Consider the following 102,306-nt stretch of genomic DNA (forward strand, 5'->3'; position numbering starts at 1 on the left):
AAGAAACAGAAGCAAACGGCTGTGTTTTTGTTTTTTGTCCCGGTTTCTCGATTTTTGGCCCCCCCCCCCCCCCCCCCTTTGGAAGGGAAAAAACAGCTCCTCCCCGCGGCCCGAAGGCCGTTGTTCCCGCCGCTTTACGCTCGATAACGGGGTTCCGCCGACCGCGTAGGCGCAGGTCGGAGTCGAGGTTTGCGTTTGCGCCGCACCTGGGGCTGTGGGTTGTCGCGGCGGAGTCCGGCTCAGCGTCGCGGTTCGATGAACAGACCTTTGGCCTCCACTGTTCGGGTGCCGTCGCACTCGATCCACGAGTTCACCCATACTTTGCGGCCCGAGGCCGAATCGGCGGTTGCATACAGGTTGAGCGGACGGTGCAGGGGGGTGGGTGCCAGATACGTGAGGTCGAGCTGGGCGGTGACACACGTTCGGCCCGTCGACTCGATCAACAGCCCGAGCATGCAGTCCATCAGCCATGCCCCCAGACCACCGTGTAGGCAGTCTCGAGGGCCTTCGGCGAGGGCGTCCGCTGTCACGGTCGCAGACGCCGTGGTGCCGTCGGAGGAAATTTCCAACGGGATCCAGGATGGGTTGTGAACGCCGATCCGCCGTGTGTGGGCGGTTGCGGTCGTTGCGGGGCTGGCGAACTCTCCGAGAAGCACGCCGGGTCTGAGCTCTTTTTCCACGAGTTCCGAGGCCTGCGCGACGAGGTCGGCTGACCGCCGGAGGTCTTCGATGTCTGCGCCTGTCGTGGCCGCCGCATGCATCAGCCGACGCACGGCTGTCACCAGATCGCGGTGGGTCTGCAGCCACTGTTCCGGGAGATCGGAAAGGTGGGTCCGTTCCTGGGTGAGGTCCTCGTCGATCTGCCGCATCGTGTCGTGCGTCATGGCTGCCGGGGATCGGCGAGAGCCGGCTCGAAGACGGGTATGCGGGTGTGGTTTCGGTTTTCGAAGCGCACCTGCAGTGCCATGCCGATCTCGAGGTCGGTCTCGGGGCAGTCGACCACGTTCGACATCATGGTGGGTCCTTCCGCGAGGCGGACCAAGGCGACCGTGTAGGGGGTCAATGCTTCGAATTCACCGGCGGCGCGGCGAACAACGCTGAAGGTCTCCAATGTGCCCGCACCGCTCGCCGCGCGCCACACCACGTCCAGGGAGGCGCAGTGGCTGCATAGAAAGCGCGGATAGAACTGCCATTGCTCGCAGGTGCGGCAGTACTGGATGAGCAGCTCGTCGCGTTCACAGGCGTTCCAGAACGTCGCCGCCGGATCCTCGTGAGAATCGACTGCCTCAAATGTTTCTTTCGGTGCCATCAGGCCCTCCCCAGGATCAGGAATCCGTTGTTGGCCAGCCAGCTTCCCTGGCCGTGTACCAGTCCGAGTTCGGCGCCCACGACCTGGCGCTCGCCGGCCTCACCTCGAAGCTGGGTCACCGCTTCGACGACCGAGTCGAGAGCAGCACCCATGCCGGGGTGCCGGAAGGCCAGGGTCCCGCCGTGGGTGTTCATCGGGAGCGCCCCGCCCAGTTTGATTCCGCCGTTTTCTACGAAGGCTCCGGCTTCACCCTTGTCACAAAAGCCCATGTCTTCGAGAAGGATCAACGGCACGATCGCCGCGGGATCGTAGACCTCGAGGAAGTCGATGTCCGCCAAGGTCACGTCCGCCCGCGTGAGTGCCTGCCGGGTAGCGACACCGATGTGGTCGAACTTGGCGACGTTCGGTGCCTGGCTCAAGCTCATGAACGCGGACGCTTCGCCGTACCCACGGATCTGTACGGCTCGGTCGTTGCGAGGTCGTTTGGTGACCAGGAACCCCTGTCCTCCGCCGGTGGAGATCAATGCCAGCATCGAGCGGGTCAGTGGGCTGCTGGTGACGGTATCGCTCAGCACGGACTCGACGGTGAGCTCACCCTTGACTTCGGTGTGGGGATTCAAGAGTCCGTGCTCACGGATGGTCACCGCCAGATGCGCCATCTGTTCGAGAGTCGTCCCGTAGTCGTGCATGTGGCGGGTGGCCATCAGGGCGAAGGCGGTCGGAATGATAGGACCGAAGGGGCGTTCGAAGGTTTTGTCGAAGCTCTTCATGTAGAGGTCGATCGCGCCGTCGATCCCCAGGGTGGTCGCGAAGTTGTCGGCGGACAGTACCAGGACGTTGGAGGCGAGCCCGGATTCGATGGCTGCTTCGGCCATGTGAATAACGTCGATTGCGGGCCGGCCACCGTACGGTGCCATCGTGGTGTACGTCGGAGTGATTCCGAGATACTCCGCGAGTTCGGCTGGATTGCACTCGAACGGTTGCGGAATCGACGAGGACAGCACCACACCGTCGACTTCCTTCAGATCGACCTGGGCGTCAGCCAGAGCGCCCAGTGCCGCGTCGACGAGAAGTTTCATGTACGACGGTGCTGGGCGGCCGCGGCCGACGATCTGCTGAGATACACCCGAGATGTAGGTCGGGGCTGCGTCTGTTTCGTTGGTTTTCATGTTTCCCACCTCCCTTGCTGGAAGACAACGCTTCCGGCGTCAGGCCTCCGAGTCCGTCATCGGGATCGGATTCCGTTTGGATTTTGATGCGTCTGACAATGCCGTGTGACGTCGGAGCTGGAAGCGGACGACGACGATCGCGGCCGTCGCGAGGAGCGCGAGCAGGGCGGCGACCCGGAAGGCACCCGGATAGCTCACGAGCCCGAACCGACCGAAGGCGCCGTCGGTGGAAGCATCGAAGACCAGGGCAAGCCCCGCAAGCCCCAGACCGCCGCCGATCTGTCCTGCCGAGTTGAACATCGCACCCCCGATTCCCGCGGAGTCGAGACCGACGAGCGTGACAACCAGGTCGCTTTGCGCGACGAAGGCGATGACCTGGCCGACGATCGCCAAGAAGAGTGCGGCGAGATACAGGACCGCGTGTGATCTCTCGGAGAGGTAGGAGGCCGCGATGGGTCCGAGTGCGCATACTGCTCCCCCGGCGATGATCAGGCTGTCTCGCGACTGTCCGCGCGATAGTGCTCTGGCGGCGACTCGGGATCCCAAAAGCGCTCCGACGGCCAGTGGAGCCAGCCACAGCGCTGCGGAGGTCATGCTCAACCCGACAAGTTCTTGGAGTGCGAGCGCGCCGAAGTAGTAACTGCCTGCCCATGCCGCGTAGAGCAGGCCGGTCGCGATCAGCACGCCGACAAGGCCCGGGACACGCCACAGGTGATGCGGAATCATCGGGCGCGTACTGCGGCGTTCGTGGACTGCAGCACCTACCCACAACGCTCCTGCGAGGGCCATCGTCGTCAAGGCGGTTACCTCTCCCCACCCGGTTTTCGACCCCAGCGCCAGCCACAATGCGAAAAGCAAGAGCGCCGTCGAGATGAGTATGGCCCCCCAATAGCTCGGGGCGGGTTTGTTCGGCGCTGCTATCGACGGTAGTCGCCAGGCCAGGAGGGTGAGGATCAGAACGACAACGCATTCGAAGACGAACACCGACCGCCAACCCCACGCGTCGGACAGGATGCCACCGGCGAGCGCTCCGGCTCCGAAGCCGATCGCGCCCGAGGCCGCGAAAGCGGCCAGGTTGCGCGACCGCCGGCGTGGATCGGTAGTCGAGACGGCCAGCCACGCCAGCCCGCCTGGGACCGCCAGTGCCGCACCGATGCCTTGGATAATCCTGCCGGCGATCAGCACCCACGCGGTCGGAGCCACGGCGGCCAACGCGGCACCGGCGGTGGAGATGGCGAAGCCTGTGATGAGGATCGGCCGGCTTCCCACCGCATCCGTCAGGCGTCCTCCCCACAGGACCAGTGCGCCGAAGACGATGGCGTAGGCCGACACCACCCATGACAGACTCGACGCGCCGCCACCCAGGGTGCCCGCGATATCCGGCACCAACAGGGGGCAGGCACCGATATTGATCGCGTTCATCAGCTGGGCGGCGCACGCGACCGCGACCGACACCCGCGCGCTCGGCTTCGACCGCGGTCGATACCGGTGGTTGTCCGCGCGACGCGACCGGCCCGGTAGCGCGGGACTCACTTGCGGGTCCGGGACCACTTGTGAATGTTGTTGCGTTGGATGGCGGACGAGCCGCCGATGATCGGCATGACGAGGACGTCGCGAACATAGCGTTCACAGTCGAAGTCCTTGACGTATCCGTATGCGCCCATGATTGTCTGGGCGTTCAGGACCACCGTTTTCGACGCCTCGGTGACGAACAGTTTGGCCATCGAGGTTTCGACGCCGCATTGGACGCCGCGACCGGCAAGCACAGCCGCGTCGTCCAGAACGAGCCGGGAGGCGTGCAGCTGAACCTGCATGTCGGCAAGCGTGTGGGCGATCGACTGGTGCTTGCTGATCGGCACTCCGAACTGCTCACGCTCCTCACAGTAGGCGAGCGCATCCTCGTAGGCGGCGGTGGCGATACCCAGCGACATGGCGGCCACTTCGAGTTTCTCGATATCGAGGCCGCTGCCGGTGATGAGTTCCCAGCCGCGGTTCCACGCCTCCTCACCACCCATGAGGTTGTCGACAGGGATCCGCACGTCCGTGAAGGAGACGTCGGTTGTGTGAGTCCCCTTCAACCCCATCGTGTCGATCGGAGTGATCGTCACGCCCTCGGCGTTCGACGGGATGACGATCGTCGAGAGGTTGTGGTACTTCGCGCCTTCGGGGTCAGACTTTGCGAGTGTGTAGATGTAGTCGCTCAGCCCGGCACCCGTACAGAACCGCTTGGAACCGTTGACCACGAGTTCATCGCCTTCGCGACGGACGGTGGTCTTCACGCTCGCGAGGTCGGCACCGACATCGGGTTCGGTCCATCCGTACGCGAAGATCATCCGTCCCTCGGCGATTTCGGGGAGCCAGCGCTTCTTCTGTTCCTCGGTGCCGCACTCGACGACGGTCATCCCCGCGTAGCAGCTCGCCATGATGTACGGGACTGCGACCGCCAGGCTTCGCTTGGAGAGCTCTTCGATCGTCATCAGCGTCGCCGGTATGTCTGCACCCGATCCGCCGTACTCCTCGGGGATCGCCAGGCCCATCACGCCCAATGTGGCCAGGCGATCGAACACCTCGCGGGGAAAGGTGTTGTTCTTGTCCCACTCGGCGACGACGGACCGGGGCATCTGTTCGGCGACGAATCGACGTACGACGCTCCGGAGTTCGAGGGCGTCCTCCGACAGGGCGCGTTGCGTGTTGCCGGCCATCACTTGCCCTGGAACTTCGGTGTCCGTCCTTCACGGAACGCGGCCACGGCTTCGGCGTGGTCGGCCGTGCGGTTGGACAGGCTTTCGTAGGCCATGGACGTGTCCATGATCGAGTGGGCCAGCTGCTTGAGACCAATGTTGGTCGAAATCTTGCTCCAGCGAATAGCTTTGGTGGCGCCGTTGCGCAGACGACCGGCGAATTCGTTGACGCGTTCGTCCAAGGCTTCGCTGGGCACGGCGTGGTTGATCAGGCCGATGTCCGCGGCGACGCTGGCCGGGATCAAGTCTCCGGTCAGCAGGTACTCCTTGGCACGGGCGTATCCGATCAACTGCGGCCAGATCACTGCGCCGCCGTCGCCGGCGACGAAGCCGACCGAGACGTGCGGATCGCCGATCTTCGCGGACTCGGCGGCGAAGATGACGTCGCAGAACAGAGCGAGGGTGGCACCGAGGCCGACAGCGTGACCGTTGACCTTCGCGATGATCGGCTTCTCCAGATCGAGCAGGGAGAAGATGATGCGCTTCGCCTCGCTGACTGTCTGTTCGAACGATTCCGGGTCATCGACGGCTTCCTGCATCCAGTCGATGTCTCCGCCCGCCGAGAATGCCCGGCCGGCGCCGGTGAGCACGACCACGTCGACGTCGGCATCGCGCTGGAGATCGTCGAAGATGGTGGACAGCTCGGTGTGGAGTCGAGCGTTGGCGACGTTGAGCTTGTCGGGCCGGTTCATGGTCACCGTTGCTACACGGTCGACGACGTCGACGATGAGGTACTGGTATTCGTTGTAAGACATGATGGTTCCTCCGGTCAGCGGGACTTGGCCGCGTCCTTGTAGGTTTCGCGGGCGATGATGATTTTCTGGATCTCACTGGTGCCGGCACCGATCTCGTGGTGCTTGGCATCCCGGTAGAGTCGCGCAGCCGGGTATTCCTCCATCAGGCCGTAGCCGCCGAGGACCTGCACCACCTCTCGGGAAGCCTCGACCGCGGCCTCCGAGCTGTACAGCTTGAGGATCGAGGCGGCACGGGTGACCTCTTCACCGCGTTCGAGGGCCCTGATCAGGTGGTAGAACATGACCCGGCTCATTTCGACACCGGTGGCCATTCGGGCGATCTTGTCCTGCGTCAGCTGGTACTCCGACAGGGCCTGGCCGAAGACCTTCCGCTCGCTCGAGTACGAGACGGCGAGGTCGAGGCAGGCCTGGGCGATTCCGGTGTTGGACGCGCCCTCGAAGACCCGTTCGAGGTCGAGGCCCTCGAGCATGTAATAGAAGCCCTTCTCGGCCTCGCCGAGAATCTGGTCGTCGGATACGCGCACGGAGTCGAAGAAGACCTCCGCGGTGGGGGAACTGCGCAATGACATCTTCTTGAGCGGGCTTCCGACCGTCAGTCCCGGAGTTCCGGCGTCGACGATGAAGCAGGTGCCGCCGTGTGCGCGGCGGTTTTCGCCGCTGGTGCGGGCGAAGACCAGGAAGTGGTCGGCGATCGGGGCGTTGGTGATGAAGGTCTTCGAGCCGTCGATGATCCAGTCGGACCCGTCGCGGCGGGCGGTGGTGCGCGGGCTCAGTGCGTCGGACCCACCGTGCGGTTCAGTCAGGCAGATCGATGCGGAGGCCGTGCCCTCGATCAGGGGTACCAGGTAACGCTGCTTCTGCGCCTCGGTACCTCGCTTGATCAGATGCCGTGCGACCAGGCTCATGTTGACGAAGAGTGTGGCGTCCAGGCCGGCGTCGGCGCGGGCGGTTTCCTCCGCGAAGATGGCACGGGTCATCAGGCTTCCGCCACCACCGCCGTACTCCTCGGGCGCGAACGAGCCGAGGAGGCCCTGCTCGCCCATCTTCTTCAACAGTTCCGCCGGCGGGCGGCCGTCACGCTCCATGTCCTCGACGATCGGCCGCACATGCTTGTCCATGAACTTCTGGACGACGTCCTGGAAGGCGCGCTCTTCCTCGGTAAGCAAGGAGTGAGCCACTGACTTGGTCTGCATGGTGAAAGTCCTTTCAAAACAAGGGGTTAGAGGTCAGAGACCGAAGAGGGAACGGACACGATCGGCGTCCTTGTCGGCGAATCGCTTGGTGTAGCCGGCACGGCTCGTGGGGAGGAGTCCGCCCTTGCTGGTGAGATCCACGCGCATCTCGAGGGTCTTGAGGCCGATGACCAGTGCGTCGAACACCGGCACGTCGAGGCCTGAGACCTGGGTGTACCCGGCCGCGGAGGCGATGGTGCTCAATCCCGCGCTGCCGAGGACGATGGCGGTGGCACCCTGGTCCACGAGTTTGTGGGCCTGTTTGTCGAGTTCGGCCACAACCTTTTCCGGATTGGTGAAGCCGTCCGTGAAGGCTTCCGCGGAGGGGATGTCGATGCGCTGCACGCCGGCGCAGCGGCCGAGCAGCCCGCTCTTGGCGACCAGACTGTGGCACACCTCGGCCCAGGCACGATCTTCAACCGTGATGACTCCGAAGCGGTATGCATACATCGAGGCCAAGTGCAGCGAGGCTTCCCACGGTCCCACCACCGGGACATCGACGAGGGTGCGTGCTTCGATCACGCCCGGGTCGCCGGTGCAGGCCACCATGCAGCCGTCGACACCGTCACGGCCGGCCTCGGAGATGTTGTGGACGACGTCGACGGCGTTGAGTGCATACGGGTAGGCGAACACCGTGTCGGCGGCGCGCTTGAGCTTGGCCCATCGGTGAACGATTTCGGTGTCCGGCCGCTTGTACTTGTCGAAGACTTCGTTGACCAGCTTCGTGTACGGCTCGGATCCCTGCTGGGAGTTGATGTGTACGACTGAGAGCTTCATGGATTCACCATTCTATCGAGCGACCGTTCGATTAGTGTAGTCACGGGAAGGCCGTGGAAACAAGGGTCGAGCGGGAGACAATCGGTTGTCAGTACCGAAACTGGGTCGGGATTCGGTTCGTATTCACTTCAAGGCTCCGACCGACAGGCCCCCGCAGGCGACGAGCGTCTGCCCGGTGATGTACCCCGCCCCGGGAGAGGCCAGAAACTTGACGCACGCGGCGATTTCTTCGGTCGTCCCGGCCCGGCCCATCGGAATCTTGGAGGTTTGTTGTTCACGGAACTCTGCGGGGGTGGACAGGAACATCCCTGTCGCGATGACCCCGGGCGAGACGCAGTTGACCGTGATTCCATGGCGGGCGAGTTCGATGGCGGCCGACCGCGTGAGACCTTCGATCCCGGCCTTCGCCGCGCTGTAACTGATGCCCGCCACTGTTCCGCGGGAGGCGATCGAACTGGTGTTGACGATGCGGCCGAATCCACGCTCCTTCATGCCGGGGGCGAAGGCGCGCAGGGTGTTCAGGGTCGATTTCAGGTGCGTGTCGAGGACGAGAGCGAAGTCCTCGTCGGTGATCTTCGACAGCACGGCGTTGCGCACCGCCCCTGCCAGGTTCACCAGCACGGTGGGGGCGGCGAACTGCTCGGTGACGTCGGCGGCGAGACCATCCACGTACTCGCGGCGGGAGACGTCACCGGCGTGGGCGGACGCGCTCAGTCCCGCGGCCGTCAGTTCCTTGGCCACCCGCTCGGCGCCGGAGGGGTCGATGTCGACCACGCATACGTGCGCGCCGGCGCTGGCCAGGGTGTGGCACACTGCCGCCCCGATGCCGCCGCCGCCGCCGGACACCAGCGCGACTCGATCGGACGAAGTCATAACGGTCTCCTTCATCGGCCCTGGTATTCGGGGGCTCGTCCCTCGAGGAATGCGGTGATTCCCTCACGGTGATCGGCGGTATCGAACAGTGCGGAGAAGATGTCCACCTCACGTCGATGTCCCTCGTCGAGCGAGTGACGAAGTCGGTGATTGGCCGAGCGTTTCGCGGCCTCCACGGCGAGCGGGCCGGCCTTGTTGATCCGCTCGGCGACCTCGAGGGCCGCCTCGACGACTGTTCCGGAGGGGCAGACCGAATCCACGAGACCGATCCGCTGTGCTTCCTCGGCGCTGATTCTGTCGCCGGTGAACAGCAACCGCTTCGCTGTTCCGGAGGGGAGGGCGGTGAAGAGCATCTGAGTGCCCCCGGCTCCTGGGATCAACCCCAGCTGCACTTCGGTGACGCCGATCTTGATGTGTTCCTCGGCGATCGCGAAGTCGCAGGCAAGCATGAGCTCTAGCCCGCCGCCGAGGGCGTGGCCGTTCAACGCGGCGATGACCGGCACTCGGAGGGAGAACAGTTTTTCCTGCATGGCCTGGACCCGCAGCGCCATCCGGGCTGCGCCGGCGCGGTCGATGCTGGTGAAGTACCGGATGTCGCCGCCGGCGACGAAACACTTGCCGAGTCCGGTGAGGATCATGGACCGGTAGGTGCGATCCTTCTCCACCTCGCCGGCGGCGCGGGCGATCGCGTCGGCGACATCCGGGTGCAAGGCATTGACCGGCGGATTGTCGATCGTTACTACCGCGGTCTCCCCGCATCTTTTCACTGACACGTATTGTTCGATCACGTTTTCACCTGCTTCGAATGGGGCTGTGAGGCCGTCCGGTCTGGGATTTTCAGAGAATGCGCTTGACGAGCGAATCGGGGGCGAACCGCAGCACGAATTCGAAGAAGGTCCACGGCCACCAGGGCACGCAGGCGTCCTCTACTTCGCGCTCGATTGCCCGGACGAGGGCGGTCGCACCGGCGGAGGCCTCGACCAGCAGGGGGTGCCGCTTTCCTGTCCGGTCCTGCATCTCCGACTCGATGTACCCGGGCCGGATTGTGCTGACCTTGATGGGCACCTGCTTGGCCTTGACGTCCGAGCGGATTCCCTCGGCCAAGTGCACGAGCGCGGCTTTCGTCGCCGCGTACACGTTCATCGGTCCGGGCAGGCCGCGTCCAGCGGTCACCGACGACATCACCACCAGATGGCCGGAGCCTTGACGGTAGAACAGCTCCATCGCCGCTTCGCACTGGGCGATGCCGGCAACGAAATTGGTCAGGGCGGTGTCCCGGTTGGCGGCGAACCGCCCGCTACCGACGCGACCGCCTTTGCCGATTCCGGCGTTGACGACGATGCGGTCGAGTCCCCCCATCTCCGCTGCCGACTTCGCGAACACCTCGAAGACGGCGTCGTGGTCGGTGACGTCGAGCTGGTGCATCAGCACGCGGCTGCCCGGTGACTGCTGCTCGATCTCGGCCTTGACCTTCTCGAGCAGTTCCAGGCGGCGAGCGGTCAGAACCAGATCACAGCCGCGCGCAGCGAACGCTTTCGCCATGCCGGCCCCCAGCCCGGAGCTGGCACCGGTGATCAGAACTCTCGTGTTCATGCATTCTCCTCGAGTCTGCGGTATCCGGGAGCCTCGCGCCCGATGGTCCGATCACCGAACGGGTGATTGATCGGGGCAGCTCGCTCGTCGACGACGATCTTTTGTCGCGGCGACCCGCCGCTCACAGCACCTCGACGATGGTGGCGTTCGCCATTCCGCCGCCTTCGCACATGGTCTGCAGGCCGTAGCGACCCCCGGTGGCTTCGAGGTGGTTGACGAGGGTGGCCAGCAGCCGTGTTCCGGATGCGCCCAGCGGGTGGCCCAGCGCGATCGCTCCGCCTCGCGGGTTGAGCTTGGCCGAATCCACGTCGAACTCGCGCTGCCAGGCCAGGGGTACCGGCGCGAATGCCTCGTTGACCTCGAAGGCATCGATGTCGCCGATGCTCAGACCGGAGCGCTTGAGTGCCAGTTCGGTCGCCGGGATCACGCCGGTCAGCATCAGCAGCGGATCCGATCCGGTGACGGCGAAGGTGTGGAAGCGGGCACGTGGTTTCAGACCGAGTGCCTGCGCCCGCTCTTCAGTCATGATCAGCGCCGCGGAGGCCCCATCGCTCAGTGGCGAGGAATTGCCCGGTGTGACGGACCAGCTGATCTCCGGGAACCGCTGTTCGAGGGAGGCGTCGAAGAAGGACGGGCGTAGCCCGGCGAGTCCTTCGGCGGTGGTGGAGGCGCGCACGGTTTCATCACGCAGGTGCTGGGTGGTCTGGCCGTCGTCCGTCGCAAGGTCGATGGGAACGATTTCGGTGTCGAAGGCACCGGAGGACGCGTGGGCGGCTGCCCGTTCGTGCGACCGCGCCGCGTAGTCGTCCAGTTCGGTGCGCGACATCTTCCACCGTGCGGCAATGATTTCCGCGCTCACGCCCTGGTTCACCAGTCCGTCGGGATAGCGGACGCTCAAGGGTGCGAGCGGATCGCCCCCGTGCATCCCGGAGAACATCGGGACACGGCTCATCGACTCGACGCCACCGGCAATGACGACGTCATAAGCACCCGCGAGCACACCCTGGGCAGCGAAGTGCACCGCTTGCTGACTGGAACCGCACTGCCGATCGATCGTCGTCGCCGGGACCGACTCGGCGAAGTCGGCGGCGAGTACTGCGGACCGGGCGACATTGACGCCCTGGTCCCCTACCTGCCCCACGCATCCGATGATGACGTCCTCGATCACACTCGAGTCCACACCGGTGCGGGCGAGCAGTTGCCGCATGGTGCTGGCCAGGAGGTTGACGGGGTGCACTGTCGACAGCGCTCCCCCGGGCTTTCCTTTCCCCGATGCGGTACGGACGATGTCGACGATCACTGCAGTTGGCATGTGTTCCTCACAGAGGTGGTAGGTGGTGCTGGCGTCCGGTGACGGCTGCCTGCGGTGGTTCTCGCACCCAGCCGATGCCGGGCGTCGATGGTGGCTGCCGCGGTCATCGTGATACTTCTTGCGAGATGAACCAGTCGACGGCGGTGCGGAGTTCCCGCCACTCCTCGAGCGGGGGACTGTCTCGATCTGCCGCGAGGAGATTGATCGCCACGTGGTCGGCGCCGGCCTCGAGTTGCGCGGCGACGCGGGAACGGATTCCCTCGACGCCCCATGCAAACAGTTCGTCGATCAGGCGGTCGCTGCCATTTCCCTCGAGATCGCTTTCCGTGAAACCGAGGCGTGCGAAGTGCTGCACGTAATTCGGCAGCTCAAGGTAGAACCGAAGGTAGGTACGCGCGATCTCCCGCGCCTCACCGTCGGTGTCGGCCATGATGGCCGGCTGGGTGACGGCGAGGAAGGAATGCGGGCCGAGCACGGCCCGGGCGCGCCGGGTGTGATCGACGGTGGCGTTGTAGGTGAGCGCGCCGCCCGCATCAGTCCTCGCGAGCTGCAACATCTTCGGGCCCAGGGCGCCGAGGATGGTCAGCGCCGAGTCGGGCACCTGCTGCCGTTCGGGCTGGCGCACGATATCAGTCAAGTACGACGTCATCGCCGGGATCGGGGGACCGAAACTTTGTCCTCGGCGCGCCACGAACGACTGGTGACTTACACCCAGCCCGAGCACGTAGCGGTCCCCGTACAACTCCCACAAGGCCCGGCGTCCGCTTGCCACCGAACGTGCGTCGCGTGCGTAGATGCTCGCGACCCCGGTTCCGATGGTCAATCGTTCTGTGGCCGCCAGATAGGACGAGGCAGCGACGAGTGCGTCACGGCCGGCATCTCCCGGTAGCCACAGCGCTCCAAAGCCCTGTTCTTCGATCTGGCGGGCAACCTCGAGTGCGCGTGGTACCGGCAGTGGGTCCAACGTCGCGGTCCAGATTCCGACGAGCCCACCCGCGAACCGCCGGCGCTGCCGGTGGTCCTCCTCGCGGGTGAGCGGTTCGCTCATCCGCCGACTCCTACCGTGCCGCCCTGTGCGAGCTGATCGGTCAGGACGAACTTCTTGATCTTCCCCGATGGGGTGCGCGGAAGGGATTGAGCGACGACCAGTTTCTGGGGCCAGAACTGCTTCGACATTCCCACCTTTTCCAGGTGCTTGACGAGGTCCTCGAGGGTCGGTGCGGGACCGGCGGGCACGACGACTGCGCACACACGCTCACCGAGTCGCTCATCCGGGTAGGCAACAACGGCAGCTTCCTGCACATTCTCATGACTGAACAGCGCGTTCTCGATCTCCACTGCGGAAATGTTTTGTCCGCCCCGGATGATGATGTCTTTCGTTCGTCCGTCGATGCGGATACCTCCGTCGGGGGTGACTCGGCCGAGATCGCCCGTGTCGAACCATCCGTCGGCGGTGAACGCCGCTGCAGTCAGCTCAGGCTGCTTGAAGTAGCCGGCGAAAACGCTGGGCCCGCGGACCTGCAAGTTTCCGGTGGCACCGGTGAGGACCGATTGACCGTGCTCGTCGACGATCCGGACATCCTGCCAGGGAACCCGGAATCCGTCGCTGGCCCCGAGGGTGGTCACATCGGCGCCGAGTTGGTGGATCGAGGCGATGCCGGTCTCCGAGCACCCCCAGAGCGAGACCAGGCTGGTCCCGAACAGCTCGTGCATGGACTCTGCCAACGGGGCGGGGATCGCCGCCCCACCGCAGGCGAACGCCCGGAAGGTCTGCTGAGTCCGGGGCGTCCGCTTCTGGGCCTCGATCATGTCGAGTGCGAAGGTGGTCGCCGACAGCGTCCAGGTGATGCCCTCGACGGCGATCGCGTCGAGCAATCCTTCGACGTCCCACACGTCTTGGTAGACGATCTTCTGCCCGGTCGACAGTGGAACCAGCATGCCGTGGATGAAACCGGTCAGATGGCCGAGCGTGGATGCCATGAAGGCGACGTCGTCCCCGGTGAGTTCGAGCGCACGGGTGACCACGCGATGATAGCCCGACCATGCCGTGTTGTAGGTGTGCATGGCGGCCTTGGGCGTGCCCGTGGTTCCGGAGGTGAACACCAGCATCGCGATGTCGTCGGGACCAGGACGGCGCCGATCCAGGGCATCACTCACATCGGCGGCGATCTGACCCGATGAGCCCAGGAAGGTCTCCTCGAAGGACGAACACCCAGGCGTCTCCCGCGACGCGTTGAGTACGAAAACGTGTTCCAGGGTAGGAGTTTCGGCTTTCAGACCCTGCGCCATGGTCGCATAGTCGTACCCGCGGAATTCCTCGGGCACGAACAGCACCTTGGTGCCGGCGTGGGCGAGCATGAACCGGAGTTCACGCTCGCGGTAGATGATGGGGATCGGGTTCGGCACGGCGCCCACGCGCATGGTCGCCAAGGCCAGGGCCGCACCTTCCCATCCGTTCGGGACCTGAATGGTGACGACATCGGCCGGCTGCACTCCGAGTTCGAGAAGCTGGGCCGCGAAGCGATCGACGAGTGCGCCGAGTTGTCCGTACGTCACCGTGCTCGGAAGCGCGGTGCCTTTGCTATACGAGACCACGGCCGCCTTGTCGGGATACCTACCGGCCGCGACCAGGAAGTCATCCAGGAAGGTTTCCTCACGCCAAAGGTTCTCTGCCTCGAATTTCGCCACCTCGTCCGCGTTGAACGGCCGCAGCGATGACTCGAAGACCGCACCCTTGTGCTGCCGCATCCGCATTTTTGCCTCCTCGAAGCATCTTCAGCGCACTCCGCCAATATTCGAGCGGGCGCTTGATTTAATAACTGTATGACGCCGGGGTGCTGCGGTCAAGGTCCTGGATCCGTCTCCGCCGGAGATCGGTACCTAGCCGATGCACGAAACCGGTCGTGTCGGTGGCGATCTGAAGTTCTCCCCTCGAGGAAGTGCACGCCGAGCCCGCGCCTGCGTCGGCTCTACGCGGGCCGAACGCCGGGTTTCGTACCTGAAACCCGGCGTTCGGCCTGTCATCACATCCTGGGGGAAGCGCCCGTCAGGTGGGGGTAGGAAGCCCCACCATGCGTCGCGCCAGTCGCACGAAGTCGGCGGTGATTTCCTCGAGTCCCAACGGCCCCTGGGGGTCGTACCAACTCGACAGTGCCGTGATCATCGAGAGCATCGAATTGCGGGTGATGGTCAGGTCGACGATGTCGAAGCGGTTGAGCAGGGTGCCGTCCCGGAGAATCTCGTGCAGTGTCGAATCGAATCGGTCACGGAGTTCGACGTAGGACTCGTGCCGGGCCCTCGACAGCGCCCGGGTCTCGATGGACGCGATGAAGGTCTCTTTGTGCCGCGCGATGTGCCACTTGACGAGAATCCGAACGAAGGTCTCGAGCCGGGACTCGACGTCATCGGGGTCGATCCCCCCCAAGCCCTGCTCGAGATCTGCGACGATCTCCTCGAGAAGGTCGATCAGCAGTCGATAGAGAAACTCTTCCTTACTGCGGAAGTAGTAGTAGAGCGACCCTGATTTCAACTCGGCCGCTTCGGCGAGCTGACGAGTGTTCATTGCCTCGTAGCCGTGCTCGAAGAGGAGTTCGACACCTGCCGACCGAACTCGTCTCCAGGTCTCGTCACGACTAGAGCCCGCCGTCCTCAAATCAAACCTCTTCTCATGTCCGCGTCCTCTCACGTCTAGGCCGCGCCCGACCGGCGGTTGCGCCGCAAGCGGCCGACCCCCACGTGCATTGCCGATGTGGTCGCCGAATTTCCTCAGTCTAGCGACAGCGTCGACGGCAGCAGATCGCCGTTGACGAGGGTCAGCGCAATTTTCGTCTCGATTCGGTGGTGATGGGGGTGGGTTCCTAGTCCCCCCGCGCCCGCACGGGGGGCGGCGTGATGAGAGCAAGGTTCATCGGCTCGGAGACGAACCATCGGCTGACCACCCGCTCGAGGAGTTTCCACTGCCCGTCTCGGCGTTCGCACTCGTCGTCGTACGTTGCGGCAACCAGGCAGGGGTCACCCTCGGCGGTAATGCAGATCGCGAAGGAATCGCTCACGGCTCGGGCGCGGTCTGGCAGGTCGAATTCGATGATGTGGTTCGTCGTCCAGTGGTGGGTGCTCACATAGCTTTTCGCGACGAAGTCGAGTGCGTTCGCCAACTCTGTCAGGCCATTGAACCGGCCGTTCTGGCGTCCCACGATGTACTCCGCGTCCTCGTGCCAGATCGACAGGAATGCGGAGGGGTCACGGCGATCGATACCCAGGCAGTATTTGGCACCGAGTTCCATAATCGCCGCGCGGCTGCGCAGCTCGTCGATCTGGCGCGCGAGTTCCGTCGAGTCCGTCATTCAAGTCCTCCCCGAGGCGCTGGAGTTCACTGCTTCGCGTGAAGCGGTGCCGGCGCCGGCGGCAGTGACCCGATCCAATTGGCGCCTGCGTTTCCCGATCCAGGATTTGCTCTGCACCGGAAGCAGATCGAATCGGTCTCCTTCGCCGAACTGGGCTAGCTCTTCTCGCGCGGTCACTGGCCAGGATGGGTTGATGAGCGCTTCGCGACCGAATGCCACCAGGTCGGCGGCAGCGGTGCGAATGACGTCGTCGGCTTGCTGGGCATCGGTGATGAGCCCGACCGCAAGGGTGGGAACTTCCGCGCGCCTCCGTAGTTCCGCGGCGAGTTGCACCTGGTAGCCGGGCCGGATCTCGTTGTAGTAGGCGCCGATTCCTCCTGAGGAGCAGTCGATCAGATCAACTCCGACCTCTTTCAACCGCCGCGCAAGTTCGATCGAGTCCTCGACGGTGATACCACCTTGCTCGCCGTCGATCACAGAGATACGCACCAGCAGTGGACGCTCGTCCGGCCACACCTCACGGACAGCCTCGGCAACGCGCAGGGGAAAGCGCATTCGTCCTTCGAGATCTCCACCGTATTTGTCCGTTCGGGTGTTGCTCAGAGGCGACAGGAATCTGTGGAGCAGATAACCGTGCGCTGCATGGATCTCGAGGACGTCGAACCCGGCTTCGGCCGCGCGCTTCGCTGCCGATGTCCATGCGTCGAGCTGCTGTTCCAGCTCGGCAGCGGTGAGCGCGGAGGGTCGTTGCCATCCCGCGGAATGCGGTTCCTCCGTTACCGAATAGATGTCCCACCGGCTGTCGGCCGGGCGTTCCTCCTCGGAAACCCATGGGGGAAGAGTGGCGGCCTTCGCGCCCGCATGGCCCAGCTGCAGTCCGATTCGGGCGCCGTACCCGTGTGCGAAGTCGACGACACGGCGCAACGACGGAATCTGAGAGTCATCCCATAGCCCCAGGTCACCATAGGTAAGTCGCCCCTCGGGGCTGATCGCCGTGGCCTCGACCATCACCAGACCGAACCCGCCGAGAGCGAAGCGGCCGAGATGGACAAGATGGTAATCATTGGCGATACCCTGGTCGGCCGAGTACTGACACATCGGCGACACGACAGTCCGGTTCCGGAAGGTGACGCCGCGAAGGGTCCACTGGTCGAAGAGCCGATCGGGCTTGCCTTGCATTTTCGGTTCCTTCCTCTCTTACACATCGAACAGCTAGATGGACGGGCTGTCACGCAGTTACGCCGCTTCCATTACATTAATCGATCGAATGCTTGATTTATTGGTAAGATATGCCGCAGCGCCCGGAAGGTCAACGGCGAATCCGCCGAGCCGACGCGTCGACGCGAACATCGCCACCCACTGACCGCTGGCACCGCGACCACACCGGCACCCCCGACCCAGCTGAGTACCGGCAGTTCCTGACCTCACGCGGACGCGGTCCGGTACTTGTGAGGCGATGCCTACCCACCAGCGCAGGAAGCCGAGAGATCGTGATTGCCGAGTCAGAAAACACGCAGACGCCCAGAACGCGCCCGACGATCGGTGTCGTTCGGGAGTCGAACGACGGTGAGCGTCGGGTGGCGTTGGTGCCGAAGATCGTGGCGTCGTTGATCGCCAAAGGCGTCGACGTGGTGGTCGAGTCGGGTGCCGGATTGGGCGCGCTGATCCCGGACGAGTTGTACAAATTGGCAGGAGCCGCCATCGCCGGCCCGTGGTCGGCGGACGTGATCGTGAAGGTCGCCCCGCCGTCGGACGAGGAAGTGGGCCGGTTGCATGCCGGGCAGACCCTCATCGGGTTCCTCGCCCCCCGCAACCAGGACAATCAGGTCGCCGCGCTGAAGTCGGCGGGCGTGCAGGCGTTCGCCGTCGAGGCGATCCCGCGTATTTCCCGCGCCCAGGTGATGGACGCGTTGTCGTCGCAGGCGAACGTGTCCGGCTACAAGTCGGTGCTGCTGGCGGCGTCGGAGTCGACCCGGTTCTTCCCGATGCTCACCACCGCCGCGGGCACGGTCAAGCCGGCCACGGTGCTGGTGCTCGGTGTCGGTGTCGCCGGCCTGCAGGCGATCCTGACGAACTGATGGCGAAGGCGATGAACCGGTCCATCCCGGCGATCGTGGCCGGCGGGTTCGGTGGCGGCGTCGCCGCGGCCGTCGGGGACGGCACCGCGAAGACGGCGAAGTCCACCTCGGCGGCGGACGCGGCGATCCAGATGGCGTACGCCAACCAGGTCATCGTGGTCCCCGGCTACGGGTTGGCCGTCGCGCAGGCCCAGCACGCGGTCAAGGACATGGCCAAGGTGCTCGAGTCGAAGGGCTCCGCCGCCAGCCTGCGTGCCGCGCTGCTCCGACTCTGGAACCTCTGACCTGGCTGTCGCTATGAAGCACACCGGGGACGTGACATATTCGCCGGTCAGGATGTTTTCTACGGGCGTTGTGGGCGAGGCCGGCACACGTGCTGACGGAGATGAGATCGGCTCGTCGCTGGGCTTGTCCGGCGAGATCCTGGACTTCCGACTCGATGCTGATCCCGCGGTCGGGCGGGTCCAGCGCTGTATTTCCTGCGCACCCGCGCCGAACTGCCATCGCCACCCCTCACCGATGTCGAGAAGGCGCTGACCGGCCTCGGGCATCCGGGCTCACGGGTTGCGGACCGGCCATTTCGTCCGCTCCCCCGGGCTCCGGACGGCGTTGGCGGGGCTGTGGGAACAAGCTCGCCGGTGTCAGTCGGCGCACCCGCCGTCCGAGTCGTCATCAGAGCTCCCGGCGGTTGTGTCCGGCCGGAAACGGCGTGGTGGGGGCCGGTAATGCTCGACGAGACCCCCACCGTCGGCGTCCGCCGCGGCAGGAGGCGATTCGGTCGTGCCGCGGTCGCGTTGCTCCGCGCGGACGTTGTGGTCCCAGTAGCTGCGGCTTCGTGGTGAGCGTGCGTTCTTCATCGGGTCCCCCATCTGGTGATCACGACCCGGGTCATCCCGCGCGGCGGCGAAGGACTCAGTGGCGGTCTTCGCACGCCCCGACCTAGGTGCGAAGACAGTCGCCGGTGGGCGAGTATGCCGAGATTCCGACATCACACTCGGGACTGATCGTCGCACCCGATCTGTGACCGTGTCGACCCCTGCACACCGACCGCACCGCCCTGCTCAAACTCACCACCGACGGAACCCCCGGCCTCACCCCCACCCGTCTGCCCACCGCACCGACGACCGGTGTTTCTTCGTCCGAAACCCGGCCGGAGACCCCCCGGCTACCCATCAGCTTCCGCATCTTTCTCCGCACAATGACCCACAGCCGCCCCTAACCTACTCGCCCACAACCGACACGAAAGATCACAGCCGGTTGAATCAGATTCCAGCAACCCAGCGGAACGATTACTGGAATCGTCTGCGGCGGAGTCGAACTCGGATACGCCCTGAGATCCGATGGATCGTGCTCGACGGATGTCACCGCCAGGTCCACACTCGTCGCAAGACACTCCGTTACGTCCGCCGCCAGGCAGCCCCGCAGCGGTTCGCCTTGACCCCGAGTGGCACGTTTCACAATTCATCTACCGCCCAGTAACCAACCCGGGTACGTCTACCGTCCCGGCCGTCCCCGGGAGAGCCGAAAGGAACGGAGGAGAAGGGGTTGCGGGCGATGTCCCGATTGTGGGTATCCCAGAGCGTGGGTCAGACTCCCGCCCGAGCGCGAAGCGCTGTCAACAGCCCACGTCGCTTGCCTGTGTCCGGATCGACCTGCGGACGCGGGTCGGTGAACTTGCGTTCCGACGCCGTCTCCGGCGCGTCGTCGGCGGTCGCCGTGAGGAACTTGTTCGGCAGCGCCAGCTTGGCGATGGTCCGCCACGACTGGAAGTACTGCGCCGGCAGCGAACCCGTGGTGTAGGGCAGGTCGTACTTCTGGGCCAGCGCCTGGACCCGCACGGAGATCTCACGCAGGCGGTTGCTCGGCAGGTCCGGGAACAGGTGATGCTCGATCTGGTAGCAGAGGTTGCCGCTCAGGAACTCCATGACCGGGCCCGCCTCGAAGTTCGCGCTACCGAGCATCTGCCGCAGGTACCACTGGCCCCGTGTCTCGTCCTCGAGTTCTTTCGTGGTGAATTTCTCGGCGCCGTCCGGGAAGTGACCGCAGAAGATCACGGCATTCGCCCATAAATTGCGGATCATGTTCGCCGCCAGGTTCGCGGTGAATGTCGTCAGGAACGCCGGCCCGGTGAGCGCCGGGTAGACGAGGTAGTCCTTGCCCACCTGACGGCCGACCTTCCCGGCCACCTCACGGCACCTGCGCTCGAACTCCTCACGGCCGACACCGCCCCCGGCCACCTTGCCGAGCTCGAGGTGCTGGAGAGCAACGCCGTACTCGAAGAACAACTGCAGCAACAGGTTGTAGACCGGGTTGCCGACGCTCAACGGCGTCCACTGCTGATCGCGAGTGACCCGCAGCATGCCGTAGCCCACGTCGTCATCCATCCCCAGCACATTCGTGTACTTGTGGTGAACGTAGTTGTGGGTCTGCTTCCAATGCTCCGACAGCCCGGCGATGTCCCACTCCCAGAACGACGAGTGGATCTCCGGATCGTTCATCCAATCCCACTGCCCATGCAACACGTTGTGACCGAGTTCCATGTTCTCGATAATCTTGGCGCTGCCGAGCATCGCGGTGCCCGCAAGCCACGCCGGTGGGAACAAGCTCGCGAACAACACGGCGCGCCCACCGATTTCGAGTGACCGCTGCAACCGGATCGCGTTTCTGATGTACCGGGCATCACTGTCCCCGCGCGAGGCTTCGACGTCGCGCCGGATCGCGTCGAACTCGATCCCGAGCGCTTCGACATCCGCCGCGGTCAGGTGGGTGTACGTCGTGACATCCGAGATCGCCATACGGCTACGCTAGCGTAGGTTACGCAACAGTAGGTTACGTCCAGGTGAGAAATGCGTTAGCGCGGAAACCGGACGTCGATGCCGACAAGAACGCTGCAGCCACGATGTCGTCACCGCACTCACCCACCGCCCTACCAGAAACGGCACCGCCGACCCACAATCCCATGCGACCCTCACTCCCAAGCCGACAGAGTTCGAGACGAGGAAGGCCCGCCGTGACCATCGACGACCTCCGCGAGCGCGTCACCCAACTGCGATCCGACCTGCACACCCTCGCGGAACGCATCAAGGAGCTGACCGACGCCTTCGACGCGTACGATCACACCACCGACACCCCGTCCCCAGCAGAGGTGATCGACAGCCTCAGCGATGCCCGACTGGACCTGAACACCGCCGACCGACACCTCGAGACCGCGATGCGGCACGCCGACCGACTGTCCACCGGATGAACATCTCGCCACCAGTTCCACCGGCCGCTGCGCGGCAGATGCAGCGCGGGATGATGCAACCGACGCCGAGGTCCACACGAGCACACCGACAGGCAGATACAGGTGGAAGATCGAACGCACCCTCGCCTGGCTCACCGGCTACCAGCGCCTGACCATCCGCTAGGAACGCCACGCGAACACTTCGCCGGATTCCTTTCACCTCGCCGCCGCACCCACCTGCTTCACGTAACTCCTCACGTGAGACATGCTCCTGACAGGCATCGTCAAGCTGCATCGGAAGAGACGGCCTTCACGAGTGAAGGATCCCAACGCCTCCGATGACCAGGTTTTCGGTGTTAGTGTCCGATCATGGCAGCCGCGTCAGTAGTTGGTAATCGTCTACTGTTCCGCAACGTACGCATCTTCGACGGCGAATCACCGTCACTGACCACAGGGGACGTGCTGGTCGACGGCAGCACGATCGCGGCAGTGTCGCAGTCCCCGATAGGCGACGATCCGAGTCGAGAGACCACTGCCATCGACGGCGGCAATCGAGTCCTGATGCCCGGAATGACGGACGCCCACGTGCATCTGGTCGGCAACGCGAATTCCTACCTCGACATGCTGACGGGCACCGAAGCACGGATCGCGCTCCACGGCCTCGCCGAGGCCAAGAACATGCTCCACCGAGGATTCACCACGGTCCGAGACATGGCCGGCGACACCAGCGCCATCAAATCCGTGATCGACCAGGGACTGTTCGAGGGGCCACGCATCTATCCCTCCCAGGCCGCGATTTCTCAGACCGCCGGGCACGGCGATTTCGGGTTCGTCTACCAATGCCCGACCGCTTTGGGCGGGCCGCCCAGTCGCGCCGAGGAGATCGGTTTCATGCGGGTCGCCGACGGACCGGACCGGGTCCTGGCCGCCGTTCGTGAACAGTTGAAGAAGGGCGCATCCCAAATAAAGATGATGGCCGGCGGCGGCGCCGCATCGCTGCACGACCCGCTCGACACCGTTCAGTTCACCGAACCGGAACTGCGCGCGGCGGTCGACGCCGCCACCGACTACGGCACCTATGTCGCCACCCACGTCTACAACGTCACCGGTATCCGCCGGGCCATCGATGCCGGCGTGAAATCCATCGAGCACGGCCACCTCGCCGACGAGGCCACCATCGCCCTGATCGCCGAGAAGGACATCTGGCTCTCCATGCAACCCTTCGCGGTGGGCGACCACCACTACCCGGACCCCGATCGCGCAAACAAGGACCGCGAGATCTGCACCAGGGTGGCCGATGTCTACCGCTGGGCCCGCAAACACGGCACGAAAACCGCCTGGGGAACGGACCTGCTACTCGAACCCCAGCTCGCCCCCCGACAAAGCGACATGGCCGCCCGCCTGGGCGATCACTACAGCAATGTCGACGCACTCCGGATGCTCACCTCCGGAAACGCCGCACTCTTCCGCCTCGCCGGCGAACGGGACCCCTACCGGCAAGCACCGCTCGGAACAATCACCGAAGGAGCGTGGGCCGACCTGCTTCTCGTCGACGGAAACCCACTCGAGGACCTCACCCTGCTCGCCGACCCGGCCCACCGGCTGTCCGTCATCGTCAAGAACGGCCGGATCGTCAAAAACACTCTGTGACAGATAGATGCAGCGTTCGAAGCCCTCGCGAGGATGACGCACGGGAGGCGTGCTTCGCACCGTTACCCACCGGCGCGGCACACCACACCGCGGGGAGCCGGGAGCCCACGTGGTGGACACATGTATCCGACAGGTGCGTAATGCCCGAAGCTCACACCGGCGAAATCCGTGATTCCGACCCCTCGCCGAATCCCCCGCGACCCCTGGGGGCGCACAGCGTTGCTACGCCCCGACCGCGGCCACTCCTTCCCGGCGTGCTCATCGTCAGGAACCGGCGAGAGTAGCGATCGTGCGCTTCGCGGACCGTTCGACCAGCAGTGGAATGAAATCGCGCACCCGCCCCGCGTCGAATGCCGCGTGCGCCTCGTGCACGATCTGCTCGACCCGCTGGTGCGGCAGGTCCGCGTGGACGCCGGCGAGCCGGTCGACGACCCGCTCGACCTGACGGTTTTCCTCGTCGATGGACAAATCGATCCCTTCCTGATCACTCCGGATACCCGCAATAGTGCCTATACCAACAGTTCCCGACTCGACCGGCGGAACTGCTCCGCGACCACCGGGAACCGGCGGCACAACTGGTCGACCTGCCGGTGCGCCTCGTACAGTTCGGCGCGCAGTGCGCAAGACCGCACCGGATGGGTGCGGTCCTCGCCGTGTTCGATCGACCTCGACAGTTCCGCGATCTCCGCCAGGAGATGCCCGAGAAAAACCTGCGCCTGACGCGTCTGCGCATCCTCGACCCTGTCGAACCACTCCACCTCGCCACCTCCGCGTCACCCGATATTCACACACCTGAAGTTGAAGTTTCAACTTACCGGGGTGTGAGATACGCGACCCCACACACCACCGGCGGACGCGCCTCGGCGCCGAGGAGCACCGCAGTCACCCTCTCGGCCTTAAGGACCGAGACGACCATCTCGCCCCCGACTGGACGTGGACAGGATCCGGGTCACCACATGCTCCTTCAGGGACGGTGCGTGCGGCACGGCGACCATGATCGGGACGAGCGGCGCCAGGCAGGAAAGACGTTGCACCGCAGGGCGGGTTCGCCGCCCGAAACGTAGTGTGACTTGTCCTGGCGACCCCAGAACATGGCAGCTCGGCCACCGAGTCCGCCATGCCATCGGAGGCGCCGGACTTGGCGTCCGTCGAGGCCGTCGCAGGGCACCGAGACCGAACCCGAACCGGGCGAATTCGATAACCACGAGGACCGCATGCCCGCTCGGCCCGAACGGCATGGAGGACATCAAGACGCCGCACCGTGCCTCCACCGAGTGCGGTGACCGTACACAGCGGTACGACGCGCCGACGATATCGGGCCGACGCGGATAGTTGAAGCTGCAAGTAAAGCTATGTTAAATTAGCCGAGCCTTACTGATCTGACGCGGCGGGCGGGGTGTTCTGCGCCCTGCCCTACGCGGGGCAGCTTCTTCACCACACTTTCCGAGGAGAATTCATGCGTTTCCGGGCCAGTCCGATCGTGCTTGCGGTCGCCGCCACCATAGGGCTCGCCGCCTGCTCATCAGAGGTTTCGGCGACGGCGACCGGCGCCGAAACGCTCTCGATCGCGCACGCGCAGGGGCAGAGCGAGGTGCCCGTCGATCCGCAGCGCGTGGTGGTCTTCGACCAGAGTGTCCTGCAGTCGATGATCGACCTCGACCTCCCGGATGCGGTCGGGGTCCCCGCCCTGACCCAGTGGCCCGCCAGCCTCGACCGCTACCGGGGTGAGGGCACCGTGAAGGTGGGGTCGCTGTTCGAGCCCGACTACGAGGCGGTCAACTCCCTCGACCCGGACCTGATCATCGTGGCCTCCCGCTCCGCCGCGGCGTACCCGCAGCTCAGCGAGATCGCCCCGACTGTCGATCTCACCGTCGACCCGAACAACTTCCTGGCGAGCTTCGAACAGCAGAACCGCACGCTCGCACAGATCTTCGGGGCCGATGCCGCAGCCGACACCGCGTTCGCGGACATCGAGACGCAGAAGGCTGCGGTCACCGCGGCCGCGGGCACCGCCGACCGGCGGGGGCTCATCCTGCGCGTCGAGGCCGCCGAAACGACCGCCTACGGGCCCGGTTCGCGGTACGGCATCATCCACGACCTCGGCATCAAGCCGGTCAACGACACCTTCGCCCAGGACGTCGCGCACGGTGACGCCGTCTCGTTCGAGTACATCGCGCAGGCGAACCCCGATCTGCTGTTCGTGCAGGACCGCGAGGCGAAGCTCGGCGACACCTCGGGACCGAACGCCGCACCGGTGCTGAACAACGAACTCGTCAACGGCACCAACGCCGCCAAGACCGGCAAGATCACCTACCTCGATCTCTACACCTGGTACATGGCCCCGAACGCGGTCAGCTCGGTCCAGGAACAGATCCGAGTCGTCGGAGACACCGTCGGCGCGTGATTCGTCCGGCCGTCCCAGACACCGCCGGAGCCCGCACCGCGCGTGCGGGCTCCGGCGGGGCGTTGCGTGCGGGGCACCTCGCCGTCGCGGTGCTCGTCCTTGCCGCCCTGTCGATCGTGTCCCTGTTCGTCGGCGTCGCCGACCTCACTCCACTCGATCTGGTCCGTGGTGACGCCGACACCGTCCGGGTCTTCGTGGTCTCCCGGGTGCCCCGGCTCGTCGCCATCCTGCTGGCCGGCGCGGCCCTCAGTGTGGCGGGTCTGATCATGCAGCACCTGACCCGCAACCGGTTCGTCGCACCCTCCACCGCGGGCACCGTCGAATGGGCGCTGCTCGGCATCCTGGTCGCCACCGTGTTCCTCGGGGGTTCGCTGCTGGGGAAGATGGGCGTGGCGATCGCGTCCGCGCTCGTCGGCACGTTCGCGTTTCTCTGGTTGCTGCGCCGGATCACGTTCAGCGACATGATCGTCGTACCGCTGGTCGGGATGATGTTCGGCGGTGTCGTCATGGCGGTCACCACCTTCTTCGCCTACCGGCTCGAGCTCCTGCAGGCGCTGAGCACCTGGACCGCGGGCGACTTCTCCGGGGTGCTCCGCGGGCGGTACGAGATCATCTGGCTCGTCGTCGCCGTCATGGTGGTCGCATACCTGTATGCCGACCGGTTCACCGTGGCCGGGATGGGAGAAGCCTTCGCACGCAACCTCGGTGTGCCCTACAACGTGGTGGTCGGCGTCGGCATGGTGGTCGTGGCCGTGACCACGGCCGTGGTCACGGTGATCGTCGGCGCGATACCGTTCCTGGGCTTGATCGTTCCCAACGTCGTGACCATGGTCCTCGGCGACAATCTGCGCCGCGTGCTGCCGACCACCGCCCTGGCGGGCGCCGGGTTCGTGCTCGTGTGCGACCTCGTCGGGCGAATCATCCGCTACCCCTACGAGATCCCGGTGGGAACGGTCGCCGGTGTCGTCGGCGCAGTCGTGTTCATTGTGCTGATCCTGCAGGCGAGGAGGGGCCGGTGACGTCGCTTCTCGCCCGGTCGAAGGCGACCCTCGCCTCACGCCCGGCCCGGGTGCTGACCCTCCTCGCCGCCGTCGCGGTCACGGCGGTGTGTTGTTACCTGTTCCTCGACGTCACCGGCTCGTGGACCTACGCCATGAAGATCCGCAGCCGACAGGTGACCTCGATGGTGCTCGTCGGGTACGCCACCGCCGTCGCCGCAGTCGTATTCCAGACCGTCACCAACAACCGGATCCTCACTCCGAGCGTCATGGGTTTCGACAGCCTCTTCGTGCTGATCCAAACCCTGATCGTGTTCTTCTTCGGTGCGGGCGCACTCGCGACGTTCGATCCGCGGATCAAGTTCGGCGTCGAAATCCTTGCCATGATCGGTTTCGCGCTCGCCCTGTACTGGTGGCTGTTCGGCAAGCGCGCCAAGGACCTCTACGTGCTGGTGCTCGTCGGAATCGTGCTCGGAACACTGTTCGCGTCGCTGTCGAGCCTCGCCTCCCGCCTGATCGACCCCAACGATTTCATCACCCTGCAGGACCTGCTTTTCGCGAGCTTCAACACCGTGCATGCCGACCTGCTCGGCATCTCCGTGGTTCTGGTCGTCGCCGCCACCGTCTACGCGCTTCCCCTGCTCCGTCAACTCGACGTGATCGCGCTCGGCCGTGACCACGCCGTCGGGCTCGGCATCGACCATCGCAGGGTGGTCAGCCGAGCGCTCGTGGTGATCGCGATCCTCGTCTCGGTATCGACGGCGCTGGTCGGACCGATCACGTTCCTCGGGTTGCTCGTCGCCAATCTCGGTCGGGAACTGGTCGGCACGTTCGTGCACCGGTGGACGATCCCGGCGGCAGCACTGGTAGCCGTCATCGCCCTCGTCGGCGGCCAGTTCGTCCTCGCCCGCCTGCTCGACTACAACTCGGCGCTGATCGTGGTGATCAACTTCTTCGGCGGCATCTACTTCATCTCCCTACTCGTCAGAGGGGCACGACTGTGATCACCATTCATGAGGTCTCCAAAAAGTACGGGGACAGCACAGTTCTCGACGGCGTCGATCTCGACCTGCACGCCGGCGGCCTCACCTCCATCATCGGCGCCAACGGCGCCGGCAAGTCGACCCTGTTGTCGATCGTGAGCCGACTGATCGAAGCCGACGCCGGAACGGTGAGCGTGGACGGTCTCGACCTCCGCAAAGCCAAGGGCGACGTCGCCGCCACAAAGCTGTCCGTGCTCCGCCAGGACAACAACACCGCCGTGCGACTCACGGTACGAGAACTGGTGGAGTTCGGGCGGTTTCCGCATTCGAAAGGCCGACTCTCCGCCATCGATCGCAACGTCGTCGACGAGGCGATCGACTACACCGGTCTGCACGGCTTCGAGGGCCGCTACCTCGATCAGCTCTCCGGCGGGCAACGGCAACGAGCCTTCGTGGCGATGGTGCTCGCCCAGGACACCGACTACGTTCTGCTCGACGAGCCGCTGAACAACCTCGACATGAAGCACTCCCAGCACATGATGCAGTTGCTGCGGCGCATGGCCCATGAGATGGGCAAGACCGTCATCCTGGTCATCCACGACATCAACTTCGCCTCCTTCCACTCCGATCGCATCGTCGCGATGAAGGACGGCGCCGTGATCGCCGACGGGACCGTCGATGCGATCGTGCGGCCCGATGTCCTACGCAAGGTCTACGACATGGACATCGCCGTGCACGAGGTCGACGGGCGCAAGGTGGCGATCTACTTCTAAGCTTGTGTTTTAAGTGCGCCACGAGCGCGTCTGAGAACTCCGGGATGAGTCACGCCGTGCGGCACCGTCGAGGTCGAGGCAGACGTGCTCCGGTGTCCAGACCTGGCGGGTCTGCACCGTGTTCGCGTGCCGGTGCCCCTCGTACGGGGTGGCGTCGAGGTGGTTCTCGGTGGACCCGTCCACCTCCTCGCCGTGGACTTCCTCGCCGCTCTCGCTGTCGAAGTAGCGTTCATCCTTGCTCAGCCACACCGCCCACCGGGCCGGGTCGGTCTCGGTGTGGGCGGTGGTGACCTCGCTGCCATCGGCGGTCACGCGAGCAGCCGTTGCGCGATGTAGCGGAACTGGTACCGGCCAGCGGTCATCAGCTTTACGACGGCCTCGGTGTCCCCCTCCACCTCGATTATGTGGACAACTACCGTAGGTCAAGCAGCCCGTGGTGCACTGGGTCCAGCTGCGGTCGGGCCCAAGCACAATCTGGCGCGGGCATTAATGGTCGTGTTGGCCCAGGGACAAGGTCGTTCTACTGGAGGAATAGCAAGAACCGGGCCTCGTGGCAATGTTGCCGTTCGCTGTCCTCAGATGTTGGAGGCGTCGGGTGGGAGATCTGCCGGCGGCAGTGGGGATCCACCGAGTTCGGTCGTGGTCGGGCAGGGAAGGTCGAGGGTGTAGGCGGTCATCGACAGTGAGCCGTAGGCGTAGCCGTCGACCAGGACATCGATGGCGGGTGTCGGTGCGGCCGCAGCGAGCCCGGCCAGATACAGGGCGGGGATGAAGTGGTCCGGAGTCGGTACCGCCTGGGTGAAGTCGCGGTGGGCGTCGAGGGCTGCGAACTCGGTCGGGTCGGTGAGCATGCGGGTTCTGGCGTCGTCGTTGAATCGCCTGGCCCATGCGTAGCCGTCGTCGGCGAGTGTCCAGTTCATGGCGCGGAGGTTGTGGACGACGTTGCCGCTGGCGACGACGAGGACGCCGCGCTCGCGCAGCGGGGCCAGCTTGGCGGCGAGTGCGAGGTGGTAGTCCAGGGGTTTGTCCGCGTTGATGCTCAGTTGGACGACGGGAATGGTGGCGTCGGGGAACGCGTGGACGAGTACCGACCAGGTGCCGTGATCGATTCCCCAGCTGTCGAGATCGGCACCGACCCAGGTGGGGTGGACGGTGTCGCTGATCTCGGTGGCGAGTTCGGGCAGTCCGGGTGCGGGGTAGTGCACGTCGAACAACTCGGGGGGGGAATCCGTAGAAGTCGTGGATGGTGCGCGGGCGCGGCATGGCGGTGACCGCGGTCGCGTTGATGTACCAGTGCGCGCTGACGACCAGGATCGCGCGGGGGCGGGGCACGGCCTGCCCGAACGCCTTCCAGGCGGCGGTGTAGCGGTTGACCTCGACTGCGTTCATCGGGTTGCCGTGTCCGATGAACGCCGCCGGCATAACGAGCTTGGAATTGCTGCCTGTCTCTGCGTTCACGGGTTCTCGCCCTTCTCCGGTCCGAGGCACTGTCATTGTCCTCGACTCTCTCGCATGGCGGTGACCGGCCACGCCGGCGCGATTCGACCTGCCGATCGGAGTCGTCTCATCGGGTTGTTCGTCGCCCGTCTGGCGTGTCCGTGCCGATTGCCGTTCCGGGCGTGCACCTGTGGCCGTGTGATGGTGGACGGGGGCATTGCTTGTGTGGGACCTGGTTCCGGGAACCGGGGTTGACGTACGCAGAGGAGTCTCCCGCCACCGTCAACGCGGGAGAACGGTGAGGACGCGATGAATGTGATTGCGGAACTCGGTCATGTAGTTGCGCAGGAATTCCTCGGTGGAGGCGTTGTGTACGGTGCCGTCGTCGCCGAATACCTCGGGGGTGTAGTGGATGTAGGCCTCCGGGGCGGTCATTTGCCGGGCGTTGCAGAAGCTGAGCACCGCCCGCAGGCTCTGTTGGCCGACGGCCGTGCCGATCGCGCCGATGGAGGCGCCGATCACGGCGGCGGGGATGTGGTCGAACGAGTTCTGCCCCCACGGACGTGACGCCCAGTCGATCGCGTTCTTCAGCGCCCCCGGGATGGAGCGGTTGTACTCGGGCGAGACGAACAGCACGGCATCGACCCCGGAAATGGCGTCCTTGAGCGCGGTGCCCTCCGGCGGATAGTGGGTGTCGTAGTCCTGACTGTAGAGCGGCAGGTCCCGGATCGGGATTTCGGCGAACTCGAGATCGTCGGGGGCCACCCGGATCAGCGCCGTCGCCAGGATCCGGTTGATCGAGGTGGACGAAAGACTGCCGATGAAGTATCCGACCTTGTAGCTCATGGTGGTTCCACCCTTCTACCGTTACTGATGTCCGACGATCGCACCTCGGCGCGTGTCACGTCGATCGGCACCGGTCCGTTGGTGGGATCGGCGACGGTCCGGCGTCCCAACGCCGCGCCGGCGGTGTCGCCGGGCACCGCGCACGGCAGGCCGGACGGGTGTTGCCTCCAATTCGGGTATCCGACATGCTGCGGCTCACGGTGTTGGCGCTGAACCCATCCGATCGTAGGCCCGCCGCCGGGGAGCATGGGGTGGTTCGATGAGATCACCGGGTTTCGCGGCTGACGCGGCTATCGTCCGAAGGGTGCCCGTGGTTGGCGCCCGAAGGGTGCCCGTGGTTGGCGCCGTGACCGGAGAGGATCAGTGTGATGGCGACCGTGTCCGCGTCGGTGCCGGACCTGTTTCGGGCGCTCGATCTGACCGGTGTGTTCGCCAACGCACTGCTCGGTGGCGCGGTCGCGCGCAGCCTCCGGTTCGACCCGGTCGGGTTCGCGGCGTTGGCGATCGTGTCGGGTCTGGGCGGCGGCATCATCCGTGACACGTTGTTGCAGCGGGGCACGCCGGTGGCGTTGACCGATTACGCGTACTTGACGACGGCGTTGATCGGTTCGGCCGTGGCGTTCGTAGTGCGGTTCGAGGGCCGCGGCTGGGATCGGGTGTTCCCGTTCGTGGACGCGGTCGCGTTGGGTTGCTGGGCTGCGGCCGGTGCGCAGAAGACCCTGACGGTGGGGTTGGGCTGGTTGCCGGCGGTGCTGTTGGGCACGGTGACCGCGGTCGGCGGCGGAGCGGTGCGGGACATCGCGGTGGGCCGGATCCCCAAGGTGTTCGGTGGGAACACCCTGTATGCGACGTGCGCGCTGATCGCCAGTGGCACACTGGTGCTCGTCCAGTATTCCGGGTACCCGCAGGCGGGGCTGGTCGCGGCCACGGCGGTCGGGGCTCTGTTGTGTCTGCTCGCACGCCGGCGGGGCTGGATGCTGCCGGAACAGATCACCTGGCGGCGGCCGGGCCGTGTCCGCCATCGCCGGCGGAGGGAGAAGTGATGGCCACGAATGCGCGTACCGAGGCGGTGTTGACGGGGCTGGCCGGCATCCGGGGGTGGCAGGAGGAGCTGTACCGGGACCTGCACCGGCATCCGGAACTCTCGCACCAGGAGCAGCGTACCGCCGGCATCGTCGCGGGAAGGCTACGGCAGGCGGGGTTCTCGGTGCACGAGGGGGTCGGCGGCACCGGGGTGGTCGGGGTGCTGGCCAACGGGGACGGTCCGGCCGTGTTGCTGCGGGCGGACATGGACGCCCTGCCCATCCGGGAGGCGACCGGTCTGCCGTACGCCAGCACCGTTACCACGGCCGATGCGGCCGGGAACGGGGTGCCGGTGATGCACGCGTGCGGCCACGACGTGCACGTCGCTTGCCTGCTCGGCGCCGCCCAGCTGTTTGCCGACGCCACCGAGCACTGGAGGGGCACCGTGGTCACCGTGTTTCAGCCGGCCGAGGAGGTCGGCGACGGTGCCCGGACAATGCTCGACGACCGTCTGGGTGAGCTGGTGCCGAAGGTTGATGTCGCGCTGGCCCAGCACGTGCTGCCCGCCCCGGCCGGTGTCGTCGGCACCCATCCGGGGCCGGTGCTGTCCGCGGCCGACAGCATGCGGATCACCGTCCACGGCCGCGGGGGGCACGGCTCCATGCCGCAGGCCACGGTCGACCCGGTGGTGTTGGCCGCGATGATCGTGATCCGGTTGCAGACCGTCATCTCCCGCGAGACCGCGCCGACCGAGGCGGCAGTCCTCACCGTCGGCAGTATCGCCGCCGGCACCAAGAGCAACGTCATTCCCGACCATGCGGTCATCCAGCTCAACGTCCGGACCTACAGCGACGCGACCCGCACCGCGATCCTGGGCGCCATCCGCCGGATCGTCGTCGCCGAGTGCCAGGCCTCGAGGTCGCCGAAAGATCCGGAGTTCGAGGTGTTCGACCGGTTCCCGCCCACCGTCAACGACCCCGACACCACCGCCCGGGTCGGGTCCGCGTTCACCGAACACTTCGGTGACCGACACCGGACGATGCCCCTGCAGACCGCGAGCGAGGACTTCAGCGACATCCCCACCACCCTCGGGGTGCCCTACACCTATTGGGGTGTCGGCGGCATCGACCCCGACACCTACCGCAAAGCCGAGCAGGCCGGGCGGGTATCGGAGGACATACCGGTCAACCACTCGGCGACCTTCGCCCCGGTGATCCACCCCACCCTCGACACAGGCACCGAGGCCCTCGTCGTCGCCGCCCTCGCCTGGCTGTGACACCGCAGGCACGTGAGCGAGGCAGGAATGCTCCGACCAAGGATTCGGTATCGATCGTGGAAGATGATGACCCACGGTGTGCGTGCGAGGTTGATCGACCAACACCGCACCACCACCTGACCGGACGACGATGGGTGCCCGCGACAGAGGACGGGTGGCCCCTCGCCCACCCACCGCATGCGCCCGCCACCCGGCGGTGGTGCGACCGAGTGCGGGGGTGCGGGGTGCGGGGTGCGGGGCAAGGGAATTCGGGGTGACCGATCGCGTGTCCGTAACCCGACCACGGAGGTCGCCGCCGACTGCACGTACCGGCCGCCACGTCCGGCTGTCGCGGTCACCGCGGCGAGACCGGGCGTGACTGTCGATGAGGGCAGTCCGGCGCCCGAAATGAACCTCAGGTATCGACGTCAGGAGCGACTCGACATCCGGTGCGGTGGCGGAGCGTCGAGGGTGTTGGTGGTGCGCCGCTGCCGGCGGTGATGCTTGCGCCGGTCGGTCTCGCTCATCCCACCCCAGGTGCCGTACGGTTCTGCCGCGGCCAGGGCGTAGTCGCGGCACTGCCCGAGTACCGGGCAGTCCGCACAGATCCGTTTGGCTTCGGCCTCCCGGCGGGTGCGGTCGCCGCCGCGCTCACCGTCCGGGGAGAAGAACACCGCCCTGGTCACGTTCCGGCACGCCGCCCTTTCCGCCCAGGTCGCGGTGAGCAGCCCGCCGGCGGCCACCGGATCGGGGAGGTGATCGGTCCGGGCCGGATCCGGCAGGCGCGGCGAGGAGGCCTCGCGGGACGCCTGCACGGACATGCCCGTGTCGGTCATCGAAGCGGATGTCTCGTTTCGTCTCACATGGTGCGTAGCGGTCACCGCGATACCCGGAAACGCCACCGTGCTCGACCGGCCACGGAGAACGCCCCCGCCGCCCGAAGCACCCGCAGCATGCTGGGGTCCGTGTGGGAGCCGACCGTACCGGTGGTGGCCGTGAGCGGTTCCACCTCGCGCCACCGCATCGCAGACAGCGCCGGTGACGGAGTTGGTGCCGGTAGGGACGGACGAGGGAAAAGCGCCAAGGGGTCCTCCCGGGTAGTGGGCCTTCCGGGGGAACCCGTACTCGATGGTGCGACCGCGAGTGTGGGTTCGTTGTCCCGGCGATAACTGGCCGATGTGTTCCGGGCTGCTTCTCAACCTCTACCCACGACGATAACCCAGGAACAACACCAGCCCCCGATGCCGGTCCGGTACCGAACGCTCGTGCTCGTCGCTGTCGGATTGATCCACTCGGTGGTGGGCCCCTGCGGAACGCGGAGGCCGCCGGTCCGCCGGTCATGGGCGTCCTTTCCGGTGGCGGAGTGGTAGCGGGATGCGTTCGAGTGACCCAGGTGCACCGCCAACCAGAGGGTGGCGGGCACCGTGTGAACCGGTACGGGTCCACAGGCACCAGGCACCGACCACGGCACCCCCGGGATCAGCAGCGGCAACAGCAGGAGTCCGGCACGATGTTCGTCGACGTACATCGTGTCGGTGCGCACCCACACGCCCCACAGGTCCGGCCGCTGCCGCACCTGCTCCTCGGTGATGTGTGCGCGCGGGTCGGTCTCGGCGTCCTCGGCGGTGGCGATGTACCGCCAGTGGATCTTCGAGTCATCGCGGTAGCCGGGGTCGCCGTCGAGCACGGTGAACCCGGCCTCGGCGCGCGGGGCGGTGCGTTCGGCGCGGGTGGCTTTCTCCTTCCGGTCCGCCCGCAGCATGCGGGCCTGGTAGTCGAAGGAGTGGCGCGGGCGCTGCGCCAATGCCTCCACGGCCTCGGTGTCGCCGTCCGCCTCAATTATGTGGACAACTTCGACGGTTCAAGCCCGGTCAGACTTCAGAGACTGTCAGGTACCGAGGCCGATGACCACACGACCACGGCTTACGTGCATTTTTCGATGAGCCTGGGGCGTATCTCAGGGTATGGCGACCGTAATCTGTCTCAGTTTCTCGACATCTTTTCAGCTGACATCACGATGGGATCGGACCGCGCCAGTGCCGTTCCGAGACGGTCGAACGGGAGCACGTGATACCGACATCAGGAGTGGTTAGCGCAGCCGCGTACGAACGCGTCCCGGCGTACTCGGAGGCGATGATCACATGGGCAATGATCGGATTGATGACCCGACGACTCGCCACGCACGCGGACGACGCCCCTGGCAGTCGACCCGCGCGGCGTGACACTTTCCCAAAATACTTTCTCAGATCTGCGGCAAGGCGACGCCCAACATGTCTCCGACGTTCACGATCTTGACTCGCGGGCGTCGGTTGGCTCGTCCGGCGGCCCGCTCGTGTTCGTCGATGCGGTGCCAGCCTGCGGCTGAGATGGAATGGGGCACAAGGTCGGGAACATCGTCGGGGTCGTGAGTCGGTGAGTTGAGACTGCCTGCTCGGAAGTCTTCCAGGATCTGGGCGACGGTTTCTTCGGCGCATTTCTTGTTGGTGCCGATCACACCCGAGGGCCCGCGTTTGATCCACCCTGCGACGTACATGCCCGGGATCGCCGAGTCGGACACGGGATCCACGACAACTCCGTTGCGGTTGGGGATGATTCCCCGGGTTTCGTCGAATGGTAGTCCCGGCACCGGGGCGCCGCGGAAGCCAATAGCGCGAAAAACCAGGTCACACGCAAGCTCCTCGGTCTCATCGGTCACCACAGCGCGCGCTCCGCCTGCCTCCGTGGCAACGAGTTCGGTCCGGCGCAGGCGGATTCCTTCGACGGCCGATCGACCGACAAGCTCGATGGGCTCGGCGAGGAACCGGAGCGTAATCTTCCGGTGGTCGGTATCGATACTGCCGGAAAGATCAGCAAGCAGATCCAGCTTGACATGAACCATCGAACCCTCCCGTCCACCCACCGATTCAGCGCTCACCGGGTCGAGGGTCAACTCCTCGGCAAGCTCTACCGAAATACCCGGCGTCTGAACCAGACCGAGGAGTTCCTTGGCCGAGAATGCGGCTTGGGCCGGTCCGCGCCTACCGATCACGGTCACTTCCTCGATGTTGCTGGCCGTCAGGGCTTCGAGGGCATGGTCGGCGATATCTGTTCGTGCCAGGCGCTCGGGGCCGCTGGTGAGGATCCGTGCCACATCCAGGGCCACATTGCCGTTGCCGACGATCACGGCGTGCCGGCCCGAGAGGTCGTAGGTGCGATCGACGTAGTCGGGGTGACCGTTGTACCAGGCGACGAACTCGGTCGCCGAATGGCTGCCCGGTAGGTCTTCGCCGGGCACCTCGAGCGCCCTGTCCTGCAGTGCGCCGACAGCGACGATGACGGCATCGTAACGCTCGGTGAGATCTCGAATCGACAGATCGCGTCCGATCTCCGTGTTCAGGAACATCCGCAATCCCCGGCGTTGCATCGTCTTCGCGAACGTGTCGCTCGCGCCCTTCGTGTCCTGGTGATCCGGCGCGACCCCGAAGCGGACCAAGCCGCCGGGAACGGGAAGCCGTTCGAACATGTCGACCGCGACGTCGAGGCCTCGCTGAGTGAGCAACTCGTCGGCCGCGTAGAAGGCGGCCGGACCGGAGCCGACGATCGCCACCCGTAGGCGGCCTCCGGGCCACCTCTGCGCCGTCAACGGCATCGGCGTGCGGCTGTAATCGGCACGGCCGGGAGGTTCGTACCACAGCGCGTTGATTGCGCGGTACGGCTCTTGCGCGGCGGTGAGGTCGAACTCGTGGGTGATGGCGGCGGCGGGGCACGCCGCGACGCATGCCCCGCAGTCGACGCAACCGGCGGGGTCGATGTAGAGCATCTCGGTCTTCCCGAAATCGGGTTCGTCGGGTGTCGGGTGAATGCAGTTGACCGGACAGACGGGGATGCACGATGCGTCGTTGCAGCAGGATCGGGTGTTTATGTGGGCCATGGGTGCTCGAATTCCGGTTGGTTCAGTCCGCAGCGCGGAAGGTGAGGTGGACGGCGGTGGGGATGCGGAAGCCGTAACTCAGCTTGGGTAGCAGGTCACTCTTCTCGTCGTCGAGACGGATGTCGGCCAGGCGATCGAGTAGCCGGTTCACCGTGATGTCGACCTGGAGCTTGGCCATCTCGGCACCGGCGCACCGATGCCTGCCACGGCCGAGCGTCAGGTGATCGCGCTCGATATTGGGGCGATCGATGTCGAAGGCGCCGGGCTCGGGGAACTCGCGCGGGTCGTGGTTGGCCGAGACCTGAACGATCAGGACGATGGCGCCGGCAGGGATCGGCACGCCCCCGAGCGTGGTGTCCTGGGCGCAGCGACGGAAGAGCCACGGTAGGGGGCTCTCGATGCGCAGTGCCTCGCTGGACAGCGCGCGTATCAGCGAGCGGTCTTCACGGAGCCGGTCCTGCAGTTTCGGTTCCCGGCCGAGCCGTGCGGCGATGTCGGCCAGGTGACCGCCCATCGCGTGATCGGCACCGAAGACGGTCGCGGCGAGATGCATGGTGAGAGCGTTGATGTCGAGCACGCCGTCCCGCACGACCTGCCGCTGAATGAGTTCGGAGACGTAGTCGCCCTCGATCGGTGCGGCATGTCGGACACGAAGCACATCGGCGATGAGCGTGAGAATGTCCATCCGCGCCGCACGGAGCTCGGTGACCATCTCGTCGGTCTGATGGGGGTTGTTGTCGTTGATTTCGAGTGCGGCTGATAACCGCTTGATCTTCGGGTCGGCGTCCTCGGGCAGGCCCATCACCTGGCGGACGACCTTCATCGGCATGACGTCGCTGAATTGTCCCCGGAAGTCGCAGCGTCCGGCGGCGATGAAGGAGTCGATCAGCAGGTCGACCTCGGCCGTGATGATCGGCCGCACGACGGACAGCCGGTCGCGGGTCACCAGCGGCATCACCCACGAGCGTTTGAGTTGGTGGTCGTCACCATCGGAGAAGAAGACGTTGGTCGCCTGGTAGAAGGTCGGGACGTCGGGGGCAACCAACGGTTCCCGAGTGGTCTCGAACGCCTCCGGCCCACCGTCGAGGTTGTTGGCGAAAACCTCGGGGCGCAGGAGGGCCTCGGCGCAGTCTTCCCACCGAGTCACGACGTACATTTCGGAACCGAAGGGACCCGGCTCGGGGAAACGATAGACCGGCGCACTCTCACGCAATGCCGCGAAGTAGTCGAACGGGCAGCGCACGGTCTCCTCGGTCGGGGGCCAGGCCGCAAAATCCTGCGACAACACCTGCACGTTCACCCTGAACCTCCATCCACGTTATGTACTGTGTACATAACGGTCACTTTAGAATCACATACGTACTCTTGGCAATGATCACTTTTGCGTCCGTGTCGAGCGGAGTGAGCGGGAAAGGTGCGCCCACATCGGTGGTGGAGCCCTGAGATATCGTCGGCGTCGCGATCGCCGCCTCGCGCTGGCCGCATGAAAAGGCGCATCAATGATGCTGTTCGGGAACGTTTTTCGCAGACACTCCGGCCGCATGCGCCACCGGTCGGGCTTCCGTCGCGCGCCCGATGCGCGGAACCGCTCCCGCGCCGAATTGCGGCCACCCGGTCGGCCGAGCTTTGCCAAGCTCGGCGCTGCATCCTGAACTAACTCTGCAGCACTCGAACGAACGTGGGCCGCGTCCGGTCGGCTGTGAGTTCGCGGCCGAACACCACCGCTTGCGCCAACAGTCCTTCGATCAGATCGGTCACAATGCGGGCAGCCTGCTCGTCCGTATAGCAGGCGATCAGGGTGTAGCACTCCTCGATCCACGCGGCAGCGGTCGGCTGGAGAGCCGGCCGCCGCCGTGCTGCGAGGAATATCTCGTAATCGAGGAGGAATTTCTCGCGGTCACGACCGGTCAGGATCTGCAGAAATTCGGCAATGGCGCCGGCCAGGTCATCCTCGGGCCGACAGTCGACAAAGGTCTGCTCCAGCGTGTTCGCGCTGCGCTCTTCCGCCAGTTCGATCGCGGCCAGCAGGAGTGCGTCCTTGTCGGCGAAATGGTAGGTCGTCGAACCTACCGGGACATCCGCTTGCGCAGCGACAGCACGATGGGTGAGCCCTTCCACGCCGTCCCGCGTCACCACCTGCAGCGCCGCCACTGCGATCCGGGCACGGCGTCCGGGGTCGTAACGCCGGGTCCGACGCGTCGTCGCCTCGGTCACGAGGACCTCCTCACAGTTGTGCAGACCTGCGCACACCTGAAATGTATCCGAACGGCAGTGAGCCGCCCCGACGAGTACGACCTCGGCGCAGTCGGCACGATCGACCAACCACCCGAGGCAACCGGCGCGAGCGGCGAAACACCGCGGACGCTCCCCGAGCGCTACGGACGCACACCCATTGACTACCCGGCACACGTGGTGGCATTATCTCCATCACGTAAGAATGAGCACTTGCTCAATAAAAGCTTCGGCCGTCCCGTGGACGGCCTGAACGCGGTGGACCACCCCACCGACAGCGCGGTCCGGACCTCGGTGACATACGCCCGGCCGGCCTGCATTGCCTCGAAAGGATGACCATGATGGATACGACGCCCGCCTTCACCGGCCGGAACTGGAGATATTGGACGGAGCCGACGATCCTCGACATCGACGGTGTGCCGACCGCGTACCGCAGGGGCGGAGCCGGTGAGACCCTGGTGTATCTGCACGGCGGCGGCCACACCCGCGCGTGGACCCCGCTGCACCGGGAACTTGCGCAGCACTTCGATGTCATCGCCCCCGAACACCCGGGATTCGGAGATTCCCCCCGGCCCGCGGAGATGGACAACTGGGAAGACTGGATCCTGCACTACGACGCCTTCTTCCGTGCGTTGGACTTGGATCACTTCCATCTCGTGGGGACCTCCCTGGGTGCGTGGCTGGCGGCGAACCTGGCCATCTACTACCCCGAGCGGTACCGCAGTCTGACCCTGATCACGCCGCTGGGTGTCCGGATCCCCGACGAACCGCTGTTCGACATCTTCCGGCTCTCCCCGGCAGAGGGTCTGGACAGGCTGCTCAACGGTCGGGCCACCCAGCACGAAGACCAGTTGGCCCAGGAGGACGATTTCGAGGACGGAATCCAGGCCTTCCGCGAGGACAGCACTGCGGCGCTGCTGATGTGGAACCCGCGTTACGACCTCAAGCTCGACCACCGGCTTTCTCGTATCACGGCGCCGACCCTCGTGCTTGCCGCCGAGGACGACCGCACGGTCGGCAACGAGCAGGCCCGCGGATTCGCCGACCGCATCCCGAGTGCCACCCTGACCGTGCTTGCAGGCCCAGGCGGAGAGCCTTCGAGCCACGGGATGGTGATCGACCAATCGGCGGAGGTGGCCGCCACGGTGGCCGCACACGTCGCCGCCGCGGTCGCCGAGCCCGCCGCCGTCTGAGCCCGCCGCGAAAGGAAACCAACACCATGCATGAGATCGAATTCTTCAGCTTCCTCGAATCCGGTTATCCCCGAATTCCCTACGCCGGGCAGCGTCCTAGCAAGGCCGTCTACATCGACCTGCCGAACTCGAATTACGACCCGATCGAGGGCCAGCGCGCCATCGAGAACCAGCTGGAGATGCTGGTCCGGATGGAGGACTTCGGCTTCGACGGTGTCTCCTTCTCCGAGCAGCACAACGGCCCCATCGGTTTGGGGCCGAACGCCATGCTGGTGGCGGCCTGGCTGGCGTCGAACACCAACCGGGTCAAGATCTGGGCCAACGGGCCGTTGATGAACGCCTACCAAACCCCCATCCGTCTCGCCGAGGAGATCGCCTGGGTCGATACCGTCTCGCGGGGACGGCTGATGGTCGGACTGCCGATGGGGCTCGGGGCGCAGTATCACTCGCTGAACATCAATCCCGCGCTCGCGCGTGAACGCCATGCCGAAGGCCACGATCTGTTGGTCAAAGCACTCGACGAGCCAGGGCCCTTCACCTGGCGGGGCAAGCACTTCAACCACAACTACGTCAACCTCTGGCCGCGCCCGGCGCACAAGATCGACTTCGTCCTGCCCGGCGGCGGCTCGATCGAGACGCTGGAACTGGCCGCCAAGCGCCGCTACACGTATCAGACGGTGCTCAACTACCGCCCGGCCATGATTCAGATCATCGACAAGTTCCGGAACCTGTGCCGCGAAGAAGGTTACGACGTCGACCCCAAACAGATCGCCACCGTCGTGGAGGTCCACGTGGCCGAAACCGACGCGATCGCCCGCCAGGAGTCCGAGGCGAGCATCCTGTGGAACTACCAGAATTACTTCCAACACCCCGAGCACGAGAGTTTCCCCGCCGGCTACTCCTCCGAGCGGTCCATGCGCTCGATCCGCACACAAGGGTTCGCGGTCGACACCAAGAAGATGAGCTTCGACGATCTGCGCAAGCACAACTGGATCATCGCCGGATCGCCCGAGACGGTGATCGAGGGACTCGAGCAGTTGATCGACGACACCGGAACCGGGCGCATCCTGTTGAACTTCTCCACCGGAGCCAAACCGCGCTGGCTCATCGAGAAGACGGCCGGGCTCTTCGCGGAGCAGGTCCTGCCCCACTTCCGCAGGCAGGCCGGTCAGGTCGTCGACACCACACCACCGGGTTTCGGGACCGCGTCCGAGTACGCCGTCCGCCGCAACGCAAGCGCCCCCAACCCGACCATCGTCCGCGAAGGCTACTTGCGGGACGTGCACCGTGACCGGTGGGATCCCGAGGGCGCGAAGATCGAACCGTGGCACGAGCCCGCCCCCGCAGGAGGTCGGTGACCGCCATGAGCGTATGGAACGCACTGCGCCACCCCGCGCCGCCCCACCCGTTCCCGCACTCGATAGCCGGTGACGATTGGGTCATCCTGAGCGGCGTCGCCGGATTCGACCCGGCGACCGCCACCATCTCCGATGACGCCGCCGAACAGACCCGCGCCGTCATCAACAATGCCGCGTGGGCCCTCGAAGCCGCCGGATCCAGCTGGGACGAAGTGGTCTACATCAAGCCCCACTTCAGTTCTCACGATGCCATCGTCGAGGCGGACCCGGTCATCCGGGAAATGCTCCCCGAACCCCGGCCGGCAAGCGGCGGTGTGATCGTGTGCGGACTGGCCGACGCCGCGATCCAAGTCGAATTCGACATCTGGGCCTACCGCGGAGCCCAACGGCGGCAAGCCGACTGAAAATGCCTGGCGGGCAGTATCAGATGTGTGTGGAACATCAGATGTGTGTGGAACGTCGTCGGCGGTCATATCTCGATCTGGCCGCCGACGCTCACAATCGCACCGGTCGGGTCCGAGATGACCTCACACCCCGCCAGGGATGGCCTCCCACAGAGAAAGGACGATTCCCATGACCTTGTCCCTCATGACACAGCCGTCGGACGCGCAGACGCTCCGTAAGGCCTTTGCGCACTACCCCTCGGGCATCACAGCCTTGGCCGCAACCGTGGACGGCAAGGACCACGTCTTGGTGTCCTCGTCGTTCATGGTCGGCATCTCCCTGGATCCCCCACTGGTCTCGTTCGCGGTGCAGAACAGTTCCCGGTCCTGGCCGGTGATGCGCCGGGCACAGCAGATCGGCGCATCGGTGGTGGCCGGGCACCAGGAGTCGCTGTGCCGTCAGTTGGCCGGAAACGATCGCGAACGCCGACTGGCCGGTGTCGGGATCCACCGCAACGACGATGCCATCTTCATCTCCGAAGCCGCGGCCTGGATGAGCTGCTCGGTCTACGCCGAGCACCCCGCCGGTGATCACTCGATCGTGGTCCTGGAAGTCACCGCCGTACACACCGATCCCAGCATCGATCCGCTGATCTTCCACCGATCCCGCTTCCGCCCACTTGGCTGACCGTCCCCATCGACCTCTCCCACCGGTTTAGTGGCGCACCCCATGCCAGACCCCTCACGCACCGCCGGCCGCCGCGTCCGCGAGCCGGGGGTCGATGCACCCGTCCGCCCCCTGACAACGTGGACGATCCTCGTCCTCATCGTCGGTGCGATGACGCCCCTCTCCGCGACGTCAGCACCGCCCGCATGAATTTCGCGTTCGGTGGACCCGCGCCGATCGCCGTCATCGGCTACGACGTTGCCCCGATCACCGTATTCACATCCAACTCGACTGTGGCCCAAGAAATGATCTGGATCGTGCTGGGCACGGGACTTCTCGGTACCGGTATGGACTCCGCCTCGAGCGCGGCCGCCACGGCGTCTACGCAGACCCCCGAGGCCGGAAACACCACCGCCGAAAGCCGAACTCCGAGCCGAGACGTCGCCCCGCCGCCACCATCGGCGGGACAACCCCCAGCAAACCTGGCAGCAGCGACGCCGAACCTGGAAGGAACAGGAACCACCCGATGATCATCACCGTGTTCTCTCGAACCGACGTCGATGTCGCCGAGCCGGACGTACTCACCCAATTCAAGGTCGACGTCGCCGGCCTCGAACTCCACGACGTCGCCCATGCCTTGGACCACGTGGGGGCCGGCACCCTGGAAGGCGGCGACCATGCCTGGATTCGTGTGGATTTCATCAAGAGGGCCGTCGGGCCACTCGCCGCGGACCCCGCATGGGTTACCTCCTTCGACGCCATGGTGCACTATGCCCGCTCCCAGGCCTGGATCAGCGACGACGGTGCCCGCATCCGCGGTCATCTCGACGGCCTGACGCGGGTCTCGAGCGGATCCGATACCGCCCGGACGGACCACCCCGAGCAGAACACGCAGCCCACCGGCGCCCGCGATGCCGTGGACGGCGCCATCGCATCCCCGGGCTACCGAGTCGTGATCGTCGGCCTCGGACACCACGGCGTCGGCATTGCGCGCCTGCTCCCCGCCCTCGGGCATCAGATCGTCGGCGGAGTGGATATCGGCGACAAAGTCGGCCGCCCGCTCTCCGAAATCGTCGGCCTCCCGGCCGGCCTGGACGTTACCGTCACCGGGTCGGTGCACGAGCTGCTCGACGCTCTCGAGACCCCACCCGATATCGCCGTGCTGACCGCCTCCGCCTCCGCGGACGTCGTCTTCGAGCAGGCCCGCCACTTCATCCGACACGGAATCAACGTCGTCACCTTGCACCAGGACGGACTCACACCCGACCCCGCATGGACGGGCGAGCTCCACCGGTTGTGCACCGAACACCGCGCGAGCTTTCTGGCCACCGGTGTACAGGACATCTGGTGGGTACAACTCCCGGCCCTGGTCGCCGCAGCATCCCAGAACATCCGCAAGATCACCTTCACCCACACCGTCGCCCTGGACTCGCTGTCCGACGCGGTGGCTCGGGAAATCGGCATCGGTTCCACCCCAGAGGAATTCGCTCGGGTGGCCGCGGCGGCGCAGGCCCACCCGAGCGTCCTGGGTGGCCCGATGCGCGAGGCCGCCCGCCGAATCGGCGCCACCGCAGCGGCAGTGCACGAGACCTACGAGCCCCAATTCAGCGACACCGAGGTGCGCTGGAACGGCGGCACGTCCGTCATCGCCGTCGGCGATGCCATCGGGACCAGGGAAACGGTCCGCTTTTCCACCGACCGAGGAATCGACTTCGAGGGCGTGATCCAAGTCGTTCCCATCGCCGTCGACGAGGCTGCCTCCGCCCTGACGATCACCGGCCAGCCCGACCTGCACCTGGAAATCCAGCCCTTCCCCGGCGACGATCTCACCAACACCGGTCTGATCAGCCGGATCCCCGACGTCGTCGAAGCCGCTCCCGGCGTGCTGTTTTCAGCGGATCTTCCGCCGGCGCGCCACCACTTCGCCGCCGCCCCCGGTGCGGCGCCCACCCCGCACTGAACAGGGCAGATATCCGCGTGGGGTGGGGACAGGGGTGATACCCCTGTCCCCACCCCACGCGGATTCCGCGCTACCTCGCCACCACCGGGGCGCCCGAGCCATGCCGGTGGAACGGGGTCGGCAGATCGACCGTCGAGACCACTCCCGCCGGTGCCGCCAGCACATCGGGGATGCGGTTGATCAGGGAAGCGTTGACCGTCGGCGGGCCGGGAGTCATGCGATGGGTCAATTCCACCGCCGGGAATCCGCCCAACACCGCGTGGAAGTCGTCCTGATCCATGAGCACCGAGGTGACCAGTTCGGCGACCAGATCGATGCCCTCGACGGTGTGCACGGTCACCACGTCGCGGCGCCCGATGGGCTCACCCGCGGTGATGGTGCGACCGAGGGTGATCGACTCCACCGGGGTATCGATCACGTACGGGCTCATCCGCCGGGACTGCCCGGTGACCGTCAGTCCCAGCTTGCGGGCGATCACCGGCAGGGTGGCGCCGAAGACCGATGGTGTCTTGGCCGCCTCCGTCGCGGCCGCCTCGAACTCCTGCGGGGTGGAACCGATGCCCACCCACGTCACGAATTCCTGCGGGTAGCCGTCTACCCCCAGGTGCTGCTCGAGCCGGATCGGGCCGAGTTGCAGTTGCAGTGCGGTGGCCTGGAGCACCAACCCGGTCCAGGCGGCATCTTGAACCCCGGTCGCGACGACGGTCTTTCCCGCGCGCTTGGCCGCGGCATCGAGGTCGCCGTAGAGCTCCGGTGCGAAACTGTGGAGGTCGAAGGCGTCTTCGACGATGGTCAGCACGTCGGCCCCGCGGGCGAGGGAATCCTTCAGCAGCGGTACCAGCGCCGCGATCGGCAGCTTGGCGGCCACGAGGATGACGTCGGCGGAGCCGTCCGGGGCGGGAAGGTCTGCCAACTCACCCGCCACCGTTCGCCCGGCCAGACCCGGAACATCGGTCACCGCTCCCAGATCCTGGCCGGCGTAGGCCGGATCCACCGCCCCGGCGACGACCATTCCGGCATCGTCGACCGCGCGAACGATGTCTTTGCCGTGCTCGCCGAGCCCGACCACGATCACTCGCAGTTGTTGCGTCATTCCTACCCCTTCATGAATGTGAGCGACTGCTCAAAATAAATCATGACGGAGAGGCACCCGGCGGTCAAGACGCCCTCCTCGCACCCGGATGCACACCGGTCCACGAACGGGTCCGGCCGCGTCAGCGGTCGGAATGCTCGAATTCCGCGAGTGCGGGGTGATCGACGAGCCAGGGCCGAAGCGCGAGACCGAGGAGCTCCTCCTGTCGCCGCGGCTGCCCATTGGGCGATCCGGTGACGTACTCGATCTGCAGCCCCACCGCCAACGCCACCAGCAGGTCGGCCAGATCCTCGGGAGCAATGTCAGCCCGCAGCGCGCCGTCCTCGACGGCCTCGCGGATGTGGCTCACCAGCATGTCCCGCCAGCGCGCTTCGGCCCGGCGCTGCACCTCGTGCAGCGGGTCGGCGATGGCCACCTGACCGTAGAAACTGAGCGAGACCCGCGCCTCCTGCTGCCCCACGGCGGACAGCGGAAGAACCTCCCGTAGAAGCACCCTCATCGCGGCGACGCCCCGCACGCCCCGGGCGATCTCGTCGATCCGGGAAGTGATGTCCGCGAAGTACAACTCGAAGGCCGCGATCGTCAGCGCCCGCGTGTCGTCGAAGTAATTCCACAGCGCGCCCGCCGCGATCCCCAACTCCTGGGCGAGACTGCGGGTGGTCACCCCCTCGACCCCGTGCTGCGCCACCATCTGCAGGTAGGCGCGGGCGATCTCGGTACGACGGGCTTGGCGGTCCACGATCTTGGGCATGGCCTCATTCTGTCCGAATTCCGGCCCGCCGACTCCCGTCGACCCTGGATTCGGCCGGGGCGCGGTCGCCTCGACGGTTCCGAAACCGCCCATCCGGTGCTAAAGTTGAGCGCACGCTCATTTTAAATCGTGGTTCGGAGAGGTTGCCGTGGCACCACACGACGGCCCCTCTGTCGCCGCAGCGCCGATTGGAGCGGCAGGCGCTGCGACGACCCGGCACAGCGCCTGGGCTCCGCGACGGAACGGATAGACCACAGCCCACCATCTGCCCGGCGAACCGCCGGTCGGATGATCGCCACCGCCAGGAGGAAGTCCCGTGACCGCTTCGACGACCCACCCCCACACGCAGAACATCGATCGCGCCCGCGGCGCCGTGGCCCGCGGTGAACTCGTGGTCGTGACAGATCCGTGGCGATCGGTGCTCATGCTCGGCGCCGAAACCGCGAGCACCGCAGCCCTGGCCGAGATGATTCGACTGACCTCGGGGTTCGTGCAGGTGGCGTTGCCTGCCGCGGCATGCGACCGGCTGATGATTCCGGAAGCCTCGGCGTTCTGGCGAGAACGCCGGTCCCCGACGTTCGGTCAGTGCGTCGCCGTGGATGCCGCCCACCAGGCCGGGACCGGCATCTCCGCTCACGACCGGGCACGGACCATCCGCACGCTGACCGCTCCGACGACCGTTCCCACGGATCTGACGCGGCCCGGACACGTGGTGCCCGTCCGGGTGCCCGACCGGTACGGGGAGGCGAATCCGTTCACGGCGGCCGTCCTCGATCTGACGATCGCCGCGGGCCTGCACCCCGGTGCTGCCTTCGCAGATCTCGTCTCACCGACCCATCAGCAGGACATGGCCTCACCCGGTGACGCGCGTGAGCTTGCCGACGTCCTCGGCATCGCGTTCGTCGAGGTACCCGGCGGCACCAGGGCCGCCGGTCGGTAATGCCGGCGGGGCAACCAGGTCCATCGGCCTCCCGATCGCCCCGGCGATCTCCACCGGTCGCCGCGCGAACGGAACGCCGTACTGACCTTCGGTTTCGCCGGGCGCGCGCCGCCACCCCGGATCGCCCCTCCGCGCGTGCGGGCACTGAGGTGTCGAGGACGTGCGAGGACACCCTGTGGCGGGTGATCGCCCCCGGCAACCGACTCCGCGGCGGTGACGCAGCGCTCGATGAGGGCGCCCACCGTCCCCGGACCGGCGCCCGCTGCACGTCGGCGGCCGATCCCGAACGCGTCGTCGGCGCATCGAGAAATAGGCAGCAGGAGCGGGCAGGATCCGGCGATGACGAGGACACCCCGACCGACGTCGGTCCGAGCCGGGGGCGTCGGTAAGGCGCACCGCCCGGCGCCTTCCGGGTCCGGGTGTCGGCGCGGAAGTGGGCGGCCTACCCGGTCTGCCCCCGCACCGCACCTCGGCCCGGAGAGGGACCCGGGACGAGGCGGCCGGCACATGCCCGGGGGAATCCGACCGCCGCCCGGCTCGGATCTGCCGGTCAGCTGCCGAGCAGTTCAGGTTGCTTCTCCCAGATCGCCTGCAGGCTTTCGCGTTCGGCCTCGATCGATTCCTTGTCGAACCGGAAGTAGGAGCGCGGCGGAAGCATCCCCCACACGTTGGAGGAGTGCCGGTCGTCCGGGTACTCGCGGGGGGTGTGGGTTTCGGCGAGCTGCTCGATGTCGCAGTAGAGTTCGATGAAGCAGTCGGCTTCGGGCAGACGAACGTAGCCCGCCAGGTTGCCGCCGATTCCATGCCGCACCGGACCCCACGGCATCACCCGGCCGTACTGGGCGAGGTGATCGAAGGACTGCCGGATCTGTCCCCAGTCCTGCATGTCGAACGCGATGTGGTGGAAGTGGGCCTGGCCGGTGTTGACGAAGGCCATCACGTGGTGATCGGCACCGAGGTGCAGGAAGGCGCCGGCGTCGGCTCCGAGCTTGTCGGCGAGTTTCATTCCCACGACGTTGAGGTAGAAGTCGAGCTGCTTGTCGAAGTTCGCGGTGAGGTAGTTGACGTGACCGAGCTTGCGGGGGGCACCGATTCGGTGGTTGCGCGTGGTGCTGCGCCATTCCCGCGGATACCGATCCTGATCCGTGACCGGCTTGTACTCCACGAACTGGATTCCGTTGCCTTCGAGGTCCGCAAAGGTGACGCCGAGCTCCGAGCGCGTGAACTCGACCCCCGCATCCGAGAGGTGCTTTTCCGCGTCGGCGAGTGTGACGTCGGGGGCGAGTTGATATGCGGTGTGGATGATTCCGGCGGCCGGGGCGGACCGCAGGATCAGCGCAGGGTCTTCGTAGTTACAGGCGAGGAATGACTCGCCTGGTTCACGGCCGACGACGGTCAGCCCGAATTCGTCCTGCCACTGGTGGGTGGATTCGTCGAGGTCCTCGACGCCCATCAGGACGTGGTCGATGTCATGCAGCTTGATCATGATGGGTGCTCCTTCGGGGGCGTAACGGGGGCGGACTGCCGGCAGCGGCCGAACGCGATCGTTTCTTTTGATGAACGCATATACTACTATAGTCAACAATCGCGAGGATGGCGATCCCCACAGAGATGAAGAGGACAATGATGCCCAGTACAGCCCTGGGGCCAGAATGTGCCCGGCCCGCCTTCGATGCCGACTACCTCGACCAGCTCCTGGCCCGCGACATCACGGTCGTGCGGATCATTCACTCCGACCTGTTCGGTCGCCAGCGCGGCAAGCAATATCCGGTCGACCGACTGCTGTCCTTGGCCAAGGGGATCGCATACTCGAAGATGTCCAATGCCGAGGATCTGCTGGGGGTGCCCGTCTCCGCCGACGAATTCCCGTCACTGGCCAAACACCCTGATCTACACGCCTTCCCGGATGTGGGCACCGCCTTCGTCCCGCCGTGGGAGCCGGACAGCCTGTGGGTTCTCGCCAGCCTGAGGGAAGGCTCGGCGCCGTCGGTGCTGTGCCCGCGCAGCCAACTGTCGGCAGCGGCCGACAAGCTGCATACGACCCTGAGCCTGACGGCCGTCGCGGCCGGCGAGCCCGAGTTCTATCTGTTCCGGACCGACGGCGACGGCAAAACCCCGTATGCGGCGAAAGGCGTGTCGTACACGATGGACCGCATCACCGACCCGCAGGGGTGCGTGGGGCGAATCCATCGCCAGCTGGTCGGCATGAACATCGGAGTGACCGCAGTCAACCGCGAGTTCTCGCCCGGGCAGTTCGAGATCAACCTCGATCACGGTCCGGTCCGCGATGCAGCGGATGCGGCGTTTCTCCTCGAGACCGGAGTGAAGGAACTGGCGGTACTCGAGCAGCTGGACGCGAACTTCATGGCGAAGCCGTGCTCAGGCGAGGAGGGCAGCAGTCTCCACGTCCACCTGTCGCTGTGGAACGAGGACACCAACGTATTTGCCACTTCGAACGGAGGCCTGACCGAGACAGCGCGCGCCGCCATCGCGGGTATCCAGGCGCACGCCGACGCCATCATGGCCTTTGCCGCGCCGACGGTGAACTCCTACAAGAGGTTGACCGGCGACGGCCTGAGCCCGCGCAGGAGCAACTGGGGAGAGGATGATCGCTTCGCCTTCGTGCGCGTCCCGGCCGAGCGCGGGAGGGCCACTCGCATCGAACTGCGCGCCGGCGATGCGAGCGCGAGCCCGCACCTTTTGATGGCCGCGATCCTGCACGCGGCACACGACGGCATCGCGCGCGGGCTCGTACCCGACCCGGACGGCCGCCCCCTGCCGCGGAGCCTCCGCGAGTCGCTGGGCGCCCTCGAGGCCGACGAGACATTCCGCGCCGGATTCGGGGAGGAACTGGTCACCGTGTACGCAGCGATCAAGCGGCGCGAGATCGACGCGTTCGAAACGACCGTCACCGACTGGGAATGGAATCTGTACGGCCCCCGGGTGTAGCCGCCCGCCGGGGAACAGTTGTCAGGTGTCGGTCAGCGACGCCGCGCGCGGGAAGGTATGCACGATCCACAACGACGCATCCCCGCCCATCGCCTGCCACCGGTGCGGGCGATCGGCGGGGTAGGTCACATAGTCGCCCTCTTCGGCAACGACCTCCTGACCGACCGGACCCACCTGAATCGAGCCGGATCGGACCAGCACGTGCTCGCGTGCCCCCGCGCCGTGCGAGGCCGATACCTCCGACTTCCCGTCCCGGAACACCTGGGCGTGCACCTCGAGCGTCCCCGGTCCGATCACCTGCTTACGCAGGATGTACCCGATCGAGGCGTCGTCGGAGATGTTCTGCCCGTCACCGGGCCGGACCACATCGACGACGGCGCGATCGGCGACCTTGATCAGATCCTGAACCGGCACCCCGAAGGTATCGGCGATCGCCACCATGGTCTCGAGGGTCGGATTCGTCCGTCCCCGTTCGACCTTGAACAAAGTCGCCTTGGCGACACCGGAGCGCTCCCCCAGTTGAGACAGCGAAAGTCCGTGCGTCTCACGCAAGTGCCGCACATTCGCGGCGAGCGCGTCGATATGGTCCGTCATGTCCCGATCCTCCCACGAGGGTGACCCCCGACCCCGCAGTCCCGCCGCCCATGTTGTCTATTTTACAATTACGCATATACTTGCAAAGTAACCAATTCGAACTCTTGGAGGGTTCATGACTCAGGCAATCCGCTTCACCACCCCCACCGGCGACGTTCGCCTCGGGCGGCTCGACGGCCCCACCATCACCGACGCCGGTGCGGCGCCCGCCGTGGGCTTCGACAGCTCCGAGTCGGCGTGGTCGATCATCGAGAACGCCTCCGGCGCAACGTTCGACGTCGACGACGTCACCGTCCTCTCGCCGGTCAACCCCGGCAAGGTGGTGGCAATCGGGTTGAACTACCGATCCCACGTCGAAGAGACCAAACTCGCCCACCCGGACGCCCCGGTTGTCTTCGCGAAGTTCCCCTCGTCGATCACCGGACCGAATGACGACATCGTCATCCCCCGGGAAGAGACACGCCCGGACTTCGAGGGAGAGGTCGGCATCGTCATCTCCCGGCGCGGTTACCGGGTCGGCAAGGGCGACGCATGGGCATATGTCGGCGGCTTCGTCGCCCTCAACGACGTCTCGGGTCGTCGGTCCCAGCTCGAGACCCCGATGCGGCAGTTCACCCTGGGCAAGAGCTTCGACACCTTCACCCCGCTCGGACCGGTCGTCGCCAGCGTCGACTCGGTCACCAAGGATGCCGTGGACGTGCGCACCGTCATCAACGGTGAAGTGATGCAGAAGGGCAACACCCGCGATCTGATCTTCGACATCCCCACGCTGATCGAATACCTGACCCGGGGTCTCACCCTCGAGCCCGGCGACGTGATCGCGACCGGCACCCCCGGAGGCGTCGGCGACGAGCGCACGCCTCCTCGCTACCTGCGGGACGGCGATGTCGTCGAGGTCACCGTCGCAGGCGTCGGCACCCTCCGCAACCACGTCAAGAACGAAGCATAGGAGTCCAGGGGGCGCCCGAGCGGCCTCGATTCCGTCAACCGCAAAGGTCGAAGCACTGATGAAACTGATCGACGAAGGCAACAAAGACTACGTCTACGGTGGCAAGTTCACCGGGCCGGTTCAACTCGAAATGCTGATCGAGGCGGCCGCGGAGACCAATCCGGACATCGCACGCGTTCACTTCTCCGACGGCGCGGTGACGAACTGGCACTCACATCCAGGCGGGCAACTTCTCTACCTGGTCAGCGGGTCCGGGCGCGTCGGTAATGACGCCGGCGTGCACGCAGGCATCACCCCGGGCACTTTGGTCGAAACTCCTGTTGACGAAAATCATTGGCACGGAGCCGATGACCGCGCCGACGCGGTATGGCTGGCAGTGACCTGGGGTGTGACCTGCTGGCACGATCACTCGCCCTTGGAGAGTCAGTGACCACGGACACACCACTCATCCTGGTCGTGGCGGACCGCAAGCCTGTCTCGAGCGGCGCCTGGGTCGACGTCCTGACCGACGGTCTCCCCACGACCTACCTGCGGGCGGTCGAGCGAGCAGGCGGATGTCCCATCCTCCTGCCGCCGTCCTCCGTGCACACTGCGATGGTCGAAAGGCTTCTCGAGTTCGCCGACGGCTTTCTCCTGGCCGGCGGGCGTGACATCGCCGCCGCTTCATACGGGCAGGAGTCGCATCCGCTCAATGACCCACCAGTGGTCGAACGGGACCGCCTCGAAGCTGCCCTCACCCGCAGTTGCTACAACTCAGGTATCCCAATCCTCGGGGCCTGCCGCGGCATGCAACTGATCAACACAGCGTTCGGCGGCACCCTCGAACAGCACGTGGGGGACCGATTGGACATGACCCCGCACCGCGACCGGGTGGGCACGTTCACCCAGCACAGCGTCGAGGTTCTGCCAGATACACGGTTACAGACGATTCTCGGGTCCGGACCGTTCGATATCGCCTCACATCATCATCAGGCCGTAGACCGCCTCGGGGCAGGGCTGCGCCCGAGCGCGGTTGCGCCCGACGGGTTGATCGAGGCACTCGAGTCCATCGACGCCAGGTATGTCGTCGGTGTGCAGTGGCATCCCGAGGAGCGCATGGACCCCGAGGGCGCCCAACTGCTGACATCGTTCATCGGGGCGGCCCGCGAGTATCACCAGCAGAAGCGTTCCCCCGCCGAAGGATTGCACCATGTCTGAAGTCTGCCTCTACCGTGTCCTCAATCCGGCGACCGGAACAGTGGAGGCGGAGTACCCGACGGCAACCGATGCCGAGGTCTCGGCTGCGGTCGAACGCGCGGACCGGGCCTACCGGCAATGGTCGCAGACACCGCCCGCGGAGCGCCGCCGCGTCCTCGCCGCGGCAGCGGACCTCTTCGAGAAACGAGCCGACGACCTCGGGACGATCATCACCCGGGAAATGGGCAAGCTGACTCGAGCGGCCACGGGGGAGGCCACCTTTTCCGGAGAGATCCTGCGCTTCTACGCCGACCGCGGCGAGCAGCTGCTGGCGGACCAGCAGCTCGACCGTGCCGCCGGCGGCACGGTCGTGGTACAGAAGCGGTCCATCGGAACGATTTTCGGTGTCATGCCGTGGAACTACCCGTACTACCAGGCGATCCGTTTCGCGGCACCGAATCTTCTCCTGGGGAACACGATCCTCCTCAAGCACGCGCCGTCGTGTCCGGAATCGGCGCTTGCCATCGGGCAAATCTTCACCGACGCAGGTCTTCCCGATGGCGCCTTCCAATCGATCTTCGCCTCCAACGCGCAGTCGGCGTCGATCATCGGCGATGACCGGATCCACGGGGTTTCGCTGACCGGATCCGAACGGGCCGGCGGCGCGGTCGGCGAAACCGCAGGGCGCCACCTCAAGAAGGTCGTCCTCGAGCTCGGAGGTTCGGATGCGGTGATCATCCGCCCGGACGCCGATCCGCTCACCACAGCCGAAGCGGTGGTGACGTCACGGTTGGCGAACTCTGGGCAAGCGTGCAATTCACCGAAACGGATCCTCGTCGCGGCCGAGATCTTCGACCGGTTCCTCGACCGGGTCGTCGAGTTCGTCCGCGGCATCGCTCCGGGCGATCCCTCCGACGAATCGACGATGCTCGCGCCCATGGCATCGCACGAGGCGGCCCGCGCCCTACGTGCTCAGGTTCTCGACGCCGTGCACCAGGGTGCGACCGTCCACGCCGGCGATCCGGACGCGATCATCGGAGCTGCCGGGTACGGCCCCGTCGTAATGTCCGGAATCACCCCCGCAATGCGCGCCTACCGCGAAGAACTGTTCGGACCGGTGATCGCGCTGTACCGCGTCGATGACGACGCCGAAGCGGTGCGCCTGGCGAACGACACCGCGTTCGGTCTCGGCGCAACCATCTTCACCGCCGACCACACCGCCGCCACCGCCCTGGCAGAACACCTGCAGGTCGGCATGGTCAACATCAATCGAATTCCGGACTCGGCGCCCGACGTCCCCTTCGGCGGAATCAAGAAGTCCGGTTTCGGCAGGGAACTGGGCGCCCTGGGCGTCGACGAGTTCGCGAACAAGAAGGTCCTCTGGAGCGCGGATAGCTGACACCAGGTGCACCGCTTCGGCTGATGCAGCGTGACTACGACGGCGGCGAGCCGGCCCGGGAAGATCCCGCGCCGGCTCGCCGCTGTCTGCGTACAAACGGCATCGACCCCGCCCGATCAGACCGTCAACGAGGCAGCGGAACAGTTGCCGGATGCCCGGCGCGGATCCACCACCATCGCCCGAGCGACCGCGTGCCGTCCCCTCCGGCCCCCGATCGTTCCGCCGTCGCGGAACCTCACTCGCCTACGCCCGCCGCCACCCGCAGCATCGGCGTTCCCCGCGCCAGCACTCCGAAGCCTCGGTTTCCCGGCCACGAGCTGTCCGCGGTGTCTTTTCGCGAGAGGCGAGCGCCGCCGCTTCTCGGAAGGAGCATGAACGGTCGGATTTGTGCACCTGTCGATCCGGCGGAATCGCCAGGTGGCGACCGTCATTTCGGTCCGGTTAATGTTCTCCGACCTAGTTGACAGTTACCCCCATCACACCTAATGTCGTGTTCATCTAAATAACCTTAGTCGTTCTTAAAGTGAACATCGGGTTGGCGCGCCCCCTCTGCGGTGGCCCGAGGACCCGGATCCCGAGCATCCTCGAACCGCCCGAGGCTCGCCGTGTCGGGGAACACGAAACCATTGATCGACGAAAGCAGGTAACCCACTGTGTCCGACCGGAACACGACACTTCCGTGTGCGCGATCGACAAGGAATCATCGATGAACACTGACCACCTCACCGGCGCGAGCCCGGCAGGTGCTCCCGGACCGCGGCGCACCCTGACCACCTCGAAGATCATCGTCCTGATCATCGCCGCACTGACCCCGCTGTCGGTGGTCGGCTCCACGATGCCGTTGGGGCTGGCGTTCGGGGGACCGACGACCCCGCTGATGTTCATCGTGGCCGGCTGCATCATCGGCCTGTTCTGCGTGGGCTACAGCCAAATGGTCCAGCGCATCACCAGGCCCGGGGCGTTCTACAACTACATCGCCCGTGGCCTCGGCCGACCGGCCGGCGTCGGAGCGGCCATGATCGCCGTCGTCGGATACCCCGCCGGCCTGACAGCGTCGTTCACCGCCTCCGCCTTCGTCGCACAGGAGACGCTGCACTCCCTGTTCGGGATCACCGTGGGATGGCCCTGGCTCGTTGCCGTCCAAATCGGGATCGCCACCCTGCTGTGTTACCGGCGGATCGACTTCAACGCCCGGGTCGTGATGGTCGTCGTCGCCTGCGAGGTGGCACTCATCGTCGCGCTCGTGGTGGCAATCGTCGCTGCCAAGGGACTGCAGGCCTTCCCGCTCTCGGTGTTCACCCCGCACGCGTTCACGATCGGCCAATGGACCGTCGCCTTCATCTTCGCGATTCTCTGCTACCAAGGATACGAAGCGGGCGCCTTGTACGCGCCGGAGGCGATCAACCCGGAGAAGACAGTCCCGCGCGCACTCTACGGCGCCCTCATCCTCCTCACCGCCCTCCTCGTCCTGATCTCGTGGACGCTGACCTCCGTCTCCGGTGTCGATCAGCAACCGGCAGTCGTCCAGGACGCCGGCATCGCAGGGTTCGTCTTCGGAACGGTGCAACAGCATCTCGGAGAAGTCGGGCTCTGGTGCTTCTCACTGCTGATCATGCTCGCCCAGACCGCATGCAACATCGCCATCGTCAACTTCATGTCGCGATACATCAACAGTCTCGCCAAGGAGCAACTGTTGCCCCGCTTCCTGGCACGCGAGAACCGATCAGACTCACCGGGTACCGCCGTCCTGGCACTGAACGGGTTCGCGCTGATCGTGATCTTCGGCCTGGCGATCGTCGGAATCGACCCCTACGCGCAGCTGTCCGCCGTCGGTTTCGGCATCGGCGCACTCGCGGCCACCGTGCTGCAAGCCCTCGCCTGCGCCTCCGTCGTGGCGTACTTCCTCCGGCTCCCCTCCTCCCAACGTCACTGGTGGAAGACCCTGGTCGCGCCGACACTCGGAACAGCCCTGCTCGTGATCGCCGTCGTCATCGAACTTCGCGGCTTCACGTGGATCACCGGCGCACCCATGCACGGCCTGGTCGCACTCCTGCCGTGGGCCGTCCCCATCGTGTTCACCATCGGCGTGACATTCGGACTGTGGCTCAAGCGGAACAAACCGGACGTCTACGCCACCTTGGCGGCCGGTGACACCGCCGAAGAGGCCGCACTCCTTCAGACACGGTCACCACGCCCCCACCGGCCAGTAAACCCGTCTGGTCCCGGCACACCGCCGAGAACCGAACTCGAGAAGTTGCCATAGACAACCATCAGTTCCTGCAAACCCACAATCACCACCATTACCCCGGCAGAGCACACGCTCGGCCGGGGTTACACATTCACACCTGTCCTGTGCGCGGGCCTCGCCCTGCGCACGCGCTGTCACAGCAGCCCAACGAAAGAACCCACTCCTGTCAAGAATGTGGATGGGTCGTCGTGGGATACGAGACGGCAAGGGTGAAGGAACCGCGCGTGAGCACGATCAGCGAGAGAGCATTCTCGGGTACGCGGAATCCATAGGCTCGGAGGATGGTCAGCCGCACCTTACGGTTCAGGATCGTCCTGCTGTTCAGGAGCATTCGGAAACTGTGGCATCCCCGCGCGAGGCGCCGGGTCATGAGACCGACCATGGCGATGAGAATGACGGCCTCGTGGTGGCCGGTCGACTCTCATAAGCGCGGAGACAACGGCGGTGCTTGTTGATCAAGACGTGGTGATCATGCACCGGCTACTCGCCCTGGCGCACGTACGCTCGACCACCCGAACCCGGGGCTCGCGCGTGGAATCCCGTCGAGCCCGGAGCGCTCTCCACTGATCTCAACCTGCAGAGCGAGAGTGCTTTTCGCCCATCCGGGCGTCGCCCCGGGTAGCCCCGTCACCCCCAACAGTCCCGGATGGCGGGCAAGCCACCCCGCAGTCCGGCCAGTAGCCCGTGCGCGGCATCGCGATCCTAAATGAAGGCGGCGGGCACGGGCCTTCGAGTCGACGATCGCCACCGTCGGGCACCGGTTGCCTCCGGCCGGTCTCGCGGCGCGTCGTGGATGCGCTGCCACACCCCGACACGGACCCAGTGGTCGAAGATCCCCTACACCGTCGACGCCGGCGGAAACTCCACCGACAACTGCCGCTACGCGACCCCACCGCGAACCACGTAAGAGAATCGCGAGCAACACCGCGAGTCTCCGAATGCTCGCGCGACCGGTTCGACGATGGTAGGCACCGCTCAGGGAGGCCGGTCCGGGACACGCAGCCGGCGTTAAGCGGTGAGTTGACCGCTCAACAGCGGGAATGCCAATCGAGTCAGGCCATCAGCCTTGGCGCTTCGGTCGACCGACGAGATCACGCTGTGGGGTTCGCCCGTCCGGGCTGGTGCTGTGCGCGCGATCGACACGTTCTCGGTCCGGCAGTGTCGGTCTTCGACTCACCTCTGGGCTCGCGCCCCATCCCGTTCCAAGAAGGGGAGTCAGGTGCCGAGGAAGAGGCTGCGGGGTTCCCGCCGGTGCTTACCGTGCCGTTCATGCTGACAGTGTCTTCAGCCACTGTGCAATTGCCTCGACCACCGCATCAGGTGCTTCGGGGATCTGGGCGTGGCGGGCGTCGGGGATCACGGCCACGGTGACGAGGTCACCGAACGCGTCCCGCAGATCATTCACGGTCTCCCGCGGCCGGAACGGATCCTGACCGGACTGCAGGTCGAGGATCGGCTGCTTCGCAACGGGCCACCAGTCGTTCTTTGTCCGTGGCGGTGGTGGCTGCGCGTTGGCTCCGCGTGACCTCCGGATACCAGCCGTCGAGCCAGTCGACGCATCGCCGCCAGGGGCGAAGAACAGTGTTTGCAGATACCCGAGGCGCTCTTGTTCCGGCAGGGCTGGGTCTGCGCTTTTCGTCACGAGGTCGGACAGGTGCGGCGGGTAGTTCCGGGCACCTGCTGCGGCGATGACCACACCGCGCACCAACTGTGGATGGTCCGCGGCCAGGGTTCGGGCGACGAAGTGGCCGTACGCGTGTCCGACCACGACGGCCGGGCCGTTGTCTTCGTGTTCGATCACCGCGGCCACGTCGTCCGCCAGATCGTGGAGTGTGATGCCCTGCATCGGTCCGGCGCTGTCGCCGATGCCGCGCGGCTCCGGTCGCAGCACCCGGAAGCCTTGCTCGGCAAGGCCTGCGGCGACGGGGGCGTACTCGTACGAGTCCCGTCCGCGGGACGGCAACCGGATCATCGAGGGGCCGTTGCCTTCCGCGGTTACCTCGATTTACACTTCCCCCGATCGGATGATCTCGACGGTTCGTGCACCCGATTGCTGCGCAGTCTCGACGTGGGCCTGTTCATCCTGCCCGGCGCAACCGGCCAGCACGGCCGCCGCTGTCACGACCGCGGGAACCCACTTCACCAGTCTCATCTGTGCACCCATCCGGAAGCCGCGTTAACGCGTGGGGGGCTCATCAGCGCTTCTCCTTCAAGGCGTGCGCCGGGATGCCGACGAGGAGCACTGCGCCGGCGATCACCACGAGGGCGGCACTGATCTGCAGGCCCAGTGAGAGGCTGCCGGTGTGTTCCTGGATGAAGCCGAGCAGTGCCGGGGACAGCGCGGCCGCGAAGGAGCCCATCGTGGTCACGAGCGCTATGCCGGTGGCGGTACCGCGACCGGAAAGGTAGATCGAGGGTATCGAGTAGAAGACGGTGAGACCGCTGTAGTGGGCTGCCGCGACTACCGCGAGGAGGATCACCACCATCTGGGGGTTGTTGGTGACGAAGGACAGTGCGACCAGGCCCGCCGATGCCACGAACCAGCTCCCCGCCGCGTGCCAGCGCCGTTCCAGCGTACGGTCCGAATGACGTCCGACGATCTGCATCACGATGATCCCTGCCAACGGCGGGATCGCCGAGAACAATCCGAGGTTGAGCACGTTGTCGACACCGGCGTTGTTGATGATGCGCGGCGTCCAGAACGACACCGCGTTGGCCAAGGTGTAGGCGCCGCAGGCACACAGGCCGAGAATCAGGACTCGGGGATCGCGCAGCGCGGCGAACAGGCCGTCGTGCCCCTCGGCGTCTTCGTCAGTACCCCGCTTGCGGGCGTCGTCGGCCGCGAGATCACCTTCCACGATGGCCTTTTCGTCGTCTGTGAGCCACTTCGCGTCGGCAGGTCGGTCGGCCAGGCAGAACCACACGGCGGCGGCGAGCAGGATCGGCGGGATGCCCTCGATCAGGAACAACCACTGCCAGTCGGCCAGACCCCCGACGCCGGTGAAGCTGCTCATGATCGCGCCCGACACCGCGGATCCGATGATTCCGGAGATGGGCACACCGATGAAGAAGGTGGCCGTCATCCGGGTTCGGCGCGCCGAGGGGAACCATTGCGCCAGGTAGAACAGTGCGCCGGGGAAGAAGCCGGCCTCGGTGACGCCGAGCAGGAAACGCATGACGTAGAACGATGTTTCGTCCCACACGAACATCGTGGCGATGGTGACCGCGCCCCAGCTGACCATGATGCGGGTCATGGTTGCCCGGGCACCGATGCGCTGGAGCAACGCGTTGCTCGGCACCTCGAACAGGATGAACCCGACGAAGAACAGGCCCACCCCGAGCCCGTACACCGCCGCACTGAAGCCCAGGTCGCGCTCCAGGCCGACCTGCGCGATCCCGATGTTGGTGCGGTCGATGAAGCTGACGATGTAGCAGATGACCAGCAGGGGCATCACCCGGAGGGCGATCTTGCGGTAGAGCCCGTCGCGTCGCACCTCCCCACTGTCCGGCGCGAGTTCGTCGGCGCCCGATGATGCGCGCACAGGGTTGGTATGAGTCACCGTTCGGCTCCTCTGTCTTTGTGATGAGTGTGAGTGGTCGTGGGCACCCGGTGGTGTCCGCAGGCGGCATTCGCTCTCGCGCAGCGGTGGTGACCGGGCTCACGTCGGATCGTTCAAGCAAAGTCTCGACCCAGACTGTTGTGTTTGTCAACACCTGGCGATCCGGATCGGCCCGATGGCAGGGGTGCGACCCGCCACTAGGATGAGCACGTGACCACCAACCCAGACGCAGCGACACCGGGGCCGCGCGCCGAGGCGAGCCCCCGGGCCTCGCTGTCCATCTCCGAACTGCTCTCCTACCGTCTGAGCCGGCTGGCCAATCTGATCTCCGGTTCCGCGGCCCTGCGCTACCGCCGCGAGTTCGACGTCAGCCTCGCCGAATGGCGTACCTTGGCCCTGATCGGCGAAGATCCTTCCTTCACGGTCAACAGGCTGGCCCGCCGGGCCGGCCTGGACAAGGCGCAGATGAGCCGCGTCGTCACCAAGCTCACCGAACGAGGCCTCCTCGCGCGCGAACTCGGCCCGGGCCGCACCACCCGATTGCGCCTCACCCGCAAGGGATCGGGGGTGTACCGCGGTCTGATCGCGGCCGCCAACGAGCGCGACGAGGCATTGCGCGTGTGCCTCACCGAGGAGGAGTCCGCGGCGCTCGAGTCCGCCCTACGCAAGCTCGACACCCTCGCCCGCGCCATGCGCCGCTCGGAAGAATAGCCCTGAACTGGTCAAACGACATCAACCCACACATCCACTGTTGACTTTGACAACACCTGGTGCTTTTCTGGTGCTACCGCCCCAGAGGAGAATCAATGGACGACACTGTTGTGATGTGCGAGTGTTTCGCGCGTGATGGACTGCAGCACGAAGAGGTCTTCGTGCCCACTGCCTCGAAGGTTGCTCTGCTCGAGTCGTTCGTGAGAGCGGGATTTACCCGCATCGAGGCCAGTAGCTACAGCCATCCGCGCCGTATCCCGGCATTCGCCGACGTCAGCGACGTTCTCGCCGCCGCTCCGCGGCGCAGCGGTGTGGCCTTCAAGGCGACGTGCCCCAACCCGAGGGCCGTCGAACGCGCCATCACCGATCAGGACGCCGGCCACGGGGCCGAGGAGTTGAGCCTGCTGGTCTCCGCGACCGAATCGCACACTCAGCGAAACCTGCGCACCACCCGCGCCGACCAATGGGCGAACGTCACCGAGATGGCGACCCTCGCCAAGGGCCGGTTCACGCTGGTCGGCGTCGTGTCCGTCGCCTTCGGCTGCCCGTTCGAAGGGCAGGTGCCCATGAGCCGTGTCGTCGAGGACGTCGAGCGGTTCGTCGACCTCGGCGTCGACATCATCACCCTGGGCGACACCACCGGCCAGGGCACCCCCCGCACGATTGCCCCGGTGTTCCGGCAGCTGACCACCGACCACCCCGACGTCGCGATGGTCGCACATTTCCACAACACGCGGGGAACCGCGCTGGCCAACTGCGTCGCCGCCCTCGACGCCGGATGCCGGCATTTCGACAGCGCCTTCGGTGGCGTCGGCGGGCACCCCGCCCAGATCGAATACGGCAGCGGGATGACCGGCAACGCCGCGACCGAGGATCTGGTCAGCCTCTTCGAGTCGATGGGTGTCGACACCGCCCTCGACCTCGGTGCCGTGATGGACGCCTCCCGCCTCTGCGAGGACGTTCTCGGCCGGCAGCTCCACAGCATGGTCGCCCGCGCCGGACTCGACACCGCCCGGACGACGACCCCCCAGACGAAGGAGACCGCAGATGCCTGACCCCACCGCCCTCGCTGATCCGGTCCCGGCCCCCGACCCCCGACCGTCCGTGCTGCTGAGCGACGACGACGGCGCGGTCCGGATTCTCCGGCTCAACCGGCCCGACAAGCGCAACGCACTCGACACCGCACTCACCGAGGCACTCCACGCAGCACTGCACTCTGCTGACGCCGATCCGTCCGTGCGGGCGGTTCTGCTCACCGGTGAGGGCCGCGGATTCTGTGCCGGCGCCGATCTGAAGGAATTCGCGCACCTCACGCCCACCGACCAGCCCGCGGTGATCCGCCGCGCCAAACTGACCGCCGACACCCAGGCGCTGCTGCGCCGCCTGTCCAAGCCCGTCGTGTCCGTCGTCCACGGCGCAGCCATCGGCGGCGGCGCGGGGCTGGCCCTGGGCAGCGACATGCTGGTCGTCGCCGACGACGCCACCCTCGGCTACCCCGAGATCAAGCACTCCATCGTCCCCGCGCTGGTCATGACCGGACTGCAACGCCAGATCGGCACCAAACTGGCCTTCGAGCTGATCAGCACCGGGCGGATCCTCACCGCCTCCGAACTCGGGGAGATCGGACTCGCCAACCGTGTCGTCACACCGCAAGACGCCTTCGCGGTCGGCCTCGACATCGCACACCAGTGGGCAGCGCAGAACCCATTGGCACTCGCGGCCATCAAGGAGCTCTTCTACCGGGTCGCCGACCTGCCGTACGACGCCGCGATGCGCGCCGGACAGGACGTCAACACCATCATGCGGGGGTTCCGCTCATGACCACCCCGGGCCTACTCTCCGGCATCACCGTCCTCGATTTCTCCCGCGTACTCGCCGGCCCGATGGCCACCCAGATCCTGGCCGAACTGGGGGCGACCGTGATCAAGGTCGAGCGCCCGGGACGGGGCGACGAGTCCCGAGAATTCCAGCCCACCCTCCCCCACGGTGAGAGCGCGTACTTCTTCGCGTTCAACCGCAGCAAGAAGTCGATCACCCTCGACCTCAAGCACGAGCGCGGCAGACAAATCGCCCGCGAACTCGCGAAGACCGCCGACGTGGTGGTGGAGAACTTTCTGCCCGGCCACATGCAGCGCATGGGCCTGGGCTATGACGCCCTCTCCGCCGACAACCCGGCCCTCGTGTACGTCTCCAACACCGGATTCGGGCAGACCGGGCCCAACAAGGACGTCAAGGGCTACGACACCATATTCCAGGCGATGTCCGGCATCATGGACCTGACCGGGCACCCCGACGCACCACCCGCGAAGGCCGGTATCCCCCTGTCCGACATGACATCCGGGTTGTGGATCGTGATCGGTGCGCTCGCCGGCCTGGCCTCCAAGGCGGCCACCGGGCGCGGCGCACACATCGACGTCGCGATGATGGACGTCCAGGTGAGCCTGCTCGCGCTGGCCGCGGCCCGGGTCTTCGCGAACAACGAGAGCCCGACACGGGTGGGCACCGAACACCTGGGCAGGGTTCCCTCGGCGGCCTTCGAGTGCCTCGACGGTGGATGGCTGCACATCAGCGGCAGCGACGCGCATTGGCTGCCGCTCTGCGAGGTCCTCGCACTCGACGACCTCGCCGCCGCCGAGGAACTGCGCGCCAATCTCGGGCGCGTGCGACACCGCGAACTGGTCATGACCGCCCTGCGGGCGGCCATCGGTGGACGCTACCGCGAAGAACTCGCCAAGGATCTGCGGGCCGCCGGGGTGCCCGTCGGCGAGATCCGCAGTGTGCGAGAGGTGCTGGACGACAACAACACCGAGTCACGCCGGATGATCGGCACGTTCGATCACCCCACCGAGGGCGAATTTCCCGCCATCCGCACCCCCCTGGCCGTCGCCACCGACCACGCGCACAGCATTCCACCGATGCAGGCCCCGCCGTTGCTCGGCGCCGACACCGACGACATCCTCCGCACTGTCCTCGAACTCGACGACAACGAGATCGCCGCGCTGCACAAGGAAAGGACCATCTGATGTCCTCGACAACAGCGGACCCCACGGCACGGACCGACAACCCGGTACTGACCGACATCACCGACGGCATCGCCCGGATCCGGCTCAACCGCCCGTACGCACGCAACGCGGTGAACCTCGCACTGTGCCACGCTCTTCGACGCACCTTCGAGGACCTCGACGGCGACCCGCGCGTGCGCGTGGTGCTGCTGAGCGGCGAGGGCAGCGCCTTCTGCGCGGGCGCAGACCTCAAGGAACGCGTCGACAAGGACGAGCGGTGGGTACGCCAACGCCGCCTGGCCTCCTTCGCCGCATACGAGGCGATCGAACGCTGCAGCAAACCGGTCGTCGCCTCGACACACGGCGCCGTCGTCGGATCCGGCGGCGAGATCGCCATGGCCTGCGATTTCATCCTCGCCGACCGGGACACCACCTTCCGGTTCCCGGAGCCGCACTGGGGCACCGTGGGTGCCACCCAGCGCCTGCAGCGCGTCATCGGCAAGCGTCGCGCCAAGGAGTTACTGTTCACGAACCGGTTGCTCGGCGCGCCGGAGGCCTACACGCTCGGTCTGGTCACTCGCCTCGTCGAACCCGGTGAGCTGCCGGCCTTCACCGACGAGGTGTGCCGGTCCATCGCCGCCGCGCCGGCGTTGGCGATCGAACTGACCAAACAGGCCATCGACCTCGGCGAGGAATCCGACCTCGATCGCGGTATTCGTATCGAGATGGCCGCGATCGAGCGATGCCTGGCCGACGGCGGGTGGCGCGAGGGCGTTACCCGATTCACCAACACTTCTCACAGCGCACCCGAAGGAGAGCGGCCGTGAAGCTCGAAGGCTTGTGCCCCCTGACCACCGCAGAGGCGCTGCGCCGGGCCGTGGCCATCGCACCGGACCTCGATGCCGTCGTCACCGAGCGCGACCGGATGACCTACGCCGAACTCGACGACGTAGTGCGCCGGCTGCGGTCGGCGCTCGCGGCGCGAGGCGTGCGCCGAGGTACCCGGGTGGGCCTCTGCCTCGGCAACGAGCCGACCTGGGTGGCCCTGTTCCTGGCCATCAGTTCCCTGGGCGCCGTGACCGTCCCGGTCAACACCCGCTTCCGGACCGACGAGTTCGCGCAGGTGCTGCGGCAGGCACGCGTGGAGGTGCTGTTCCTCACCGAGACCGTGCTGACGAACAACATGATGGGCATGCTCCGCCAGGTCTGTCCCGAGGTGGACACCGCGCTGCCCTCGCATGGCCTGCCCGACCTCGCCGCCGTGGTCGTTGTCGACGGGTCCGTGCCCGCGGCCGCGACGACGTGGACCGAGTTCCTGGCGGGTGCCGGAGCGGATGTTCCGCCCACCTGCACTCCCGACGATGTTGCGCTCATTCAAAGCACCTCCGGCACCACGTCCTACCCGAAGGGGGTGCTGCTGACCCACCGCAGCATGTGCGCGAACGCCTTCTTCTCCGGCGGTCGCATGGGCTTCCGCATCGGCGACCGCTTCCACAGCGCCCGCCCGTTCTTCCACGTCGCCGGCTCCACCCTGTCCGTGCTGTCCGCCCTCCAGCACGTCATCACGCTCGTGACAATGCCGAAATTCGACGCCGGTCAGGCCCTGGAACTGATGGAGCGCGAACGCTGCACCCACTTCTCCGGCAACGACACCATCGCCCTGCTGCTCCTGAACCACCCTGACCGTCCACACCGGAACCTGACGCTGCGCGGCGCCTGGGTCGCCGCATCGTCCGCCGTCATCGAGCGGGTCATCCGCGAACTCGGGGCCGCGGAGTGTGTTGCTGGATACGGACTCTCCGAATCCTCCCCCAACGTCGCCCAATCCGCGTGGTGGGAGGACGAGGCCACACGAATCGCCGCGAAGATGCGGATCGAGCCGGGCCTCGAGGTGCGCATCCGCGCCCTCGACACCGACGCCGACTGCCCGCCCGGTGACAACGGGGAGATCCTGGTCCGCGGATGGTCACTGATGCAGGGCTACGACGACATGCCTGACGAGACCGCACACGCGATCGACGCCGCCGGCTGGTTACACACCGGCGACCTCGGCAACCTCGACGAGGATGGACGGCTGAGCTTCGTGGGCCGCGCCAAGGAAATCATCCGGGTCGGCGGAGAGAACGTCTCCCCGGCCGAAGTCGAGGACGCATTGCACCGCCACCCCGCCATCAAACAAGCCGTCGTGGTCGGCGTGCCCGACCCGCGACTGATCGAAGTACCCTTCGCCTTCGTCGTCCTCAACGACGGACAGACCCTCGAGTCGGACGATATCCTCGACTGGCTGCGCCCCCGGATCGCCGGTTTCAAGGTTCCCAAGTACGCGCAAGTCGTGGACGGATTCGACGGCATCGGCATGACCGCCAGCAGCAAGATCCAGAAACGGCACCTGGCGACCCACGCCGAAACGCTGCTCAGCGAAAGGGTCAGCGAATGAGACTGGAAACCGCCGCGACTCGCCTGCTGCACATCGATGTCCCCGTCGTGCAGGCAGGGATGTCCTGGGCCTCGTCATCGCCGGATCTGCCGATCGCGGTGTCCGAGGCCGGTGGACTCGGGGTGCTGGCCGCCGGACCGATGCGGATCCCGGACCTGCGCGAGGCCATTCTCACCATCCAACGCAGCACCGACCGCCCGTTCGCCGTCAACCTTCCCCTGTACCGCAAGGGCATCGACGAGGCGATGGAGCTCTTGCTCGACCTTCGCCCACCGGTACTGATCGCCTCGCAGGGCGGCCCCCAGTGCTACCTCACCCAGTTCCACGACGTCGGCACCACCTGTCTGCACGTGGTGGCGAGCGAGGAACACGCCCTCAAGGCCGCCGAATCCGGGGTGGACGGCCTGGTGGTCGTGGGCGGTGAGGCCGGCGGGCACCCACCGGCATCGCTGGTGTCCACACTGGTGCTGGTCCGCGCCGTCGTCCGCGCCGTCCCCGAGATCCCGATCATCGCGTCGGGCGGCTTCGTCGACGGTGCCGGACTGGCCGCCGCCCTCTCTCTCGGGGCGGCCGCCGCCCAATTCGGCACACGCTTCCTCGCCAGCGACGAATCCGCCGTCCACCCGAACTACAAGCAAGCGGTCCTCGCCGCCGGCATCGGCGACACCCGGACCGTCGGGCGCGGGCTCGGAATGATCCGGGCACTGACCAACACCTTCACCGACCGCATCACCAAACTCGAGGACTCCGCGACCGACATCGAACAACGCAGAACCGAGTTCCACGCCTCCACACTCAAGCATGCCGCCGTCGACGGTGACATAGTGAATGGCAAGGTCGAGGCCGGGCAGACGGCGGGCCTGATCACTGCACTGCTGCCTGCCGCGGACATCGTGACCTCCATCGTGCAGGAGTACCAGGACGCGACGTCCCAACTGCCGCGCGTGCAGTAGGACATGCTCACCCGGGCAGGTGCGCGGTTCATCCGTGATCACGTGGTGACGCGGTCGGGCTGTTCCAGCGTGAAGCTGCAGCCGCCGTGATTTTGATGCTTTCGCGGAGGAACGGTGAAGAGCGGCGACGTCCTCGTCCGGGACGCGAAGCCCCGGGTACGTCCGCCGCGTTTATGTGCCCCGTTGCCTTATCGCGAGTCACCCCAGCCGGACTGGAGCGGTTCGTAGCTGCAAGGTCCTTCTCGGCTTCCCCGACGATGAGGTGCAGGTCGGCGGCGCTGTTTTGTCTGGTCATGTCGACCACCCCGGTGTCCGTTGCGTTTCGGAGACGTCATAGGCGCTCTCAAGGCGGGCGCACGACGCGTCCGCTCGGCGGCGGACGCGTCGGCGAGCACGGCAGTGGCGGGCAAGGTGACACTTGTGGACAACGAACGACTTGCGGTCATAAAAGGGCAGGCGACTCTTCGCTCAGAAAGTGTTTGAAAGTGTCACGCCGCGCGGGTCGACTGCCAGCGGAGTCGTCACCCTGCCGGGGGGCGAGTCGTCAGGTCACCAATCCGATCATTGCCCGTCTGATCATCGCCTCCGCGTGCGCCGGGAGACGTTCATAGTCGTGGTCGAGTCGACGGCAACGCACGTCCACGCCAGGGTCCGTTCGATCAGCCAGCGGTGTGCAGCACACTGAATCTATACTTTCCCTTGGGTCTTCGCACTATTGTCGAGCGTCATCCGGCAATGCTCCGCGACCCATCCGACGAGACGTCCGTCGTAGCCACCGTCCGCCCACACCAACACCATCGACGGCATCACCGTCTTCGCCCGGGACAATGCCAGGCGCCCGCGGTCGCGGTCTTGCATGCTCGCCGCGGTCACCATCCGCGACCACCAACAGGCCCAGCGAGTCCGTGACCACGTGTCGCTTCCTGCCGTTGACCCGTTTCCCGCCGTCCCCTCCGCGGGTATCCGTGCCGACCGTGTCGGCGCCCTTGACCGCCTGCGCGTCGACCATCCCCGCCGACGCCATCGGATCCCGGCCGCTACGGTCACGAAGCTTCGCCCGCAGCGCGTCGTGGATGCGGTCGGTCACCCCGGACTCAGAACATCCTGACTTCCGGGCAGGAGGCGCCTCGATTCGAGGAAGCACTTTGACCCTGGGCCGGCTATCGGAGCTGTTGTTGCACCATCGCGGCTGCGGTGTGGAGGGCGTCGACATAGCGATCGAGTTTGTCTTGGCCGAAGCGTGGGCTGGGAATGGCAAGGGTGAGCGCCGCGATCGGCCGTCCGGTGTCGTCGCGCACGCATACACCGACTCCGCACACGCCGCTTTCCGTTTCCTCGACATTGATTCCGTATCCGATTCGGTGCACCCCGGCGAGATGGGTCTTCAAGGATGTGAGGTCGGTGATGCGCGCGGTGCGCCAGGGTGGCAGTCCGCGGTGATAGATCCGGTCGATCTCGTCGTCGCCGAGTTCAGCGAGCAACGCCTTACCCCCCGCGGAGCAGTACGCCGGCATGCGCTCACCCGTGCGCGCGGTGACCCTGAGGACGCCGCCTGATTCGACGCCGTCGATGAACTCGATGTTCCCTCCTTTGAGCACCATCAGCTGGGAGGTCTCCTCCATGGTGTCGGTGAGCCACTCGAGAGCGCGCCGGGCGGCCTTGCGCACTGCGGCCAGGGACTGACTCGAGTCGGTGAGTACGGCGATTTCGGGGCCTGCCTGGTATAGCCGGCCGGCGTTCTGTACCGCGAAGCCACGGGCGCACAGCGCCCCGAGCAGGCGATGTGCGGTGGATGGAACAACCCCCAGATGCTGTGCTGCCGCGGTGACGCTCACGGGTCCACCGTCTCGCAACAACACGAGCAGTTGCAGGGCCCGGTCCACGGATTCGAGACGGGAAACACCCACGTTATTTCGCACAAGAGAATTATGCCACGCTTGGATTGCTGCCTGGCAAAAGTACGGCTAGTTTCTGGTGAGTGATCGGAGCCACATTCCGATCGAGATGTGGCAGAGGAAGCAGGGCGGCGTCCGGGTCGCGGACGTTCCCTCTCCTCCACGAATGCCCACCAGAAAGGTGCCTTCAGCATGGATTTCGACCTCGAAGAACTCGCCGCCATCATCGAACAACTCGACAAGACCGAGTTCACCGAGTTCCGCTTCGAGCAGGGCGACGTGCGCATCGCAGTCCGCCGCGGCTCGGCCGGCCCGGAGCTGGATCGCATCCCGTTATCGACGCCGGCCACTGCTCCTGCTTCAGCGGCGGCTCCCGCGACCGTCCCCTCCGACGTGGCGGTCGACCGCACCCCTGTGCCGGCAGACCCACCGACCACTGCCGCCGATCCGGGTGACATCGTGGTCACCGCCCCGATGCTCGGCACCTTCTACCGTTCACCCAAGCCTGGCGAACCGACGTTCGTCGAGGTCGGCGACAAGGTCGAGGCCGACGAGGTCGTGTGCATCGTCGAGGTCATGAAGCTCATGAACTCGGTGCCCGCCGGCGCCCAGGGTGAAATCACCGCAGTGTTCGCCGCCGACGGGGACCTCGTCGAATTCGGGCAGCCCCTGTTCGCGATCCGGCCGATCGGATGAGCACTCGAGTTTTCGTCGCGAACCGCGGGGAGATCGCCGTCCGCATCATCGAGGCCTGCGATCGACTCGGATTCGAGACCGTCCTCGGCGTCTCGACCGCCGACCGAACCACCTTGGCGGCACGCCGCGCCGGACGTGTGATCACCCTCGGCGGACCCCGCGCGACCGACAGTTACCTGAACATGAACGCGGTGGCCCAGGCGGCGGTGTCGACCGGCTGCACCGCCGTCCACCCCGGGTACGGTTTCCTCTCCGAACGGCCTGCCTTCGCCCGGCTCTGCGCCGAGAACGGCCTGACGTTCGTCGGCCCGGCACCGGAGGCTCTCGAGGCTCTCGGCGACAAGCTCAGCGCCCGCAAGCTCGCCGAATCCGTCGGTGTGCCCGTGTCCGCGGGCGGGACCGCCGAAACCCTCGACGCGGTGACGGAGCTGGCCGCGACCCTCGGTTACCCGCTGCTGATCAAGGCGGCGCATGGCGGCGGCGGTCGCGGGATGAAGCGCGTACGCAACGCGGCGGAACTCGCCGACGCGTGGGATGTCGCCTCCGCCGAGGCCGAAGCGTCCTTCGGTGACGGAAACGTCTTCCTCGAACGCTTCGTCGAGAACGCCAAGCACGTCGAGGTGCAGATCCTCGGCGACCGGCACGGCAACCGCGTCCACCTCGGTGAGCGCGAATGTTCGGTGCAGTACCGGTACCAGAAGGTGGTCGAGGAATCCCCGTGCGCGGCACTTCCGGATGGCACCCGCGACCTGCTGCACACGAGCGCACTCAAGATCGCCGACGCGCTCGACTACGTGGGCCTGGGCACGGTCGAGTTCCTCTACGACGTCACACGCGACACCCTGGCGTTCCTCGAGGTCAATCCGCGGCTGCAGGTCGAACACCCGGTCACCGAAGGTGTCACCGGTCTCGACCTGGTTCGCGAGCAGCTGCTCGTCGCCCTGGGCGAGCCGCTCTCGTTCCGGCAGGACGAGGTGTCGATCACCGGGCACGCCGTCGAATGCCGGATCACCGCGCAGGATCCCGCACGACAGCTGGCGCCGTCGCCGGGACGCGTCAAGCGCTGGCGCCCACCGGTCGGTGGCGGGATCCGGCTCGATTCGCATATCTACGAGGGTTACCACTTCCCACCGTTCTACGACGCGCTGATGGGCAAACTCATCACCTGGGGTGAGGATCGCGACGCCGCGATCACCCGGATGATCAGCGCACTGGATGGCTTCGAGGTCGGCGGTGTGACCACGTCACTTCCCCTGCTCCAGCGCATCGTCGACCACCCCGACTACCGGGAGAACTCCGTGACCACGCGGTGGCTGGAAACCACACTCGAGAGTGAGGACAACTGATGGCCGAGATCTCCCTCGTCGACGTCACCCTCCGTGACGGCAACCAGAGCATCTGGGGCGCCACCGGTGTCACCACCCGGATGGTCGAAGGTGTCACACCGGCACTCGACCGGGTCGGCTATCGGGCACTCGAACTGGTCTCGAGCACACTGATGGCGACCGCGGTGCGGTACCACCGGGAGGACCCGTGGCAGCGCCTCCGGGCCGCCCGCGACAGGACACCGAACACGAAACTCGGATTCCTCACCACCGGGAAACGTTTCATCACCTTCCACCGCACCCCGGACGCGGTGTTCGAGTTGGCGTTCTCCCTGCTGGTCCGCAACGGCGTCACCCGGCTGTGGGTGATCGACCCGATGCACGACATGGAGGGCGCGAAGCGCACCGCCGCGATGGCCAAACGTGTCGGCTTCGACGAGGTCGTCGGGGGCATCTGCTACACCACCAGCCCGGTGCACACGGACGGGCACTTCGCGTCCAAGGTCGCCGAACTCGACAACTGCGACGACATCGACTCGGTCTACCTCAAGGATCCGTCCGGGCTGCTCACCCCCGACCGCGTGCGTTCCCTGGTGCCGCTGTTGCAACAAAGCCTGTCGACCGTGCAGCTCGAGGAGATCCACTCGCACAGCACCACCGGTCTGTCGCCGATCACCGTTCTCGACGCCGCCGATCTCGGCGTGCACACCATCCACTGCGCCCTGCCGCCGCTCGCCAACGGCGGCTCGCACCCCGAGGCGCAGCGGTTGGTTGCGAACCTGCGCGCCCGCGGCCACACCGTGAATGTCGATCTCGAGGCGATGGCGGAGGCCTCGGCCTATCTTCAGCGGCAGGGGAAGCTGAAGAATCTGCCGGTCGCGACGGTCAACGAGTACGACGAGGCCTACTACCGCCACACCATCCCCGGGGGCGTGCAATCGACCACCCGGCGTCAGTTGACCGAAATCCGCCGACCGGACCTGTTCGACGCGGTGATCGAGGAGTCCGTGCAGGTGCGCGAGGACCTCGGCTGGCCGATCGTGATGACGCCGTTCGCGCAGTACATCGTCGCCCAGGCCACCCTCAACGTGATCTCCGGCGACCGCTACTCGCAGATCTCCGACGAGGTCGTCGACCTGCTCCGCGGCGATTTCGGCCCGCTGCCCGGGCCCGTCAACCCGGACCTGCTCGATCGTGCGCTCAGCACCAAGCGTGGACAGCAATCGCACGCCGACGCCAACGATGTCACCGTCGAGGACCTGCGCAGGCGCTTCGGCCACACCCTCTCCGACGAGGAACTGCTGCTGCGGGCGGTCATGCCCGCAGCACAGGTCGACGCCATGGCCGCCGCGGCCACCTCACCGGCGAACACGCTCAGGTCGCTGCTCGGATCGATCGGCGCGGGCTCCGGCGTCACCCACATCGACGTCTCGTCCGGCGACACCCGACTCTCCCTGACCCGTGAACCTGGGAAAGCGAGCTCCCGATGAGCGAGATCCTCACCCGCACCCGCGCCTGGGTGCTCGACGTCGACGGGTGCCTGATGCAGACCGCACGCGCCGGGGGCGCCGGCGGCCGCGCGATGCCGAGAGCCGGCGAGTTCGTCGCGGCCCTCCGCGGCGCCGGTCATCAGGTCGTGCTGTGCACCAACGCATCCCAGCAACCACCCGGCCGGTACGCGGCGCACCTGCGGCAGCACGGCATCGACATCGACGACGCGGACGTCGTCACCGCCGGCAGCGCCGCGGCCGACTTCATCGCCGCCCACCACGACGGTGCACGCGTCCTCGCGATCGGCGATGCCGGGATCGTCGAACCGCTTCGCGCCCACGGCGTCGACCTGCTCGACCCGGCGACCGATTCCCCGCCCGCGGACGTCGTCGTCGTCGCGGCCGCCGACGACTACACCACCACCGTGATCAACGCCGGCTGCCTCGCGGTCGACGCCGGCGCACCGCTGTACACCACCGTCGCGAGCCCCTGGTTCCACGGCGGACTCGGGAAATCGGTCGCCGTGTCTACCGCGATGGCCCACGCGATCGGCTGGGTCACCCGCACCGAGCCGACCGTGCTCGGCAAACCGTCGCCGCAACTCGGGCAGACCCTGATCCGCCGATTCGGAATCGACCCGAGCCAGATCGCCGTGGTCGGCGATGCCGCCGCCGAGATCGACCTCGCCCGCGCGGTGGGCGCGGGAAGCGTCCTCGTCCTGTCCGGCGCCACCGACGAGACCGCCCTCGGCGCGCTGCCCGAGGGCCGCCGCCCGGACGTCGTCGCCACCGACGTCGCCGAACTCCTCGACCTGCTCACCCCTCATCTCGCCACTCAAGGAGCACGGGCATGACAACCCAGCCTGAGATCGACTCCCGCCCCGACCTCACCGATTCGACCGAGGCCGCCGCCCGGACCCGGTTCGACTTCTTCGACGAAGCCGCCACCCCGGCAGGTGCCGAGGGGTGGGAGTCGATGTACCCCTACTTCCTGGTGCCGAGCGAGGAGACTCGCGACGAGGAGAACTCCCGCTTCTGGTTCGCCGACACCATGCACTGGTCCCGCGGCTGCCACCCGTTCGACTCGATCGGAGCCGAAGCGGTGTACCTGGGGGCGGGCCAGTTCAGCACCCGCATCTTCGCCCTGCCGGTCTCCCTCGGTCTCGATGTCCGCATCGTCAACGGTTACGTCTACATCTCCCCGATCGCGGTCGACGACCCCGCTCGGATCCAGGAACGCGCCGGGCACTTCCGGGAGCGCGCCGGCTACTACTACGCGAACTGGGACGAGCTGTACGCGAAGTGGAAGACGAAGATGGAAGGCGTCATCGCCTCCATGAGCAGCATCTCGTTCCCGGCTCTCGGTGAGTACGACCCCGTCGAAGTGGTGACCGAGGCACGCGGTCGATCCACCTCCTGGAACATCATCGAGAACTACCACCGCCTGATCGACGAGTTCTTCCTGGCATGGCAGTACCACTTCGAGTTCCTGAATCTGGGCTACGGCGGCTACATCACCTTCTTCCAGTTCTGCAAGCAGGCGTTCCCGCTGATCAGCGAGCAGTCGATCTCCCGGATGGTCGCCGGCGTCGACATCCTGGCATTCCGGCCCGACGAGGAACTCCGCAAGCTGGCGTCCAGCGCACACGAACTCGGTCTCGCGGACATCATCTGCGCGGAACGGCCGCACGAGGAGGTCTTCGCTGCTCTCCGCGAGACGGGGACCGGCCGCACGTGGCTCGCGCAGTACGACGAGTCGAAGGATCCGTGGTTCAACTATTTTGCGGAGTACGGCTTCACGCACGATCAGGACACGTGGGCGTCGAACCCGAGTATCCCGCTCAAGGGCATCGCCCGGTACGCGAAGAAGATCGCCGACGGCGCGGACATCTCGCGTCCGGTGGAGCGGCTGCGCACCGAGCGCGACGAAATCGTCGACGGATACCGGGAACTGTTGACCGATGCCGAGGCGCAGCAGTTCGACGAACTGCTCGCCCTGGCCCGCAACGTGTTCCCCTACATCGAGGAGCACAACATCTACGTCGAGCACTGGACCCACAACGTGTTCTGGCACAAGACGTGGGAGCTCGCCGACTTCCTGCTCGCGTCCGGGTTCACCTCGCACCGCGACGACATGTTCTACCTCAACCGTTTCGAGCTGGACCAAGTGTTGTTCGACGTGGTCGAGTCGTGGGCCATCGGCGTGCAGCCGCGCGGAAGAACCCGCTGGCAGGCCGAAATCGTCCGGCGCCGAGGCATTGTCGCCGCACTGCAGGCGCAGACCGCGCCGCCCGCCTACGGCATCCCGCCGGCGCAGGTCACCGACCCATTCGCGGTCATGAACTACGGCGTCACCACCGAACGCGTCGCCGACTGGCTCGGCTCCACCCAGGGCACCGACCTCAACGGCGTCCCCGGCTCGATCGGCATCGTCGAGGGTCCGGTCCGCGTGCTGCGCAACGAGAAGGATCTGAACCTGCTCGAACCCGGCGAGATCCTCGTCGCGCCCATCACCGCCCCGTCCTGGGCCGCCGCGTTCGCTGTCGCGACCGGCGTCGTCACCGACATCGGCGGGATGATGAGCCACGCCGCGATCGTGTGCCGGGAGTACGGCATTCCCGCCGTCGTGGGCACCGGCTTCGCCACCGCCCGCCTGGTCACCGGTCAGCGCGTCCGCATCGACGGCCAGGCCGGCACCGTCACGGTCCTCGAGGCCGTGGCCGAGTGACCGCCGAGACCACCCTGATGAGAACTGAGGTAGCAGCGATGTACACACTCGACTTCGAATCCGATCAGTGCCGCGACGTCCGCGCAACCGGCGGCAAGGCCGCGAGCCTGGCCGAGATGGTCGCGGCCGCTCTGCCGGTGGCGCCGGGCTTCGCCGTCACCGCGGCCGCGTACCGCACGTTCCTGGACCAGGGCGATCTGCGGACCCGGCTGTCCGCCGCGCTCGGCCGACTCGACGGCACCGGCGACCAGGCGAAGTTCGACGACGCCGATCGCGAGATTTCGGCGCTGTTCGAATCGGTGTCCCTGCCCGACGAGGTCGCCGCCGCGATCCGCGAATCGTACGCCGCGCTGTGTGCGAGCACCGGAGTCGAGAACGTCGCGGTCGCCGTGCGGTCGAGTGCGACGGCGGAGGACTCCGTGGGCGCCAGCTTCGCCGGTGAATTCGAGACATGGGTCGACGTTGCCGGCGCCGACGACGTGCTGGCGTACGTGCACAAGTGCTACGTCAGCGTCTACGCCGGCCGGGTGCTGTCGTATCTGTGCGAGAAGGACATTGATCCCGGCGACATCGAAATGGCCGTCGTCGTCCAGAAGACGGTGCGCGCACGGGCGGCAGGGGTGATGTTCACCCTGAGCCCGACGAGCGGGGATCGCTCGAAGATCGCGCTCGAGGCCAGCTGGGGGCTGGGACTGTCGGTGGTCGGAGGTGAGGTGACACCCGATCTGTTCCTCGTCGACAAGATCGGCATGACGATCGTCGAGCGCACACTCGGCGACAAGCGCATCGAGTACCGACGCGGCGACGCCCCACAGCCGGTACCCGACGACCGACGCGAACTGCTGTGCCTGCACGACGACGAGATCCTCGCGCTTGCCGCGCTTGGTAAGAAGCTCGAGAAACTCCACGGTGCCCCCCAGGACATCGAGTTCGCGGTCGACGAGGAGCTGGCGGCCGGCCACAATCTTCTCCTGCTCCAGTGCCGCCCGGAAACCGTGTGGTCCAGCGTCCGGCGCACACCCGCATTCGACACGTCGGCGGGGTTGCTGGGCTGGGTCACCGGCAGCATCTCCGGCACCGCCCCCGCCGCACCCGCGGGAGCCCACGACCTCGCACACAAGCACTGACCGAACGTGGGGCACCTGCACTGCCGTGCGCCGAGCACCGGTGATCGGGCTGACCACGCAAATCGCCTCCAGGTCGCCGTCGCCGGCATTCGCATCCTGGGCATCGGGCCCGCCATGGACGGTGGATATCTCACCAGGTATGCGCGCCAGCCGCACCGAAGCCGGATATGCCTGCAATTGATGTCGACTCACCGATAGGACCGTGCTGATCACCGGCGCTGCAACCGGCATCGGCCGCGCCCCTGCCCTCTCCTTCGCAGCCCGTGGTGCGGCGGTCGTGATCGGTGACGTCGATGCGCGCGCCGAACAGAAAGTCTCGGAGATTGCGGAGGCCGGTGGGCAGGCCACCTTCGTACGGGCCGATGTGAGTCGGGCCGACCAGGTCGAGGCCCTCGTCGCACGCACGGCCGACACATACGTCTCCCTCGACGTCGCCTTCAACAATACCGGCGTGCTGCCGCCCACCGCAGCACTGGCGGAGCAGACCGTGGCGGACTGGGACCGCGTTCTCGGCGTCGATGTCACCGGGGTGTTCCTCTGCCTCGAGTACGAACTCACGCACATGGTGGCTGCCGGGGCAGGCTCGATCGTCAACACCGCATCGGTCGCCGGGTTGATCGCGGACCCGGGAATGGCTCCGTATGTCGCCGCCACGCATGCCGTCGTCGGGCTGACGAAGGCGGCCGCGCTGGGGCTACGCCGCGTCCGGCATCCGCATCAACGCCGTGGCACCCGGAACTCGTGCGCACCCCGATGACCCAGCGCTGGCTCGACGACCCCCAGATGCGGAGCGCGGTCCTCGCCGATTCCCCCATCGGAAGGGCCGCATAACCCGACGAGATCGCCGGGACCGTGCTGTTCCTCGCCTCGACCCTCGCCGGCGCCGTGTACACGGTCGACGGCGCACGCACCACCTACTGAACACCCACCGAGCGCCTGTGTCCTTCGCCAACCGAACCCGCCGGGCGCGTCCGCAATCCTCGGCGCGCTCCCGTGTGTTTTTCGCCTAGCAGAATCTATAGTCGCGAAGATTGCGAACAAGAGAAATCGGAACTACCGTTCATCGAGTGATGTAGGTCGCATCTGCGCTCGGAAGTGTCGAGGAACCCGCTCTCGGCCGCCTCCACCGGTCGCGACTTCGTTCAGCGCCCGAGCGCTGCCCCGAACACATTCCGCACCGAAAGTGACCGACTATGACGACGACCGAGCCCGGCACCCTGCTTCGTCCCGCCCCACCCAAGACCGAGTGGAACCGCAGCCGCATCGGGCGATTCCTGATCGGAGTCGAGCGGCGGACAGGCCGCGACTTTCGTACCTACGAGGACGCGTGGCGCTGGTCCGTCGACAATCTCGACGACTTCTGGGCCGCGATCGCCGACGAGTTCGACATCCGTTTTCACACCCCCGCCACCGCGGTCCTCGGGACGCGCACGATGCCCGGAGCGCAGTGGTTCCCGGGGGGCACGCTGAACTACACCGAGCACGTGGTCCGCGAGTGGTCCGGCCGCGGGCATGACATCGCGATCCGGTCCCGCAGCCAAACCGACGGCAGCGTCGACTGGACCGGTGAGCGTCTACTCGAGGAGATCGGCCGGATCCAGCGCGGCCTGATTCGTCTCGGCGTGAAGAACGGCGACCGCGTGGCCGGCTACCTGCCTAACATCCCGCAGGCTGTTGCCGCCTACCTCGCCGCAGCCGGCCTGGGCGCGCTGTGGTGCTCGGTTCCGCCGGAGATGGGGGCCACCGCAATCCTCGACCGCATCGGCCAGTTGGCGCCGGCGGTGGTGATCGCGGTGGACGGCTACCGCTGGGGCGTGAAGGACATCTCCCGCGACGTCGAACTGGCCGCCATCCGGGCGGCATTGCCGGACGCGAGCTTCGTGCTCCTGCCCTACCTCGACGCAGGGGCGACCGTACCCGCCGGCGTCCTGCCCTACGCGGAGTTCACCGCGGAGCGAGGAGAGGTGATCGGCGAGCCGGTTCCGTTCGCGCACCCGCTCGTGGTGCTGTTCTCCTCCGGCACCACCGGCAAACCGAAGGCCATCGTGCACTGCCATGGCGGCTTCCTCATCGAACATCTCAAAGCCGTTGGTTTGCAGCAGGATCTGGGTCGCGAGGATACCGCGTTCTACTACACCACCACCGGCTGGATGGTGTGGAACCTGATGGTGTCCTCGCTGCTGGTCGGCACGGCTGTGGTGCTCGTCGACGGCGACCCGGCGTGGCCGACGCTCGACGGCGAATGGTCGCAGTGGGCGATCGCCGCCGAGACCGGGGCCACCTTCCTCGGGACCAGTGCCGGCTACCTCGCCACCTGGGCCCACTGCGGGCTTCGTCCGGCGGACCGCTGGGACATGAGCCGACTTCGGGAGATCACCTCGTCGGGCTCCGCGCTGGCAGCGGACGTGCACGCGTGGATCTACCACGCGGTCACCTCCGATCTGCTGATGGCACCGACCTCCGGCGGCACCGACATCTGCACCGCCTTCGTCGGCGGCGCCCCGATCGTCGCGGTCCACGCCGGTGAGATGTCCTGCCGCCCACTCGGTGTCGACGTCGATTCCCTCGACCCACACGGAGCCCCGCTCAGCGACGCCCCCGGCGAACTCGTCGCCCGGCAGCCGATCCCTTCCATGCCCGTGTTCTTCTGGGGCGACGACGATTTCGCGCGTTACACGGCCAGCTACTTCGACGCCTACCCCGGCATGTGGCGGCACGGGGACTGGCTCACCCACACCGAACGAGGCACCTGGGTCATCACCGGCCGCTCCGACGCGACACTCAACCGCGGAGGTGTCCGGCTCGGCACCGCAGAATTCTACGCCGTACTCGACGCGATACCGGACATCACCGACAGCATGGTCCTGCACTTCGAGGACGGCACCGGGATGGGCCGGCTCGTCCTGGCAATCTCCCTCGCCGACTCCGCTGACGCCGCCGACTCCGCCCTCACAAACCTCGAGGCCCGGGTTCGCACCGCCATCCGCACCCAGCTGTCCCCGCGGCACTCACCGGATCACGTCGTGATCATCCCCAGCGTGCCCCGCAACCGGACCGGCAAGCGCCTCGAGATCCCCCTCAAGCGCATCATCAAGGGCGAAGACGTCACCGACGTGATCGACCTCGGCATCGTGATCGACCCGGACGGAGTCGCCGAAGCCGTGAAACGCATCAGCACCGTCCTGCACGCGGTTCCGGCATAGCCGCGCGTACTCGCCAGTGCCGACTACCCGAAAACAGGGAACCTCATGGACCTCTTGCACGACATCCGCCAAGCACCGATGACCCGATTTCAGGTCGTCACCATTGCCATCGCCCTCGCGCTGATCATCCTCGACGGCATCGACGTCGCCGTCATGGCCTACGCAGCACCCGTGCTGTCGAGGGAATGGGACATCGACGGAGTAGCCCTCGGGTTGCTCCTGAGCGCCAGCCTGTTCGGCATGGCCGCCGGATCGATCTTCCTGACCCCCCTTGCAGACAAGATCGGCAGGCGTGCCCTGACGATCGTCGCCTTGTCCCTCGCCGGCACCGGCATGATCTTGTCCATCTTCGCGACCGGCCCGACCGACCTGATGATCTACCGCATCATCACCGGCCTCGGCGTCGGCGGGATGATGGCCAACCTCATAGTCTTAGTCTCGGAATACTGCTCCGACAAGCGACGCGGGGCAATCCTCGGCGTGTACTCCGCCGGCTACCCGATCGGCGCCACCCTCGGCGGCATGATCGTCGGGCCGCTGCTGCCCGCGTTCGGCTGGCGGTCGGTGTTCGTCGTCGGTGCGGCACTGACCGTCCTGCTGTTGCTCCTCAGCATCCGCGCACTGCCCGAGTCCCTGGACTTCCTGCTCACCAAGCGCCCCACGAACGCACTGAACAGGATCAACGCCATCCTCGCGAAGATGAAACGACCGGCGCTGACGGAACTGCCCGACGTCCACCATCCCCGCGCGGACAGTGTGGTGCGCGAAATCCTCACCCCACCCATTCGCTTCCGCACACTCATGCTGTGGATCGGTTACGCCTGCCTGGTGGCTGCCTACTACTTCGTCAACACCTGGACACCCAAGATCATCGCCACCTCGTCCGGCAACGATTCGCTCGGCGTGACAGTCGGCGTCATCGCCAACGCCGGCGGCATCATCGGCTGCCTCATCTTCGGCGCCCTCGCACTGCGCTTCCACACCCGGCTCCTGCTGGTGGCAGCACTCACGCTCTCCGCACTCACCTACATCGGATTCGGGCTGATGTTCCAAACCCTGTCAGTGGCCATCGCCATCGCGCTGCTACTCGGCATCCTCACCACGGCCGCAATCGCCGGGTTCTACTCCTCCACACCCGAGGTCTATTCGGCCCGGTCCCGGGCCACCGGGATGGGCTGGATGATCGGGGTCGGACGCCTGATGTCGATCGTGGCCCCGATCCTCGTCGGCGTCCTCCTCGACGGCGGGCTGAAGCCCGAAAACGTCTTCTACCTCTTCGCGATACCCCTCGCAGTGGCCGCACTGTGCGTCCTCGCGCTCGGGGTATCGGTACGACGCGGCGACCGGTCGGTGACCGGCAGCGCCCCCACCGCACCGGTGCCCCCCGGTGACCGCCGATCCACCGTAGACGCACAAGGGAATCAATAGTTCATGCGTAAGGTTCTCGTCACCGCCGGCGTCCATGGCATCGGACTGGCCATCACGACGTACTCGCTGCGCACGGTGACCGCGTCCGCATCGCAGATGTCGACCAGGTCGTCTCTCATTTCGCCGAGCCATCCAAACTCGCCGACCTGGTTCCATTTCTCGCGAACCCGGCAAGCCGATCGACTACCGGCCAGACGGTCCCGATCGATGGCGAGACAAATGCCGGCCAGTGAACGACATCATTTTCCGACCACACCACCCTCGAAAAGGAGTGCCGCGTGAGCAGGTACGAGTACGGCATCGACTTCGACAAGATCGACGCCATCGACATCCACACCCACGTCGAGATCGACGGCTGCGGACACCGGTCCCTCGACGACGAACTGATGGCCGCATCCGAAAAGTACTTCAAGTCCGGCGAGGAACGCACCCCGTCCATCGACGCGATCGCCGACCACTACCGGGCCCGCAACATGGCCGCAGTCGTTTTCACCGTCGACGCCGCCTCCGCCAGCGGACACGCCGCGAACTCCGTCGAAGAGATCGCCGAAGGCGCCGCCCGCCACAACGACGTCCTCATCCCGTTCGGCTCCGTCGACCCCTGGCAGGGCAAGGCCGCCGTCCGCCGCGTCCACCGCCTCGTCGACGACTACGGCGTCAAGGGCTTCAAATTCCACCCCAGCATGCAGGGATTCGAGCCCAACGACCGCCGCTTCTACCCGCTCTACGACGCCATCACCGAGGCCGGGGTCCCCGCCCTCTTCCACACCGGCCAGACCGGCATCGGCGCCGGCCTGCCCGGCGGCCACGGCATCAAACTGCGCTACTCCGACCCCATGCTCCTCGACGACGTCGCCGCCGACTTCCCCGACCTCACCGTGATCATGGCCCACCCCGCCGTCCCGTGGGTCGACGCACAGATCTCCATCGCCACCCACAAGGCCAACGTCTACATCGACCTGTCCGGATGGTCGCCGAAATACTTCCCGCCGCAGCTGGTCAAGGCCGCCAACAGCATGCTCCGCGGCAAGGTGCTCTTCGGATCCGACTTCCCCGTCATCCAGGTCGACCGCTGGATCAAAGACTTCGAGAACCTCGACATCAAACCGGAGGTCGCGCCGCTGATCTTCAAACAGAACGCGCTGCGCGTCCTCGGTCGGGGTTGACAAACCGCCCTGGGTGGGGACGCGATCGGACCCGCCCAGGCGAGTACCCGAGGGTCGAGCGTCGGTACGTTGCGGCGCTACCGGCCTCGCACGGCCGGCCGACAGCACGACGGTCGGTGTGGTCCGATTACGTTGCTGGGGAACGCAATTACGCGTGCAGGTGCGCGGTCAATCGTCCCTCCGGATCGACCCTGCCCAAGATGGCGTCGCCTATCGTAGCCAGCTGGTCGAGCTGTTCGGGTGTCAGTGCGTCGATGACGTGCTGCCGGACGTTGGCGACGTGGCCCGGTGAGGCGTCACGGACCTTGTCCCAGCCGGTTGGAGTCAGCCGTACGTTGGTGGCACGGGCGTCCTCCGGGCACGCGGAACGCTCCACCAGTTCGCGGTTCGCCAGCCGTTGTACGACGTGCGACAGCCGTGGCAGGGTTGCATTGGTTTGCGCCGCCAGCGCCGTCATCCGCAATGTGCGGGCGGGCGCCTCCGAGAGCATCGCCAGCGCGAAGTACTCGAAGTATGTCAGCGTGGCATCCCGGCGCAACTGCGAGTCCAGCACACCGGGCACGAGTTCGAGTATCGCCGCCAGCCGGACCCACGCCGCCCGCTCCTCCTCGTTCAACCATTGCGCCCGCACGGACACATCCTCCCAGAAAAAGGTTGTCGCAACAACCTTCGTGGGCGTACAGTGATAGTTGAAGCATCAACTATCGGCAGGTGAACGGGGAGCACTCCATGACACACATCAGCATCATCGGCACCGGACTGATGGGCCAGGCCATCGCCGGCGTCGTCGCCAAAGGCGGCACCACCGTCGAACTGTTCGACACAAGAGACACAACGAAGCAGGTGAGCGGGGATATCGTCGTCCTCGCCGTCCCCTACCCGGCAGTGGCCGAGATACTGACCCAGCGCAGTGACCAGTTCGCGGGAAAGGTCGTGGTCGACATCACCAACCCGCTGAACTTCGAGACGTTCGACTCACTGACGGTTCCTGCCGACAGTTCGGCTACCGCCGAGATCGCTGCTGCGCTGCCGCAGTCGCGGATCCTGAAGGCCTTCAACACCACCTTCGCCGGCACGCTTGCGGCAGGCACGGTCGGCACCGTGCCCACCACCGTCCTCATCGCCGGTGACGACGCGGACGCGAAGTCGCTGCTCGCCGGGGTAGTCACCGCAGGCGGACTCCGCGCCATCGACGCCGGCTCGCTCGCACGAGCCCGTGAACTCGAGGCCGTCGGCTTCCTCCAATTGACCCTCGCCGCCAGCGAGAAGGTCTCCTGGACCGGTGGTTTCGCCGTGATCCCGTGACCGCTGTCCGGCGCTCGCCGTTCCGATACGACCGGTAACACCCCACCTACACACTCGAGGGAGATTCAATGACACAGCGCGTACTCGTCACCGCAGGTGCGGGCGGAATCGGGCTGGCGATCGCCAAGGCATTCGCCGCCACAGGTGCCCGCGTTCACATCGCCGACGTCAACGCCGAGGCCGTTGCGGCCATCACCGCCGAAAACAGCACGATCAGCGGTTCGGCCGCAGACATCAGCACCGCCGACGACCTCGACGTATTGTTCCGAAACATCGCAGACCATCTCGGCGGACTGGACGTCCTGGTCAACAACGCCGGCATCGCCGGTGCCACAGTTCCGGTGGCGGACTATCCGGTCGACACCTGGAACGCCGTGCTCGGGGTCAACCTCACCGGCACCTTTCTGGTCACCCAGCGCGCGATCCCGTTGTTGAAGGAATCCGACGCCGGTTCGATCATCGTGATGTCATCACTCGCCGGCCGCTTCGGCTACCCGAACCGCGTCGCCTACTCGACTACCAAGTGGGGTCTGGTCGGCTTCACCAAAACCCTTGCCCTGGAACTGGGCGAGGCCGGCATCACCGCCAACTCCATCCACCCCGGCGCGGTCGCCGGACCGCGGATCGAGAGCGTTCTTGCCGGCCGAGCCGAATCGAACGGCACCACGCTCGAAGCCGAGACCGCCACGGCACTGGACAATCAGTCGGTGCGCACGTTCATCGACCCGGACGACATCGCACAACTGGCTGTCTTCCTCGCCGGACCGCACGCACGCACCATCTCGGGCCAGATGTTCCCGATCGACGGCGACTCGAAGCACGCCTGACGGGGCGAGGAAGTCACACCATTATGACAGTCTCTCCCGACCCCACCTCCGTCCCAGGCGGCTCTGCAGCGGGGGCGGCGACCACCGCCCGCCCCGGCCTGTGGAGGGGCCGCATCCTGATCATCCTCGGTCTCCTCTTGCTGGGAATCGGACTACGCTACGCCGTCACCGGCCTCTCACCTCTGCTGACCACTGTCACCTCCGAACTCGGGATCGGCACCGCGGGAGCAACTATCATCGGCATGTTGCCCACGCTGAGCTTCGGCATCGGCGGCTTCGTTGCACCGCTGATCGTGCGCCGGATCGGCCCGGAAGGTACCGCGCTCGTCGCCGTGACGATGGCCGCATTCGGATCGCTATTGCGCCCGTTCATCGACAGCCCCGCACTCTTCATGGGGCTGACATTCCTCGCGTTGCTGGGCATGGGCTTCGGCAACGTCGTCGGCGCGCCACTGGTCAAGAAGCACTTCCCGGACCGGCAAGCCACCATGGTGTCGGCGTTCACCCTGTTGATGCAGGCCGGCGCGACGTTGCCCGCGATCACCGCCGTGCCGGTCTCCGACACGGCCGGCTGGCGGGCTTCGCTCGCCTCGTGGGGGTTGATCTCACTCCTGGCGATACTGCCGTGGACGCTGATCCTACTTCGGAATCGGCCGAACCCCAACGATTCCCCCACCGGGACGACCCGTGCATCCGCGGGAGGCCCGCAATTGGGGCTCGCTCAGATACTCAGGAGCCCCGTCGCACTGGGTACCGCCCTGTTCTACGCCATGGCGTCGCTCAACATCTACGCGATGCTCGCGTGGATGCCGACCATCCTCGAGGACGGCTTCGGACTGGACAAGAGCGGTGCCGCATCCGCTTTCTCCGTCTACACCTTCATGACCCTGCCGATGGCGGTGATCACTCCCATCCTCGCCAACAAGCTCCGTAATCCGACCCTTCTCGCCGTGCTCATGGCAGCCGTCGGCCCGCTCGGGTATCTGGCCATGATCTTCGGAGTCGGACCGCTCTGGGGGGCGGCGCTGATAGCAGGCCTGGCCGGAGGTGCGTTCCCTCTGGCGATTGCGATGTTCAACCTGCGCAGTCGCACCCCGTCAGGTTCGGCAGCCGTGGCCGGGTTCGCAATGGGCGTCGGATATCTGTTCGGCACCCTCGGTCCGCTTCTCGGGGGCTGGCTCTTCTCCGCAACCGGCGACTGGACCGTCCCGCTGTGGGTTTATGCAGCAACGGTTTTCCCCATGACCGTCGGCGCCGTATCGATGGCCAAGCCGGGTCGGTACATCGAGGACGTACTCGACACCATCCATCGAGGATGAGGCCGCGATGCCACCCCGCACCGGACCCGATCCGACGGTCAGGTCGGTTCGCGCAGCACCACCTCACGCAGGTTGTGTACCTCACACGACAACACGGCCGGCAGCGCGGGAAGCGGGGCCCGGTGTGCGTCCGTGCCGGACCGCATCGGCAAGAGCGTGCAAAACGCTACACAGTTCGGTGTTCACTGGTGTCGACTGCGCCGCAGGATCGACACCGCCGGACTCCCGTTCGGTGCGCCAGCATTCGGCGAGTGCACGGTACGCCATCCGTTGCGCCGCGGCCGTCGTCTGCGTCAGCCGCAGCGCGGACCGCTGCACATCGCGTCGGGCCGCCCTGGCGGCAGGGATGCTGACCGCGGCGGGGCTCAACAACGCGGTGGTGGTGGCGACCGCCTCGATGGTGTCGACTCCCGTTCTGCACGTGCAGGCCCGTGCCGACGGCACACACCAACGCGAACTGATACGCCCCGGGTGGACAACGCATTCATCACCGAGTGGGTCTGGTCAGCGGACAGACGTGCGCGGCCGCGGGAGCCATAGTTATCTCACATCGGAAACAACTGGACCCAACCCCAAACATCCACTCCGACAGGAAGGTTCCCTATGGAAACCGCCACAAACGCCAACAGCACCGACGGCGACGAGACCGTAACCAAGGGCACCCGCCGACGCCGCTACGTCCACTACGCAGCGGTGCCCATCGCAGGCCTCGCCGCCGTCGGTATCGCTTTCGGCGCAACGGGCATCGCCAGCGCCGGCACCTTGCCCAGCACTGGACTGTCGATCATCGGTGTCGATGCCTTCGCCGACACGTCTTCCCTCTGACTTGCCAGCTCGTCGAGCACGACGAGCTGGAACGGAAGATGCCGCGGGAACGCGCGGGTGTTGGAACAGTCCAGGCAGGTCAGGAAGGTTTGCCGTCAGGTCGTTCCGCCGTCATGCGGTGAGTGGTCGAAATCGGTGCAGGCTCCAGGCTCCGATCACGGTGTCGTGGTCAGTTCCCAGCAACGCCAGCGCCTCCACGTGCATCCTTCGCCGCTTACGTACATCGGCGACCTGATCATCGAGCACCTCCCGGATGATCTGTGTAACCCTCCTCCAGGCTAATCCGAACCGCCGCGTCCACGACGCACACCGTTCAACAGGCGCCGGAGACCCGCTGGTCCTCCGGCGCCCGCCGTCGAGGCCAGTCCGACCGCCAGCAGCAGCGCAATGCCGTTGAAGAGACCGGGAATCCAGAACGGTGCACCTGCCAGCTGAAGGCCCGTGACACCGACCGCGAGGACGTAGACCGCCACCACGGTGCCCCACACGTTGAATCGCCCGAACTTGAACTGGGTCGAACCGAGGAACACCGCCGAGAACGCGGGTAACAGGTAGGATCCACCGATCGTCGGGTCGCCGGTACCGAGTCGCGATGCCAACAGCACGCCGACCAGTGCGGTGATCGCACCGCATGCCACCAACGATCCGACCAGCACCAGCGAGGTCCGGACGCCGGCGAGTCGCGCCGCGGTTGCGTTGCCCCCGGTCGCATAGATGCGCCGGCCGACCGGCGTCTTCTCCAACACGTACCAGACGACGACGGCAACGAGCAGCATGATCCACACGGAGTTCGTCAGCCCCAAGAACTTCTGGGTGGCGAAGGACGCGAACCCGATGGGCAGATTCAAGATCTGTGATCCGTCGGAGAGCCAGCTGGTGAGCGCCGCGGCTACCGAGCTCATACCCAGAGTCGCGATGAACGAGTCGATCCGGAAGATTGTAATGGCGATACCGCTCGCGAGTCCGAGAGCTGCACCGATCGCGATGGTCACCGGAACCGCGATCCATGGGGGCATTCCCGCGTGCATCAGTAGCCATGACACGAGAATGGTCCCGAAACCGACCTGGGCGGCCACGGCCAGATCGAAGGCGCCCGCCGCGACCGGTATGAGCAGACCGATGGCCGCCAACGCTGTTAGTGCCTGGGTGTCGATCAGCGAGCTCCATGTGCTCGAGGTCAGGAAGGTCTCCGGTGTCACGATGGAGAACACCACCAGCAGTACGACCAATATGTATGCGGCGCTGGACCGCCGGAACGAGAGCGGACCGTGCCGCCGCGGACCTGGTTCGACAGGCCGTTCCGTCTCCGTCTGCACCGAAGTGGTGAGATCTGTGGTCATTGTTGGCTCCTACGGGTTGATGGACAGCTGCGCGGCACCGATGCCGAGGCTTTCGTGGGTCAGTCGGTGGTCGGAGATCTCGTCTCCGGTGAGTTCGGCCACCACGTGGCCGTCCCGGAGCACCATGACGCGGGTGCACATACTTGTGAGGTCAGCGTTGTCCGAGGTGGAGACCAGGACGGCGGCACCCTCCGAGGCTGCGTCGAGGATGAGCTGCCTGATGACGTCGGCCGCCCCCACATCGACCCCTTGGGTCGGCTCTTCGACGAGGAAGACCGCCGGTCCGGTACGTAGCCACCGTCCGAGCGCGACCTTCTGCTGGTTTCCGCCACTGAACAGACCGAGAGGCCGCTCGATGAGCATGGGGCGCAGTTGAAGATCCCCGCACAATTCGCCGACGATGCTGCGGATGCGCCGACCGTCGAGATGGATACCGGCCCTGGTGAAGTGCGGCAGATCGGCCAGCACGATGTTCTCCGACACAGTGTGGTCCATCACCGCTCCGTGGGTGCGACGTTCGGCGGGGACGTAACAGATGCCCGCCGTCAGCGCGGCACGTGGCGACTCCCCTATCGGAGTGCCCCCCACCGCCACCTCGCCCGCGCTGCGCGGGACAGCACCGTAGACGAGACTCGCGATCTGTTCACGACCCGACCCGAGACCGCCTGCCACCCCGACGATCTCGCCGGACCGTAGCGTCAAGTCCAGCGACCTCAGGGACCCGCCCGCGAGACCACGTACGGTCAGCGCCGCGTCACCTGCTGGACCCGGTTGGTTGTCGGCGGTGGTCTTTCGGGCACCTCGGTCGACGCGCTTTCCGGTGATCATCTCGGCCAGGTCCTCGGTGCCGAGACCCTCGGTCGGGTGATCGGCCACCAGCCGACCGTCTCGCAGGACCACCACTCGAGAGGCGAGTTCGACGACCTCTTCGAGCCGGTGGGAGATGAACAGCACACCGGCCCCAGCTTGCGTCACGCTGCGGATCGCGGTGAACAGTTGAAGTACTTCCCCGCCGTGCAGCGCGGCGGTCGGTTCGTCCAGCACCAGCACGTTGCCTGTCGGATCGTCCCAGCCGCGCAATGCGCGCGCGATCGCCACGATCGTCCGCTGCGCCGCGGTCAGCGTCGCGATCGGCACGTCGACATCGAACTCGACGCCGAAGTCGGCCAGCGCGGCGCGTGCCGCACGCTGTTCCCTTGCCTTCCGAACCGGGCCGAGCCCGGCCCAGCCCCGGCCCTCGTCGAGCCCGAGATTGTCCACCGCGGTCAGGCTGTCGATGAGGCCGAGATCCTGATGGATGAAGTGCAGATGCGATCCGTGTATCCGGCCCTCGTCCGGAAGGTAGATGCCCGCGAGGATCTTGACCAGGGTCGACTTCCCCGAACCGTTCTGCCCGAGCAGTGCCACGATCTCGCCGGCCCGCACGGTCAGGCTGACGTCGGACAGCGCCCGCACACCGGGGAAGCTCTTGCTCACCCCGTCGACCTCCAGGAGAACCGGCATCGTGCCGTCGCCGGTCATGACGCGTTCCCGGCCGACCACAACGCGGTGAAACGCTGCTGATAGTCGGGGTAGGCCGACCAGTTGTCGGTCGAACCGGACTGCATGTCCGACGGGCTCAGGATCTGCATGGTCATCTCGTCGTTGCGCTCCATGCCGGTCAGTTCCTGGCCGGTTCCCAGACGCGCCGCCATGTCGACGAACTGCCAACCCGTGACGGGGAAGTCGAAGGCCACTGCGCCCGCGAAGTCCTCCTTCCGCAGCGAGTTGAGCGTGCCTGCGTCGCTTCCGAACCCATTGATGTCGACCTCGAGGTTCGCCACCTTCATGGCCGCGGGCAGCCCGGTGGCCGATTCGAGGCTGGTGAAGATGGCCGTCTCGGTTTCCGGATGGGATCGCAGGTCGTTCACGACTTGCTGAGGTGCGGCATTGCCGATGGAGGCCACCGGGATGTTCTGTTGGCGCACCTCACACGCCGGGCACAGTTCCTTCATCCGAGTGAGGTACCCATCGGTCATGAGCGAGGTGAAGGACAGTTCGGGGATCGTGTAGACAACCGATGGAGCGCCGCCGTTGGTGGCGACAGCCCAGTCCGCCAGCAACGCGCCAATCCGCGTCGAGGAGGCGTCACCGTTGACCACACCTCGTATCGCCGGGAATCGTGACGCACCCGATCCGCCCACCACCGGGATGTTCATCGCCGCGAGCTCGTCCATCTGCGATTTGAACTGGGCCGGATCGACGCCGGCGACCAGCACCGCACTCGGCTTCATCGCGATGATCGAGTCCATCGCCTGCTGCAACTCCTGTGCCGAGGCGCCCGCCTTGACGGACTGGAACTGCACGCCCAGCGCCTTGCTTGCGTCCTCGAACATCGGCCGCAGCTGTGCGCAGACTGGCGTCGAGCACTCCAGGTACGCGATCACCTCGCTCGCCGAGGGCCGCTTCACGAGAGGATCCTCGGTCGGGAAGCCGTTGGGCTGCCCGGTGTACGGCGCGATCGACGCCTCGGCCTCGGCCATGGCCGCTGACGAGACTGCTGCATCGATGTCACCAGAAACACCGCCGCCGCTGCAGGCCGCCAGTGCAAAGGTGAGTGCAGTGAGCAGAACACCACATGATTTGTTTCGTAGAGACAACATCCGATGATCCTTTGATCGTGAGGCCCAGCAACGTGACCGCGCCGGGCCGGAAGTCCGCGTGTCGCCGCCTGCGGTGTCGCTGCGGTCGGTACACAACTCCGAACGTGGGGTGTCGCGTTGCGAAGCGATACGTTCGAGCTGTGTGTGAAGCATCTCCGGTATCGGATCTGCTGCCATCACGTGTGAATGCCAGTCCATCCCGGATGTGTGCCATCTCTCACGTCGCTGCATCCATGCCTCGAGTCACGAAGTCCTGTGACGCGCGGAGTCGCTGCGACGACGGGCGTCGGTCGCGCCGCACAAACGTGAACGACCGGACACCCAGGAGGTGTCCGGTCGTCGCTGTGGCGCGGTCGGTCAGACCCCGGCGGGCGCCAGCACGATGTCGAACCGTGCCTGTGCCCACTTCCTGTCGCCGACGTCGCGGCCGTCCGGGGTCGGTGTGCCCGCGGGTTTGTCGACAAATTCGGTGATCAGGGAGTCCTTCACACCGAACACGCTGTCCCCGGCGGCCAGCTGCGGGTCCCCGCTGACGAACGTGTGGGTGACCAGGGTACGCAGACCGTCTGCCGACACCATGAAATGCAGGTGCGCCACCCGAAATGGCGAGCGGCCGGTGGCCGCCAGCATCCGTCCTACCGGACCGTCGTGCGGAATCGGATAGGGAACCGGTTTGAGACCCCAGAAGCGATATCGCCCGTCGACATCGGTGAACAGGTGCGCTCGGCCTGCGGAACGGTCGTCGCCGTACTGGACGTCGTAGTAGCCGTCCTCGTCGCACTCCCACACCTCGATGCGGGCTCCCGGCACCGGGTTCCCATCGGTGTCGGTAACGGTTCCCTCCACCCAGCACGGGGTGCCGCCGGCACCCCGTGCGATGTCTCCGCCCAGGGGGATCTGCGGCGAGCCTTCGACGAAGAAGGGCCCGAATATCGTGGCCGCCGTCGCGCCCCGGTAGGCCTGGTTGTTGACGGCGATCGTCTGCATCGTCGCGCCCAGGACATCGGACAGCAGGACGAACTCCTGGCGCTTGTCGTCGGTGATGTTTCCTGCAGCGGTGAGAAATTCGATGGCCTTCTGCCATTCCTCCTCCGTCAGCCGGACCTCCCGGATGAGCGCGTGCAGGTGCCGTACGATCGCCCGCATGACCTGCCTGAGCCTGGGGTCGGGTGTGCCGCCGAAGGAGGCGAGGACCTCGTCCAGAAGTTTCTGCTCGGCCCGCTGCTGATCATCGGTCGCTGTCGTGGATCGACCACGAATGGTGCGTTGGTTCATGGTGTCGACCCCGAATGTGCCGCGCGCAGCAACGACTCGATGTCGGACTGCGACACCGGCCGCGGGTTCGACGGCGGCGCCACGGCCGCAATCGATCGTGCCGCCTCACCGATGTCGGCCTCGTCGAATCCGTGGTCTTTCAGGGCGCGGGGCGCGTCCAGGGTCCGCCGCAATGCGTCCAGACCCGCCACGGCTGAGTCGGCGCCGAAGGCGGTTGCGATCCTGCGCTCGGCCTCCGGCGCGGCCGGCGCGTTGAATGCGAGGACATACGGCAGGACCGTGGCATGGGTCTGGGCGTGGGGCAGATCGTAGGCCCCTCCCAGCACGTGACAGATCTTGTGGTGCAGACCGGAACCTGCGGACGCGAAGGCGACCGCGGAGAGGTAGGCGCCGTAGAGGGTCTGTTCACGCCCGGCCAGATCGGCGGGATCGGTACGCACCGTGGGCAGGCCGCTCGCGAGCACGCGGATTCCCTCGGCGGCCAGAGCCTGGTTGATCGGGTCGGTCTTGGGCGCCCACATCGAGTCGATACAGTGCGCGAGACCGTTGAGTCCGGAAGCCACCGACAGGTCCACGGGCAGCGACACGATCAGCTCGGCATCGTAGACGACGGTCACCGGCAATACCCGGTCGTCGAAGCCGGTGGCCTTACGGGCCGCCTCGGTCAGGCCCCACATGTTCGTGGCCTCTGATCCGGCATAGGTGGTCGGCACCGCGACGATCGGCAGGCCCGAGGTCAACGCGACCGCCTTGGCCAGGCCGGTGGTGGACCCGCCTCCAACCGCGATCACCAGGTCGACCTGCTCGTCCGCCGCGATCCGACGGGCGCGCTCGGCCGTGTCGGTCGGAACGTGTGGGCGGACATCGTCGTGCCACACGGACACGTCGATGTCCGCGGTGATCGTGCGGGCGATGTCGTGTTCGTCCCGGGCGGCGATCACCATCACCTGTCGTGCCGACAACCTCTCCACTTCGGCCGTGAGGTATGCCAGCGATCGGCCGGCGCCGAACAGCACGCGTTGGCCCAGCGTCCTGTGTTCGAATTCCCATCCCATGTGGTCACATTCCCTTCTGCCAGGGTGTCCGGACCGGTGGCGAGCCACCGGTCCGGACGTATGAGGACTGTCCTCAGAACTGTTCGCCGAGTTCGGTGTCGCCCACCTTCACCGGGTTCGCGTCGACCAGAACGAATGCCATCACACAGGGCACGTCGAGCGGGTTGTTCCAGCCGTGGATGGTGCCGCGCTGTACGACCACCTCACCCCTGCGCACCCGTGTCGTGGACCCATCGTCGAGGACCAGGTCGATCTCGCCGTCCAGCACGATCCCGTAGTCCAGTGACACAGTGCGGTGTGCAGGAGATTCCGAATGCGGAGCCATGTTGGTGATCATGAAGACGGTGCCCCCCGGCGAGACCAGGCCGACGCCGGGCTTGGCGCCGTCGGTCTCGTCGTTGTTGTCGGAGGGGAAGACGTCGGTCGACCAGAGCAGGACGGATTGTGCGGTGGGAGAGAGCTCCTGACTCGGCAGCTGGTCGTCGGTGCGGACAACGGCCTGCCCGTTCCCGTCGTGCGAGGTGACGATGCGTCGGACCGAGAAATCGGACATGTGATTCTTCCTTCTGTTCGTGAGGTGGGTGCGCCGTTGGTGTGGTCAGACAACCGCGGCGTGGTGGGACGTGACGAAACCCGAGTATCCGGATTCGATTTCGGCTGCCAGGAATTGCTGATAGGCAGAGATGCCGCCGAGGAACACCGCGTAGTTCTCGTACCTGGCCTTGCCGTCGACATTGGAACCGTTCCACCAGGACTCCGTGTGGGGCAGCAGAGTGCTGTTGTAGATCTGCTGCACCCGTGCGGTCCACGCAGACTCTGCGGTCTCGTCGGCCTCGGCTGCGACGATGTCGTTGCGTCGCAGGTGATCGATGAATCCGGTGATGAAGTCGACGTTGACCTCGACCCCACAGATGTAGCTGGTCGCCACACCCGGTGACATCGGCCCCTGCACCGGGAACATGTTGGGGAAACCGTTGGTGTTCACGCCGAGATAGGACCGCACCCGCGCCCCCCCATCCCAGGCTTCCTTCAGGCTGGCACCTCCACGGCCCCGGATGTCCATGTTGAACAGGCCGCCGGTGACACCGTCGTATCCGGTGGCGAAGACGATGACGTCGAGTTCGTGCTCCGTGCCGTCGGCAGTGCGGATTCCCTTCGGGGTGAACTCGTGAATCGGGGTCGCCTTCACGTCGACGAGATGCACGTTGTCGCGGTTGAAGGCCTCGTAGTAGCCGTCCGCGATGACGGGCCGGCGGGTCTTGAAATAGTAGTTCGGGATGAGCTTCTCGGCGGTCCTGGGATCCTCGACGGTGGCCCGGATCTTGCCCTTGACGAAGTCGGCGACGATCTCGTTGGCTGCCTTGTCGATGGCGATGTCGTTGTAGCTGGCATCGGTGATCGCCTGGGCGCCGGACTCCCAGGCTTCCTCGAACACCCGGAGACGTTCGTCGGGTGAGTCGTCGTGCACCGACTTCTCGGCGGTCGTCCCGAGCGCGCAGAAGGCGGTCGATCGCATCCGCTCACGCAGTTCGGGCAGCGTGGACTTCCACACCTGCACCTCGGCGTCGCTGAGCCTGCGCTGCCTGGCCGGGGTGACGTACTGGGCGGTCCGCTGGAACACCCTGAGCTCGCCCACGGCCGGCGACAGCGCGCACACCAACTGTACGCCGGACGAACCGGTACCGATGACTCCGACGCGTCGCCCGGTCAGATCGATCTGTTCCGCAGGCCAATTCGCGGTGTGGTAGATGGAACCTTCGAAGTTCTCCATTCCGGGCATCTGGGGGATGTTGAGTTCGCAGAGAATCCCCACGGCGGGCAGGAAGTAGGTGGCGGTGACCACGTCGCCGTCGTCGAGGGTGAGTCGCCAGACGGCGCGAGTCTCGTCATAGTGCGCGGATACGATCGACGTGCCGAACGCGATGTCGTCGCGCAGGTCCAACGTGTCGGCGACATATCGGGCGTACTCGAGGATCTCCGCCTGGGGGGCGAAGCGGGACGACCACCTCCAGCCGTTGAACATCTCCTGGTCGAAGTTGAAGCTGTAGGACTGGGTTTCGATGTCACAGTGCAGTCCTGGGTAACGGTTCCAGTACCAGGTACCGCCGACGTCGTCGCCACGCTCGTAGGCGCGCACCTTCAAACCGAGTTCACGCAACTTGTGCAGTGCGTAGAGGCCGCCGAAGCCGGCCCCCACGACCACCGCATCGAGGTGGGCGGTGGTGTCGATGTCCGCCGGGTGGTGGTGTTGGGTACTGGGGTGCATGCTCGATCCTTTCTGTCGCGGACGATCGGGGTTGCTCACCCCGTCGGCCGTCGTGTCCGCCGGTGCCGTACCGCGTGTGTCGCGTGTCACGGCGTTGAGATGAGCATTCCCTCTGCGGTGGTGATTGCCATCACGTGCCGATGCCAGTCGATCCGGAATGCGCGCCAGCTGGTCTATGTCTCGAATAGTGTTCTACGGGAGAGATGTTCGTGATCGTCGGCGGCGAGGGCGGAAGCCAGCCAGTCGCGGATACAGCCGACGATCAGCGGTACGTTCCGTTCGAAGACGAGGCCGTGCCCGTCACCGGTGATGTCGTGCTCGCCCAATCGGAGGTGGGCTGCCGGCACGGCGGCACCCCGAAGGAAGTCGACTGTGCGACAGTCATCTTCTTCTCGACCGGAGGCAGACCCGCTCACCACGAGTGTCGGTACCCGGGCAAGGCCGGGCAGGGTCCGTTCGGATTGTCTCGAATGCCACCGCAATGGCGGACAGGCGATGCCATTCGTCAACGCGCCTCGCGCCCCCATCTCCTTGTATGGTGGCCCCAGTGGCTCGATGGCCACAACTGCCGCAACGGAATCCGGATCCGCATCGGCGGCCAGCCAACCGGCCGGCGCGCCCGCGGAATGCGTCATGACGATGGCGCGCCCGATCCTGCCGAGAAGGTCGAGCAGACGTGCTGCATCGAGTTCCTGCAGCCGCGGAGTGTCGATGGCGAGACCCGCCGACCCGGCGACCATGGCAGCCAGCGGTGTCGAGCCGCCCAGGTCGATGCCGGCCCAGTCGTTGTGATCATCCACCGAGCTCTCGCCGAGCGGTCGGGCGAACAGGCCCTCCACCCCGGACCGGTCCGGCCAGGGGGTGCGGGCACCGAGTCGAGCCGGATCCCACGGCGAGCGCCCGTGTCCGGGCCGATCGAGCAGATACACGGGATGTCCGGCGTCGACGAGTGCACCGGCCCAACTCGGTCCGGTGCCGTACACCCCCATCCAGTCGGTGGACTGCCCTCCGCCGCCGTGCACCAACACCACGGGAAGATCCGTGGGTGTGGCGGGCGCCTCGAACTCCACCCACGCGGGACCGAGTTGCCCGGTCCCGTCGTCCGATGTGTCGCCGGGGAGGAAGAATCCGCCGCGCCGCCGTGTTGTCGGTGCCACCTGCTCATGTGGGGGTTGATGTGCGGTTGGATCAGCCGCCGGCGATCCGGGGTTTCGGTGGTTCACCGGTCTCCATCCAGTTCAGGCGGGTGCGGATGCCGCGGAGCGCTTGATCCGCGTGCGGCAGAACGAAGAATCGTTCGGTGCGGATCGCGTCGATTACCTGATCGGCGACGTCGAGGGCGTCGAGTCCTTCTTCGTCGTGCCTCACCCGGAACGCCTCCATCGCCGCGCGGCGCTCGGGATCTTCGTTGAGCAGCAGCCCTTCCGGGGCGTTGCGTTCGGCATCGATCATGTTGGTCTTGACCATGCCGGGGGCGAGCAGGGAGACGCGCACCGGCTTGCCCAGGGTCCGCAGCTCGCTGTCCAGGCATTCCGAGAGTCCGTCGATGGCCATCTTCGACGCGCAGTAGGGGGCCATGAAGGGAGCACCCGACGAGAACGCCGCGACCGAGGCGGTGTTGACGATGTGCGCTTCATCGCGCTCGAGGAGCAACGGCAGGAAGGTGCGGCAACCGTTGAGGACGCCGAAGAAGTTGACTTCCATGACCCACCGCCAGGCCGCCGCGTCGATGTCCAGGAACCGGCCGCCGGTCTCCACACCTGCGTTGTTGCACACGATGTCGACCCTGCCGAATTCGTCGAGCGTTCGATCCGCGAGGGCTTGCACTGACGATTCGACGCGCACGTCTGTGCGGATACCGATCACGGACCGTCCCGGACGGGCCTCGGTCTGCAGTTGCCCGACGGCCGCCTGGAGGGCAATGTCCTCGATGTCGGCAACGACCACCGACGACCCGCCCTGCAACAACCGGGAGGCCAGTGCGTACCCGATCCCGCTGGCGCCGCCCGTGACGACTGCGACCTTGTCCTCGATCGTCTTCATCCCCAGGTCCCCAGCAGTGACGGCGTCTCCAGTCTCTTGGTGGCAAGGCAGCGTTGCACCAGCCCCTTCTCGTCGGCGACCGCGTTCTTCAGGTTCGACCAGGTGAGTTCGTAGTCCCGGGGAAGGGAACCACGGAAGATCAGGTCCTTGTTGCGGATGGCAGTCGGGCTGGTGATGCCGTCGAACACCGTCTTGCGTTCGTCGGCGTAGCGATCGAGGATGTCGTCGTCGGCGCGGCCCTGCACGACTGCGGCCAGCGCCTCGCTGAGCAGGAACGAGTCGAGCATGCCGGTGGTCAGACCGAGTCCGCCGGTCGGATTCGTGGAGTGCGCGGCGTCCCCGGCCAACAGCACATTGTCGCGGCGATATGTGACCGCCGAGCGCTGATGCATCCGGTACGGGCTGTGCGCGATGAGCTCGAACCTCTCGCTCTCCGGCAGAACCGCCGCCAGATATGCCGGCATCCTGTCGAGGATGCCTTCCTCAGGAAGTGACATCGGCTCGGAGTAGGTGAACCGCCACATCCCGCCGCGGTCGTCGTTGTTGATCTTGACGATGATGGTTCCGTACGTACCGTCGCACACGAACGTGGTCTGGCTGATGTTGTGCGCCTCGAACGGGTAGTACGCGTTGGTGGCGACAAATCTTTCCGGCCAGGTGAATCCGGCGAATTCGATACCGAGTTGGTAGCGAATGGCACTTCCGGCACCGTCAGCGGCCACCACCCACGGCGCCTCGTAGGTTTCCGGGCCGTTCGGGCCGTCGGCGGCTATCGTGACGCGACCGTTCTCCTGCGTGATCCCGGTCGCGCGCCGCCCCCACTGCACCTGCACCGGAAGGTGGTCCCGGTCGATGGCACGTAGGACGATCTCGACGAGGGCATCCTGACCGAGGTGAATCGCATAGGGGAACTTGACGATTCCCTCCAGGCAATCGAGTCCGTACCGGATCTCCTCGCCGGTGTCGTGCCGGGTGAAGCAATAGTCCTGCCGGAGAAGCCCGGCCTCCTTGACGTCCTCGATCACACCGAGCCGCTCGAGGTTCTCCAGCACCGGCCAGTGATAGACCATCGCTCGTGGGGATCGCATGATGTCGTCCTGGGCTTCCAGGATTGTCACCGGGACACCAGTTCGGGCGATGCCCAAGGCGGTGAGCATGCCGACCGGACCGCCTCCGACGACGATGACCGCCGCATCGGTATTTCCGTGAGACACGTTTACTCCCTTCGTTCGCGGTCGGTCACTTCGCGGTGTCGGCGACCGTGTAGCGCAGGCCCCGATGGGTCGGGGACTCGAGTTCGTCCAGTGCGGCGACGGCGAAGGTGGCGAACGTGACGTGGTCACCCACCGGCGCGTCGGCGCCGAGCACGTAGTCCGACGGCGCGCCGACGACGAAGCTCGGAGCCGGGGCGAGCATCGTCCACGTGACACCCGAGCTCTGGCGATAGGCATCGAGCACCGACCGCATCGCGCCGGCCTCCGGCTTGAGCCGGTCGGCGAAATCCGGGCGGTCCATCAGGGCCACACCGTCGATCTCGAGTGCACCCGCCCCGCCGACCACGAACACCGGCAGCGACGGCTCAGCGTCGATCAGCGCACGGTGCGCCTCGACGATGGCCTCGCGCGAACCACCGGTGCGGTCGGGCGGGATCGACACGACCAGGACATCGGCTCCCCCCAGGTTGGCGAGCACCTTGTCGGTGTCACCGAACTCTGCAGACCGCGACGTTGCGCCCTCGACCGCGGTCCCGCGCCGGCTCACGGCAACGACGTCGTGTCCGCGGCGGACGGCTTCGGTGGCGATGGCGGATCCGGCGCGCCCGGAGGCGCCGTAGATGACGATTTTCATGGGTTCTTGCCCTCACTTGTTGTCCAGACCCCGGCGGTCGCCGATCGGTCCGGGGCGTAACTGTGCTGTCGTGGAAGCATCGCTCCGAACGGTGGCGCCTGCCATCACGCCTCGGTGCCAGCCGATACCGGATTCGCGCCAGACCTCCTTCCGGCCGGGGGCGTGAGGTGCATGCTGACCGGGTGCATACTGTGACGATGACCACTCGCCGTGGAGCCGCGCTCACCGAGCGCCAGGCGCGCAGGTTCTCGGATTTCCGGGACCTCGTTCGCGATTCTCTCTTCGACGCACGCCTCGACACGGCCTCCAGCGGCACCTTCGCCGGCAACGTGCGGGTGCTGAGCTGCGACGGAACAAATTTTGTGGACCTCTCGTCGAGCGCCCATGGCATGACCTTCACCGCCCCTTCCGTGCCCGGGGACGATGGGCATGACTTCGTGGTGTGCCTGAATTTCTCCGGCGAGACGGAGGTACGCCAACACGGCCGCTCGATGATGCTCACTCCCGGCGATTTCACCGTCTACGACCTGGGCGAGGGGGTTGTTGAAGCTACCACGATCACCCCGACCCTGCATGCTCTCAACATCAGGATGAACGCCACCGACCTCGGGCTTCCGGTCGAAGACCTCCAGGAGCTGACCTGCACCACCATCGAGTCACGAGATGGGCTTCCCAGCGCCGTCGCCGCCCTGCTGACCCACTTCATTTCGACGAGCGTGCTGACCAACGCTGCATCGAGCCAACCGGGACGACGGCAAGCCGTCCGCCAGGCCGCGCGGCAGTCGACGATGCTGATCCGCACGATGCTGATGGACCAACTGGTTGCCCGCGGTGCCGGATCGGATCCAACCGCCACCGCGTTGCAGCAACGAGAAGCGGTGACGATGTTCATCGACGACAACTTGCCTAATCCGGATCTGAGCCCGACGACCATCGCGAACGCACATTTCATCTCGCTGCGTCAGCTGCATCGGCTCTTCGAGAACACCGGGGAGACGGTGTCGTCCAGAATTCGCTCGGGCAGAATCGAGCGCTGCAAGGAGGATCTCACCGACCCACTCAAGCCGTTCACGCCGGTCGGTGCCATCGGGTTGCGGTGGGGATTCCGGTCTGCAACCCAGTTCGGCTCGGCATTCAAGGACGCGACAGGCATGACGCCCAATGATTTCCGCACCGCTGCGATCGACATCGCCTGAACGGATCGATCTGCGGCAGAATCCCGATCGCTTTGCCGGCAGGGGTGACGGCTGCCAGTGATACCGCGGTGATCGACGACCACCGCGATGTGCTCGCAGCGCCGAGAGATCTGCTCTGAATGCCACATGCGGCGCGCTCCGATCCTTTTCATCCCGGCGGCCCGCACGATGTTGGGGTGTGGTGGCCGTCGGCCCCACGCCAACCATCACCGGTTCCGGCTAGAAGGCAGGGAAGCATCATGACTGGACGTGTTGAGGGCAAGGTCGCCTTGATCACCGGCGCCGCACGCGGCGTCGGTCGAGCGAGTGCGGTTCGACTGGCGCAAGAAGGCGCCGACATCATCGCCGTGGACCTCGCCGAACCCGTTCCCACAGCGGCATACGGGGTCTCGTCGGTCTCCGATCTCGAGACCACCGCCGAACTCGTCGCGCAGGCGGGCCGCACGTGTGTCGTCCGCCACGCCGACGTGCGGGACTTCGCTACTCTCCGGGCAGCCGTCGACGACGGAGTCGGCCGCCTCGGCCGACTCGACATCGTCGCAGCCAATGCGGCGATCATCGCCCTCGGGTCGGTGGTTGACATGCCCGAGACCCGTTGGCACGACGTCCTCGACGTGAACCTGACTGGTGCCTGGCACACGTGCAAGGCTGCGATCCCGCACATCGTAGACGCCGGACGCGGCGGCTCCATTACCATCACGAGCTCCGTCGCGGGCCTCGAGGCGCAACCGAACAGCGGCGCCTATGCGTCCTCCAAACACGGCGTGGTGGGTCTGATGCGCACACTTGCATTGGAACTTGGGCCACATTCGATCCGGGCCAACACGATTCACCCCACCACTATCGAGACTCCGATGGCGGCGAATCCGGAGACGTTCAAGCTGTTCCGGCCGGATCTCGAGAACCCGACCCTCGAGGAGTTCTACGAGGGCGCCCAGCAGCTGCACGCGTTGCCCGTCCCATGGGTCCAGCCCGAGGACATCGCCAACGCGCTCCTCTTCCTCGCCTCCGACGAGGCGCGGTACATCACCGGTGCGACGCTCCCCGTTGATGCGGGATCGATCGTGAAATAGGCTGGGGGTTCGTCACCAGTCGCCAGATCAGCGCTGACCGGGGGGCGGCAAACCGGACACATCCCCCGCGATTCGAACGACGACGCGGAGGGCGCGATGCCTGTCATTGCATCCTCTTCGACAACCGACAAGCAAACGGCGGGATCAACCTGGCCCTGCAGCGTTGGGTCGAGCGCCATCTGAGGGAGGCATGGACCGAGTGCTCGCCCCTGCGACAGCGATCCGCCACCAGAGTGAGCTTCCGACTTATGTTCGTAAGAGCGGTCCGTGGTCAACCTCGAAGACATCTCCGCGCCCCGCTGCTTCGAGATCGAACAGCGCGATATCGAAGCGGTGGACTGCCCGGTCATGCACGACGATCAGCACGGCACCGCGATCGTCGTCCTGGCCGCGTTGAAGGGTGCGGTCAAGGTCCAGGACCGGGACCTCCGTGGGTTGCGCGTGGTGATCTCCGGTGTCGGCGCCGCCGGTGTGGCCTGCGCGAACATCCTGATCGCCGCCGGGATCGCGGACGTGACGGTGCTCGATTCGAAGGGCATCGTCTCCGTGGATCGTCGGGATTTGAACGCGGTGAAGGTGGATCTGGCCGCCCGCACCAACCCGGCCGCCCGCCGCGGCGGCATCGTCGAAGCACTCGACGGTGCGGACGTGTTCCTCGGCGTCTCCGCGGGCACCGTCCCGGAGGAGCTGATCGCGACCATGGCGGAGAACTCCATCGTGTTCGCGCTGTCGAACCCGGACCCGGAGATCCACCCCGGAGTCGGGCAGAACCGGGTGTCCAACATCGAGCATGGCGACCTCGAGCGTGTGCAGATTGATACGTTGCGCCGGTATGTCGAAGCCGTGGGCGGCGCGCTGCGCGTCGAGGTCGAACTCGGCGACGAGCGCTTCCAGATCGCCTACTGATATTTCGGTAATAGGGCGTGTCGATACACGTGATTCGCGCCGCGCTGCTTGATCATTGACGAGTGGCAGGAAAGAAGACCAACTCCGGC

At 66.2% G+C, this 102,306-nt stretch carries 92 protein-coding genes and 4 pseudogenes; 47 read left to right on the forward strand and 49 right to left on the reverse strand.

Translation table 11 applies throughout. From position 1 onward, the window contains the following. Window positions 1–239: 239 nt before the first annotated feature. The 17 genes from ACFU5V_RS33210 to ACFU5V_RS33290 form a co-directional block, all read right to left on the reverse strand. Window positions 240–884, reverse strand: coding sequence for a PaaI family thioesterase (locus tag ACFU5V_RS33210; RefSeq protein ID WP_378704218.1), 645 nt, complete (start codon window positions 882–884; stop codon window positions 240–242). Continuing rightward, entirely contained in the window at window positions 881–1,309 is a 429-nt protein-coding gene (locus ACFU5V_RS33215) for a Zn-ribbon domain-containing OB-fold protein (RefSeq protein ID WP_378704220.1), read from the reverse strand. The genes ACFU5V_RS33210 and ACFU5V_RS33215 overlap by 4 nt, the downstream gene beginning before the upstream one ends. Next, window positions 1,309–2,478, reverse strand: a complete 1,170-nt coding sequence (locus ACFU5V_RS33220; protein ID WP_378704222.1) for a thiolase family protein — start codon at window positions 2,476–2,478, stop codon at window positions 1,309–1,311. The genes ACFU5V_RS33215 and ACFU5V_RS33220 overlap by 1 nt, the downstream gene beginning before the upstream one ends. Before the next feature lie 39 nt (window positions 2,479–2,517). Beyond that, window positions 2,518–4,011: an MFS transporter gene (locus tag ACFU5V_RS33225; RefSeq protein ID WP_378704224.1), complete on the reverse strand. Its 1,494-nt coding sequence runs from the start codon at window positions 4,009–4,011 to the stop codon at window positions 2,518–2,520. Then, on the reverse strand, window positions 4,008–5,180 hold the full coding sequence (locus ACFU5V_RS33230) for an acyl-CoA dehydrogenase family protein (protein ID WP_378704227.1): 1,173 nt from the start codon (window positions 5,178–5,180) through the stop codon (window positions 4,008–4,010). Before ACFU5V_RS33230 ends, ACFU5V_RS33225 begins: the two co-directional genes overlap by 4 nt. Beyond that, window positions 5,180–5,974, reverse strand: coding sequence for an enoyl-CoA hydratase/isomerase family protein (locus tag ACFU5V_RS33235; RefSeq protein ID WP_378704230.1), 795 nt, complete (start codon window positions 5,972–5,974; stop codon window positions 5,180–5,182). Before ACFU5V_RS33235 ends, ACFU5V_RS33230 begins: the two co-directional genes overlap by 1 nt. Before the next feature lie 14 nt (window positions 5,975–5,988). Next, window positions 5,989–7,167, reverse strand: coding sequence for an acyl-CoA dehydrogenase family protein (locus tag ACFU5V_RS33240; protein WP_378704232.1), 1,179 nt, complete (start codon window positions 7,165–7,167; stop codon window positions 5,989–5,991). Window positions 7,168–7,200: 33 nt separating this feature from the next. Then, complete coding sequence (locus ACFU5V_RS33245; RefSeq protein WP_378704235.1) at window positions 7,201–7,983, reverse strand: aspartate/glutamate racemase family protein; 783 nt, start codon at window positions 7,981–7,983, stop codon at window positions 7,201–7,203. A gap of 123 nt (window positions 7,984–8,106) precedes the next feature. Beyond that, window positions 8,107–8,856 (reverse strand): SDR family NAD(P)-dependent oxidoreductase, encoded by a 750-nt coding sequence (locus ACFU5V_RS33250; protein ID WP_378704238.1) that lies wholly within the window; start codon window positions 8,854–8,856, stop codon window positions 8,107–8,109. A gap of 11 nt (window positions 8,857–8,867) precedes the next feature. After that, entirely contained in the window at window positions 8,868–9,644 is a 777-nt protein-coding gene (locus ACFU5V_RS33255; protein ID WP_378704241.1) for an enoyl-CoA hydratase/isomerase family protein, read from the reverse strand. A 49-nt stretch (window positions 9,645–9,693) separates the two neighbouring features. Next, the gene (locus ACFU5V_RS33260) at window positions 9,694–10,449 is read right to left on the reverse strand and encodes an SDR family oxidoreductase (protein WP_378704243.1); all 756 of its coding nucleotides are present in this window, start codon (window positions 10,447–10,449) and stop codon (window positions 9,694–9,696) included. A gap of 121 nt (window positions 10,450–10,570) precedes the next feature. After that, window positions 10,571–11,761, reverse strand: a complete 1,191-nt coding sequence (locus ACFU5V_RS33265; protein WP_378704246.1) for a thiolase family protein — start codon at window positions 11,759–11,761, stop codon at window positions 10,571–10,573. Window positions 11,762–11,864: 103 nt separating this feature from the next. Continuing rightward, entirely contained in the window at window positions 11,865–12,809 is a 945-nt protein-coding gene (locus tag ACFU5V_RS33270) for a TIGR03620 family F420-dependent LLM class oxidoreductase (protein ID WP_378704248.1), read from the reverse strand. After that, complete coding sequence (locus ACFU5V_RS33275) at window positions 12,806–14,515, reverse strand: AMP-binding protein (protein WP_378704250.1); 1,710 nt, start codon at window positions 14,513–14,515, stop codon at window positions 12,806–12,808. Before ACFU5V_RS33275 ends, ACFU5V_RS33270 begins: the two co-directional genes overlap by 4 nt. A gap of 292 nt (window positions 14,516–14,807) precedes the next feature. Then, complete coding sequence (locus ACFU5V_RS33280) at window positions 14,808–15,446, reverse strand: TetR/AcrR family transcriptional regulator (protein ID WP_378704253.1); 639 nt, start codon at window positions 15,444–15,446, stop codon at window positions 14,808–14,810. 172 nt (window positions 15,447–15,618) lie between these two features. After that, on the reverse strand, window positions 15,619–16,104 hold the full coding sequence (locus ACFU5V_RS33285) for a nuclear transport factor 2 family protein (RefSeq protein ID WP_378704256.1): 486 nt from the start codon (window positions 16,102–16,104) through the stop codon (window positions 15,619–15,621). Then, the gene (locus tag ACFU5V_RS33290) at window positions 16,105–17,283 is read right to left on the reverse strand and encodes an NADH:flavin oxidoreductase/NADH oxidase (RefSeq protein ID WP_378704259.1); all 1,179 of its coding nucleotides are present in this window, start codon (window positions 17,281–17,283) and stop codon (window positions 16,105–16,107) included. A 314-nt stretch (window positions 17,284–17,597) separates the two neighbouring features. Between ACFU5V_RS33290 and ACFU5V_RS33295 the strand changes: the two are divergent. Next, window positions 17,598–18,176: pseudogene (locus ACFU5V_RS33295) on the forward strand (NAD(P)(+) transhydrogenase (Re/Si-specific) subunit alpha); the annotation flags it as partial. Beyond that, window positions 18,165–18,418: pseudogene (locus ACFU5V_RS33300) on the forward strand (NAD(P)(+) transhydrogenase (Re/Si-specific) subunit beta); the annotation flags it as partial. The pseudogenes ACFU5V_RS33295 and ACFU5V_RS33300, both read left to right, overlap by 12 nt. Before the next feature lie 1,350 nt (window positions 18,419–19,768). On the opposite strand, the gene ACFU5V_RS33305 reads toward ACFU5V_RS33300, so the two are convergent. Next, window positions 19,769–20,977, reverse strand: coding sequence for a fatty acid desaturase family protein (locus ACFU5V_RS33305; RefSeq protein WP_378704261.1), 1,209 nt, complete (start codon window positions 20,975–20,977; stop codon window positions 19,769–19,771). Between the two features lie 215 nt (window positions 20,978–21,192). Here ACFU5V_RS33305 and ACFU5V_RS33310 point away from each other — a divergent pair, with 215 nt between their 5' ends. Together ACFU5V_RS33310 and ACFU5V_RS33315 are read left to right on the forward strand one after the other, a co-directional pair. Further along, the gene (locus ACFU5V_RS33310; protein ID WP_378704264.1) at window positions 21,193–21,426 is read left to right on the forward strand and encodes a hypothetical protein; all 234 of its coding nucleotides are present in this window, start codon (window positions 21,193–21,195) and stop codon (window positions 21,424–21,426) included. Window positions 21,427–21,774: 348 nt separating this feature from the next. After that, on the forward strand, window positions 21,775–23,055 hold the full coding sequence (locus tag ACFU5V_RS33315) for an amidohydrolase family protein (RefSeq protein ID WP_378704266.1): 1,281 nt from the start codon (window positions 21,775–21,777) through the stop codon (window positions 23,053–23,055). Window positions 23,056–23,319: 264 nt separating this feature from the next. On the opposite strand, the gene ACFU5V_RS33320 is transcribed toward ACFU5V_RS33315, so the two are convergent. Further along, a complete protein-coding gene (locus tag ACFU5V_RS33320; RefSeq protein WP_378704269.1) occupies window positions 23,320–23,523 on the reverse strand; it encodes a three-helix bundle dimerization domain-containing protein in 204 nt (67 codons plus the stop codon). 41 nt (window positions 23,524–23,564) lie between these two features. Then, window positions 23,565–23,813, reverse strand: a complete 249-nt coding sequence (locus ACFU5V_RS33325; protein WP_378704271.1) for a hypothetical protein — start codon at window positions 23,811–23,813, stop codon at window positions 23,565–23,567. A 698-nt stretch (window positions 23,814–24,511) separates the two neighbouring features. On the opposite strand from ACFU5V_RS33325, the gene ACFU5V_RS33330 reads away from it, so the two are divergent. The 4 genes from ACFU5V_RS33330 to ACFU5V_RS33345 are packed head-to-tail and all read left to right on the forward strand — an operon-like array spanning window position 24,512 to window position 28,213. Then, window positions 24,512–25,459, forward strand: coding sequence for a siderophore ABC transporter substrate-binding protein (locus tag ACFU5V_RS33330; protein ID WP_378704273.1), 948 nt, complete (start codon window positions 24,512–24,514; stop codon window positions 25,457–25,459). Next, a complete protein-coding gene (locus tag ACFU5V_RS33335) occupies window positions 25,456–26,478 on the forward strand; it encodes an ABC transporter permease (RefSeq protein ID WP_378704275.1) in 1,023 nt (340 codons plus the stop codon). The genes ACFU5V_RS33330 and ACFU5V_RS33335 overlap by 4 nt, the downstream gene beginning before the upstream one ends. Next, the gene (locus tag ACFU5V_RS33340; protein WP_378704278.1) at window positions 26,475–27,461 is read left to right on the forward strand and encodes an iron chelate uptake ABC transporter family permease subunit; all 987 of its coding nucleotides are present in this window, start codon (window positions 26,475–26,477) and stop codon (window positions 27,459–27,461) included. Before ACFU5V_RS33335 ends, ACFU5V_RS33340 begins: the two co-directional genes overlap by 4 nt. Continuing rightward, a complete protein-coding gene (locus ACFU5V_RS33345; protein ID WP_378704280.1) occupies window positions 27,458–28,213 on the forward strand; it encodes an ABC transporter ATP-binding protein in 756 nt (251 codons plus the stop codon). The genes ACFU5V_RS33340 and ACFU5V_RS33345 overlap by 4 nt, the downstream gene beginning before the upstream one ends. 9 nt (window positions 28,214–28,222) lie before the next feature. Here the strand turns inward: ACFU5V_RS33345 and ACFU5V_RS33350 are convergent, their stop codons facing one another. The 3 genes and pseudogenes from ACFU5V_RS33350 to ACFU5V_RS33360 all read right to left on the reverse strand — a co-directional run bounded on the left by ACFU5V_RS33350 (window position 28,223) and on the right by ACFU5V_RS33360 (window position 30,496). Next, a complete protein-coding gene (locus tag ACFU5V_RS33350) occupies window positions 28,223–28,525 on the reverse strand; it encodes a hypothetical protein (RefSeq protein ID WP_378704283.1) in 303 nt (100 codons plus the stop codon). 263 nt (window positions 28,526–28,788) lie between these two features. Beyond that, a pseudogene (ygiD, locus tag ACFU5V_RS33355) lies at window positions 28,789–29,635 on the reverse strand (4,5-DOPA dioxygenase extradiol). A 297-nt stretch (window positions 29,636–29,932) separates the two neighbouring features. Continuing rightward, window positions 29,933–30,496 (reverse strand): NADPH-dependent FMN reductase, encoded by a 564-nt coding sequence (locus ACFU5V_RS33360; protein WP_378704286.1) that lies wholly within the window; start codon window positions 30,494–30,496, stop codon window positions 29,933–29,935. Between the two features lie 368 nt (window positions 30,497–30,864). Between ACFU5V_RS33360 and ACFU5V_RS33365 the strand changes: the two genes are divergently transcribed. Together ACFU5V_RS33365 and ACFU5V_RS33370 are read left to right on the forward strand one after the other, a co-directional pair. Then, window positions 30,865–31,539 carry a trimeric intracellular cation channel family protein gene (locus ACFU5V_RS33365; protein WP_378704288.1) on the forward strand — a complete coding sequence of 225 codons (675 nt, stop codon included), beginning with the start codon at window positions 30,865–30,867 and terminating at the stop codon, window positions 31,537–31,539. After that, window positions 31,539–32,795, forward strand: coding sequence for an amidohydrolase (locus tag ACFU5V_RS33370; RefSeq protein ID WP_378704291.1), 1,257 nt, complete (start codon window positions 31,539–31,541; stop codon window positions 32,793–32,795). Before ACFU5V_RS33365 ends, ACFU5V_RS33370 begins: the two co-directional genes overlap by 1 nt. A gap of 407 nt (window positions 32,796–33,202) precedes the next feature. Here ACFU5V_RS33370 and ACFU5V_RS33375 read toward each other — a convergent pair whose 3' ends face one another. The 5 genes from ACFU5V_RS33375 to ACFU5V_RS33395 form a co-directional block, all read right to left on the reverse strand. Then, window positions 33,203–33,610, reverse strand: a complete 408-nt coding sequence (locus ACFU5V_RS33375) for a WhiB family transcriptional regulator (protein WP_378704293.1) — start codon at window positions 33,608–33,610, stop codon at window positions 33,203–33,205. Window positions 33,611–33,969: 359 nt separating this feature from the next. Further along, on the reverse strand, window positions 33,970–34,587 hold the full coding sequence (locus tag ACFU5V_RS33380) for a hypothetical protein (RefSeq protein ID WP_378704296.1): 618 nt from the start codon (window positions 34,585–34,587) through the stop codon (window positions 33,970–33,972). Window positions 34,588–35,016: 429 nt separating this feature from the next. Then, a complete protein-coding gene (locus tag ACFU5V_RS33385) occupies window positions 35,017–36,684 on the reverse strand; it encodes an FAD-dependent oxidoreductase (RefSeq protein ID WP_378704299.1) in 1,668 nt (555 codons plus the stop codon). Between the two features lie 22 nt (window positions 36,685–36,706). Further along, complete coding sequence (locus ACFU5V_RS33390) at window positions 36,707–37,984, reverse strand: cytochrome P450 (RefSeq protein ID WP_378704301.1); 1,278 nt, start codon at window positions 37,982–37,984, stop codon at window positions 36,707–36,709. 353 nt (window positions 37,985–38,337) lie between these two features. Further along, window positions 38,338–38,898 carry a TetR/AcrR family transcriptional regulator gene (locus ACFU5V_RS33395; protein WP_378704304.1) on the reverse strand — a complete coding sequence of 187 codons (561 nt, stop codon included), beginning with the start codon at window positions 38,896–38,898 and terminating at the stop codon, window positions 38,338–38,340. A 57-nt stretch (window positions 38,899–38,955) separates the two neighbouring features. Between ACFU5V_RS33395 and ACFU5V_RS33400 the strand changes: the two genes are divergently transcribed. The 6 genes from ACFU5V_RS33400 (at window position 38,956) to ACFU5V_RS33425 (ending at window position 44,477) form a co-directional block, all read left to right on the forward strand. Continuing rightward, entirely contained in the window at window positions 38,956–39,252 is a 297-nt protein-coding gene (locus ACFU5V_RS33400) for a hypothetical protein (protein ID WP_378704306.1), read from the forward strand. Continuing rightward, window positions 39,249–40,109 carry an alpha/beta fold hydrolase gene (locus ACFU5V_RS33405; protein WP_378704309.1) on the forward strand — a complete coding sequence of 287 codons (861 nt, stop codon included), beginning with the start codon at window positions 39,249–39,251 and terminating at the stop codon, window positions 40,107–40,109. Before ACFU5V_RS33400 ends, ACFU5V_RS33405 begins: the two co-directional genes overlap by 4 nt. Before the next feature lie 26 nt (window positions 40,110–40,135). After that, window positions 40,136–41,467, forward strand: a complete 1,332-nt coding sequence (locus ACFU5V_RS33410) for an LLM class flavin-dependent oxidoreductase (protein WP_378704311.1) — start codon at window positions 40,136–40,138, stop codon at window positions 41,465–41,467. A 5-nt stretch (window positions 41,468–41,472) separates the two neighbouring features. Continuing rightward, entirely contained in the window at window positions 41,473–41,871 is a 399-nt protein-coding gene (locus tag ACFU5V_RS33415) for a RidA family protein (protein ID WP_378704313.1), read from the forward strand. 169 nt (window positions 41,872–42,040) lie between these two features. Next, complete coding sequence (locus ACFU5V_RS33420; RefSeq protein ID WP_378704315.1) at window positions 42,041–42,538, forward strand: flavin reductase family protein; 498 nt, start codon at window positions 42,041–42,043, stop codon at window positions 42,536–42,538. Window positions 42,539–43,043: 505 nt separating this feature from the next. Further along, the gene (locus tag ACFU5V_RS33425) at window positions 43,044–44,477 is read left to right on the forward strand and encodes a hypothetical protein (protein ID WP_378704318.1); all 1,434 of its coding nucleotides are present in this window, start codon (window positions 43,044–43,046) and stop codon (window positions 44,475–44,477) included. A gap of 70 nt (window positions 44,478–44,547) precedes the next feature. On the opposite strand, the gene ACFU5V_RS33430 is transcribed toward ACFU5V_RS33425, so the two are convergent. Both ACFU5V_RS33430 and ACFU5V_RS33435 read right to left on the reverse strand, forming a co-directional pair. After that, window positions 44,548–45,570 (reverse strand): hypothetical protein, encoded by a 1,023-nt coding sequence (locus ACFU5V_RS33430; protein ID WP_378704320.1) that lies wholly within the window; start codon window positions 45,568–45,570, stop codon window positions 44,548–44,550. A gap of 121 nt (window positions 45,571–45,691) precedes the next feature. After that, window positions 45,692–46,321: a TetR/AcrR family transcriptional regulator gene (locus ACFU5V_RS33435; protein ID WP_378704323.1), complete on the reverse strand. Its 630-nt coding sequence runs from the start codon at window positions 46,319–46,321 to the stop codon at window positions 45,692–45,694. A gap of 316 nt (window positions 46,322–46,637) precedes the next feature. Between ACFU5V_RS33435 and ACFU5V_RS33440 the strand changes: the two genes are divergently transcribed. Then, window positions 46,638–47,261, forward strand: a complete 624-nt coding sequence (locus ACFU5V_RS33440) for a 3,4-dihydroxy-2-butanone-4-phosphate synthase (protein WP_378704325.1) — start codon at window positions 46,638–46,640, stop codon at window positions 47,259–47,261. A 550-nt stretch (window positions 47,262–47,811) separates the two neighbouring features. On the opposite strand, the gene ACFU5V_RS33445 is transcribed toward ACFU5V_RS33440, so the two are convergent. Beyond that, window positions 47,812–48,747, reverse strand: coding sequence for a VOC family protein (locus ACFU5V_RS33445; protein ID WP_378704327.1), 936 nt, complete (start codon window positions 48,745–48,747; stop codon window positions 47,812–47,814). A 140-nt stretch (window positions 48,748–48,887) separates the two neighbouring features. Between ACFU5V_RS33445 and ACFU5V_RS33450 the strand changes: the two genes are divergently transcribed. Then, window positions 48,888–50,210, forward strand: coding sequence for a glutamine synthetase family protein (locus tag ACFU5V_RS33450; protein WP_378704329.1), 1,323 nt, complete (start codon window positions 48,888–48,890; stop codon window positions 50,208–50,210). A 21-nt stretch (window positions 50,211–50,231) separates the two neighbouring features. Here ACFU5V_RS33450 and ACFU5V_RS33455 read toward each other — a convergent pair whose 3' ends face one another. Further along, window positions 50,232–50,804 (reverse strand): helix-turn-helix domain-containing protein, encoded by a 573-nt coding sequence (locus tag ACFU5V_RS33455; RefSeq protein ID WP_378704332.1) that lies wholly within the window; start codon window positions 50,802–50,804, stop codon window positions 50,232–50,234. Between the two features lie 115 nt (window positions 50,805–50,919). On the opposite strand from ACFU5V_RS33455, the gene ACFU5V_RS33460 reads away from it, so the two are divergent. The 5 genes from ACFU5V_RS33460 (at window position 50,920) to ACFU5V_RS33480 (ending at window position 56,591) form a co-directional block, all read left to right on the forward strand. Continuing rightward, window positions 50,920–51,753, forward strand: coding sequence for a fumarylacetoacetate hydrolase family protein (locus ACFU5V_RS33460; protein ID WP_378704334.1), 834 nt, complete (start codon window positions 50,920–50,922; stop codon window positions 51,751–51,753). A 58-nt stretch (window positions 51,754–51,811) separates the two neighbouring features. Beyond that, complete coding sequence (locus tag ACFU5V_RS33465; RefSeq protein ID WP_378704337.1) at window positions 51,812–52,183, forward strand: cupin domain-containing protein; 372 nt, start codon at window positions 51,812–51,814, stop codon at window positions 52,181–52,183. Then, window positions 52,180–52,950, forward strand: coding sequence for a gamma-glutamyl-gamma-aminobutyrate hydrolase family protein (locus ACFU5V_RS33470; protein ID WP_378704339.1), 771 nt, complete (start codon window positions 52,180–52,182; stop codon window positions 52,948–52,950). Before ACFU5V_RS33465 ends, ACFU5V_RS33470 begins: the two co-directional genes overlap by 4 nt. Then, window positions 52,943–54,328, forward strand: coding sequence for an aldehyde dehydrogenase family protein (locus tag ACFU5V_RS33475; protein WP_378704341.1), 1,386 nt, complete (start codon window positions 52,943–52,945; stop codon window positions 54,326–54,328). The genes ACFU5V_RS33470 and ACFU5V_RS33475 overlap by 8 nt, the downstream gene beginning before the upstream one ends. A gap of 706 nt (window positions 54,329–55,034) precedes the next feature. Beyond that, the gene (locus ACFU5V_RS33480) at window positions 55,035–56,591 is read left to right on the forward strand and encodes an APC family permease (protein WP_378704344.1); all 1,557 of its coding nucleotides are present in this window, start codon (window positions 55,035–55,037) and stop codon (window positions 56,589–56,591) included. A 1,252-nt stretch (window positions 56,592–57,843) separates the two neighbouring features. Here the strand turns inward: ACFU5V_RS33480 and ACFU5V_RS33485 are convergent. Beyond that, the gene (locus tag ACFU5V_RS33485) at window positions 57,844–58,548 is read right to left on the reverse strand and encodes an alpha/beta fold hydrolase (RefSeq protein ID WP_378704346.1); all 705 of its coding nucleotides are present in this window, start codon (window positions 58,546–58,548) and stop codon (window positions 57,844–57,846) included. A 223-nt stretch (window positions 58,549–58,771) separates the two neighbouring features. After that, window positions 58,772–60,136 carry an MFS transporter gene (locus ACFU5V_RS33490; protein WP_378704348.1) on the reverse strand — a complete coding sequence of 455 codons (1,365 nt, stop codon included), beginning with the start codon at window positions 60,134–60,136 and terminating at the stop codon, window positions 58,772–58,774. 210 nt (window positions 60,137–60,346) lie between these two features. On the opposite strand from ACFU5V_RS33490, the gene ACFU5V_RS33495 reads away from it, so the two are divergent. The 7 genes from ACFU5V_RS33495 (at window position 60,347) to ACFU5V_RS33525 (ending at window position 67,239) form a co-directional block, all read left to right on the forward strand. Further along, window positions 60,347–60,847 carry a MarR family winged helix-turn-helix transcriptional regulator gene (locus ACFU5V_RS33495; protein ID WP_378704350.1) on the forward strand — a complete coding sequence of 167 codons (501 nt, stop codon included), beginning with the start codon at window positions 60,347–60,349 and terminating at the stop codon, window positions 60,845–60,847. A gap of 95 nt (window positions 60,848–60,942) precedes the next feature. Continuing rightward, on the forward strand, window positions 60,943–61,902 hold the full coding sequence (locus ACFU5V_RS33500) for a hydroxymethylglutaryl-CoA lyase (protein ID WP_378704352.1): 960 nt from the start codon (window positions 60,943–60,945) through the stop codon (window positions 61,900–61,902). Beyond that, window positions 61,895–62,668: an enoyl-CoA hydratase/isomerase family protein gene (locus ACFU5V_RS33505; RefSeq protein ID WP_378704355.1), complete on the forward strand. Its 774-nt coding sequence runs from the start codon at window positions 61,895–61,897 to the stop codon at window positions 62,666–62,668. The genes ACFU5V_RS33500 and ACFU5V_RS33505 overlap by 8 nt, the downstream gene beginning before the upstream one ends. Then, the gene (locus ACFU5V_RS33510; RefSeq protein ID WP_378704358.1) at window positions 62,665–63,870 is read left to right on the forward strand and encodes a CaiB/BaiF CoA transferase family protein; all 1,206 of its coding nucleotides are present in this window, start codon (window positions 62,665–62,667) and stop codon (window positions 63,868–63,870) included. The genes ACFU5V_RS33505 and ACFU5V_RS33510 overlap by 4 nt, the downstream gene beginning before the upstream one ends. Beyond that, window positions 63,870–64,676, forward strand: coding sequence for an enoyl-CoA hydratase/isomerase family protein (locus ACFU5V_RS33515; protein ID WP_378704361.1), 807 nt, complete (start codon window positions 63,870–63,872; stop codon window positions 64,674–64,676). Before ACFU5V_RS33510 ends, ACFU5V_RS33515 begins: the two co-directional genes overlap by 1 nt. Continuing rightward, window positions 64,673–66,286, forward strand: a complete 1,614-nt coding sequence (locus ACFU5V_RS33520; RefSeq protein ID WP_378704363.1) for an AMP-binding protein — start codon at window positions 64,673–64,675, stop codon at window positions 66,284–66,286. Before ACFU5V_RS33515 ends, ACFU5V_RS33520 begins: the two co-directional genes overlap by 4 nt. After that, complete coding sequence (locus ACFU5V_RS33525; protein ID WP_378704365.1) at window positions 66,283–67,239, forward strand: NAD(P)H-dependent flavin oxidoreductase; 957 nt, start codon at window positions 66,283–66,285, stop codon at window positions 67,237–67,239. The genes ACFU5V_RS33520 and ACFU5V_RS33525 overlap by 4 nt, the downstream gene beginning before the upstream one ends. A 1,160-nt stretch (window positions 67,240–68,399) precedes the next feature. Here ACFU5V_RS33525 and ACFU5V_RS33530 read toward each other — a convergent pair. Continuing rightward, the gene (locus ACFU5V_RS33530) at window positions 68,400–69,158 is read right to left on the reverse strand and encodes an IclR family transcriptional regulator (protein WP_378704367.1); all 759 of its coding nucleotides are present in this window, start codon (window positions 69,156–69,158) and stop codon (window positions 68,400–68,402) included. Window positions 69,159–69,326: 168 nt separating this feature from the next. Between ACFU5V_RS33530 and accB the strand changes: the two genes are divergently transcribed. From accB to ACFU5V_RS33575, 9 genes are all read left to right on the forward strand, one after another. Then, complete coding sequence (gene accB, locus ACFU5V_RS33535; protein ID WP_378704370.1) at window positions 69,327–69,830, forward strand: acetyl-CoA carboxylase biotin carboxyl carrier protein; 504 nt, start codon at window positions 69,327–69,329, stop codon at window positions 69,828–69,830. Continuing rightward, window positions 69,827–71,176 carry an acetyl/propionyl/methylcrotonyl-CoA carboxylase subunit alpha gene (locus tag ACFU5V_RS33540; protein WP_378704373.1) on the forward strand — a complete coding sequence of 450 codons (1,350 nt, stop codon included), beginning with the start codon at window positions 69,827–69,829 and terminating at the stop codon, window positions 71,174–71,176. Before accB ends, ACFU5V_RS33540 begins: the two co-directional genes overlap by 4 nt. After that, a complete protein-coding gene (locus ACFU5V_RS33545) occupies window positions 71,176–72,645 on the forward strand; it encodes a hypothetical protein (RefSeq protein ID WP_378704376.1) in 1,470 nt (489 codons plus the stop codon). The genes ACFU5V_RS33540 and ACFU5V_RS33545 overlap by 1 nt, the downstream gene beginning before the upstream one ends. Next, window positions 72,642–73,499, forward strand: a complete 858-nt coding sequence (locus ACFU5V_RS33550; protein WP_378704378.1) for an HAD-IIA family hydrolase — start codon at window positions 72,642–72,644, stop codon at window positions 73,497–73,499. The genes ACFU5V_RS33545 and ACFU5V_RS33550 overlap by 4 nt, the downstream gene beginning before the upstream one ends. Next, window positions 73,496–75,373: a PEP-utilizing enzyme gene (locus ACFU5V_RS33555; protein WP_378704381.1), complete on the forward strand. Its 1,878-nt coding sequence runs from the start codon at window positions 73,496–73,498 to the stop codon at window positions 75,371–75,373. Before ACFU5V_RS33550 ends, ACFU5V_RS33555 begins: the two co-directional genes overlap by 4 nt. Before the next feature lie 38 nt (window positions 75,374–75,411). Next, the gene (locus ACFU5V_RS33560; RefSeq protein WP_378704384.1) at window positions 75,412–76,500 is read left to right on the forward strand and encodes a PEP/pyruvate-binding domain-containing protein; all 1,089 of its coding nucleotides are present in this window, start codon (window positions 75,412–75,414) and stop codon (window positions 76,498–76,500) included. Between the two features lie 202 nt (window positions 76,501–76,702). Further along, window positions 76,703–77,257, forward strand: a complete 555-nt coding sequence (locus tag ACFU5V_RS33565; RefSeq protein WP_378704386.1) for an SDR family NAD(P)-dependent oxidoreductase — start codon at window positions 76,703–76,705, stop codon at window positions 77,255–77,257. A gap of 436 nt (window positions 77,258–77,693) precedes the next feature. Next, entirely contained in the window at window positions 77,694–79,703 is a 2,010-nt protein-coding gene (locus ACFU5V_RS33570) for an acetoacetate--CoA ligase (RefSeq protein ID WP_378704389.1), read from the forward strand. Window positions 79,704–79,748: 45 nt separating this feature from the next. Then, window positions 79,749–81,131: an MFS transporter gene (locus ACFU5V_RS33575; RefSeq protein ID WP_378704392.1), complete on the forward strand. Its 1,383-nt coding sequence runs from the start codon at window positions 79,749–79,751 to the stop codon at window positions 81,129–81,131. On the opposite strand, the gene ACFU5V_RS33580 is transcribed toward ACFU5V_RS33575, so the two are convergent. Further along, a complete protein-coding gene (locus tag ACFU5V_RS33580; protein ID WP_378704395.1) occupies window positions 81,125–81,250 on the reverse strand; it encodes a hypothetical protein in 126 nt (41 codons plus the stop codon). The genes ACFU5V_RS33575 and ACFU5V_RS33580 overlap by 7 nt on opposite strands. A gap of 159 nt (window positions 81,251–81,409) precedes the next feature. Here ACFU5V_RS33580 and couO point away from each other — a divergent pair, with 159 nt between their 5' ends. Beyond that, the gene (gene couO / locus ACFU5V_RS33585) at window positions 81,410–82,297 is read left to right on the forward strand and encodes a 4-hydroxyphenyl-beta-ketoacyl-CoA hydrolase (RefSeq protein ID WP_378704398.1); all 888 of its coding nucleotides are present in this window, start codon (window positions 81,410–81,412) and stop codon (window positions 82,295–82,297) included. 148 nt (window positions 82,298–82,445) lie between these two features. Here the strand turns inward: couO and ACFU5V_RS33590 are convergent, their stop codons facing one another. Next, window positions 82,446–82,928 carry a MarR family winged helix-turn-helix transcriptional regulator gene (locus tag ACFU5V_RS33590; RefSeq protein WP_378704401.1) on the reverse strand — a complete coding sequence of 161 codons (483 nt, stop codon included), beginning with the start codon at window positions 82,926–82,928 and terminating at the stop codon, window positions 82,446–82,448. Window positions 82,929–83,026: 98 nt separating this feature from the next. Here ACFU5V_RS33590 and ACFU5V_RS33595 point away from each other — a divergent pair, with 98 nt between their 5' ends. The 3 genes from ACFU5V_RS33595 to ACFU5V_RS33605 all read left to right on the forward strand — a co-directional run bounded on the left by ACFU5V_RS33595 (window position 83,027) and on the right by ACFU5V_RS33605 (window position 85,748). Next, on the forward strand, window positions 83,027–83,602 hold the full coding sequence (locus tag ACFU5V_RS33595; RefSeq protein ID WP_378704404.1) for an NADPH-dependent F420 reductase: 576 nt from the start codon (window positions 83,027–83,029) through the stop codon (window positions 83,600–83,602). A gap of 68 nt (window positions 83,603–83,670) precedes the next feature. Beyond that, window positions 83,671–84,429 (forward strand): SDR family oxidoreductase, encoded by a 759-nt coding sequence (locus ACFU5V_RS33600; RefSeq protein WP_378704406.1) that lies wholly within the window; start codon window positions 83,671–83,673, stop codon window positions 84,427–84,429. A 23-nt stretch (window positions 84,430–84,452) separates the two neighbouring features. Further along, complete coding sequence (locus ACFU5V_RS33605) at window positions 84,453–85,748, forward strand: CynX/NimT family MFS transporter (protein ID WP_378704409.1); 1,296 nt, start codon at window positions 84,453–84,455, stop codon at window positions 85,746–85,748. Between the two features lie 81 nt (window positions 85,749–85,829). Here the strand turns inward: ACFU5V_RS33605 and ACFU5V_RS33610 are convergent, their stop codons facing one another. Further along, the gene (locus ACFU5V_RS33610; RefSeq protein ID WP_378704411.1) at window positions 85,830–86,192 is read right to left on the reverse strand and encodes a hypothetical protein; all 363 of its coding nucleotides are present in this window, start codon (window positions 86,190–86,192) and stop codon (window positions 85,830–85,832) included. Window positions 86,193–86,351: 159 nt separating this feature from the next. Between ACFU5V_RS33610 and ACFU5V_RS33615 the strand changes: the two genes are divergently transcribed. Next, a complete protein-coding gene (locus ACFU5V_RS33615; RefSeq protein ID WP_378704413.1) occupies window positions 86,352–86,573 on the forward strand; it encodes a hypothetical protein in 222 nt (73 codons plus the stop codon). Between the two features lie 278 nt (window positions 86,574–86,851). On the opposite strand, the gene ACFU5V_RS33620 is transcribed toward ACFU5V_RS33615, so the two are convergent. From ACFU5V_RS33620 to ACFU5V_RS33670, 11 genes are all read right to left on the reverse strand, one after another. After that, window positions 86,852–87,913, reverse strand: coding sequence for an ABC transporter permease (locus tag ACFU5V_RS33620; RefSeq protein ID WP_378704416.1), 1,062 nt, complete (start codon window positions 87,911–87,913; stop codon window positions 86,852–86,854). Between the two features lie 9 nt (window positions 87,914–87,922). Next, window positions 87,923–89,434, reverse strand: a complete 1,512-nt coding sequence (locus tag ACFU5V_RS33625; RefSeq protein WP_378704418.1) for a sugar ABC transporter ATP-binding protein — start codon at window positions 89,432–89,434, stop codon at window positions 87,923–87,925. Then, window positions 89,431–90,435, reverse strand: a complete 1,005-nt coding sequence (locus ACFU5V_RS33630) for a sugar ABC transporter substrate-binding protein (protein WP_378704420.1) — start codon at window positions 90,433–90,435, stop codon at window positions 89,431–89,433. Before ACFU5V_RS33630 ends, ACFU5V_RS33625 begins: the two co-directional genes overlap by 4 nt. Before the next feature lie 477 nt (window positions 90,436–90,912). Further along, window positions 90,913–91,830, reverse strand: coding sequence for a dioxygenase (locus tag ACFU5V_RS33635; protein ID WP_378704422.1), 918 nt, complete (start codon window positions 91,828–91,830; stop codon window positions 90,913–90,915). Continuing rightward, window positions 91,827–92,885, reverse strand: a complete 1,059-nt coding sequence (locus ACFU5V_RS33640; protein ID WP_378704424.1) for a maleylacetate reductase — start codon at window positions 92,883–92,885, stop codon at window positions 91,827–91,829. Before ACFU5V_RS33640 ends, ACFU5V_RS33635 begins: the two co-directional genes overlap by 4 nt. A 73-nt stretch (window positions 92,886–92,958) precedes the next feature. Next, window positions 92,959–93,438 (reverse strand): cupin domain-containing protein, encoded by a 480-nt coding sequence (locus tag ACFU5V_RS33645; protein WP_378704426.1) that lies wholly within the window; start codon window positions 93,436–93,438, stop codon window positions 92,959–92,961. A gap of 45 nt (window positions 93,439–93,483) precedes the next feature. Next, on the reverse strand, window positions 93,484–95,151 hold the full coding sequence (locus ACFU5V_RS33650; protein WP_378704428.1) for a flavin-containing monooxygenase: 1,668 nt from the start codon (window positions 95,149–95,151) through the stop codon (window positions 93,484–93,486). A gap of 173 nt (window positions 95,152–95,324) precedes the next feature. Beyond that, window positions 95,325–96,308 (reverse strand): alpha/beta fold hydrolase, encoded by a 984-nt coding sequence (locus tag ACFU5V_RS33655; protein WP_378704430.1) that lies wholly within the window; start codon window positions 96,306–96,308, stop codon window positions 95,325–95,327. A gap of 31 nt (window positions 96,309–96,339) precedes the next feature. Then, window positions 96,340–97,194 (reverse strand): SDR family NAD(P)-dependent oxidoreductase, encoded by an 855-nt coding sequence (locus ACFU5V_RS33660; RefSeq protein WP_378704431.1) that lies wholly within the window; start codon window positions 97,192–97,194, stop codon window positions 96,340–96,342. Beyond that, entirely contained in the window at window positions 97,191–98,408 is a 1,218-nt protein-coding gene (locus tag ACFU5V_RS33665; protein WP_378704432.1) for an FAD-dependent oxidoreductase, read from the reverse strand. The genes ACFU5V_RS33660 and ACFU5V_RS33665 overlap by 4 nt, the downstream gene beginning before the upstream one ends. Window positions 98,409–98,433: 25 nt before the next feature. Further along, complete coding sequence (locus ACFU5V_RS33670; RefSeq protein ID WP_378704434.1) at window positions 98,434–99,042, reverse strand: NAD(P)-dependent oxidoreductase; 609 nt, start codon at window positions 99,040–99,042, stop codon at window positions 98,434–98,436. A 197-nt stretch (window positions 99,043–99,239) separates the two neighbouring features. Between ACFU5V_RS33670 and ACFU5V_RS33675 the strand changes: the two genes are divergently transcribed. From ACFU5V_RS33675 to ACFU5V_RS33685, 3 genes and pseudogenes are all read left to right on the forward strand, one after another. Then, on the forward strand, window positions 99,240–100,238 hold the full coding sequence (locus tag ACFU5V_RS33675; protein ID WP_378704436.1) for a helix-turn-helix domain-containing protein: 999 nt from the start codon (window positions 99,240–99,242) through the stop codon (window positions 100,236–100,238). Between the two features lie 239 nt (window positions 100,239–100,477). Next, a complete protein-coding gene (locus ACFU5V_RS33680) occupies window positions 100,478–101,311 on the forward strand; it encodes a mycofactocin-coupled SDR family oxidoreductase (protein WP_378704439.1) in 834 nt (277 codons plus the stop codon). 270 nt (window positions 101,312–101,581) lie between these two features. Continuing rightward, window positions 101,582–102,074, forward strand: a pseudogene (locus ACFU5V_RS33685) (malic enzyme-like NAD(P)-binding protein); the annotation flags it as partial. Between the last annotated feature and the right edge of the window lie 232 nt (window positions 102,075–102,306).

The organism is Rhodococcus sp. NPDC057529 (assembly GCF_042802055.1).
Classification (GTDB): domain Bacteria; phylum Actinomycetota; class Actinomycetes; order Mycobacteriales; family Mycobacteriaceae; genus Rhodococcus_F.

Coding starts and splice junctions, on each gene's coding strand:
- ACFU5V_RS33605 (WP_378704409.1), top strand. CDS start 84,453: ATGACAGTCTCTCCCGACCCCACCTCCGTCCCAGGCGGCTCTGCAGCG.
- ACFU5V_RS33575 (WP_378704392.1), top strand. CDS start 79,749: ATGGACCTCTTGCACGACATCCGCCAAGCACCGATGACCCGATTTCAG.
- ACFU5V_RS33275 (WP_378704250.1), bottom strand. CDS start 14,515: ATGCGGATGCGGCAGCACAAGGGTGCGGTCTTCGAGTCATCGCTGCGG.
- ACFU5V_RS33435 (WP_378704323.1), bottom strand. CDS start 46,321: ATGCCCAAGATCGTGGACCGCCAAGCCCGTCGTACCGAGATCGCCCGC.
- ACFU5V_RS33635 (WP_378704422.1), bottom strand. CDS start 91,830: ATGAACCAACGCACCATTCGTGGTCGATCCACGACAGCGACCGATGAT.
- ACFU5V_RS33410 (WP_378704311.1), top strand. CDS start 40,136: ATGCATGAGATCGAATTCTTCAGCTTCCTCGAATCCGGTTATCCCCGA.
- ACFU5V_RS33670 (WP_378704434.1), bottom strand. CDS start 99,042: ATGAAAATCGTCATCTACGGCGCCTCCGGGCGCGCCGGATCCGCCATC.
- ACFU5V_RS33675 (WP_378704436.1), top strand. CDS start 99,240: ATGACCACTCGCCGTGGAGCCGCGCTCACCGAGCGCCAGGCGCGCAGG.
- ACFU5V_RS33220 (WP_378704222.1), bottom strand. CDS start 2,478: ATGAAAACCAACGAAACAGACGCAGCCCCGACCTACATCTCGGGTGTA.
- ACFU5V_RS33235 (WP_378704230.1), bottom strand. CDS start 5,974: ATGTCTTACAACGAATACCAGTACCTCATCGTCGACGTCGTCGACCGT.
- ACFU5V_RS33650 (WP_378704428.1), bottom strand. CDS start 95,151: ATGCACCCCAGTACCCAACACCACCACCCGGCGGACATCGACACCACC.
- ACFU5V_RS33445 (WP_378704327.1), bottom strand. CDS start 48,747: ATGATCAAGCTGCATGACATCGACCACGTCCTGATGGGCGTCGAGGAC.
- ACFU5V_RS33510 (WP_378704358.1), top strand. CDS start 62,665: ATGACCACCCCGGGCCTACTCTCCGGCATCACCGTCCTCGATTTCTCC.
- ACFU5V_RS33290 (WP_378704259.1), bottom strand. CDS start 17,283: ATGCAAGGCAAGCCCGATCGGCTCTTCGACCAGTGGACCCTTCGCGGC.
- ACFU5V_RS33250 (WP_378704238.1), bottom strand. CDS start 8,856: ATGACTTCGTCCGATCGAGTCGCGCTGGTGTCCGGCGGCGGCGGCGGC.
- ACFU5V_RS33365 (WP_378704288.1), top strand. CDS start 30,865: ATGGCGACCGTGTCCGCGTCGGTGCCGGACCTGTTTCGGGCGCTCGAT.
- ACFU5V_RS33625 (WP_378704418.1), bottom strand. CDS start 89,434: ATGACCGGCGACGGCACGATGCCGGTTCTCCTGGAGGTCGACGGGGTG.
- ACFU5V_RS33385 (WP_378704299.1), bottom strand. CDS start 36,684: ATGGCCCACATAAACACCCGATCCTGCTGCAACGACGCATCGTGCATC.
- ACFU5V_RS33540 (WP_378704373.1), top strand. CDS start 69,827: ATGAGCACTCGAGTTTTCGTCGCGAACCGCGGGGAGATCGCCGTCCGC.
- ACFU5V_RS33260 (WP_378704243.1), bottom strand. CDS start 10,449: ATGAACACGAGAGTTCTGATCACCGGTGCCAGCTCCGGGCTGGGGGCC.
- ACFU5V_RS33265 (WP_378704246.1), bottom strand. CDS start 11,761: ATGCCAACTGCAGTGATCGTCGACATCGTCCGTACCGCATCGGGGAAA.
- ACFU5V_RS33415 (WP_378704313.1), top strand. CDS start 41,473: ATGAGCGTATGGAACGCACTGCGCCACCCCGCGCCGCCCCACCCGTTC.
- ACFU5V_RS33570 (WP_378704389.1), top strand. CDS start 77,694: ATGACGACGACCGAGCCCGGCACCCTGCTTCGTCCCGCCCCACCCAAG.
- ACFU5V_RS33285 (WP_378704256.1), bottom strand. CDS start 16,104: ATGACGGACTCGACGGAACTCGCGCGCCAGATCGACGAGCTGCGCAGC.
- ACFU5V_RS33580 (WP_378704395.1), bottom strand. CDS start 81,250: ATGAGAGACGACCTGGTCGACATCTGCGATGCGGACGCGGTCACCGTG.
- ACFU5V_RS33375 (WP_378704293.1), bottom strand. CDS start 33,610: ATGACCGACACGGGCATGTCCGTGCAGGCGTCCCGCGAGGCCTCCTCG.
- ACFU5V_RS33465 (WP_378704337.1), top strand. CDS start 51,812: ATGAAACTGATCGACGAAGGCAACAAAGACTACGTCTACGGTGGCAAG.
- ACFU5V_RS33240 (WP_378704232.1), bottom strand. CDS start 7,167: ATGCAGACCAAGTCAGTGGCTCACTCCTTGCTTACCGAGGAAGAGCGC.
- ACFU5V_RS33500 (WP_378704352.1), top strand. CDS start 60,943: ATGGACGACACTGTTGTGATGTGCGAGTGTTTCGCGCGTGATGGACTG.
- ACFU5V_RS33545 (WP_378704376.1), top strand. CDS start 71,176: ATGGCCGAGATCTCCCTCGTCGACGTCACCCTCCGTGACGGCAACCAG.
- ACFU5V_RS33475 (WP_378704341.1), top strand. CDS start 52,943: ATGTCTGAAGTCTGCCTCTACCGTGTCCTCAATCCGGCGACCGGAACA.
- ACFU5V_RS33620 (WP_378704416.1), bottom strand. CDS start 87,913: ATGACCACAGATCTCACCACTTCGGTGCAGACGGAGACGGAACGGCCT.
- ACFU5V_RS33525 (WP_378704365.1), top strand. CDS start 66,283: ATGAGACTGGAAACCGCCGCGACTCGCCTGCTGCACATCGATGTCCCC.
- ACFU5V_RS33330 (WP_378704273.1), top strand. CDS start 24,512: ATGCGTTTCCGGGCCAGTCCGATCGTGCTTGCGGTCGCCGCCACCATA.
- ACFU5V_RS33630 (WP_378704420.1), bottom strand. CDS start 90,435: ATGGCCGAGGCCGAGGCGTCGATCGCGCCGTACACCGGGCAGCCCAAC.
- ACFU5V_RS33210 (WP_378704218.1), bottom strand. CDS start 884: ATGACGCACGACACGATGCGGCAGATCGACGAGGACCTCACCCAGGAA.
- ACFU5V_RS33660 (WP_378704431.1), bottom strand. CDS start 97,194: ATGAAGACGATCGAGGACAAGGTCGCAGTCGTCACGGGCGGCGCCAGC.
- ACFU5V_RS33600 (WP_378704406.1), top strand. CDS start 83,671: ATGACACAGCGCGTACTCGTCACCGCAGGTGCGGGCGGAATCGGGCTG.
- ACFU5V_RS33270 (WP_378704248.1), bottom strand. CDS start 12,809: ATGAGCGAACCGCTCACCCGCGAGGAGGACCACCGGCAGCGCCGGCGG.
- ACFU5V_RS33215 (WP_378704220.1), bottom strand. CDS start 1,309: ATGGCACCGAAAGAAACATTTGAGGCAGTCGATTCTCACGAGGATCCG.
- ACFU5V_RS33315 (WP_378704266.1), top strand. CDS start 21,775: ATGGCAGCCGCGTCAGTAGTTGGTAATCGTCTACTGTTCCGCAACGTA.
- ACFU5V_RS33645 (WP_378704426.1), bottom strand. CDS start 93,438: ATGTCCGATTTCTCGGTCCGACGCATCGTCACCTCGCACGACGGGAAC.
- ACFU5V_RS33450 (WP_378704329.1), top strand. CDS start 48,888: ATGCCCAGTACAGCCCTGGGGCCAGAATGTGCCCGGCCCGCCTTCGAT.
- ACFU5V_RS33515 (WP_378704361.1), top strand. CDS start 63,870: ATGTCCTCGACAACAGCGGACCCCACGGCACGGACCGACAACCCGGTA.
- ACFU5V_RS33595 (WP_378704404.1), top strand. CDS start 83,027: ATGACACACATCAGCATCATCGGCACCGGACTGATGGGCCAGGCCATC.
- ACFU5V_RS33555 (WP_378704381.1), top strand. CDS start 73,496: ATGACAACCCAGCCTGAGATCGACTCCCGCCCCGACCTCACCGATTCG.
- ACFU5V_RS33640 (WP_378704424.1), bottom strand. CDS start 92,885: ATGGGATGGGAATTCGAACACAGGACGCTGGGCCAACGCGTGCTGTTC.
- ACFU5V_RS33360 (WP_378704286.1), bottom strand. CDS start 30,496: ATGAGCTACAAGGTCGGATACTTCATCGGCAGTCTTTCGTCCACCTCG.
- ACFU5V_RS33405 (WP_378704309.1), top strand. CDS start 39,249: ATGACCATGATGGATACGACGCCCGCCTTCACCGGCCGGAACTGGAGA.
- ACFU5V_RS33680 (WP_378704439.1), top strand. CDS start 100,478: ATGACTGGACGTGTTGAGGGCAAGGTCGCCTTGATCACCGGCGCCGCA.
- ACFU5V_RS33425 (WP_378704318.1), top strand. CDS start 43,044: ATGATCATCACCGTGTTCTCTCGAACCGACGTCGATGTCGCCGAGCCG.
- ACFU5V_RS33245 (WP_378704235.1), bottom strand. CDS start 7,983: ATGAAGCTCTCAGTCGTACACATCAACTCCCAGCAGGGATCCGAGCCG.
- ACFU5V_RS33615 (WP_378704413.1), top strand. CDS start 86,352: ATGGAAACCGCCACAAACGCCAACAGCACCGACGGCGACGAGACCGTA.
- ACFU5V_RS33305 (WP_378704261.1), bottom strand. CDS start 20,977: ATGGCGATCTCGGATGTCACGACGTACACCCACCTGACCGCGGCGGAT.
- ACFU5V_RS33455 (WP_378704332.1), bottom strand. CDS start 50,804: ATGACGGACCATATCGACGCGCTCGCCGCGAATGTGCGGCACTTGCGT.
- ACFU5V_RS33370 (WP_378704291.1), top strand. CDS start 31,539: ATGGCCACGAATGCGCGTACCGAGGCGGTGTTGACGGGGCTGGCCGGC.
- ACFU5V_RS33560 (WP_378704384.1), top strand. CDS start 75,412: ATGTACACACTCGACTTCGAATCCGATCAGTGCCGCGACGTCCGCGCA.
- ACFU5V_RS33485 (WP_378704346.1), bottom strand. CDS start 58,548: ATGATCCGGTTGCCGTCCCGCGGACGGGACTCGTACGAGTACGCCCCC.
- ACFU5V_RS33230 (WP_378704227.1), bottom strand. CDS start 5,180: ATGGCCGGCAACACGCAACGCGCCCTGTCGGAGGACGCCCTCGAACTC.
- ACFU5V_RS33460 (WP_378704334.1), top strand. CDS start 50,920: ATGACTCAGGCAATCCGCTTCACCACCCCCACCGGCGACGTTCGCCTC.
- ACFU5V_RS33430 (WP_378704320.1), bottom strand. CDS start 45,570: ATGACGCAACAACTGCGAGTGATCGTGGTCGGGCTCGGCGAGCACGGC.
- ACFU5V_RS33480 (WP_378704344.1), top strand. CDS start 55,035: ATGAACACTGACCACCTCACCGGCGCGAGCCCGGCAGGTGCTCCCGGA.
- ACFU5V_RS33505 (WP_378704355.1), top strand. CDS start 61,895: ATGCCTGACCCCACCGCCCTCGCTGATCCGGTCCCGGCCCCCGACCCC.
- ACFU5V_RS33420 (WP_378704315.1), top strand. CDS start 42,041: ATGACCTTGTCCCTCATGACACAGCCGTCGGACGCGCAGACGCTCCGT.
- ACFU5V_RS33550 (WP_378704378.1), top strand. CDS start 72,642: ATGAGCGAGATCCTCACCCGCACCCGCGCCTGGGTGCTCGACGTCGAC.
- accB (WP_378704370.1), top strand. CDS start 69,327: ATGGATTTCGACCTCGAAGAACTCGCCGCCATCATCGAACAACTCGAC.